This window comes from Mesorhizobium sp. AA23 (assembly GCF_001672435.1).
Lineage (GTDB): Bacteria > Pseudomonadota > Alphaproteobacteria > Rhizobiales > Rhizobiaceae > Mesorhizobium.
In genome coordinates, this window is the sequence record NZ_LYTP01000029.1 from 114111 (window position 1) to 225985 (window position 111875).

Sequence of the window (111875 nt, forward strand, 5' to 3'; positions counted from 1 at the left end):
GCATGGCTCACTCCGGCTGCAGGTGGCCTGAAATAACGCGGCGGATAGCCGGCCGCAATGCGCACGCGAGGCGGGGCTCTTGTGGCAGACACGGTTGCGAGTAAGGTGCGTCGGTAGGGCTCGGATGCAAGATGCTGATATCGATTTTGCCGTGGCTGATCGGTGGCCTGCTCGTTGCGGCCGCCGCGGTCGTGCTCGGCTTCATGCTCGCAACATGGTGGATTGCGACCAAGGCCGAGAGGCTGGTACCGGCGTGCGGCAGGTTCATCGAGATCGGCGGCAGCCGCATCCACTATGTCGAAGCAGGCGAGGGCAGGCCGATCGTGTTCCTGCACGGGCTCGGCGCGCAACTCCACCATTTCCGGCACACGCTGTTCGGCCGCTTCGGCGCCGGCTACCGGCTGATCGCTCTCGACCGGCCGGGCTCGGGATACTCGGTGCGGGCGGGCGGGGCGAGCGGCCGTCTGCCCGAACAGGCGGAAGTGGTGCGGCGCTTCATCGAGGAGCTTGGGCTCGAACGGCCTTTGATCGTCGGTCATTCGCTGGGCGGCGCCATCGCGCTTGCACTTGCGATCGAGCATCCGACGTCGATTTCCGGCATCGCGCTCATCGCGCCGCTGACGCATCTGGAGGCGAGGGTGCGCCAGAAATTCGACCTGCTCTATGTTCCCTCGCGCCTGAAGCGCTGGATCTTGGCCCATACTTTAGCGATACCGTACAGCCTGAAATATGCGGAGCCGACGATGAAGTTCATCTTTGCGCCGCAAGCCGTGCCGGGGGACTACATGATCGCCGGAGGTGGTTGGCTCGGGTTGCGGCCCGCCCATTTCCAGGCGACCTCCACCGATATCGTGGCGGTGGAAGAGGATCTCGGCCGCCTCGAACAGCGCTATGGCGAGATCCTGATGCCGGCCGGCATTCTGTTCGGCGCGGATGACCGGGTGATCGGCATCGCGGCTCATGGCGAACCGATGCCGGGCAGGATCAGGGAGCTCGATTTCGAACGCGTCCAAGGGCTCGGGCACATGCCGCAATTCGTGGAACCGGAATGCGTCGTAGCCTTCATCGAGCGCATCGCCGCGCGTGCATTCCCAGCGTGAGGATCCCGTTCGAGTCAAAGGCCGAGAGGGATCGCGTCCGTTCACGAACCGTCACACAAAAGTGTCGGACATTCCGCCTCACCTACACTTTCAACGGGAATTTCGGCTCCAACCCTCGGTTTTAATCCGTGTCGGCTGGCGGATTTCCGGCCAGCAAGAATGCGGCAAATCACCAGATGGAGACCAATCATGCTTACGAAGATTTTTGCAGCCTCGGCGCTTGTCCTGGCCATGGGCGCCTCGGCTATGGCACAATCGTCGGACGCTTGGTGGTGGTGGCATCGTGATCGCCCGGTCCATAGCAAGCAAGTGCCGGTTGATCGCGACGCCAGCGCGCTAAACAGCTTCGGCGACGGTGCTGTCGGCCCATGCGCCTCGGATACGGCCGGCCCCGACGCGAATGCCGGCCCGAACGTCAACGACCAGTATTGCGGCAAGTAGTCCGTTCGCCAGCGAGCGACCGACGTGAAGCTTTTACAGCGTCGGTCGCAGCAAGGTCGAGCGACGGAAATTAATCTGAGACTTCGGTCTGCGGCCGGTCGCGGCCATCGGCCAGTTCGTCATGCCAGACACCCTCGGAATCCTCATACTGGATGCCATCCGTGGTGCCGGCGACCTGCTGCTCGGCCGAAGCAATTTCAGCCGCGCGCAGCGCGTCCTGGCGGGTGGGAAATGTTTCTGAAAAAGTCGAGCCGACCATGTAGGCCCAGCCGCCGTCATGCTCGACGATCTTGTAGGTCAGTTTCGCCATGGAATCCTCCGGTCGAGAAGCCCTTTGCCTGCTCAATGCAGCTTTCCGTCGGACAGCCTTTCTTCGGGAACCAGCACTTCAGATTCCTCGGCTGCCTCGATCAGCGCGCGGCGCGCGTCCGCCGTCGAACGATACCCCTCCAGCGCTTTCAGGCAAGTATCGAGAGCATCACGATGCCGCTGGCCGCGATTGAGCGGCCATACGGTCATCAGGCACTCGGCCGCTTCGCGGGTGCTGCTTATTTGGCGATATTTGCCGACATGGCCGAGTTCGACCACCACCGGCTTCTCAAATGGCTTGCTGTCTGTCATGGCCGCCAACGTAAAACGGCCAATTTGGTTGCAATGGTGGCGGAAGGCTGCGCCCAAAGGTCTCAGCCAATCGTCACCTGTGCAAGCCGTTCAGCCCGCGGCCTTCATCCAGTGCTGCATCGTCGTGACCGAGCGTGCCAGCTGCGGCGCCGGACGGATTTCCTCGCCGAACGTCGCCGCCGCGCGCCAGCCCCAGCGCGGATCGGCAAGGAAGGCGCGCGCCAGAGCCACCATGTCGGCGCGGCCGTCGGCCACGATCGCCTCGGCCTGCTGCGGATCGTCGATCAGGCCGACGGCGCGCGTCGGAATGCCGGCGCCCTTGCGCACAGCCTCGGCCAGATGCACCTGGTAGCCGGGGCCGCTGGGCAGCTTCTGCAACGGCGAATTGCCGCCGCTGGAACAGCACAGATAGGCGACGCCTTCCGCCTTCAGCGCCTTGGCCACTTCGATCGCCTCCTCGATCTCGAAGCCGCCGTCGACCCATTCCTTCACCGAAAGGCGGGCCCCCAGCATCAGGCCCGGCGCTGCCTTCTTCACCGCTCTGGCGATCTCCACGGCGAAGCGCATGCGGTTTTCCAGCTGGCCACCCCAGCGGTCGGTGCGCTGGTTGGAAAGCGGCGACAGGAACTGGAAGATCAGATAGCCGTGAGCGGCGTGCAGCTCGATGAAGTCGAAGCCGGCGCGCTCGGCCCGCTTGGCCGCATCGGCGAAATGTTGGATGACTTGCCGGATCTCTTCCTCGCCCAATGCGTGCGGTATATTCCACCCTGTGTCATAGGCGATGGCCGAAGCCGAAACGGTCTGCCAGGGATCCTCGCCCGCTTGCAGGGGGCCGCCGCCTTCCCAAGGCCTTCTGTTGGATGCCTTGCGGCCGGCATGGGCGAGCTGGACGCCGAATTTGGTGCCGGGCGCAGCGACGCGCCTGGCCGCATCGAGCGTGCGCTTGGCCGCCGCCTCGTTGTCGTCGGAGTAGAGGCCAAGGCAGCCATGCGAGATGCGGCCGCGCCGCTCGACGTCGGTCATCTCGACGGTCACCATGCCGGCGCCGGACATGGCCAGGTTCATCCAGTGGTGCAGATGCCAGTCGCTGGCGGAACCGTCCTCGGCCGAATACTGGCACATCGGCGCTACCGCAATACGGTTTGGAAAGGTCAGGCCGCCGAGGGTGATCGGCTGGAAAAGCGATGGTGTCATGGAAACGGCTCCTGGGAGAGATATCGCTATCTAGGCAGCCGCGGCACTTCGCGCCAGTGAAAGTCTCGCTGGACCAGTCGGTTTCCAGGATTGCGCCCGCGCCTGTTCGCCGATAACGCTTGCCGACAGCACGGAGCCAATCATGGAAGATCGCGTCCGCATCCAGTCTGAAGAAGTCCTGTCCGACGATTGGGCGGTGCTCAAGAAGACGGTGCTCGACTATCGCCGCCGTGATGGGCGCTGGGAGACGCAGATCCGCCAAACCTACGATCGCGGCGACGGCGCGGTGATCCTGCCTTTCGATCCGCAGCGCTCGACGGTGCTGCTGGTGCGGCAGTTCCGCTATCCGGCCTATGTCACCGGTCATCGCGAGCCGCTGATCGAGGCCTGTGCCGGTCTGCTCGACGAAAACGATCCGGAAACCTGCATCCGCAAGGAAGCGGAAGAGGAGCTCGGCTATCATTTGAAGAACGTTGAGCGGCTGTTCGCGCCCTACATGAGCCCCGGCAGCGTGACCGAACGGCTCTGGTTCTTTACCGCGCGCTATTCGCCGGCCGACCGTATTTCCGACGGCGGCGGAGCTCCGGAAGAGGGCGAGGACATCGAGGTGCTGGAAATGCCGCTCGACGAGGCACTGGCCGGCATCGCCGACGGCCGTATCGTCGACGCCAAGACCATCATTCTGATCCAGCACCTGAAGCTCAATCCGATCAAGGTTTGAGTGGCCTGCCACCCGAAGCTCGAGGAGCGAAGGGTGGTGCGGACGACGGGAATCGAACCCGTACGATCAGAGATCGAGGGATTTTAAGTCCCTTGCGTCTACCAATTCCGCCACGTCCGCGCGCCGCGATTTCAAGCACTTGGGCCGACACGAGTCCAGCCTTGTGGGCGGGATGGCACCGTATTGCCACCGAATATTGCTCTTCCGCATCGGTTCTCATCGCAACTGGACCGGCTATGGCTCGCCTTCCGGGCCGCAGAAGACCAGCGCAGGGCGCGCTGTTAACCCTTCTCCACGACGGTGAGAGCGTCAGTCTCGCTGTTCCCGTTCCACGGGAACGTCTGCTGTTCGATGACGGTCAGCCCTGCACGCGCGCTGACATGCTCGACAAATCCCTTTGGCATGAAATTCCGCCAATCGGGATTTTCCTTGAAGGATGCGGTTGGATTATCCGAGTAGTTCGAATGATGAAGGAGAGCTCGTCCCCCCGGTTTCAAGACGGAGGCGACTTCCATGATGTAGGACGCCACGGTCAGCGGTTCGAAATGAACCATCGAGTCGTAGCTGAAAACGGAGGAAAAGCGCCCCTTTTCAAACGGTAGACTCTTGCCGTCCGGTGAAAGCGTCACGGTCACATGAGAAGCGCTTGAAAACCGTTTCCTAGCCAATGCAGTGGCATCGACCGAAGTATCGATCAACGTCAGTCGCCTGCAACGGCCGACGATCTGCGCCGAATGACGTCCGGCACCGCTGGCTATTTCGAGCACATCATCCAAGTTCAAATATCGCTCAAAAGCTTTGCGAAAGCGGCTCGCCGGTGCCCAAAACCAAGCCACCAACTCAGGGTTTTCGTATTTCTCAAAGTACTCATAATCAGAGGCGCCAAAACTACGCCACGTATCGACGATTGCTTCGTGCGCAGCGTCAGGCTCAGTCATAAGCCTTCCCCCCTCTTTCTTCTTGGCCGCACATTTTAGAGGGATTGGCCGTCAAAGGCAAAGGAGGCGCACGCAAGCTGGCTTGCCAAGGGGAGCAGCTATCCGCTTCATGGCTTCCGCAGTTCTCACCCCGGCACCGCCGCCGTACTCGGGAATGAAGTCGGCGCCGGCCGCTTCGAGAGCTGCTTATAGGGCGGACATCAAATAACCCGGTGGGTCGACTCTGTTTTGATCCCGCGGTCGCCGGCCACCTTCGTTCCGTGCTGCTCCGCAAATCAGAATTTGTAGCTGAAGCTTACGCCCAGGGTATGGAGCTTCAGGTCCTGATCACGATCGGAGAAGTCGTCCGGGACGTCGAAATGCTCCTTGCCGAAATCGTAGTAACGGTATTGGGCGCCGACGACGATGTTGCTGCTCAGCGCATAGTCGACCCCGGCGCCGATCGTCCAGCCGGTGCCGGTGCGTGTCTTGGCGAAGCCGCTGCCGCCGACGTCTTGCGAGGTCTCGATACCGGCGAAGGCGACGCCCCCGACGCCATAGATCAGCCAGCGATCGACCGCCAAGCCGGCTTCGGCATTGATCGATCCCAGCCATTTGACCTCGGTGCCGACGGCATTGCCAGGGTCGAGCAAGGCCGAAGCGTCGATCGAGGCATAGTTGAGCTCAGCGCGCGCGCCGATCACCGCCTGATTGAACTGCCAGAGGCCGGCGACATGGCCGCCGACGAAGCCGCCGTCGACATCGGGAGAAGCGGCGAACGGCTCGCCTTCCGTGCCGGAGATGTCAGATGAGCCCCAGCCATAGTCGGCCTGCAGGCCGGCATAATAGCCTGTCCAATCGAAGCCCGGCGCAGTCATGGGCAGGTCGGCGATCGCGTCCGCGGCCAAGGCCGGCCCGGACAGCAGGGCGAAAAAGCCGGCACTGGCAAGTGTCAGGCGACCCATCGAGCGCTCCGAAATGGCGGTTTCGAAAACTTCTCGGTGCAACCTAGCGTTATTCGCCCGAAAACGGAATTGTATTCCTGCAACAGTGGTTTACTTCGGCGGGTTGCGCACGCGATCCTCCAGGTCGCGCTGGTTCTCCTCGGGAGTGGCCAGCCGCGTGAAAGCATATTCGGCTAGTAACGAACCGGCGATGAAGATGGCGATCGGCGCGGCCCATGCCCAGAATGAATGCAAGGTGAAGAAGGCCAGACCGGCGCTACATGCCGACAGCATGAAAATTGCGAACCGGATCGTTTTTGCCATCTCTTCTGCAACCCAGATAGCCGGAGATCCAGTCTAGGCGAGATTTCGCCCTGCCGCAGGAGAGATCTGTCGGGAACCGGTCCTGCCTTAAAAACAAAGCAGTTTTGCCAACTGGTCAAAACCGCGCCAGCTTGGCACAGTCGGGCAAACAGGAGTTTCTTCATGGCGAGCCGCACCAATCCGACGAAACCCAAGCCCTGGACCGAAGTGGCGACGCAACTGGTCGACGTCGCGATGGGGCGCCGGGCTGCCGATCTCGTGATCCGCAACGGACGCTGGGTGAATGTCCATTCGGGCGAGATCATTCCGGGCACCGACATCGCCGTCGCGGCCGGACGTTTCGCCTATTGCGGGCCGAATGCCGGCCACACGATCGGGCAGGGGACCAAGGTGGTCGATGCGGGCGGCCGCTATCTGGTGCCCGGCCTCTGCGATGCGCACATGCACGTCGAAAGCGGCATGGTCACGGTGACGGAATTCTGCCGCGCGGTGATCCCGCACGGCACCACCTCGATGTTCATCGATCCGCACGAGATCGCCAACGTTCTGGGCCTGCCGGGCGTTCGGCTGATGCATGACGAGGCGGTCGCGATGCCGATCAACGTCCATGTGCAAATGCCGTCCTGCGTGCCTTCGGCGCCCGGCCTGGAGCATGCCGGCGCGGAGCTTACGGTCGCAGACGTCGCCGAGGCGATGACCTGGGAGAATATCATCGGCCTTGGCGAAGTGATGAATTTCCCGGGAGTCGCCGCCAACGATCCGGTGATGTCGGGCGAGATCGCCGAGACGGTGAAGGCCGGCAAAACCGTCGGTGGCCACTATGCCTCGCGCGATCTCGGGTTGCCGTTCCACGGCTATGTCGCCGGCGGCGCCGAAGATGACCACGAGGGCACGCGCGCCGAGGATGCGATCGCCCGCGTGCGCCAGGGCATGAAGGCGATGCTGAGGCTGGGGTCCGCCTGGTACGACGTCGCTGCGCAGATCAAGGCGGTCACCGAAGTCGGCATCGACCCGCGCAACTTCATCCTGTGCACCGACGACAGCCATTCCGGCACGCTGGTGCACGCAGGCCATATGGATCGTGTGGTGCGGCACGCCATCAGCCAGGGCCTGAAGCCGGTGACGGCGATCCAGATGGCGACGCTCAACACCGCCCAGCATTTCAGGCTGGAACGCGAGGTCGGTTCGATCGCGCCGGGGCGGCTGGCGGATCTTTTGATCGTCTCCGATCTTGCCCAGATGACGATAGACGAGGTCTATGGCCGCGGCGTCAGGCTGGCGAAAGCCGGCAAGCTCGAGATCGACATTCCGGCCTATGATTATCCCGGGACGGCGAAAAACACGGTCAAGCTCGGCAAAAGGCTCAAGGCGTCTGACTTTGACATCGCCGCGCCACAGGGTGCCAACGAGGTGCGGGCGCGGGTGATCGGCGTGATCGAGAACCAGGCGCCGACCAGAGCGCTCGAGGCCGACCTGCCCGTCGAGGACGGGCTGGTCGCCATGGATCGCCGCAACGACATTTGCCAGATCGCCCTGGTCGAACGCCACAGGGGCACGGGCGGCGTCACCAACGCCTTCGTGTCGGGCTTCGGCTATGTGGAAGACTGCGCGATGGCCTCGAGCGTGGCGCATGATGCGCACCACATCATCGCCGTCGGAACCAACAAGGAGGACATGGCTTTAGCCGTCAACCGGCTGAGCGAGGTCGGCGGCGGCGTCGTGCTTTACTCCAAGGGCAAGGAACTGGCGCTGGTGGAAATGCCGATCGCTGGGCTGATGTCGGACGAGCGCGCCGAGATCGTCGCGGCCAAAGCCGAGCAGTTGACGGAAGCGATGCGCAAGGTCGGCTGTTCGCTCAACAACGCCTACATGCAGCATTCGCTGCTGGCGCTGGTCGTTATCCCGGAGCTCAGGATTTCCGATGTCGGACTTGTCGATGTGACGTCGTTCCAGAAGGTCAATCTGTTCGTCTAGCATGTGCCGATGTTCGGGTGAGGTCAGCCTGACCGAACCTCGACCACGCCCTAACCGGTGCTCAGCCGCCGGTGGCGATCGTCAGCACCCTGAACGGCGTGGTGATGACCACCTCGGCGACCGAGCCGACCGCCTTGCCGAGACCCTGACCGATATTGTTGAGCTGCGTTGGATCCGGCTCGTCGGAGGCAAGACCGGCAGGCGTGTGCAGCCGATTGCCGAGCAACTGCACCAGGATCGGATTGTCGGCGAATTTGGCATGGTTCAACCGGTCTCCGCCCTTGGTTCGGGTCAGATCGACAACCGTCACGCCGTAGTTGGCGAGATCAGCCGCGTTGTCGTAATCGCCAACGCGCGGCTTTTCGCCGGAAATGAAGCTGGACAGCTTCAGCGCCCGGTCGTCGCCCGAGAGCAGGATGGCGAAAGGCTTGTCGGGCTTGCCGTAGCGGATCATCTGCTTCTTGAAGACATCGACGTCGATGTCAGGCGAGGCGAGGATGACGTAGCCGAGCTTGCCGTTGAGATCGCGGTCGCCGGTGATGGCGAGCTGGCGCAAAGCTTCCATCGTCAGCCAGGTCCCCATCGAATGGGCAATGATGTCAATGCTTTTGGCGCGTGACTTGGCAAGCATCCTCAGTGTCGCTTCCAGGTCGTCGCGCGCGGCGGTGGAGCTGTCCTTGTCATAAATGTAGCCGGTTGTCTTGCCGCTCGACGCCCACGAGAACAGCACCGGTGTGCCCGGATAATTCGTGTCGTGCGCGATCTGCGTCAGGCGGTAAACGCCATCGTCGAAGCCGTTGTTGAAGCCGTGCACGAAGACCAGGGCGCGGTCGCCGCGTATGGCAATATCGGTGCCGACCGCCTTGGCGAATTGCGAAGCGTTCCCATAGTGGACGACATCGGTTGCGGTGAACTGCCTGGCCGGAATGCTGTCGGCCGAACCCTTGGCGCGCTCGATCGCGCCAACCTGGTGGGTCTTTGGAACCGTGACATCGACGCGCGCGTAGCTGGTGGTCAGCGAACGGTCGCCGTCGAAAACCTGCCGCGGGTCCTTGGTCGCCTGCTGCCGGGTCGTGGCGACGAAGATCTCGTGCTTGGCCGCAATTTCGGATGCAGGCGCGGTAACGGCCTTCCGATTGAGCAGGTCATGCGCGTTCTGCCCGGCGCAGCCCGTCAGGGCGAGCGTGAAGGCAAGGCCAGGGACGATCTTCCAACGCACGATCACCCGGGATCCCCCAAGGGCGGCAAACCTCTCGGGCTCCTTCGATAAAGCCAGCGAGCGGTCTGGTCCAGTTCAAAGTCCGTGCAGGGCGGCAACCGCGTGAACACGGTTATTGAGTGGCGAGCTGGCTGATCCGGTCGGTGACGTCGCGGTCGCTGGCAAAGCCGTCGTCCTCGCGCAGCCGCTGGCCGATCATCTTCACCAGCATCGGGTTGTCGGCGAATTTGGTGTGGTTGAAGCTGTCGTTGCCCTTCACCTTGGAGAGGTCGACCACCGTGACGCCGTAGGAGGCGAGGTCGGCCGCGTCTCTGTAGTCGCCGACGCGCGGCCGTGCACCGGCAATCAGGCCGGAGAGCCGGAGAGCGCGGTCATCGTCCGACAGGAGCAGGATGAACGGCTTGTCGGGCTTGCCGTAGCGGCGCATCTGGCTCTTGAAGACATCGACGTCGATGTCGGGCGAGGCCAGGAGAACATCGCCGAGCTTGCCGCCGAGGTCGCGGTCACCGGTGATGGCGAGCTGTCGCAGTGTTTCCATCGTCACCCACGTCCCCATCGAATGGGCGACGATGTCGATGCGGCGCGCACCGGTCTGCGCCAGCATTCTCAGCGTCACTTCCAACTGGTCGCGGGCGGCGGCGGCACTTTCCTTGTCATAGACATAGTCGGTGGTCTTGGCGCCCGAAGCCCATGAAAAAAGCACCGGCGTGCCGGGATAGCCGGAATCATGGACGATCTGGGTCAGACGGTAGACGGCATCGTCGAAGCCGGTGTTGTAGCCGTGGACGAAGACCATGACGCGGCCGCCGCGGGCGTCGATGTCGGCATTGAGCGCGCTGGAGAATTTCGGCTGCGTGTCGTAGCCGACGACCTCGGAAGCCATGAAATATTTGGTCGGATCGTTCGACGTCCCGCGCGAGCGACGCTCGATCTGACCGGTCTCATGAGCCGGCGGGACGGTGACGTTGACGCGGGCGTAATTGAGCGTCGCCGAGCGCTCGCCGTCGAAAACCTTGTTCGGGTCGTCTGAGCGCTTGCGGGTGGTGGCGATGAAGATCGAATGGTTGCCGGCGATCTCGGTCGCCGTCGTCGGCACCACGACGCTGCCCAGGATTTCCTGTGACGGTCGTCCCGCGCAGCCTACAACCAGCAAGGCCAGGGCAATGATGCAAATCGTCTTCAAATGCACGTCGAAACTTCCATTCCGGCCGCAATTGGCCATCTGCCTCCGCGAAATCTCCCGGACAGGGGAAGTGCGGCGGAAGTAAGTCGTGTCCAGCGGAATTTGATCGGCGGGTGCCAACGGCCTTGGCACTGTTGCGCGAAAACCAAAGTGGCGGCAGCAGGCCGGCGAGCGGCTGCATCGGTGGCCGCGAAAACCAAACTATGCAATAGGCTTGGGCTGCGAACCACATGGTCTCGGAGCCGGTTGCCTCATGAACAGTTTTTCTTCCCGCGTCGCAGGCGCCGCGGAGGCGATCCGCGGGATCTTTCCGGAAACGCCGCTGCAGGAGAACGACTACCTGTCGAAAAAGACCGGCGCCCGCATCCTCCTGAAGCGCGAGGACCTGACGCCGGTCCGCTCCTACAAGATCAGGGGCGCCTTCAACTTCTTCCGCAAGGCGCTCGCCGCCGGCAACAATGCCGAGCTGTTCGTCTGCGCCTCGGCGGGCAACCACGCGCAGGGCTTTGCCTTCGTCTGCCGCCATTTCGGCAAAAAGGGCGTGGTGTTCATGCCCGTGACGACGCCGCAGCAGAAGATCGACAAGACGCGCCTTTTCGGCGGCGATTTCGTCGAGATCAGGCTGGTCGGCGACTTCTTCGACGATTGCTATCGCGCCGCCTTCGAGTTCACCGAAGCCGCCGGCGCGCATATGGTGCCGCCCTTCGACCACAAGGACATCATCGAGGGGCAGGCGACCGTTGCCTATGAGATCGCAGCCCAGATGCCGGGCGGACGCATGCCCGACATCGTCATGCTGCCTGTGGGCGGAGGCGGCCTGGCTGCAGGCGTCACCCACTATTTCGCCGACCAGCAGCGTGAATTGCGCTTCGTATTCTGCGAGCCGGCGGGCGCGCCTAGCCTTAGCGAGAGTCTCGCCGGCGGCAAGCGGATCAGGCTCGCCAAGGTCGACAACTTCGTCGATGGGGCGGCGGTGGCTGAAATCGGCCGCGAGCCGCTGCGCCATCTCAAGGAATTCACCGCCGACGCGGTGCGCCTTGTCCCGGAAAACCGGCTTTGCGCGACGATGATCGAGATGCTCAATGTCGAGGGCGTGGTGCTGGAGCCAGCCGGCGCATTGGCGATCGACGCGCTCAAGGATTTTTCCCGCAAGGAGATGAGGGGCAAGACCATCGTCGCGATCGTCTCGGGGGGCAATTTCGATTTCGAGCGCCTGCCGGACGTCAAGGAACGAGCGCTGCGTTTCGAAGGGCTAAAGAAGTACTTCATCATCCGCTTCCCGCAGCGGCCGGGCGCATTGCGCGATTTCCTCGAAATGCTCGGCCCGGACGACGACATCACGCGCTTCGAGTATCTCAAGAAGTCGGCGCGCAATTTCGGCTCGGTGCTGATCGGCATCGAGACCAAGGACCGGCGCAATTTCGATCTGCTGAAGGCCAATTTCGACGCCGAGGGCGTGCAGTATCAGGACATCACCGACAACGAGACGCTCGCGGGGTTCATCATATGAGCGGGCCAAAAACGGGCGACAAAGGAACGGTGTTCGTAGCCCTGTTTTCCGGCATCAATGTCGGTGGCAACCGCATCGTCAAGATGGCGGAGCTGAGGTCGTTCTTCGAAGACCTCGGCTTCACGGATGTATCGACCTACGTGCAAAGCGGCAACGTCGTGTTTCGTGCCAACAACAACGACGCTGCGGCGCTGACCAAAGCACTCGAAGCGGCCTTCGAGAAGAAATGGGAGTTCAATTCCCGCATCATGGTGCGCAATGCCGGCTGGTTCGAGCGCCTGGTGAAGGACAATCCCTATCCGGAGGTTGCCGGCGAGCCGACCAAGCTGCATGCCTATGCGCTGGAGCGAGAGCCGACCGCGGAAGAGGCGAAGCGGCTGGCGGAAAAGTGTGCCGGCCCAGAGCGCTTCGAGATCAAAGGCGACGTGCTTTACCTGCATGCGCCGGAAGGGCTTGGCAAATCGGTGTTTGCCAATCTTATTGGGCGAACGCTCAAGGTGCCGGGCACGGCGCGCAACTGGCGCAGCGTGCTTGCGCTGCTCGAAATGGCCAGCAAGGCCGCCGGCTGACGCTCAATTCTTTCAGGCAGCCTTCTGCCAGTCGAAGGTCAGCTCCTCGCGGAAGGCGAAGCGCTTGATGTGGTCGGCGACCACGGTTTCCAGCCGCTCGAGCGAGGCGGCGTCGTCAGCGGCGACCGCGATGTGGAGAGCCTTGTCGTCTGCATCCATCACGGTGCGGCCGAGCGAGAGCTGGATGGCGCCGTGATGCGGGTCGAATTCGACCGGGAACTTGTGCGCCCAGTGCTTGCAGAGCTGCTGCAGATAGCGGCTGGCGTTTTCAGTGGCGACGTCGGCGCGGCTGGTCGGCATGAAATTCTCCCGGCGGATCAAGAAAAGCGCCAGCCTGATCTGGCTGGCGCCACAAGCGCTTAGATAGGCGCGATCCGGCAAAACGCCATAGACCGGCCGGTCAAATCCCCGGGAGGGGCAGGCGCCTACCAGCTTCCCGTATTCGACATCGAGGCCCATGGCTCCGCCTTTGCCTTGGCCGGGCCTTTCTGCAGCAGCTCGATGGAGATGCCGTCCGGGGAGCGGATGAAGGCCATGTTGCCGTCGCGCGGCGGCCGGTTGATGGTCACGCCATTGTCCATCAGCTTCTGGCAGGTCGCGTAGATGTCGTCGACCTCATAGGCGAGGTGGCCGAAGTTGCGGCCGCCTTTGTACTCCTCCGGATCCCAATTGTAGGTCAGCTCGACCAGCGGCGCCTTCTCGGCAATGCCGCTTTGCTCGTCATCGGGCGCGGCGAGGAAGATCAGCGTGTAGCGTCCCTGCTCGTTCTCGTAGCGACGCACTTCCTTGAGGCCGAGCTTATTGCAGTAGAAATCGAGAGATTGATCGATGTCGGCGACGCGGACCATTGTGTGAAGATAGCGCATATCGGATTCCTCGCGGCGTTACGTTTGCGGCGCACCATAGGAGCCGCTCCGCCAAAGGGCAATCGTCCGACAAAACCGATGGAGTGATCGATTTCAGCCGCGCCTTTGCGCTTCAGGCCGCACCGGTAAACAACAATTGAGGCTTTCCGGTGCTCAACGGTGAAAAAAGGCACGTCAGGTCTTGCACACCCCGGAAGCCGCAGTGTTAATCTGATGGCAAGAATCACTAGCGGTTGCAGTTGGAAAAGGGGGCGTTCTTATGGGGGAAAAAGCCTCTTTTACGAGGCGGGACGGAAGCCTTGACGACGCCTTGACGCGAGACAGTGGCGGCGACTCCGCCGGGCTTGTCGAAATCGCCGGCGCTATCAAATGGTTCGACGTGGCCAAGGGCTACGGCTTCATTCTTCCGGACGACGGCGTCTCGGGTGATATTCTCCTCCATGTGACATGTCTTCGAAGAGACGGCTTTCAGACCGCGCTGGAGGGCGCGCGCGTCGTCTGTCTCGTCAAGCAGGGCGAGCGTGGCCTGCAGGCTTTCCGGGTTCTTTCCATGGACGCCTCGACAGCGGTGCATCCGGCCGAGCAGGAGCAACGCACGCATGTCACCGTGACTGCCGAGAGCGGGCTCGAGCGGGCGCTGGTGAAGTGGTTCAACCGCACCAAAGGCTTCGGCTTCCTGACTCGGGGCGAGGGCACCGAGGACATCTTCGTCCATATGGAGACGCTGCGCCGCTACGGCATCACCGAGCTGAGGCCCGGCCAGGTCGTACTGGTTCGCTTCGGACGCGGCGACAAAGGCCTTATGGCCGCCGAAATACACCCCGATATGGGCACCTTGCCGGTCTCGCATTAAAGCGCGGCCCGACGCGCCTTAATTTTTTGCTTGATGCATGTCCGCCAAAACCGCTTCGCAGTTTTGGGCGACGTGCATAGGGCTCTCAGAATACGATCAGGATGCCCTGCCAGGTGCAAGGCCGTTCCTGTCCAAAAAAACCGGTTCCACTCGCTCGGATCCTGGTCTAGGACAGGGCCTGGACGAGGTATCACATGGCTCATCGCAACTGGCTGACCGCAGGAGCGCTTTGCGCCGCCATCGCTCTGGCCGCCATTTTCAGCGCCTTGAAACCGAGTTCGGCGGACGGTCAGGCGATGATGCTGCCTGCCGATCCGACGCCGCTCGTCGCGATCACCGGCTCCGGCAAGCATTCCTTCTCCATCGAGATCGCCGACAGCTCGGAAGAACGCGAGGCCGGGCTGATGTTCCGCAAGGACATGGCCGACGATCACGGCATGCTGTTCGTGTTCGAGCGGCCCGCTGAGGTGAATTTCTGGATGAAGAATACGCCGATGCCGCTCGACCTGGTCTTTATCGGTCAGGACGGCAGGATCAAGGCCGTCAAGCGTGGCGAACCGGAATCGGAGGCGATCATCTCGCCCGGACAGCCGGTAAGCTTCGTGCTTGAGCTGAAGGCGGGAACGGCCGCCAAGGACGGTCTGAAGGACGGCGATCTCCTGCGTCACCCAGCGATCGATAAGGCCTCGGGCGCCGGCTCCAACTGACCGCGGCTGCGCCAGATGCAATATTTTTCCCATGACGGCTTCGAACTCGCTTACCTCGACCGCCGACCGGCGTCCGGTCAGGGCGATCCGGTGCTGATGATCCACGGCTTCGCCTCCAGCCACTACGTCAATTGGGTCTCGCCGGGCTGGTTCAAGACGCTGAACGACGCGGGGTACCGCGCCATCGCCGTCGACAATCGCGGCCACGGTGCGTCGACGAAGAGCTACCAGGAGGCGGACTACACGCCGGCCAAGATGGCCTCGGACGCGGCCGCGCTGCTCGATCACCTCGGCATCGAGCACGCCCATGTCATGGGCTATTCGATGGGCGCGCGGGTATCCGCCTTCATGGCGTTGTCCAATCCGGACAAGGTGGCGACGCTGGTGTTCGGCGGCCTCGGCATCGGTCTTGTCGACGGCGTCGGCGACTGGGATCCAATCGCCGATGCGCTTCTGGCCGAGGATCCTGGTACGATCAGCCATGCGCGCGGCGGCTCGTTTCGCGCCTTCGCCGACCAGACGCGCAGCGACCGCCGGGCGCTGGCCGTCTGCATAGTCGGCTCACGCGCGTCAATGAGCGAGGACGATGTCGCGCGGATCGCCCAGCCGACCCTGATTGCCGTCGGGACCAAGGACGACATCGCCGGCTCGCCCGACGAGCTTGCCGCGCTGATGCCCCACGCAGAGGCTTTTCGCATCGAGGCCCGCGACCACATGCTCGCCGTCGGCGACAAGAGCTTCAAGCAGCGCGTGCTGGAGTTCTACGCCGAAAATCCGCTCTGACCCATACCGCCCGCTGCGGGCGACGACGCGTCTAAAGCAGGTTGCGCGAAACGCGACCTGCTTTTGACCTTTGCGATGTCCTTTTCCCGAAACTGGAAGCACTTCGGGGAGAATGCTTTAGACTAGCCGCGCGTTCTCCTCTCGGCGATGGATTTCGCCATGACGCAAAGCAGCTCGAACATCATGGTCGCGCCGGCAAGCGCCGTCATGCCGCCAATATCAAAAGGAGGCGCGACCTCGACGACGTCGGCTCCGGCGAAATTCAATCCGTCGAGCAATCGAACCAGCTCCTGCACCTCGCGGGTGGTGAAGCCGCCGAGCTCCGGCGTGCCGGTGCCAGGGGCCATCGACGGATCGATGCAATCGATGTCGAAGGTCACGTAAGTGAGGCTGTCGCCGACAAGATCGCGTGCTTCCTGCATGACGGAAGCGGTGCCGCGTTTGACGAACTCTTCCATATATACGATGCGCACGCCCTGAGCGGTCGCCCAGTCGTGTTCGCCCGGCTCATAGATCGAGCCTCGAATTCCGATCTGAATAACCCGCTTCGGGTCGAGCAGCCCTTCCTCGATCGCGCGGCGAAAGGGCGTCCCGTGTGTATAGGGATTGTCGCCGAAGTAGCGGTCGTTCGTGTCGGAATGCGCGTCGAAGTGAATCATGCCGACGGGTTCCTTGCGGGCGATGGCGCGCAGCACCGGCAAGGTCGTCAGATGATCGCCGCCGGCGGCCAAAGGAAGAGCGCCGTCAGCAACGATGGCGGCAATGCCGTCCTCGATGCGCTTCAATCCGTCGAGCAAGTTGATCGGATTGACCGAGAGGTCTCCCACATCGGCGACATTGGCAATGCTGAACGGCTCGGTTCCCGACACGTGGTGGACGCGGCGCATCAGGCTCGACTGGTTCCTGATTTCGCGTGGACCGTGGCGGGCGCCGGCCCGATTGGTCGTGCCGCCATCCCAAGGAATCCCGACAAGGGCAATATCGAGCCCCTTCGCGTTCGGCACCGCCGGCAGCCGCATGAAGGTGGAAAGCCCGGCAAATCGCGGCACCTGGGCGGCGTCGACGGGTTGGAAGAAGTTGTTTTCCATGGTTTCGGTCATCCCAGAGGCGTTCACGTTCGGCGTGGCGATCAGGTCTGTTGAGACTGGTCTTGCAGGACCTGCAGCGATCGGACCAGATTTTCCCTGGCCCGAGCCTCGAACCGATCGCGAAACGATTGTGTGTTGAAAATATGCGGACGGGCCAGGAAGCTCGTCAGGACAGCCGTGCGGCCGGCGCGCCAGATCGGTTCCTCGACCCAGCCATATTCGCGCCGGACCGCCTTCTCGTAGGCGTCGAAGCGGTTCGGGTCGGCACCGAGGATCGCGAGGTCCATGTCGAGGAAAAGGGCGGCATCACTCGCGGCACCCTCATCTTCGAGCGGCGGCAACTGGTGCGTGGCGGTGGCGCTGATCATGGCCAGAATCCGGGCAAGCCGGGCCGGGTCGGTGCGGCCGGAGAGCTTCCTTTCTGCCAGCACCGCGCTCTTTGCCTCGTTGTCCTTGGCGCGGCTGTCATAGACCGCGTCATGGAACCAGATCGCCGCTTCGACTGCTTCTGGATCGTCAAGAAGGTGCCGGTGTTCGGCTGCCAACGCCAGCATCGCTTCGATGTGAGGCAAGCCGTGATAGTCGCGATCCGCGGTCTGATAGAGCGCGGCAAGCTCGCTTTTCAGCGCATCGTCGATCAAGGGTTCGTTTTCCATCGCCGCTTGAATCTCGGTGAACCAAGTTCATTTGACAAAGCACTAAGGAAAATTGAGTTCAACCGTGTTATGATCTGGCCTATATGTGCCGCCGGATGAATGAGCAGGCCGGAGACCGTCGATGAACAGCGTTACGATAGCCCGCCCCAGCATGGTGCAGCCAGTCGACCCGATCTGGCGCGCGATCAGGGATGAGGCGATGGAAGCGGTAAACCGCGATCCGTTGCTGGCTGCTTTCCTCTATTCCACCATCCTCAACCAGGAGAGCCTGGAAGAAGCGGTCATTCACCGCCTGGCCGAGCGCCTGGCGCATCAGGATATCGGCTCCGACCTCATCCGGCAGACCTTCAAGGCCATGCTTGCCGACGATCCGGAGTGGAGCACGACGGTCCGCGTCGACATCCAAGCCTATTACGATCGCGACCCTGCATGCGACCGCTTCATCATGCCGGTGCTTTATTTCAAGGGTTTTCATGCCATCCAGACGCACCGTTTGGCGCACTGGCTGTGGAACCAGGGCCGCAGAGACTTCGCGCTCTACCTGCAGAGCCGCTCGTCCTCGGTGTTCCAGACCGATATCAACCCGGCCGCCCGCATCGGCAAGGGCATTTTCCTCGATCACGCCACCGGCCTGGTGGTCGGCCAGACCGCCGTCATTGAGGACGACGTCTCGATCCTGCACGGCGTGACGCTGGGCGGCACCGGCAAGGCCAGCGGCGACCGCCATCCGAAGATCCGCCGCGGCGTGCTGATCGGCGCCGGCGCCAAGATCCTCGGCAACATAGAGATCGGCCATTGCTCGAAGATCGCGGCCGGTTCGGTGGTGCTTTCGCCCGTGCCGCATAACAAGACGGTTGCCGGCGTGCCGGCGCGTGTCGTCGGAGAGACCGGCTGCGACCAGCCCTCGCGACAGATGGACCAGCTCCTGCCCTCGCAGACGATGGACCACGTCGTCAGCTTCGACATCTGATTCTGCGGTCATCGCCAGTGGCCGGAGTCCGGTCGCCACTCAAGGCTCGGTTGTAATGCTGCCGGCTTGCCTTTACATCGCCATCGTCGGCGTGTCAGAAGCGCGTTCCAACGAACAGCCGCATTCGGAGAAGACTTTTGAAGCCAGACGAAATCAGAAAGCTGGACGCCTACTTCAAGCGCGTCTTCCAGAATCCCAAGCTGCAGGTGAAGGCGCGCCCGCGCAAGGAAGACTCTGCCGAGGTCTATGTCGGCGACGAATTCCTCGGCATCGTCTTCAAGGACGAGGACGACGGCGACTATAATTTCTCGATGGCGATCCTCGACGTCGACCTGGCCTAAGCCGGCTTTCCGGCCGGGCTCGCCATGCCGCCCCGGTCGGAAACACCCCTGCGTGATTTTCCGGCTAGTCCACGCAGTGCCGCGGGATATGCACCCGCCGCCAGTCGGTCGAGCCTTCCCGCACCACCACCCGCCGCGCAACCCTCCGGTATGAGGGCGCGATTTCGGTGATGCGCCGCTCTCCTGGCCGCACCAACACTTCGCGGGCGACGCCTTCGTATTCGGCCGGAAGGACGACGCGCCGGACGCGCTCCGGCTCGACGATGACCGTTTTGGCAACCCGCGCGTAGCGCGCCTTACGCCACACCTTGCACAGCACCTTGCGGCCGTGGATGACCCGCCATTCCCAGGCATAGCCGCCGTCATCCACCTTGACCGTGTGATAGACGGTGCGCGTCACGGCCGGCACGACTTCATAGCTGATGCGAGGCGTGGCGATCTGTTCGATGCTCTCGGTCGTGCCGTAGATCGGCGGGTCATAGTGGACGAGCTGGCCGCCGGGGCTCACCATCACGTCTTCATAGACCGTGTCGTAGATCGCCGGCCGATGCACCGGCTCGTAGCATTCGAACGTGCGGCCGCCGGCCGCGGCCTGCGACACGGCGGCAAGCATTGCGAGGCTGGTCGAGGCGAGCGATGCGGCACCCTTGCGAAGGGAGCTCTTGCAAAAGGAACTCGTGCAAAAGGAACTCTGGCTGAACATGACGTTCCCCCGTTGAAAAAAAAACGCCGGTTCAACGCGGGAGCGTATCGGAAGGTCCGCCATGGACGGGGATTTCACGGCTTGTCGTTAAGCAGCACGGTTAAGAAACTGCTACCGTGGCGGCCGGGTAGCGCCCTCGCATTTCGGGCAAAGGGCCATCTCCGGCGCAACCCGCAGCATTTCCTTGGGCCGAGCCGCTTGCTTCGACTTAACCAGATGGCTAGGAGGGGCGGCCTTGCGCTAGGGTGAGCCGGCATCCTATTTAGGATTCAACGATCCAGAACCGATTCCGCCCGATTGCTCAGGTCTACGGCGCCGGAATCCATCCAACAAGGGTAGTCCATGAAGAACCCCGTCGAAACCTACATGAACCTCGTTCCGATGGTGGTCGAGCAGACCAATCGCGGCGAGCGTGCCTACGACATCTTCTCCCGCCTGTTGAAGGAACGCATCATCTTCATCACCGGCCCGGTCGAGGACGGGATGGCGACGCTGGTTTGTGCACAGCTTTTGTTCCTCGAGGCGGAGAACCCCAAGAAGGAAATCAACCTGTACATCAACTCGCCGGGCGGTGTGGTGACATCGGGCATGGCGATCTATGACACCATGCAGTTCATCAAGCCGGCGGTATCGACGCTCTGCATCGGCCAGGCAGCCTCGATGGGCTCGTTGCTGCTTTGCGCCGGCCACAAGGATATGCGGTTTGCCACGCCGAACGCCCGTGTCATGGTCCATCAGCCGTCCGGTGGCTTCCAGGGCCAGGCGTCGGACATCGAACGTCATGCGCAGGACATCATCAAGCTGAAGCGCCGCTTGAACGAGGTCTATGTGAAGCACACCGGCAAGAGCTATGACGAGATCGAGCGGACGCTCGACCGCGACCATTTCATGACCGCCGACGAGGCCAAGGAGTTTGGTTTGATCGACAAGGTCATTACGACGCGCGAACTTGGCGAAACCCCCGCCGCATAGGCTCTGATTGGGGGCTGAATGGCGGGATAACGCGCTTTTGGCGCGGCTTGCGGCATTTCGGCCACAATTGCCTGTTCCCTCAAGGTTCGGGATTGCCTACGTTAAGGCTATGTTGATTTTCGACGGCTTAGCTTTGCATGGGGTTGCTGCGAATCATTGTCGCGTTTTCTGATTGTGTTTCGGACGGAATGCGCTGTGTGAGCCGGGACACTGGCGCCGGCGGATTCCTGCGATAGATTGATGAGACGCCAATGCGGCCAGACCATCGGCTGGCAGGCGGTGAAAGGACAGAAAAATGAGCAAAGTTAGCAACAACGGCGGCGATTCAAAGAACACGCTCTATTGCTCGTTTTGCGGCAAAAGCCAGCACGAAGTGCGCAAGCTGATCGCCGGTCCGACCGTCTTCATCTGCGACGAGTGCGTCGAACTCTGCATGGACATCATCCGCGAGGAGAACAAGACCTCGATGGTGAAGTCGCGCGAGGGCGTGCCGACCCCGCAAGAGATCCTCAAGGTTCTCGACGACTATGTCATCGGCCAGCCCTACGCCAAGCGGGTGCTGTCGGTGGCGGTCCACAACCACTACAAGCGCCTCGCGCATGCCGGCAAGAACAACGACGTCGAATTGGCAAAGTCGAACATCCTGCTGATCGGGCCGACCGGCTGCGGCAAGACGCTGCTCGCCCAGACGCTCGCCCGCATCATCGACGTGCCTTTCACCATGGCCGACGCCACGACGCTGACCGAAGCCGGTTACGTCGGCGAGGACGTCGAGAACATCATCCTGAAGCTCTTGCAGTCGGCCGACTACAATGTCGAACGTGCGCAGCGCGGCATCGTCTATATCGATGAGATCGACAAGATCTCGCGCAAGTCGGACAACCCGTCGATCACCCGCGACGTGTCGGGCGAGGGCGTGCAGCAGGCGCTGTTGAAGATCATGGAAGGCACGGTGGCCTCCGTGCCGCCGCAGGGCGGCCGCAAGCACCCGCAGCAGGAATTCCTGCAGGTCGACACCGCCAATATCCTGTTCATCTGCGGCGGCGCCTTTGCCGGACTGGACAAGATCATCTCGGATCGCGGCCGCAAGACCTCGATCGGCTTCGGCGCAACCGTGGCGTCGCCCGAGGATCGCCGCACGGGCGACCTGTTCCGCCAGGTCGAGCCGGAGGATCTTTTGAAATTCGGCCTGATCCCGGAATTCGTCGGCCGTCTGCCGGTTCTGGCGACGCTCGAGGACCTCGACGAGCCGGCGCTGATCCAGATCCTGACGGAGCCGAAAAACGCGCTGGTCAAGCAGTATCAGCGGCTGTTCGAGATGGAGAATGTGGATCTCACCTTCCACGAGAACGCGCTGTCGGCGATCGCCAAGCGCGCCATCGAGCGCAAGACCGGCGCGCGCGGCCTGCGTTCCATCATGGAAGCGATCCTGCTCGATACGATGTTCGAGCTCCCGGCGCTGGAAGGCGTGCGCGAGGTGGTGATCTCGGAAGAGGTGGTCTCGGGTAACGCCCGGCCGCTTTACATCTATTCCGAGCAGAAGGAAAAGAAGGGCAATGTCAGCGCCTGAAATGGCACTGATCCGGCAAATTTTCATGGAACGGCGCCCGTGTGGCGCCGTTTTGCTGTGAGGGGCTTACCTGTAGGTGATGGAGTGGCTGATCAAAGCATGCTAACCCTTGATCTTTGCACCGCCCGCATCCACCTAACAGCGGAAGGCCGAGGGCCCGAATTCTGCGCTGTAAAATTCCCGTCACAAACGGTGGTAGGCGGAACGACGCTCGGTCGTTAATATAAGATTCGCGGTTGGCTCAATTAGCGGCCGCGACATGAAAGGTTGGACAATGGCCAAAATATCCAGGGCTTCCGGCGACGGCGTGTTTGCAGTCCTCCCACTGCGCGACATCGTCGTGTTCCCGCACATGATCGTCCCGCTCTTTGTCGGGCGTGAGAAGTCGATCAAGGCGCTGGAAGAAGTGATGGGTCAGGAAAAGCAGATCCTGCTTGCCACCCAGATGAACGCAGCCGACGATGATCCTGAACCCGATGCGATTTTCGACATCGGCACGCTCGCCAATGTGCTGCAGCTCCTGAAGCTTCCCGATGGCACTGTGAAGGTGCTGGTCGAGGGCGCCTCGCGCGCCAAGATCGTCTCGTTCACCGAACGTGCCGACTTCCACGAGGCCCGCGCGACCGCGTTGGTCGAGCCGGAGGAGGAAGAGGTCGAAATCGAGGCGCTGGCCCGCTCGGTCGTCACCGACTTCGAAAACTACGTCAAGCTGAACAAGAAGATTTCGCCCGAAGTGGTAGGTGCCGCCAGTCAGATCGACGACTATTCCAAGCTCGCCGACACCGTTGCCTCGCACCTGGCCATCAAGATCCCCGAGAAGCAGGAGATGCTCGCCACGCTCTCCGTCAAGGAGCGTCTCGAGAAGGCGATGGGCTTCATGGAAGCCGAGATTTCCGTGCTGCAAGTGGAGAAGCGCATCCGCAGCAGAGTCAAGCGCCAGATGGAGAAGACGCAGCGCGAGTACTACCTCAACGAGCAGATGAAGGCGATCCAGAAGGAGCTCGGCGAGGGCGAGGACGGCCGCGACGAGGCTGCCGAGATCGAGGCGCGCATCAAGAAGACCAAGCTTTCCAAGGAAGCCCGCGAGAAGGCGGAAGCCGAGTTGAAGAAGCTGCGGTCGATGTCGCCGATGTCGGCTGAATCGACGGTCGTGCGCAACTATCTCGATTGGCTGCTGTCGATCCCGTGGGGCAAGAACTCCAAGGTCAAGCAGGATCTCGGCTACGCCCAGGACGTGCTCGACGCCGATCACTTCGGCCTCGACAAGGTCAAGGAGCGCATCGTCGAGTATCTCGCCGTGCAGAGCCGTCAGAAGAAGATCAAGGGTCCGATCCTGTGCCTCGTCGGCCCGCCCGGCGTCGGCAAAACCTCGCTCGGCAAGTCGATTGCCAAGGCCACGGGGCGTGAGTTCATCCGAATGGCGCTCGGCGGCGTGCGCGACGAGGCCGAGATCCGCGGTCACAGGCGGACCTATATCGGCTCGATGCCCGGCAAGGTCATCCAGTCGATGAAGAAGGCCAAGAAGTCCAACCCCCTCTTCCTGCTCGACGAAATCGACAAGATGGGCCAGGACTTCCGCGGCGATCCGTCGTCAGCCCTGCTCGAGGTGCTCGATCCGGAGCAGAACTCGACGTTCATGGACCATTACCTCGAAGTCGAATACGACCTGTCGAGCGTGATGTTCGTGACGACGGCGAACACGCTGAACATCCCTGCGCCCCTGATGGACCGCATGGAGATCATCCGCATCGCCGGCTACACCGAGGACGAGAAGATCGAGATCGCCAAGCGGCACCTGATGCCGAAGGTGATCCGCGATCACGCGCTGCAGCCGAACGAGTTCTCGGTCGGCGAGGACGCGATCCGCGGCATCATCCAGACCTACACCCGTGAAGCGGGCGTCAGAAGCCTCGAGCGCGAGCTGATGAAGCTCGGGCGCAAGGCGGTGACCGAGATCCTGAAGACGAAGAAGAAGACGGTGAAGATCACGGCCGATAACCTCGCCGATTATCTCGGCGTGCCGCGCTTCCGCTTCGGTCAGGTCGAGGCCGACGATCAGGTCGGCGTCGTCACGGGTCTTGCCTGGACGGAAGTCGGCGGCGAGCTGCTGACGGTCGAGGGCGTCATGATGCCCGGCAAGGGACGCATGACGGTGACCGGCAACCTGCGCGACGTGATGAAGGAATCGATCTCTGCAGCGGCCTCTTACGTCCGCTCGCGGGCCATCGATTTCGGCATCGAGCCGCCGCTGTTCGACAAGCGCGACATCCACGTCCACGTGCCGGAGGGCGCGACCCCCAAGGACGGCCCGTCGGCGGGTGTGGCGATGGTGACGGCGATCGTGTCCGTGCTCACGGGTATTCCGGTCCGCGCCGATGTGGCAATGACCGGCGAGGTGACGCTGCGGGGCAGGGTGCTGCCGATCGGCGGCCTGAAGGAGAAGCTGCTTGCCGCGCTGCGCGGCGGCATCAAGAAGGTGCTGATCCCGGAAGACAATGCCAAGGACCTGGCGGAGATCCCGGACAACGTGAAGAACAACATGGAGATCATTCCGGTGTCGCGGGTCGGCGAGGTGCTGAGGCACGCGCTGGTCAGGATGCCGGAGCCGATCGAATGGGTCGAGCCGGTCAATCCGCCGGCCGGCGCGGACGCCGGCGACGACGCCGGCAAGTCGCTTGCGCATTAGTTTCTTCTAAGGTTGCAATGCACAAAGAGAGAGCCGGGCTTTCAGCCCGGCTTTTTCATGTGAAAAATCTCCGAAAAAGTGGAAAAAAGCCCGGAATTCTGCGGTTTTCGGCTTGGGTTCCGGAACGCTTCTTTCTAAAGTCCGTTTCCTGCCGGATGAGTCGTAGTTCCGGTTTTCTCATGGAAGGGAATTTTTATGAACAAGAACGAACTGGTGTCCGCCGTCGCCGACTCCGCAAGCATTTCGAAGGCTGATGCGCAGTCCGCCGTCGATGCGGTGTTCTCTGTGATCACTGGCGAACTGAAGAAGGGCGGCGATGTCCGGCTTGTCGGCTTCGGAAATTTCACCGTGTCAAAACGTGCTGCTTCGACCGGCCGCAACCCGCAGACCGGCGCGGAAGTGAAGATTCCGGCGCGCACCGTGCCGAAGTTCTCGGCCGGCAAGGGCCTCAAGGACGCGGTCAACTAAGACCTTTTCTTTTTAAGATCAGATGAGCCGGGCTTGCCCGGCTCTTCCTTTTTGTGACCCGCGGCAGGGGCACATGTGTGGCATCAGCCGGTAGGCGCGTCGGCGCGCATCAGGCCTTCTTGCTTGAGATCCGCCCACAAGGCTGCCGGGATCTTGACGTCGAGCAGCGCACGGTTGCTTTCGACTTCGGCCGGCCGTTGGCCGCCGGGTATTACCGACATGACGGAAGGGTGCCGCAGCGGGAACTGCAACGCCGCCTCGATCAGACGCACGCCATGGCGCTTGCAGACCGCCTCGATGCGTGCCACGCGATCGAGCACGTCTTTTGGCGCCTCTGTGTAGTTGTAGAAGGCGCCGGGCTTCGGCCCTGTCGCCAGGATGCCGGAATTGTAGGGCCCGCCAAGAACGATGCCGATGCCGCGCTTCTCGCAGATCGGCAGGAAGCTCGCAAGCGCATCCTGCTCGAGCAGCGTGTAGCGGCCGGCGAGCAGAAAGAGGTCGAAATCGCCGCGCTCGGCGAGCGCCTGGCAAACCTGCCACTCGTTGATACCGCCTCCGAAGGCCTTGATCACGCCCTGGTCACGCAGCGCGAGCAGCGCGTAATAGCCCGAAGACATGAACTCCTCGATGCGCCGGTCGGAAGCCTCCTTGCTGCCATGGGTGAAGATGTCGACATCGTGCACATAAAGGATGTCGATGCGGTCGACGCCGAGACGCTCCAGCGAGGCCTCGAAGGAACGCATCACGCCGTCGTAACTGTAATCGTAAACTTCCCGGCGCGAGGGCGTCTCGAAGAACTTGCCGATGCCGGTTCGCTGGTCGGGCGCAGAGACGCGCATGAGGCGGCCGACCTTGCTCGACAGCACATAGTCGTCGCGTTTCTTGCCGCGCAGGAAGGGGTTGAGCCGGGTTTCGGAAAGGCCAAGGCCATAGAGCGGAGCGGTGTCGAAATAGCGGCAGCCGGTTTTCCATGCCGCCTCCAGCGTGGCATTGGCATCCTCGTCCGAGACGGCGCGGTAGAGATTGCCGAGCGGCGCGGTGCCGAAACCAAGCTCGGTGAAGGTGATGCCGCCATTGCCGATGCGGTCGAAATGCCGTGTCTTCATATCCGCACGATGTCCTGGATTGATTTGTCTGACATGACACTATCACGCCGGTGGCACAGCAAAAGCGCCGAGGCTCGTTGGACACGAATTTTCGCGGTGATAGCATGAACGAAAACAAGCGTTTCGCGCCGAACGCGACCGCAAAGCCGCATGCCTATCAAGACATCGGCAGACAGGATTAGGCAGCCATGACGCAAGCCGGATCGGAGTTGTTTGCGACAGCGCTGGGCGAGCTCGGCGCCGTGTTGGGGCGCATCGATGACGGTCGGGTTGACGCCGCCTGCGCAATGCTCGCCGGCGCTGGCAAGATCGTCGTCTATGGCTGCGGCCGCGAAGCGCTGCAGGTCAAGGGTTTCGCAATGCGGCTCTTCCATCTCGGCCTGCCGGTTTCGGTGGTCGGCGATATGACCACGCCGCCACTCGGCCAGGGCGATGTATTCCTGGCGAGTTCCGGACCGGGCGAGACCGCCACCGTTCTCACCTTGATGCGCGTGGCCAGGGCGGCCGGCACCAAGGTGGTGTTGCTCACGGCCGAACCGGCGGGCAGCGCGGCAAAGCTTTCGGACTTCACGCTGCTCGTTCCGGCCCAGACCATGGCGAGCGACCAAGGCGCCGCCAGAAGCTCGGTGCTGCCGATGGGCTCGCTGTTCGAGGCAGCGCTTTTCCTGTTGTTCGAGGTGATGGTGCTGAAACTCGAGGCGCTCACCGGCGCAACGCCGGAGACGATGCGCGCCCGGCACACCAACATGGAGTAGGGGCATGCGCTACGAACTGATGCTGCCGCACCAGATCCGCAAGGCGATCGAGGAGAACTGGCCGGTCGCGCTGCCGCTCGGCGTGCTCGAATACCATGGCGAGCACATGGCGGTCGGCATGGACACGCTGGCCGTCATCAAGACGCTCGAGCTTATCGAGAAGGAGCGGGACATCGTCATCCTGCCGCCCTTCTATTATGGCGCGGCGAGTTATGCCGTGGCGCCGCCGGAAGGCAGCGGCTCGGTGCAGGTCGGCGGTCCGGTGCTGGCGCCCTTTGCGGAGGAATTGTTCTACGGCCTGCTGCGCATCGGCTTCCGCAACATCCACGCCATCATCCATCACCAGACCGAGAATTTCGTTGCCGGCATGCCGACCGATCTCGCCTTCAAGACCGCCGGCCGGCAGGCGATTTTCCGCTTCCTGGAGAAGGAACGCGGCGAGGGCTGGTGGGGCTCGGACACGATGGTCGATTACTATGCCGGCCATGCCCAGGGCGAGAACGTCTTCAACTGGGTGCAGGTGCACCCGCTGATGCCGGCCACAATGACCGGCAAATATCCGTTCGACCATGCCGGCATCGGCGAGACATCGCTGATGCAGGCGCTATGTCCCGAAGCGGTGGATGCCGGTCATTTCGCGGATAATACCGGCTGGTACACAAAAGGCGCATCGGATGCGTCGGCCGAGCTGGGCCGGAAGGGTGTGGCGATGATCCTCGAGCATTTGCGGGCGATATTGCGGGTCTAGCTCAACTTCTCCCCACAAGAAGGGGGAAGGGCACGGCGCCTACTTCACCGAACCGGCCGTCATGCCCATGATCAGATAGCGTTCGAGCGCGATGCCGATGATCGCCAGCGGCGTGATGGCTGCCGTCGCCAGGGCTGCCATCGACCACCAGTTGATACCTTGCGAGCCGGTCTGGCTCGCCACCATCACGGGGATGGTCTTGGCATCCGTCGACGTCAGAAGGGCGGCGAAGAAATATTCGTTCCAGCAGAGCACCATCGCCAGGATGAAGGCGGCGACCATGCCGGGGAGCGCGATCGGCATGACAATGCGGAAGAAGGCGCCCCAGATCGACAGGCCGTCGACGAGTGCCGCCTCCTCGAGCTCGACGGGAATGGAGTTGAACTGGTCGCGCATGATCCAGATGACGATCGGCAGCACCATCAGCGTGTAGAGGAGCACAAGGCCGATGCGGGTGTCGAGCAGGGCCACTTCGCGGTAAAGCACCAGGAAGGGCAGCGCCAGCACCACGGGCGGCAGGATCAGCTGCGAGAGGAAGAAGAAGGAGATATCCTCGTTCTTGAACCAGGCGAACTTGTAGCGGTAACGCGTCAGGCCATAGGCGGCCAGGCTGCCGATAATGATGGCGAGGCTCGACGCGCCGACAGAGGTAATGACCGAGTTCATGAAGCGTTTCAGGAACTCGTCGCGCACCGTCGAGGTCTGGACGATCGAATCCGGCGACAGGCCGAGTGAGCGCCAGCCCTTCCAGTCTGGCTGGAAGTCGACGAAGGGGATGAGGTGCCCCTGCGTGACATCGACCGCCGACTTGAACGAAGTGGTGATCGTCCAATAGATCGGGAACAGGCAGACGAAGGACCAGAACACCAGGGCGCCATAGATGAAGACGCGGCTGGCGAGGAAGGCCGCCGGGGAGCGGATTTCGGAAACGGTATATTCGGTGGTCTGGACGCTCATATGGACGCTCAGTTGACGTTGCGCACGAAGCGACTGGCGAGCTTCAGCAGCCAGGTGACAAACACGACGATGATGATCAGATAGACCATGGCGAGCATGGTGCCGTAGCCGACATTCGAACGGTCGCGATATTCGCGGTAGATGAAGCTCGAAACGGAATCGGTCGCGCCGCCGGGCCCGCCGGACGTCACCGTAATGATGATGTCGGCGAGCTTCAGCTTGAAGATGATGCGCAGGATCACCGCCGTCACGGACACGGGCAGCATCAGCGGGAAGGTAACCTGCCAGAAGGTCTGCCATGTCGTCGCGCCGTCGACGCGCGCCGCCTCGATCACCTCACGCGACATGGCCTGCAGGCCGGCGAGCAGCATGATCATCATGAACGGAATGAAGGTCCAGGCGTCGAGCACCATGATCGAGATGCGCGCGATGATCGGGTCGGAGAAGAAGGCGGGATTGTCCCAGCCGAGATGGCGCGCCAGCGTCGATGCCGGTCCGAACCGGTATTCCATCAGCGACTTGCCAACCATCCAGGAGACCGCCACCGGCGACAGCATGAGCGGCAGCAGGAAGACCACACGGAAGAATTTTCTGGCGCGGATCTGCGCGTTGAGCAGCAGCGCCAGTCCGAAGGCGATGACATATTCGACCAGCACCGCCAGCACATAGAGGACCATGTTGAAGAGCGCGTTGCGGTAGTAGGGGTCGGCCAGCATCTGCCAGAAATTGTCGAGACCGTTGAACCTGCGGCCAGCGAAGGAGCTGAGGTTCCAGTCGGTCAGCGCGATATAGAAGCCGAACAGCGTCGGGAAGATCACCATGGCGACGGTGAAGAGCAGCGCCGGCAGCAGGAACAGCGCGCGCTGGCCGTCCTCGCCGCGCGTCAGCACTTGCCAGGCGCCGAGCGCCACGCCCCACAGCACATAGGCGTAGACCACCGGACGCCAGGTATAGAAGCCGATCGTGTCGACCTCAGTCTTGTAAAGGATCTGCATGACGATCGTCGCCAGCAGCACGAGCGTCGCGGCGATCATCAGGGCCCAGCCGAGGCGCTTGCGGCCGGGAGGGATCAGATCGGCCGCTGCGGAGTTAGCCGGCCATGCATTGGCGGTTGAAGTCTGCTCAGCCACGCCTCTCGCCTCTACCTTGCTTTGATGCAATTCCGGAGGAAAACCGCTTCACGCTTTTCCTGGAATTGCTGGAAGTCCAAATGACCGGCCATTGCCGGTCAACATGCGGCCCGGCGACGAGGTCGCCGGGCCGCGACTTCTCACGGGACAGCCTACATGCCGAGCGAGGCTTTGTAGAGCTTGATTTGGTTCTCGCGGCCGATCTGGTCGGTCAGCTTCTCCCAGGCGGCGGCGATGGCATCCGCACCTTCCTGCGCCTTCATCTTGCCGGCGAAGGTGTTGGCCAGGATGTCCTCGGCGGCGCTGTAGTACTGGAAGATGCCGGGGATGCGCGGCTCGATCGCGGCGTTCGGATGGTTGTAGGAGTCGCCCTCCGACTTCAGATAGGAGGTGATGAAGGCCTCGTCATAGCCGGCCGCCACCCATTCCGGAATGTTGAAATGGGAGTTGCGGTAGGGCTGGAAGCCGGAAGGATAGGCCGCGCACCACAGCGACAGATCCTTGCCGCCGAGATGGGCCGCCGCCGACCACGCCGCCTTCTTCTTCTTCTCGTCGCTGTCGACGCGGGCCATGACATAGACGCCCCAGCCGAGATAGGCGCAGTTCGGCGCATAGTTCGGGCCGCTGGCCAGCTTGTCCCACTTGCCGGTCTTCGAATTGTAGACGTCGTCCGAGCCCGGCAGGATCGAGAAGCCGGTGACGTCGCCGATGACCGAGGAGTCGTTGGTCTTGACGTTGGAGCCGATATCGCCCCACCACGGGATCATCGAGCCAGTGCCGGCCAGGAACTGCTGGAAGCCGGTGGTGTTCGGATCGGCGTTGATCTGATCCGGCGGCTCCGAGGGCAGGGCGTCGATGACGTCCTGGATGGCCCGCACCCAAGCCGGGTTGTTGATGCGCGGCTTCATCGTATCCGGATCGAACAGCCAGGCCTTGTCGTCGGGGTGCTTGGCATAGGCAGAGGCGCGGCTGCCGAGGAAGTAGAAACCGAAGCCGCCCCAGGGCTTGGGCGCGTCGAGATAGCCATAGACGTCCTGGCCCTTGAACTGCTTGCCCTTGAGGAACTTGGTGACGGCCTGCACTTCCTGCCAAGTCTTGGGCACGCCCCATTCGGTCGTCGCGCCGCTCTCCTTCCAGGCCTTGGCGAGGTCGGGATCGGAGAATACGTCGGTGCGGTAGTTGAAGTTGTGCGTATCGCCGTCGATGGTCACGCGATACTGCTTGCCGTCCCAGGTGCCGACCGGCGGCTTGAGGTAGTTGACGAGATCGTCCATGTCGATCTGCTTCTTGACCCAGTCGGGCATCTCCGAGGTGAGGCCCTTGCCGCAGACGTCGCCCTCGAAGGGCGCACCCATCTCGATGATGTCGAAGTCGACGGTTTTGGTCGCGATCGACTGTTGCAGACGGGCGTTGTAGTCGGCCTGGGCGAGGTCGATCCAGCTGATCTTGGCGCCGGTATAGGCCTCCCAAGGCTTCAGGAAGCCGCGGAACAGCACGTTGTGCAGGTTCTGGTTGTTGAGGCCCATGAAGGTGAGCTCGACACCGGCGAACTCGCCTTGCTTGACGTTGGCCTTGGTCGCTTCCAGGCAGAGCTCACCGACTTTCTGGAAGTCGGCGTCCGTCGGCTGGCCTTTGCCGACGCCGGGTATCTGCAGGATTTTCGCGCGCAGGTCGTCGGCGGCAGCCGCCGGCCTGGTCAGCGCGCCAAGCCCCGTGCCGGACGCCGCTGCGAGCGCCGCCATGCTGGCCGCGCCCTTCAGCAAATCGCGGCGGGTCGCCCCGGCACGCACCAGTTTTTCGTAAAGATCGACTCTCATCTCAAGGTTCCTCCCAGAACTTCAGTCGTGAATTGATTCTGCCAATCTCTCGACGTCGAAACGTCTGCGGTTCTCCTATATCATAGGGCAGCGTGGGACCCCACCCTGCGTCGCCTGGAGATCCGATTTTCGGGACAAGGACCGGCATTCGGATTGGCACTCGTCACTATTCGCGTAATCGATTACCTTGTCAACAAGATTGACTTTTTATCTATAAGATACCGACTTGCCCTTGCCGTTGGCAATGGCTAGCTTCACCGAAAAAGATAGGGGAGACAATGGCTCAAGTCGCGATCGCCAATGTGGCCAAGGCTTTCGGAACCGTCAAGGTTCTACATGAGGTCAGCGTCGATATCGCCGACGGTCAATTCGTCGTCCTGGTCGGCCCTTCGGGCTGCGGCAAGTCCACGCTGCTGCGGATGGTGGCGGGGCTGGAAACGGTTTCCGGCGGAACGATTTCGATCGGCGACCGCATCGTCAACAACCTGCCGCCGGCCAAGCGCGACATCGCCATGGTGTTCCAGAACTACGCGCTCTATCCGCACAAGACGGTGGAGCAGAACATGGCTTTCGCGCTGAAGCTGCGCGGCACCGATCCGGCCATCGTCGCCGAGCGGGTGAAGCGTGCGGCCGACATCCTCGACCTCAATCCCTATCTCAAGCGCTATCCGCGCCAGCTTTCCGGCGGCCAGCGCCAGCGCGTCGCCATGGGCCGCGCGATCGTGCGCAACCCGCAGGTGTTTCTGTTCGACGAGCCGCTCTCAAACCTCGATGCCAAGCTGCGCGTGCAGATGCGCACCGAGATCAAGGAACTGCATCAGCGGCTGAAGACCACCACCATCTACGTCACACACGACCAGATCGAGGCCATGACCATGGCCGACAAGATCGTGGTGATGCGCGACGGCCGCATCGAGCAGATCGGCGCGCCGCTGCAACTGTTCGACCGGCCGGCCAACCTGTTCGTCGCGGGCTTCATCGGCTCGCCGGCGATGAACCTGCTCAAGGGCACGGTGAAGAAGGGTGAAAGGTCCGAGGTCGACATAGCAGGCTCGGCCTTTCCGATGCCTGCCAGCATCGCCGCGGCGGACGGCCAGGCCGTCGTCTATGGCGTCCGTCCCGAGCATCTGGAGATCCATCCCGACGGTGTGGCGTCCACGATTTCGGTGGTCGAGCCGACCGGCTCGGAAACGCTGGTGTTCGTGCGCTTCGGCGAGGGCGAGATGGTGGCGCTGTTCCGCGAGCGTCACGACTTCAAGCCTGGCGATACGCTGAAGCTCAGGCCGCGGCTCGACCATGTCCATCTCTTCGACGCAGGGACCGGCAAGCGTCTCTGACCGCAAACACACATCGAGGAAAACATGCTCAAAGGGATCAATCCGCTGCTCAACGCCGACGTGCTCCAGGCACTGCGGGCGATGGGGCACGGCGACGACCTGATCATCGCCGACACCAATTTCCCATCCGACTCCGTCGCCAAGCAGACGGTGCTCGGCAAGCTGCTGCGCATCGATGCGCCGGCGGCCGAAGTGGTGAAGGCGGTGCTGTCGCTCTATCCGCTGGACAGCTTCGTCAACGACGCGGCCGCGCGCATGGAGATCGTCGGCAAGCCGAACGAGATCCCGCCGGTGCAGAAGGAGGTGCAGCAGGAAATCGACGCGGCCGAGGGCAAACCCTGGCCGATGATCTCGATCGAGCGCTACGCCTTCTACGAGCGGGCGAAGAAGGCGTATTGCGTCATCCAGACCGGTGAGCGCCGCTTCTATGGCTGCTTTGCCTTCCGCAAGGGCGTCATTCCGCCGGATGCGGAGTAAGGAGATGTCCGCCAGCAAGCCAGTCGTCATCCTGGGTGTCTTCGTCGCCGACACCGCCTATCGCGCCGACCGCCAGCCGCGCATGGGCGAGACGATCCTCGGCAATTCGTTCAAGCTCGGACCCGGCGGCAAGGGCTCGAACCAGGCGGTCGCAGCAGGCAAACTCGGCGCCGACATCACCTTCCTGACCCGGCTCGGCATCGATGCCTTCGCCGACATGGCCAAGCAGACGTGGAAGGATGCGGGGGTCAAGAGCGCGGTCATCGACACGCCGGACAGCTACACCGGGGCGGCTTATATCTTTGTCGAGGAGGGCAGCGGCAACAACGCCATCATCGTCAGCCCGGGTGCTGCGATGCTGATCTCGTCCGCTGACATCGAGGCGCATGCTGACCTGATCCGCTCGGCGGGCGTCTTTGTCACCCAGCTCGAGCAGCCGATTGACGCGGCGCTGAAAGCTTTGCAAATCGCGCGCGGGGCAGGGGTGACTACCATTCTTAACCCGGCGCCGGCCGCCACCCTGCCGGACAGCATCTACGCGCTTTGCGACTACGTCACACCCAACGAGTCCGAGGCCGAGGGGCTGACCGGCATCGCCGTCTCTTCGGTCGACGATGCCCGCCGCGCCGCCGACAGCCTGCTGGCAAAGGGCGTCGGCGCCGTTATCGTGACGCTTGGCGAGAAGGGCGCGCTGCTGCACACCAGGGAGCGATCCGATCACGTCGGCGCCGTCACTGCCGGCCCTGTAATCGAAACCACGGGGGCGGGCGACGCCTTCAATGGCGGACTGGCGGCAGCGCTTGCCAAGGGCGTCGAGCCGCTGGAGGCGGTGCGCTTCGCCTGTGCCGTCGCAGGCATTTCGGTGACCCGGCCGGGTACCGCGCCTTCGATGCCGACGCTCCAGGAAGTCGAGGCGCTGCTGGCGCGCGGTTGAAGCCGCCAAATCTCGCGTGGCGTTTCAGCGGCGCTAGCCGGCCATCGGCTTGACCACAACTCACAGAAGTTGGTCTCTCACGGCCCCCAGGGTTGCATATTAGCCACGGTTAATATTAATCGGCGCCAACGCCTTGCATCAACGGCATAGGTGTCCCGTAATGGGCCACCGTGTCTGGCATCGCAATTGCACTGTCAGCAATGCCGGGGTGGACCGTGCCTCGGTAGCCGGGCGGCTATTTTGGGGGGCCCGCCGCTCCGCGATGGAGCGGCGGCGCTTTAAGGGTCGAGGGTACTGGCGATGTATTTTCCGCAATTTCTGGTGGGCATGTTCGCGACGTCGTTCACCGTCGCAATCTGGGTCGGGTTGCAAACCGGCTCCGCCTGGAAAGCGCTCGGCTGCGCTATGCTTGCAATGATCATTCTCCAGATTGGATATGCCGGACTGGTCATGCGGCTCATCTACAAGCGGGGATCGCAAGGCACTGGAGCTGACTTTATATCGGCAAATGCGGCGCCACCGGTGCAGCGAGCGCGTCCACACTAGAGGGCTCACCCTCCCGAGCGAGTGCAGACCGTAAACCCTTGGCGACGACCAAACCGTCCCGCCCTTCTCCTGGAACTGCGGGACCGGGCAGCAGTTCGAGCCGACAAGGCTTTCAAGACCTGGGTTTTCGGAACGCAAAGCCGTTGCGATTACGTGCCATGGCTTGATGACCGGGGCCGGCCAAGGCTGGCTCAACCCGCCAAACGCGCCTGCGGAACGCAAGCAGTGCCAGCGCGTTCACCGTCTTGATCAGCACAGGCAGCCTGGTTTCCCGGAACGGTGAGATGAAAAAGCCCTATAAAAAGCCCACGCTTGTAAAGCGCGAGAAGCTCACCGCCCGAACCGCGCAGATTGTCGCCTCCGGTGTGATATTGGGCGAGTGAATAGGGGCGCCCACGCGCAGCTGAAGAATTTTGCTGCTCAGAGCAGGCTGGCCGGTCGGTGACTTGCTCTAGAGGGCCGGGCCCGGCCGAATGGCGCTTCCGTCAGAAAAGCGCGACAGGCGAAAGCGGGTGAGATCGTGCCCGATCTGGTTTCCCTGGATCATGTCGGCGACGACGCGGCCGATTCCGGGTCCGATACCGAAGCCGTGGCCGCTCATGCCCGTCGCGACAACGAGGCCAACGAGCGCCTGCACTTTGTCCACAATGGGAACGACATCCGGCATCGCGTCGATCATGCCAGCCCAGCTTGCCTTTAGGCGCACCGCGTCGAGCTGTGGGAACAGGTGCCTGAAATTGCGCTCGATGGAACGCAGACCAGAGCGTTCGGGAGCCGGATTTAGCACCCGCATTCTTTCGAAAGGACTTTGCGAATCCGGCGCCCAGTGCCGCGGCGTCGACCAGCCATCCGGGTAGCCCGCCGGCGCAGCCGGCGAATAGCGAGAGCCGAAAGGATTGGCCATAAGCGCGGGAAGGTATTTCATCGCATGCCGGAATGCGTCCGGGCCAATGTCGAGCAAATGACTGCCTCCGGCAGCGAGCGTGTATCCGCCATCCTGTCGGCGTCTGAAAGCGATATGCTCTCCTGCCGCGGCTCCTGCATAGACTTCAGGCATCGGCTCGGTTGCCGCGACGGTCGACCTTACACTGAGCTGGGGAATGGAAACGCCATGTCTTCTCAGGAACAGGGAAGACCACGCACCGCCGGCGAGCAGAACGCTCGACGTCTCGATGTGACCCGCCTCTGTCCACACACCGCTGATCCTCCCGGCCGAGATTTCCAGGGCTCGCGCCGCGCAATTCTCCACAATCTTGACGCCCTTGCGGGCGGCAAGCCTGGCGAGTGCGGGCACGGCCAGCCAAGGCTCCGCCCGCATGTCGGAAGGCGTTGTCATCGCGCCCTTGAAACTGCGCGACATGCCTTTGATGAGACCGGCGGTTTCCCGTGCGTTCAGCAGGCGCGTGTCGATCTCATGGGCGGCAGCGATCTTCATGAATTTTTCGAAGCGGGCCATTTCGCGGTCGGAGCCTGCCAGGTAAGTCACGCCTGTCTGCTTCAAGCCGATGTCTTCGCCGCATTCCTCAGCCAGTTGCCGCCAATGACGCGACGCCTCGATCACGATCGGCAGTTCGTCCGCATCGCGTCCCTGTTTGCGGATCCATCCCCAATTGCGCGAGGACTGTTCGGCAGCGATGCGTCCCTTTTCCAACAGCGTCACCGAGATGTTGCGCCGCGCAAGAAAAAGCGCTGTCGCAACGCCGATAACGCCGCCACCGATAATGACCACGTCAGCGCTATTTGGTGGAGGGCCGGGAAATTGAACCGGATCTGCTTCGGAGAACGGGAAAGTAGGCAAGGGGAGAATCCTGAAAAGGCTGCGTCAGCTATGGCCCACCGGCAGCCAACCTTTCTTGAGGCAGTTCTGGGGAAGGTGGAGCACAGGCGCCTGACGAGCGGCTCCCGTAGTCGCCCATTCAGACGCGGTGGATCGCGAATGTTGGCCGTAGCGAATACAAAAAGTTGAAACTCTCCGGAAAATGAAAGTTCAAGCTTTTGAGCAGGGCTTAAACCCTTGAAAAGTCTGGCGCGAGTGACGGGGCTCGAACCCGCGACCTCCGGCGTGACAGGCCGGCACTCTAACCGACTGAGCTACACCCGCGCACTGACGAGCACGTGTCAGGCGTGTTCGTCGTTGGGGCGCTGGATAAGGGGTTCGTTTGCGGGTGTCAAGCGCGGCATGTGAGCATAACAGCAATCAGCAGAAGGTTTTTTGACAAGTGCGCTGGCATTGGCGAAATCCATCCGATAGTGAGTGCGCCGGCTGTTCATTGGGCCTTGCGAATAGAGCTCTAACTGCTTAAAGGTCCGGCCCGGAGCGGGCGATTAGCTCAGTTGGTAGAGCGCTTCGTTTACACCGAAGATGTCGGCGGTTCGAGCCCGTCATCGCCCACCACTTTCCCGGCACAATCAAGAACTCACGGCGGCGTCAGGCGGAAATCCTGGCCTTCGGGCAGGAGCTGGCCGCCATCGACGACGATCGTCGTGCCGGTGATGTAGCTGGCGTCGTCGGAGGCCAGGAACAGGAAGGCGTTGGCGACGTCGCGCGGCGTGCCGAGACGTCCGAGCGGCACGGCGTCCTCCATGCTCTTGATGAAGGCGGCATCGCGGTGAAGCTTCATGCCTTCGGTCAGGATGTTGCCAGGCTCGACGCCGTTAACGGTGATGCCATAGCCGGAAAACTCCAGCGCCGCCGAGCGGATGAAGCCGTTGATCCCGGCCTTGCTTGCCGAATAATGGCCGTGGCCGGGGCTGCTCACCTGCGGGCCGGTAATGGAAGAGGTGAAGAGCATGCGACCGCTGCCCTGAGCCTTCATCGGTGGAAGCGCTGCCCGGGCGGCGTTGAAGCTGCCGCGCAGATTGACCGCCATGACCCGGTCCCAATCTTCCGGGCTGGTGTTCTCGATCAGTTGCCAGGGATAGATGCCGGCGTTCTGGACGATGATGTCGAGGCGGCCGTGACGCTGCAGCGCCAATGCCACCACCGCTTCGGCGTCGGCCATCTTGGAAATATCGGTGCGGATGAAGGCGGCACCAAGTTCGTCGGCGCTCGCTCTGCCGGCTTCGGCTTCACTGTCGGCCAGCACAAGGCTGGCGCCTTCCTCGGTGAAGCGCTGGGCTATGCCCCTGCCGATGCCACGCGCGGCCCCGACGATCACCGCCACCTTGCCTTCGATGCTTCCGGTCATGCCAGCCGTCCTGTCATGCGAGTCTTTGGCGAATGGTTTGCTTGAAAGCGTCGAGAAGCACGGCCGCCAGCACCAGCAAGCCGTGGATGACCTGGGTGAAGTTGGCCGGCAGGGCCATGAGGTTGATGGCGGTGTTGATGGCCGACAGAAGCAGCACGCCGGCATAGACGCCGGGCAGGGTGCCGACGCCGCCTTTCAGGCTGACGCCGCCAATGACGACGGCGGCGAAGGCGTTGAAGAGCAGGCCGACGCCGAGATTGGCGGTGGCGCCGGAGGTGCGGATGGCGAGCAGCCAGCCGGCGAGGCCGGCGATGGCGCCGGCAAGGACGAAGGCGATGATCAGGTTGCGATTGACGCGGATGCCGGCACGGAAGGTCGCGGTCTCGTTGCCACCGATCATCACCAGATGCCGGCCGAACGGCGTCTTGGCGAGAATCAGCGAGAAGACGACGAAGCAGCCGACAGCGATCCAGGCGGTGAGCGGCAGGCCGGCGAGCCGCTGGATACCGAACCAGCGGATGGCCGGCGCCAAATCCTGCGCCGAGCGTCCGCCGGAAACGACAAGCACGAGGCCGCGCACCCAGATATAGGAGGCAAGCGTGATGATGAAGGCGCTCATCTGCAGCCTGACGATGAGGAAACCGTTGATGACGCCGATAATGGCTCCCACCGCCAGGGCTGCGGCGAGCGAGACCGGCACCATCAGCCAGTCCGGATGCAACTGGAGGCCGAGGCCTATGCCTGACGAGCAGAACATGATGCCCACTGCCATGGCGCTGAGCGCCGCGACCGATTCAACCGACAGGTCCATGTGACCGGCAATGATGACCAGCGCCAGGCCGATCGACATCACGCCCAGCACGCTCGATGCCTCGACGATGTTGGCGAAGATGCCGAGCTGGAAGAAGTTCGGAATGAGGGTCGAGAACACGGCCAGCACGAAGACCAGCATGAACCAGACGAGATTGTCGAGCACAAGCTCGAGACTGTGGCGGGTGCGTGGGCTCATCGGCCGATCCGGTTAGCGTCGGATTTGAATGTGCGGCTGCCGCGGGGCGGGCCCGCGAGGCTCCGGGCCGGGAGGCCCGGAGCTCGATGGAAAAGGCCTACTCGACGGGCTTAACGGTGTCCGTCGGCGGCTTCAGGTTGCCCCAGAAAGCGGGGTTGTCGACATTCTCCTTGGTGATCGCCGCGCCTGGGATCTTGATGTTCGGGCCCCAGGCTTCTTTGGTCACCACCGACTTCAGGCCGAGCACGTCGTACTCGCCGGGGTTGATCTCCTGCTTGTTGACGACCTTGTCCATGAACATGGCGACGGCCGCGGCCTGGGCGTAGAGCGGCTGTTCGACTTCGACGTTGAGCCAACCCTTGCGGATCAGGTCGAGGCCGACCGGCGCGCCGTTCGAGCTCATCATCATCACATCGCCCGGCTTCTTACCGGCGGCCTCCAGCGAGGCAACGCCCGCGACCGAAAGATGCGCAGCGTGGCTGAAGATCAGGTCGATGTCGGGATTGGCCAAGATCTGGTCGGCGACGATGGTGCCGGCGTTGCTCGCCTCCCACTGCATGGCGGGCAGCGAGATGATCTTGACGTCCGGAAACGCCTTCATCTTCTCCTCGAAACCCTTCTGGATGTCGAGCGTGTAGGGATCGCCGGGATCGCCGAGCACCTGCAGGATCTTGCCCTTGACCGAGCCATGCTTGGCCTTCAGCAGCGCTTCGGCCTGCTCCGCCGCAATGTGGCCGATCTCGACCGTGCCGGCGACCGATGTGAAGTCGGACGGCGTGGCGGTGATTTGGCGGTCGAACTCGACCACAGGGATGCCGGCCGCGCGGGCGGCTTCAACGGATGGCTTCAACGCATTGAAATCGACCGCGGCGAGGATGATCGCCTTCGGCTTAAGCGCAATCACGTCGTTCATCTGCGATTGCTGAGCGTCGGTCTTGTTGTCGGCGTTCAGCGTCTTCATCTCGTAGCCGACCTGTTTCAGAAACAGTTCCAGCGCGCTCACCGAGCCGGTCTGGAATTCGTCGAGCAAGGTCGGCACCAGGTAGTAGACGGTACCCTTGGACTGGGCGAATGCCGGCGTGAGCGTGGCAATGGCCAGGGCCAGGATACCGAAGACAGAAAGTAGCATTCGCTTCATGTCGTTCGCTCCTCTTTTCGCCGGACCCCTCATTTGTCCCTCAGCCCGCCGGTCCGGCACCGGCGAGCGTTTCCCCGGTGATCATGTTGATCACCGCATCGGGACTTGTCTTGTTGCGGGCAACGTCGCCCGCCACGACGCCCTGGCGGATCACCACGATCCGGTCGGCGACCTGGAAGGCCTGCTGCATGATGTGGGTGATGATGACGACGCCGATGCCTTGGCTCGCCACCTTGCGGATCATGTCGAGGCCGCGGCGCGTCTGCTCGACGCCGAGCGCGGCGAAGGGCTCGTCGAGCAGCACCAGCTTGCCGCCCCAATGAACGAAACGGTTGAGCTCGATCGCCTGCCGCTGGCCGCCCGAGAGATGCTCGACCTTGGTGCGCAGCGAGGGAATGCGAGTGCCGGCATTGGCCAGCGCCTTCGCCACTACTGACTCCATCGCGCGCTCGTCGAGCACCGGAACGCCCAGCACCCTGCGGGTGATCTCGCGGCCCATGAAGAAGTTGGCCACCACGTCGACATTGGTGCAGAGCGAGAGGTCCTGGTAGACGGTCTCGATGCCGGCGGCCTTGGCCTCGGCGGGGGTTTTGGCGAGGAACTCCTTGCCTTCGAACAGCATGCGACCCGAGGTCGGCTCGAGTCCGCCGGCGATGATCTTGACCAGCGTCGACTTGCCGGCGCCGTTGTCGCCGAGCAGCGCCACCACCTCGCCGCGCGCGATCGAGAAGCTGATGCCCCTCAGCGCCCGGATGGCGCCGTAATTCTTGGTGACGTTGTCGAGGACCAGCAGGGGTTCGCTCATGCCGCGATGTCTCCGCCGTTCAGAAGGTCGCCTTCGCGCTGCCGCTTGGCGGTGAAGATCTGGCCGAAGCGTGGCGAAAGCACGCCGGAAACGGCAAGTGCCGCGGCGCCGCGCAACACGGCATGCTGCCCGCCCTGCGCCACGAGGATGCGCGGCGCGGCGCGATCCTTGCGAGCCGAAACCGAATTGTGCAGCGGCTCCGCCAATGCAGCCAGGCGTTCGAGCAACTGAGGCGAGGCGAGGCCCCCAAGCACGATCGTCTCGGGATCGAAAAGATTTTCAATCACGGCGATGGCATTGCGGAAGATCGGAGCGACTTCAGCCACCCATCCGGCGTCGTTGCCGTTCCAGCGGCCGCGCGCCTCGAGCGACAGATAGCGTTCGAGGCAGCCCCGGTTGCCGCAGGGGCAAAACTCGCCTTCCGGAACGACGGGGATGTGTCCGATCTCGCCGGCATTGCCCCAGGCCCCGCGCAGCACGCCGCCGTCATGCACCATGGCGCCGCCAAGCCCGACGCTGAAGTAGAGATAGTAGTAGTCGGAACGCTGGAGGCCGAGGCCGTAGAGGCGTTCCCCCATGGCCGCCGCCGCCATATCGGTCTCGAAGAAGGCGGGCAGGCCCGTCGCGGCGGCAAGGCGCTCGCGCAACGGCACGCCTTTCCAGCCGGCCATTGTGGTCGGTCCGACGAAGCTCATGGACTCGACGCCGAACGGGCCGGGAAGCGCCATGCCGACGCCGATGACCCGTCCTCCGGCGCGGCGCCCGGTCAGATCGGCAACCATGGCGCCGATCGCCTCGAAGGCGAGATCGGGTGTCGGGCTCGGCGCTTCGCGATGGACGCTCTCGATCACGTCGCCGCTCAGGTTGATGAGTGCGGCGTCTATCCCCAGCGGGGTGAGGTGGATGCCGACGGCATAGCCGCCTTCCGGGTTGATGCGCAGCGTGGCCGGCGGCTGGCCGCGGCCCTTCGGTTCCTCGCGGACCGACAGTATGTAAGCCTGTTCCTCCAACTCGCGCACGATGGTCGAGACCGTCTGAACGGTGAGCCCGACGTGCTGCGCGATGTCGCCGCGGGCGATCGGACCGAAGCGGCGGATGGATTCGAGCACGATGCGCCGGTTGTATGGCCGCCCGAACTCCTGATTGGTTCCCCGCAACGCCATGGCTTGCGCTCCTGACGGACACAAGGTTCGCAGAGAAGATTTATTCAGTCAAATGGAATTCAAAAATAATTTGCCCGGCTCCCGAGGAGAGCAACTTTCCCTGCGGCCCCCGCGCTTGCCACCCGGACAATGTGCGGAAAGCTAGTATCTGATGACGCGACGCTCGATCAGCACGACGATGCAGAAAAGCGCGATCGACAGCGACGACGACAGCACGATCGCGGCGTAGAGCCGGTCGGATTGATAGTTGAACGTCGCCTGGATGATCAGCGCGCCGAGGCCTTTGTCCGAGCCGATCCATTCGCCGACGATGGCGCCGATCACCGCAGTGGCCGAGGCGATGCGCAGCGAGGAGAACAGCATCGGCAGGGCGCGGGGCAGGCGCAGAGCCCAGAAGATCTCCGAGCGTGTCGCCGACAGCACGCGGAACAGCTCGTGCTCGTTGTCGCTAGCCGAATCCAGGCCCCGGATCATGTTCACCAGGGTCGGGAAGAAGCAGATCACCGCGGCGATGACGATCTTTGGCGTCATGCCGAGGCCGAAGATCAGGATGATGATCGGCGACAGCGCCAGGATCGGAATGGTGTTGAAGAACAGGACGATCGGGAAATAGGCGGCCTGCAGGATGCGGCTGTGCACGAAGACCACGGCAAGCAGCACGGCGGCGAGATTGCCGATGACGAAGCCCGCCAGCGCCTCGATCAGCGTCGGTCTGAGATTGTCGATGAGCAGGGCGAAATTCTTCTGGAAGACGCCGAAGATCGCCGTCGGCGTCGGCACGATATAGGCCGGCACGCCGAGCAGCGGCAGGAGATACTGCCAGGCAATCAGGATCGACGCCGCGCCCAGAACCGGAAGTGCAATCGCCATTTGCGGGGCAAGCGGCGCCGGTCTCACGATGCGCGCTCCAGCGCTGCACGCAACTCGGCCATGGCGCCGACGATCGCCGCATCCTCGCGCTTGCAGCGGTTGCCTTCCTGCTTGAAGGACCGCAGGTCGAGGTCCTTCACCACCCGTCCCGGATTGGCAGCCAGCACAATGACGCGCTCGCCGAGATAGGCGGCTTCGGCGATCGAATGGGTGACGAAAAGGATCGTTGTGCCGGTGCGCCGCCAGAGCGTCAGCAATTCGTCGTTGAGGCGATCGCGCGTGATCTCGTCCAGCGCGCCGAACGGCTCGTCCATCAGAAGCAGCCTGGGCTCGCCAAGCAGGGCGCGCGCGATGGCGACGCGCTGGCGCTGGCCCCCCGAAAGCTGATGCGGCAGGCGTTCACCGAGTCCGCCAAGCCCCATCAGCTCCAGCAGTTCGCTGCTGCGGTCATCGATCTTGCGTGTGAGGCTGCGCTGGCCGACGCCGAGCGGCAGGCGCACATTGTCGCGCACCGTGCGCCAGGGCAGCAGGGTGGAATCCTGGAAGACGAAGCCGACGTCGCGGCGCGAGCGCACCGCGTGCGGTGTGGCCCCAAGCACGCTGATCGTGCCGTCCAGCGGGTCGAGCAGGTCCGCCACCACGCGAAGTAAGGTCGACTTGCCGCAGCCCGACGGGCCGAGGATCGACAGGAAGGAGCCGGCCGCGACCGTGAGGTCGAGGCCGGACAGCACCTTGACGACCTTCTGCCGGCCGCCATAGCCGACATCGAGCTTCTGCGCTTCGATGGCGTTCGGCATCAGGCCGCGGGCGCGTCGAGCTTGGGCCGGTCCGCGGCCGAAAGCTCCAGGATCTTCGTGGTGTAGACATCTTTGGCGGCCGGGCGTCCGTTCGGGTACTGGCCGACCTTGTCGAGCAGCGTCAATTGCTCCTCGATGGAGGCAGGGTCGAACGTGCCCCAGCCATCTTTGGCGGTCGCGCCGTCGAAGGAGAGTTTCAGCACCAGGTTGACGGTCTTCTCTTCCCAGCCGAGATCCATCTCCGGATACGCGGCGACCATCTTCTTCACCGCTTCCTGGGGGTTGGCGTGAACCCAGCCCCAGCCCTTGCCGACCGCGCCGACGAACTTCGCCAGTGTGTCGGGGTCCTTCTCGATCGCCGCGTCGGTCGCGAAATAGACGTCGGCGTAGGAAGCGAGGCCGAGGTCGCGCACCAGGAGATCGATGCGGTCCTCGCCGACCGCGCTCAGCGCCTGGGTGTTGGTGATCCAGCCGCCGATGGCGTCGACGTCGCCGCGCACCAGAGGCGCCTTGTCGAAGCCGACATTGACGATGGTGACTTCCGAGGGGTCGATACCGTTCTTGGCCAGGATCTCATCGATGACGAAGCGCGCGGTCGGCTGGATGCCGATCTTCTTGCCCTTGAGGTCGGCAACATTGCGGATTGGCTTTCCCGGTTTCGAGGTCAGCGCATAGGGGCCGGTGCGGAAGCCGCAGGCGATGATTCTGATCGGCACGCCGCTGGCGCGCGCCGCATAAAGCTGCGGCGTTTCCGAGAACTGGCCGAGCTGCGCGGCGCCGGAGATCACCGGCGGCACGGTCGAGGCATTGGGGCCGCCAGGGCTGAACTCCACCTCGAGCCCGGCATCCTTGAAATAGCCGTTGGCGACGGCCGCGATGTCACCGATCTGGCCATTGGACATCAGCCAGTCATACTGGATGACGACCTTGCCGGCGGCCCTGGCGCCCGGCGTCAACACCAATTGCATACCGGCTGACGCGGCTGCGACCGCTGCGAGGCCGCCCTTCACGAAAGCGCGGCGGTTCAATTCGTAGTCTTGGTTCCCACTCATTTTTCGCTCCTGTTGCAGACTTCTTGTCTCTTCTTTCCAAGCGCCGCTCCCTCGGCGCGGCGTCGCTACGGCTGTTGGTCGTGGTAGTCGCCAGGGCCGCCGTCGAGCCAGGCGTAAAGCTCCCAAAGCGTGTCGTCCGGATCGGTGAAATAGGCGCAGCGCGCATTCCAGACGTAGTTTTCGGGCGGTCCATAGAAGGGCACGCCCTTGGCGCTCAATTCGCCGTGCAGCCGGTCGATCTCGGCCGGCGATCCGAGCTGGACGGCGACGCAAACCTTGTGCGCTTGGCGCGGCGATCTCTGGTTCGAGACGCCGGTGTGTCGGTTGATGTGGTCGAGCTCCCAGGCGGCGAGCGTCACGCCCTCGCCATGGAAATCGGCAAACCCTTCGGCACGCCGACGCAGCCGGAAGCCGAGTTTCCCGACATAGAAGTCGACCGTACGCTCGATATTTTCCACCAGCAGGCAGACGTCGGAGATGCGGGTGAGGTTGGCCGGCATGATTATTTCGTCCCGCCGGTCTTGGAGAGTGGCAGCTTCACGCCGACGCGGTTCGCAGCGCCGATGATGTGCGTACGCATTGCTGCTTCTGCCGCCGCCGGATCGCCCGCCACTAGCGCCTCATAGATGCGCACATGTTCGCCGACATTGATCTCGACGAGATCGTGCAGCGGGTTGGTTAAGCGGGCATAGTGGATCGACTGGCGGATCTGCTCGCAGACAAAAGAGATGAAGGTGTGGATGTAGCTGTTGCCGGTCGCCCGCGCGATCTCGCGGTGGAATAGCAGGTCGGCGTCGATGCTGCCTTCTTCCCAGCGCTCCTCGCCGCCCATGCGGTCGAGCGCCGCCTTGATCGAATCGAGATGCTCCTGCCCGCGCCGCGCCGCGGCGAGCGCCGCCGACTCGGCCTCGAGGATGCAACGCAGCTCGAACAGCCGCTCCATATTGTGGGTGTCCTTGAGCGCCTCGCGGTCGATGCGGATCGCCGCCCTTTGCTGGGGCGCCAGCACGAAGGCGCCGATGCCTTGCCGCGCCTCGATCATGCCGTCCGCCCTCAACTGGGCAATCGCCTCGCGCACCACATTGCGGCTGACGCCGAACTTCTCGGAAAGCTCCTGCTCGGTCGGCAGCCGCGCGCCGGGATTCAACTCGCCGGATTCGATCTCGCGGCTGAGGAAGGCCGCGACCCGGTGCGGCAGGGTCTCGACGGTGCCGATGGCGGCCAGTCTCTGCTTCATAAAAAACGCTCCGTCGAGGGCAGCAGGCAGCCGGGGTTCATCACCCCTTTAGGGTCGAGCGCAGTCTTCAGCGCGGCAGCCATGCGGCGATGCGCCGGCGAAAGCCCGGCCCAGAATTCTCGGGCACGGCTGCGGCCGATGCCGTGCTCGGCGCTGATCGAGCCGCCGAGCCTGACGGCGATGTCGTAGAGTCCCGCCGTGATTTCCTCGCCGCGCGCCCGGGCTTCGCCATCAGCGAGATCGAGCGGCGGCAGCACATTGAAATGGATGTTGCCGTCGCCGGCATGGCCATAGGCCAGTGCAATCCAGCCCGGATGTTCGGTGGCGACGAAGCGGCGGGCGCGCTCGACAAGGGCAGGGATATCGGAAATGCGCACCGAGAGATCGGTGCGCACGTGGTAGCCGCGCTTCGCCTGGCCCTCGACCAGTCCCTCGCGGATCGCCCAGAAGGCCTTAGCCTGCGCGTTGCTGGTCGCGAGGACTGCGTCGGCTACCAGGCCGCCTTCGAGTGCATCGGTTAGAAAACTGGCGAGCACGCCGTTGAGGTCGATGGTCGGTCCGGAGGACAATTCGATCAGCGCATGGACGGGTGCTGCGACAGGCGCCGTCATTCCAGGATCGACCAGCCGGGCCAAATCGATGCATTCCGAGCCGATGATCTCGAAGGCGGAAATCAGATCGGAGCAGGCGCGTCGCGCTCGGTTGAAGAGGCCGATGGCCGCTTCGAACGAGATGAGGCCGAGATAGGCGGTCTCGACACGGGCAGGCTTCGGGAACAGCTTGACCTCCACACCGGTAATGATGCCGAGCGTGCCCTCGGAGCCGATGAACAGCTGCTTCAGGTCATAACCGCTGTTGTTCTTGCGCAGCCCGGAAAAGCCGTTCCACAGCTCGCCATCGGCCAGAACAACCTCCAGCCCCAGGATCAGGTCGCGCGCCATGCCGTAGCGCAGCACGTTGACGCCGCCGGCATTGGTCGCGGCATTGCCGCCGATCTGGCAACTGCCTTGTGCGCCGAGCGCCAGTGGGAACAGGCAATCTTCGGCCTCGCTTGCCTCTTTGATCGTCTGCAGCACGCAGCCTGCGTCCGCCTGAAGTGTGAAGTTCGCGCGATCGATCCGGCGGATGGCGTTCAGCCGCTCCAGGCTGACGACTACACCGCCGGTGGTGGTGCCATCGATGGCGCCCGAAACCAAGCCGGTGTTGCCGCCCTGTGGAATGACGCCGAGTCCCAACTCGCTGCACAGACGCATCAGCACCTGCACCTCCGCAACCGACGCGGGGCGCAGTACGGCCAGCGCGCTGCCTCGATAGTCGCCGGCCCAATCGCCGAGATACTTCGCCATTCCAGCAGTGTCGGCAGTGAGACCGCTCGGCCCCACTGCGTCTTCGAGGACGCTGAGGATATCCGGTGAGAGGCTGCGAACGGTCATCAGCGGCGCAATCGGTGAGGCGATAGGGTGATGTATATCATCCTACAACTTGGATTGAGTCAATCCGAAGCGAGGCGCTGCCCAGGCAAAACGGTGGATAAATCTGGAGGGACCTCGGGTCGGCCGCGAGGCGTGCGCTAAATGTACTGCGCGACCTTCTTGCCGACGGCGAGGAAGCGCAGCGGGTCGACCGCCTCGCCGTTGTGGCGCACCTCGTAGTGGAGATGCGGACCGGTCGAGCGGCCGCTGCTGCCGGTCTTGCCGATCACGTCGCCGGCGGCGAGCTTCTGGCCGACAGTCACGTCGATCTCGCTGAGGTGGCCATAGCGCGTCGCAAAGCCGTTGCCGTGGTCGACCTCGACCATGCGGCCGTAGCCGCCGTTCCAGCCGGCCTTGGTGACGACGCCGGCAGCGGTGACCTTCGCCGGCATGCCGATCGGCGCCCTGAAATCCATTCCCGTATGCAGGGCGGCCGTGCCGAGGATCGGGTCGGTGCGCACTCCGAACGGGCTGGTCACAGTATGACCCGGCGCGGGATTGCTGAGCGGCAGCTTGCGCGCCTCTTTCTTGACTTGATCCAGCGCATCAAGCGCTTCATCCAGCTCTTTGACTTTGCTGTCGAAGATCATTGAGGAATCGAGCGGCACCAGCGGCCCGCCGACATCGTTCTTGTCGAGCTCCGTGTCGACCGGCAGCCCGGCGGCTTGCAGTGCCTGCGAGATCGCGTCCGCGTTGCGATAAGCGTTGTCCGCAAGCGTGGTGATGCGGGTGAGCTGCTGGTTCTCGATGGCCTTGAGCGAAGCGTTGATCGACACGAAGAGCTTGTCGGCGCGATCCGCTGACGTTTCGTTGTCGAGCGGGTCCGAGCGTGTCGACCACAGGGAGAATGGCCTCGTGTCGCCGGCGCCCAACGACGCGACGGAGTAGGTCGGGACCTGCGAAAGGCCGCCGGTGATCTCGGCGTGCTCGTCGGGTTTCGTCGCTGCGGCATTGGCTGCGGCGGGCACATCGCCGACCTCGCTCTCGGCGCGTTCGAGGATCGGCCCGAGCCGGCCGTGGCGCTGGCTGAGCTGGGTCTGCCTGGCCAGCAACTCGCCGACCTTGGTCTCCATGAGCTGCTGGTCGAGAAGCTGGCGGCTGGTGATGCGATCGACCTGGGCGCGAAGCGCGGAGATGCGATCCTCATAGGCCTGCTGCATGCGCGCCTGCCTGGCCGTGGTGGCGCCGATCAGGTCATCGCGCAGCACCAGGTAGGAGGTGGCGAGCAGATAGCCGATGGCGATCGCCGCAAGCGCCGACCCGATGAAGGCGGCGAGCCACGGGCGGATGGTGAAATGCCGGATCTCGTTGCCCCGGGCGATAATGACCGTATGGGGCTCCTTGCGCCTGCCGAAGACCGCTGACTGACCGTTTGAATTCACGGGACCAAGCTTTCGTTACGACTCCAACGACAGCTCGATTACACATTATTAGGGTTAACAAAGCTTTGCTGGCCCCGATGTCGGCATAACCAAATCCCGCAACGCGGGTGGCAGGTTGCAGGGAAGGAGGCCAGCAAAATCGCGGAAGCTTTTGGTCTGCCCCGCTTCAGAGCGCGCGCACCGCCTCCAGCACCTCTTCGGCATGGCCCTTGACGCGCACCTTGCGCCAGATGCGGGCGATGCGTCCGTCCTGGCCGATCAGGAAGGTGGCGCGCTCGACACCCATGTACTTGCGGCCGTACATCGTCTTCTCGACCCACAGATGATAGGCCTCGATCGCCTTGCGCTGCTCGTCGGCGACGAGATCGAGGGTGAGATCGTATTTCGCCTTGAATTTGTCGTGTTTCTTGACGCTATCGGGGGACAGCCCGATGACCACGGCGCCGGCCTTCTCGAATTCCGGCTTCAGCTGCGAGAAGCCGATCGCCTCGTTGGTGCAGCTTGTGGTGTCGTCCTGCGGATAAAAGTAGAGTACGACAGGTTTTCCCCGGATCGCGGCGAGGCTGAGGGAGCCGCCGCCGTCGCGCGGAAGATCGAATTGCGGCGCAACGTCGCCCACGTCGAGTTCAGCCATGTCGATGCCCTTGTTTGCGGTTACGCGCGGATCGAGCATCGATATAACGTGAGGCGGGGATTCGTCCACGACGAGTACGTTTACAACGGAATATTGCTTGGATCAGGAGCAACCGCAGCACGAGAAGATCAGGTTCAGGCGTGACGAGATCACCGACCTGGCGGCCTTTCCGTCCGCGTGCAGCGTGCCGCCGCTCGGCCGTGCTTCGGTGCGCCGGCGCTTCCGCATCCTCGGTCGGGTGTTCGCCGGGCTCTGCGCGCTGGTGCTTCTGGCGGCAATTGGCGTCTATGTGCTTGGCACGTCAGGCATCGGCACCGAGCGACTTCGCGCCGAAGCCGAGACGGCCATCGAGAAGCTCGCTGGCGTCGATCTCAACGTCACCGTTGGGCCGGCGCGGTTGACGCTCGATGGGTCGAGCTTCGTCGCTCTGCAGGTCAGCGACGTCAGCTTGAAGACGGCCGACGGCAAGCCGATGGCCGATGTCGGGCGCGTCCGCTTCGGCATGCGCCTGCTGCCGCTGCTATCCGGCGAGGTCAAGCTCACCAGCGCCCGGTTCTCCGATGCTCGCATCATGGTCGCCGCCATGCCGTCCGGGAGCGGTGATTGGACTGCGGCTTTGCGCAACGAGGATGGCCTGGTCGATCCGGAGAAAGTATCGGCGGCGGTGTTTGGCGGCGTCAACGCGGCGCTGGATACGGTGCGCGCGGAATCGATGCGCCAGATCGACCTCCGCAACGTCGAGTTCGAATTGCCGCCGGGCGGATCGGTCAGGCGTGTGACCGTCGCCGAGGCCACTGTTGGGCAGACGGGCACAGGCAGCATGGAACTGTCTTCAAATGCCGATGTCGACGGCCGGCATGTCAGCCTGAGCGCCTCCGCGGCGCGCGATCCGAGCGCCAGGCGGATAGCATCGCTGGACGCCGCCGTCGCGATAGCCGACGTCGGCGTAGCGCCCGCTCAGGGAAGCTCCAGCGGCGGGAACTTCGCCGCCCAGGGCGGCAAGCTTGGTTCTGTTGCGCTGAAGCTTTCGGGCGCCGAGGCGTCCGGCGACACGCCGTCGCGGCTGACGGCGTCGCTGTCGCTCGGCGGCTCGGTGCTCGATCTCGGCTCGCGCGGGCTGCTGCCGGCCGACGTCGATGCCAGGGCCACATTGGTCGCGGGATCAAACAAGGTCTCGGTCGACAAATTGCTGATCAGGACCGGCCGCTCGACATTCGATTTCTCAGGCTCGATCGGGCCGAAACCGGCAGCCGCGGGCGAGGAGCCGTCCTACCGCTATGACCTTGTCAGCGACGGCTCGACGCTCGCGCCTTCGGAATCGCCGGAGCCGGCGCTTCAGTTTCTTGCCCGGGTCGCCGGCGTCTACCAGACCAAGAGCCGCAAGCTCGTCGCCGAGCAGATCGGCGTCCGCTCCGGGGGTTCGAGCGACGTGCTGGGCACGGCGTCGCTCGCCTTCATCGACAATGGCCCGCCGGGTGTGTCGCTGTCGCTCAATGTACACGACATGCCGGTTTCGCATGTGAAGCAGTTGTGGCCCTGGTTCTCTGCCCGCAACGCGCGGCTTTGGGTGCTGGACAACCTGTTCGGCGGCCGTGTGGTCGACGCCAACCTGCAGTTCCAGGTCGTTCCTGGGCGGCTCGGCAACGGCGTTCCGCTTTCCGGCGACGAGGTGTTCGGCCGCTTCCAAGTCGAGGGCTCGCGCTTCGATACTGCGGGGCGCATTCCGCCGATCCGCGATGCGGTCGGTGTCGTTGCCTTCCACGGCAACGATGTCGATATCACGCTGTCCTCGGGCAGCGTTTTTATGCCGAGCGGCCGCACCGTGGCGGCAAGCGGGGGCACACTGACGATCAAGCAGGCGAATGTTTCGCCCGTGATCGGCTCTCTCGACATCGATGTCGCCGGCGAAGCCCCGGCGATCGCCGAACTCGCCTCCTTTGAGCCGATCAACGCCATGCGCCATGTCGGGCTTGCGCCTGAGGATTTGAGCGGCACCGTCACCGGGCATGTGCGGGCCGACATTCCGCTGACTTCCGGCGTCGATACCTCGAGGCTCGACTGGCTGGTGGCGCTGGACTACCAGGATCTTTCCTTAGCCAAGCCGTTCGAGGACCAGATGGTGACCGAGGCCGACGGGTCGATCACCGTGAGCCCCGACCGTGCGGTGATATCGGCCAAGGCGAAGCTGAACGGCATTCCGGCCGAGCTCGACCTGGTCGAGCCGCTCGAGGACAGTGGCCCGCCGCGCAGCCGTAAGGTCGCGCTGGTGATCGACGACAAGACGCGCGCTGCAGCAATGCCCGGCCTGTCGCCGCTGCTTTCCGGAACCATCAAGGTGGCGATCGACAAGAGCGGCGAGGGTGTCCAGAACGTGTCGGCCGACCTGACCAACGCAAGGCTCGACATCCCCTGGGCAGGATGGAGCAAGGGTGCCGGCATTCCGGCCAAGGTCACCTTCACGATGGCAAAGTCCGGCAGCACGACCACGCTGTCCGACTTCGATCTCGATGGGAAGAGCTTTTCGATCGACGGCGACGTGATACTGGTCAACGGGGCGCTGTCCTCGGCCCGCTTCAGCAAGGTCGCGCTCAACAGGGGAGACGACGTCGCGGTCTCGGTCAAACGGTCGGGCAAAAGCTATGCGGTCAATGTCAGCGGCGACTCTCTCGACGCCCGCTCGCTGATCAAACAGTTCACCTCAGACGTTGATACAGCCACAAAAGGCGCCGGCGCCGACGCGATCTCGGTCAGCGCCGACGTGAAGTCGCTGACCGGCTTTCACGACGAGGTGCTGTCGAACCTCAAGCTGAATTACAGCGCTGCCGGCTCCCGGGTGAATGGTCTCGATGTCAGTGCGACGGCGAGTTCGGGTGCCGCCATTGCCGTCCGAAACACCACCGGCGACGGCGGCCGGTCCCTCAGGATGAAATCGGCCGATGCCGGCGCTATCCTGCGCTTCCTCAACATTTACGAGCATATGGAGGGCGGAGCCATCACGCTGTCGCTGGCGGGCGACGCCGACGGGCCAATGAAGGGCCAGGTCGACGCCAGCAATTTCTATGTCGTCAACGAGCCGAAGCTTGCGTCGATCGTGTCGACCAGGCCGGCCGGCGATACGCGCAGCCTCAACCAGGCGGTCAAGGCCAACATCGACACCTCAAGGGTGCAGTTCGAGCGCGGCTATGCCGAGATCGACAAAGGCTCCGGCTATCTCAGACTGGCAAACGGTCTGTTGCGCGGTCCGCGCATCGGCACCACCTTCCAGGGCACGCTCTACGACCAGGACAACAATATGGACATGACCGGCACCTTCATGCCGGTCTATGGGCTGAATCGCATCTTCGGCGAACTGCCGCTGTTCGGCCCGCTGCTCGGCAACGGCCGCGACCGCGGCCTGATCGGCGTCACCTACCGGCTGCGCGGCAACGCCAACAAGCCGACGCTCAACATCAATCCGCTGTCGGTGGTGGCGCCGGGAATTTTTCGCTCAATCTTCGAATATCGGTGATCAGCCCGACTAAATCGGCCGCACCAGAACGTGCTTCTTCCTGCCGAACGAGAGCTTCACCACACCTTCCGCGCCCAGGTCCTCAAGCGTCACCACGCGCCGGTCGTCGGTCACCACCTGGTCGTTGAGGCGCACGGCACCGCCCTGGACATGCCGGCGCGCTTCGCCATTGGAGCCGGCGAGCCCGGCGGTGACGAACAGCGACAGGATGCCGATGCCGGCCTCGAGATCAGCCTTGGCGACGTCGATGCTGGGCAGCGTGTCGGCGAGCGCGCCTTCCTCGAAAGTCTTGCGCGCGGTCTCTGCAGCCGTTTCGGCCGCCTCGCGGCCATGCAGCATGGCGGTGATCTCGGTGGCGAGAATCTTCTTCGCCTCGTTGATCTCCGAGCCGCCGAGCTTTTCGAGCCGCGCGACCTCGGCGAGCGGCAGTGTCGTGTAGAGCTTCAGGAAGCGCCCGACATCGGCATCCTCGGTGTTGCGCCAGTACTGCCAGAACTCGTAAGGCGACAGCATATCGCCGTCGAGCCAGACAGCGCCGGAGGCCGACTTGCCCATCTTGGCGCCCGACGAGGTGGTGAGCAGCGGCGTCGTCATCGCAAACAGCTGCACGCCTTCCATGCGATGACCGAGATCGATGCCGTTGACGATGTTGCCCCACTGGTCGGAGCCGCCCATCTGCAGCCGGCAGCCGACGCGCTTGTAGAGCTCGACGAAGTCGTAAGCCTGCAGGATCATGTAGTTGAACTCGAGGAACGACAGCGACTGCTCGCGGTCGAGCCTGAGCTTCACGGAATCGAAGGCCAGCATGCGGTTTACGGAGAAATGCCGGCCGACATCGCGCAGGAAACTGACGTAGTTGATCTCCATCAGCCAATCGGCATTGTTAACCATCACCGCGTCGCCCGCGCCGCTGCCGAATTTGAGATAAGGCGCGAAATTGCGGCGGATGCCGACGAGATTGCTCTCAATGTCCCCAGGCGTCAGCAGCTTGCGCGCCTCGTCCTTGAAAGAAGGATCGCCGATCATCGAGGTGCCGCCGCCCATCAGCGCGATCGGCCGGTGGCCGGCCTGCTGCAGCCAGTGAAGCATCATGATCTGGATCAGCGATCCGGCATGCAGGCTCTTCGCCGTCGCATCGAAGCCGATATAAGCGCTCACCGTTTCCTTGGCGAAAAGCTGGTCGAGGCCGGTTTCATCCGAAATCTGGTGGATGAAGCCGCGCTCGCTCATGATGCGCAGGAAATCGGACTTGAAGGCGGACATCTTTTCTTCCCGGAGATCGCACGGCATTTGGCCGAGCTTGACGTGAAGGGGCGCGTTTAGCATCCAAGCGCGATCAGCAAAAGTGGTTTCCGGTTTTGCGTAGGATCGCGCTTCAAGAGGCAAACAGGTGATCAGCAAAAGTGGTTTCCGGTTTGCGTGGGATCGCGCTTCAACGGGCAAATGGGCGATCAGCGAAAGTGGCTTGGGGCTTTGCCTGCTATCGCCGCATCCTTGCTTCGCCTCTTTTGCTGGCGTAATGAGGCGCCCGCGCAAGGGCAGCACGCCCCGACACGCCGCGACGGGGCTATCCCGCAGATCAGATCGGACAAGCTCCCGCGATGAACAGGAACTATCTCCTCCTCTTTCTGTTCAGCATCCTGATGACCGTCAGCGGGCTGGCAAGCCTGCCGCCGATCGACCGCGACGAATCCCGCTTCGTCCAGTCGACCAAGCAGATGGTCGAGACCGGCGACTACATCGACATCCGCCTGCAGGATGTGACGCGCTACAAGAAACCGATCGGCATCTATTGGCTGCAATCGGCGGCTGTCGCATTGAGCGGTGAGGGGGCCGAAGCGCCGATCTGGGTTTATCGACTGGTTTCGATGCTCGGCATCGCGCTCGCCGTCGTGGGCATCGGCTGGACCGGTACAAAACTCTTCGGCGCCAATGCCGGCCTTGCCGCCGGCCTGATGATGGCCGCCATCTTCGCCACCGCCTTCGAAGGCCGCGACGCCAAGACCGACGCCATGTTGCTCGCCTGCTGCGTGGCCGCGCAAGGCGCGCTGGCGCAGGTCTATCTGGCCGCGCGCCGCAAGGAGCCGGTTGCCGGCCACCTGCCATGGATCTTCTGGATCGCGCAGGGTCTGGGTATTCTGATCAAGGGTCCGGTCGCTCCGCTGTTGTCGCTGCTGACGGCCGGCGCGCTGTTCGCCTTCGAACGCGACTGGCGCTGGCTTTTGAAGCTGAAGCTGGTGCGCGGCGTCGCAATCGTGCTCGTCATCGTGCTGCCCTGGATCATCCTCATCAGCTGGAAGAGCGGCGGCGCCTTCTTCCAGGAGGCGGTCGGCAAGGACATGCTGAACAAGGTGGCGCAAGGCGAGGAATCGCATGGCCTGCCGCCGGGCTTCTATATGCTCACCTATTCGCTGTTCATGTGGCCTTTCGGCCTGATCGCGGTCGGTGCCGGGCTGCAGGCCATCAACCGCTTCTGGGACGACCCGCGCCTGCGCTTCTGTCTCGCCTGGTATATCCCCTTCTGGCTGGTGTTCGAGGCGATCCCGACCAAGCTGCCGCATTATGTGCTGCCGGCCTATCCCGGCATGGCGCTGCTGATCGGCTGGCTGCTCACCTTGCCGGAGGACAAGGCCAATGCGCCGCTCAAGCGCTGGCAGAACTGGCTGTGGTGGTCGACCGCCTTCGGCGTCGTCGTCGTGTCGATCGGGCTAGCCGCAGTATGCATAGGCGCGCCGCTCTATCTCGCAAAAGCCTTTTCCTGGTGGAGCATTCCGGCGGCGATCGCCGCGCTCGTGACCGGCTATCTGGCTTTCCCGCGCCAATTGCAGGTGCCGCTCGAACGCATCGCGGCGATCGCGATCGGCGCGGGCGTAACGTTCAGCCTGCTGTTCGGCGTGATTGCGCCGTCGCTGAGGCCGATCTGGCTGAGCCCGGCCATCAGGGCAGCCGTCGATGCCAACCGTCCTTGCGACACCACGGTGCTCGCCTCGTCCCCCTATCACGAGCCGAGCCTGGTGTTCCTGGTCGGGACCAAGACCGTGCTGACCGACGTCGATGGCGTGGCAAGGCACCTGCTGGCCGATCCGACCTGTGCGCTGGGACTGGCGCCGGTCAAGGAGGAGCAAAAGCTCAACGAGCTGCTTGCCGGGCAGGGCAAGTCGGCGAAGCGACTGACCGAGATCGACGGGCTCAACTATTCGTCAGGAGACAAGCTGGCGCTCGGCCTTTATCGAGTGGCCCAGTGAGGAATAATGTCGGAGCTCGAAGACCCCTATAGAGCCATGTCCGCCGTTTCTCTTTACCGCCGTTCGCTCGGCAACTTCCTCGACACGACGCGCATCGTGCAGCGGCGTTTTGCAGTGCGTCCCGCGCGCTATCCCGAGATTCCCTGGCTCGTCTGGGTCTCTGCATGGCTTCTGCTGGCCATAGCCATTGGCCTCACCCTGGACAGCGCCGCCGGCAGGATGCGCGGCGGGTGGACGCCAGGCTTCGTCCGTTTCACCGACTTCTTAACGGATTTCGGCCTGGGCGGCTGGTATCTCATCCCCGCGGTTCTCTGCCTCGTCGCCGCCAACCTGACGGACTGGCGACGGCTTTCCAGGTCGTCGCGTCTGCTCGTCTACAATTGGACCTGCTTCGCTTTCCTGGTGCTTTGCGCGGTTGGTCTTTCCGGGCTGGCCGTCAACTTACTGAAATACGGCATCGGCCGGGCCCGGCCGCTCTATTTCAACGATTACGGGGTGCTGTCGCTGCATCCCTTCGCCATGGATGCGCGCTTCGCCGGCTTTCCGTCCGGCCATGCCACGACGATGGGGGCGGTGTTCGGCGTCCTCTTGCTGCTGTTTCCAAGGCGCTGGCACATCGCGCTTGCGGCCACGGCCTTGATCGCTTCGACGCGCGTCTTCGTCGGCGCGCATTATCCGAGCGACACAGTGGCCGGCTTTGGGCTCGGCCTTGCCTTTGCGATCGCCGCAGGGCTGGTCTTCGCGCGGCTCGGTTTCATCTTCCGACGGCCGTCGTCGACCAGACCCGTGCCCAAGCGCACGTTCCGGCTGCTGTCTTCCAGCGGATCCAAGGACAAAACATCGCTGGCGAGGCGGAGCCGCGAGCAATTGTCGGCTGACCGCCCGTAGAGCTATTTGGTCTAAGGATCGCCCGAAATCTACCTCAGCCGCTTCGGCCGTGGATCGGCGAGCTCGCCGGCCAGCCGCCGGTCGAGGTAGTCGGCGCATTCGTCGATCAGCAGTTCGGCGTGGTTGGCGAAGAAATGGTTGGCGCCGGAGATAGTCTTCTGCGTGATGGTTATGCCCTTTTGCGTGTGCAGCTTGTCGACCAGCGTCTGGACGTCCTTGGGCGGCGCCACCTTATCGGCATCGCCATGGATGATGAGGCCGGACGACGGGCAGGGTGCCAGGAACGAAAAATCGTAGGTGTTGGGCTGCGGGGCGACCGAGATGAAGCCCTCGATCTCGGGCCGGCGCATGAGCAGCTGCATGCCGATCCATGAGCCGAAGGAATAGCCCGCGACCCAGCAGCTCTTGGAATCCGGATGCAGCGACTGCACCCAGTCGAGCGCAGCGGCCGCGTCCGACAATTCGCCGGTACCGTGGTCGAACTCGCCCTGGCTGCGGCCGATGCCGCGGAAATTGAAGCGAAGCGTGGTGAAATCGCGCTTCTGGAACATGTAGAAGAGGTCGTAGACGATCTTGTTGTTCATCGTGCCGCCGAATTGCGGGTGCGGATGCAGCACAATGGCGATCGGCGCGCTCTTTTCCTTGGAAGGCTGGTAACGGCCCTCCAGGCGACCAGCCGGACCGGCGAAAATGACCTCAGGCATAAAATACTCCACGTGGCATACGAAGGCGCGAGCCCGGACTCTTCCTTTGGCCCATTCTGTGGCCTTGACGCCGGGCAAGCGTCTTCCTAGAAGCTAGTTTAGAATTGTTCAAAACTGGGTGCCGAGAACGCATTTTCTCGGCCGCCCGCGCCGCAAGCCGGGTAAATAGGACGGCTCGCCTTGCAATTTCAAGGAAATAACGCGCTGTCCTCGCGGAATGGCTGCTGACAGGATCGACTGAAGGAAAATGGCCGCAACTCGCGCCTATCTCGACTACAACGCCAGCGCACCTCTCATGGCAGAGGCGCGGTCGGCGGCGGTCGCGGCGCTCGATGCCGCCAATCCGTCGTCGGTTCACAGCGAGGGCCGCGCGGCGCGGCGGCTGATCGAGGATGCCAGGCGTGACGTGGCAGGGCTGGTCAATGCCAGGCCCGAGCACGTCGTGTTCACCTCCGGCGCGACGGAGGCCGCATCGACGCTGCTTGCTCCCGACTGGCAGATGGGGCGCGGCTCTGTCCGCATCAGCCACCTCTATGTCTCGGCCGCCGATCATCCCTGCATTCTGAATGGCGGGCGGTTCTCGGCGCCGCAGGTGACGAGGATCGGCGTCGATCGAGACGGCATTGCCGATCTCGAGGCGCTGACTACGGCGCTCTCCGCGCATGACAAGGCTGCCGGCCTGCCGCTGGTGGCGATCCATGCCGCCAACAACGAGACGGGGGTGATCCAGCCGATCGGACGCATCGCCGAGATCGTCAAGGAAGCGGGCGGCGTGCTGGTCGTCGATGCCGTGCAGGCGGCAGGACGGATTCCGATCGACATGTCAGCCGGTTATGCCGATCATCTGATCCTTTCCTCGCACAAGATCGGCGGCCCGAAGGGCGTCGGCGCCATCGTCGCCCGGGCCGATCTGATGATGCCGAAGCCGCTGATCAAAGGCGGCGGCCAGGAAAAGGGCCATCGCGCCGGCACGGAGAATCTTCCCGGCATTGCCGGTTTTGGTGCCGCGGCGCGGGCAGCACTCGCCGGCCTGGAAGACATGGAAGCGGTCGCGCGCCGTCGCGACAAGGTCGAAGCCATCGTCCGGGAGCTCGTCCCTGATACGGAAATCTTTGGAGCGGCAGCGCCAAGGCTTGCCAATACGACATTCTTCGCTATTCCCGGCGTCAAGGCCGAGACGGCGCAGATCGCCTTCGATCTCGCCGGTGTTGCGCTGTCGGCCGGTTCCGCCTGCTCGTCGGGGAAAGTCGGGCCAAGCCATGTGCTGAAGGCGATGGGCCACGGCGAGAGCCTTGGCGCCTTGCGCGTCTCGATTGGCCGCGCCACCGGCGCCGAGGAGATCGAGGCGTTCCGGGCGGCTCTGGCGGGCATAGCCGCGCGTCGGGCTGGAAAAGAAAAGGCTGCCTGACGGCGGCAGGGCATCGGACAAGAGATCCCGGGCGGCTCTTGAAATCCGGTGTTCGAAAGACGAATTCAGGCCATCCGGCCTGGTAAAGCCGTGCGTTTCGTTTGGACGGGTGAATTTCCGGCCGGAACGCACTATATGGAGCTTACTCCGCAGCCGAGTCCTTCCCGGGGCGCGTTTCTGCGGTGCCATAGTTTGAAAACTGCCGGGCCTTGACCCCGGCGTGGATGGAGAACGCTTATGCCTGCTGTGCAGGAGACGATCGATCGAGTCCGAAAGATCGACGTCGACCAGTATAAATATGGATTCCAGACAGAGATCGAGATGGACAAGGCCCCCAAGGGCCTGAGCGAAGACATCATTCGCTTGATCTCTGAGAAGAAGGGCGAGCCGGACTGGATGCTGGAATGGCGTCTGGGCGCCTATAGGCGCTGGCTGACGCTGGAAGAGCCGACCTGGGCGCGCGTCCACTATCCGAAGATCGACTTCCAGGACATCCACTATTACGCGGCGCCGAAGAGCACGCCGGGACCGAAGTCGCTGGACGAGGTCGATCCCGAATTGCTCAAGGTCTACGAGAAGCTTGGCATTCCTTTGAAGGAGCAGGAGATCCTCGCCGGCGTGCAGAAGACCGACGCTTCGGAGCTGGAGGAGGCCAACGACAACGTCTACAAGTCCGGCCGCGTCGCGGTCGACGCCGTGTTCGATTCCGTCTCGGTCGTCACCACCTTCAAGAAGGAGCTGGCTCAGGCCGGCGTCATCTTCTGCTCGATTTCGGAAGCGATCCGCGAGCACCCTGAACTGGTGCAGAAATATCTGGGCTCGGTCGTGCCCACTTCCGACAATTTCTACGCCACGCTGAACTCGGCCGTGTTCACCGACGGCTCCTTCGTCTTCGTGCCGAAGGGCGTGCGCTGCCCGATGGAGCTGTCGACCTATTTCCGCATCAACGAGAAGAATACCGGCCAGTTCGAGCGCACGCTGATCATCGCCGAGGAGGGGGCCTATGTGTCCTATCTCGAAGGCTGCACGGCGCCGCAGCGCGACGAGAACCAGCTGCATGCCGCGGTGGTCGAGCTGATTGCGCTCGACGATGCCGAGATCAAATATTCGACGGTGCAGAACTGGTATCCGGGCGACGCCGAGGGCAAGGGCGGCATCTATAATTTCGTCACCAAGCGCGGCGACTGCCGCGGCCACCGTTCGAAGATCTCGTGGACGCAGGTCGAGACCGGCTCGGCGATCACCTGGAAATATCCGAGCTGCATCCTTCGCGGCGACGATTCCAGCGGCGAGTTCTATTCGATCGCGGTTTCGAACGGCTATCAGCAGGTCGACAGCGGCACCAAGATGATCCATCTCGGCAAGAACACGTCGAGCCGCATCATCTCCAAGGGTATTGCCGCCGGCTTCTCGCAGAACACCTATCGCGGCCAAGTCTCGGCGCACCGCAAGGCGACCAACGCCCGCAACTTCACCAACTGCGATTCGCTGCTGATCGGCGACCAGTGCGGCGCGCACACCGTGCCCTACATGGAAGCCAAGAACGCGACGGCGAAGTTCGAGCACGAGGCGACGACGTCGAAGATATCCGAGGACCAGAAGTTCTACGTGATGCAGCGCGGCATCCCCGAGGAAGAGGCGATCGCGCTGATCGTCAACGGCTTTGTCAAGGACGTCATCCAACAGCTGCCGATGGAGTTCGCCGTAGAGGCGCAGAAGCTGATCGGCATCAGCCTCGAGGGTTCGGTCGGCTGACCGCAGAAGATATTCAGGAAAAAAATATGCTTGAGATCAAGAATTTGCATGCCCGCATCGTCGAGGACGGCACGGAGATCATCCGTGGCCTGAACCTGACGGTCAAAGCCGGCGAGGTCGCCGCCATCATGGGCCCGAACGGTTCGGGCAAGTCGACGCTGTCCTACATCCTCGCCGGCCGCGAGGACTACGAGGTCACCGAAGGCGACATCCTCTATAACGGCCAGTCGATCCTCGAAATGGATCCGGCCGAACGTGCTACCGCCGGCATCTTCCTTGCCTTCCAGTATCCGATGGAGATACCGGGCGTCGCGACCATGGAATTCCTGAAAGTGGCCATGAACGAGCAGCGCAAGGCGCGCGGCGAGGAGCCCCTGAAGGTTCCGGAATTCCTGAAGCGCGTGAAGGACGCCGCCGCTTCGCTCAACATGGACATGAACATGCTGAAGCGGCCGCTCAATGTCGGCTTCTCCGGCGGCGAAAAGAAGCGCGCCGAGATCCTGCAGATGAAGCTGCTCGAGCCGAAGCTCTGCGTGCTCGACGAGACCGATTCAGGCCTCGACATCGACGCCCTCAAGATCGTCGCCGATGGCGTCAACGCGCTGCGCTCGCCCGAACGCGCGATCGTCGTCATCACCCACTACCAGCGCCTGCTCGAGCACATCGTGCCGGACAGCGTGCACGTGCTCTACAAGGGCCAGGTCATCAAGTCTGGCGACAAGTCGCTTGCGCTCGATCTTGAAACCAACGGCTATGCCGGCGTGATCGGGCAAGCCGCGTGAGATGGGGCCAAGTGAGGCAAGAGCAATGAACATGCACGCACAGCCCCAGCGGACATTGGCCGAAACGGCGCTGATCGACGCCTTCGGCGAGCGGCTATCGCTGCTGCCCGGCGACGGCGCAGTGATGGTCAAGCGCGACGACGCGATCGAGGCGATCAAGCACGGCCTGCCGACGCGCCGCGTCGAATCCTGGCACTATACGGACCTGCGCCGGCTGCTGACCTCGGTGCCGGTCTTCGAGGCCGGGGACATCGCAAAGGCGCTCGATCCGGTCCTCGACGGTTCGGCCGTTCTGCCGGTGCTGAACGGTGTTTCGAGCGCCAAGGCGCCTGCGATCGAAGGCGTCACGGTGCAGCGCCTGTCGGAGAAGCTCACCGACGGCAGTGTCGCGCCGGGGCTCGATCGCTATGGCGCCGATGACGCAATCGGCGCGCTGAACACGGCCTTCGTCGCCGACGGCTATTTCGTCGATATCGCCGACGGCACCGAGCTGGAAAAGCCGATCGAGCTGCAGAACCTGCAGGGCGGCGGCCAGACGCATGTGCGGCTCCTGGCACGTGTCGGTGCCGGCGCCAAGGCAATCATCGTCGAGCGCCAGACGGGCGAGGGCGGCGAAGCCGCGCTCGTCAGTTCGGTCAGCCAGCTCGTGGTCGGCGACGGTGCCGAGGTGACCTGGCTGATCGTGCAGGAGCAGCCGGACACGGCGACGCACCTTGCTCAGTTCAAGGCGCATATCGGGAAGGACGCGAAGCTGACGCTGTTCGTGATGAACGCCGGCGGCAAGCTGGTGCGCCAGGAAGTCGTGGTCAGGACGACTGGTGAGGGCGCCGATTTCAAGCTGCGCGGCATCAACCTTCTGGCCGGCGACACGCATACCGACACCACCATGGTGCTCGACCATGCCGTGCCGCACACCGCTTCAACCGAAGTGATCCGCAACGTTGTGACCGGCAAGGCGCGGGGTGTCTTCCAGGGTCGCATCAACGTCCACCAATACGCGCAGAAGACCAACGCTAAGATGGCGTGCAACACGCTGCTCCTGTCGGACGAGGGTGAGTTCTCGACCAAGCCGGAACTGGAAATCTTCGCCGACGACGTCGTCTGCGGTCACGGCGCGACGGTCACCGAGATCGACCACAACCATCTGTTCTATCTGATGGCGCGCGGCATTGACGAGAAAGCGGCTCGCGGCCTTCTGGTGAAGGCTTTCGTCGCCGAAGTGATCGAGGAACTGGACGACGAGGCGCTAGTCGATGCGCTCGAAGCGCGGCTCGACGCCTGGTTTTCGACGCACGGATAGCGCTTTCCCCTTCTCCTACTTGGGAGAAGGTGAATTGGCGCGGAGCGCCAAGACGGATGAGGGGTGCTGGACGGAGTGAGGCGAAGCCTCGAAAGACCTTGTGATGGACCAGAAGATCGAAACCGCTCCCTACGACGTCGAGGCGATCCGCCGCGACTTCCCGATCCTGTCGCGGCAGGTCTATGGCAAGCCGCTGGTCTATCTCGACAACGGCGCCTCGGCGCAGAAGCCGCAGGTGGTGCTCGACACGATCCAGCACGCCTATTCCCAGGACTACGCCAATGTCCATCGCGGCCTGCATTTCCTGTCGAACGCCGCGACCGATGCTTATGAGAAAGCACGCGAGACGGTACGCCGCTTCCTCAATGCGCCGAGCACCGACAACATCGTCTTCACCTCCAACACCACCTCGGCGATCAACACGGTCGCCTATGGCTACGGCATGCCGAGGATCGGCGAGGGCGACGAGATCGTGCTCTCGATCATGGAGCACCACTCCAACATCGTGCCCTGGCATTTCATCCGCGAGCGGCAGGGCGCGAAGCTTGTCTGGGTGCCCGTCGACGATCTCGGCGCCTTCCATATCGAGGAATTCGAGAAGCGGCTGACGAACCGCACAAAACTCGTCGCCATCACCCACATGTCGAACGCGCTGGGCACGGTGACGCCGATCAAGGAGATCGTGCGCATCGCGCATCCGCGTGGAATTCCCGTGCTCGTCGACGGCAGCCAGAGCGCTGTGCATATGCCGATCGACGTGCAGGACCTCGATTGCGACTTCTTCGTCTTCACCGGCCACAAGGTTTACGGTCCGTCCGGCATCGGCGTGCTCTACGGCAAGAAGCACATGCTGGAAGCGATGCGGCCCTTCATGGGTGGCGGCGAGATGATCGAGGAGGTGACGGAAGACATCGTCACCTACAACGAGCCGCCGCACCGTTTCGAGGCCGGCACGCCGCCGATCGTGCAGGCGATCGGGCTGGGCGCCGCGCTCGAATATATGGAAAAGGTCGGCCGCGAGCGCATCGCGGCGCATGAGGCGGACCTCAAGAATTACGCGCACGAGCGGCTGCGCGCCATCAATTCGCTGCGCATCTTCGGCGACGCGCCCGGCAAGGGCGCCATCATCTCGTTCGAATTGCAGGGCATCCACGCCCATGACGTGTCGATGCTTATAGACAGGCAAGGCGTCGCGGTCCGCGCCGGCACGCATTGCGCCCAGCCGCTGTTGAAACGCTTCGGCGTAACCTCCACATGCAGGGCATCGTTCGGCATGTATAACACCAGGGCCGAAGTCGACGCTTTGGCCGATGCGCTGGAAAAGGCGCGAAAGTTCTTCGGGTGACGACCATGGAAGATGCGAGCACCACCGCAGAGACCGCGCCGGAAACGGCCGGTAACGGCCTCGTCTCGGCCTCGGCGATCCCCGCCGATGAGCTGGCGAGGCTGACCGACGATATCGTCTCGGCGCTGAAGACGGTCTACGATCCGGAAATCCCGGCCGACATCTACGAGCTCGGCCTCGTCTACAGGATCGACATCGAGGACGACCGGACGGTCAAGATCGACATGACGCTGACCGCGCCGGGCTGCCCGGTGGCCGGCGAAATGCCGGGCTGGGTCGAGAACGCCGTCGGCGCCGTGGAGGGGGTTTCGGGCGTCGAGGTCAACATGGTGTTCGACCCGCCTTGGACACCCGACCGGATGTCGGAAGAGGCGCAGGTCGCGGTTGGATGGTACTAGCCAGCGACCCCACTAAGGTTGGCTGGCTTGCAGCAAAGGTGAAACTTCACCATCTTAAAGGCAGACTCATTCCGCGGGCCTTGAACCCGCGCGAACGTGGAGAATGACATGGGACGCTTCGCCGTCATCACGATGACCAACAAGGCCGCGGACCGCGTGCGTGAGATCGTCGCTACGCGCGACAACGCGCATGGGATCCGCCTTGGCATCAAGAAGGGCGGCTGCGCCGGGATGGAATACACGGTCGATCTGGTCACCGAGCCGAACCCCAAGGACGATCATATCGAGCGCGACGGCGCGCACGTCTATGTCGCGCCGGAAGCGGCGCTTTTCCTGCTCGGAACCGAGATGGATTTCGAGCAGACGACGCTGCGAACCGGCTTCACCTTCAGGAACCCGAACCAGAGCTCGGCCTGCGGCTGCGGCGAATCCGTCGAGCTGAAGCCGGCCGATCTCAAGGCGCTGGCGGAGGCGCGCGCTTCAAGCGCTGCTTAGGTGAGCGCCGAGGCATATCGCTGGCGATGTGCCTGCTGTGACCAGGAGTTCACCGGACTTCCCACCGATATAGCCTTTGGCGCACCGGTGAATCCAGACGCGCTTGACGAGGTAGCTCGGTCGACTTTCCGCAGGAACGACGATTTTTGCGTGGTGAGCTACGCCACGGGGCAAACAGACCGCTTCATTCGTTGCCTGCTGCCCTTGCCGGTACCTCAGTTGTCCGAAGAGTTCTGTTTCGGTGTTTGGATGTCGGTCTCGGAAAGAAGCTGGAATGTCTATCGAGCCGGGTATGATAGCGGCCAATATGAGGACGAGCTCTGCTTCGGGTATTTGATGCACGACATTCCTGAGTATCCGAGCTCGATGCACCTGCATGCCAATGTTGTGTTTCAGCCCGGCAATCTGCGTCCCAGGGTTTTTCTGCATGATGCAGACCACCCCTTGGTCGCCGCGCAGCGCGAAGGGGTAGATGTGAGGCAGATCGAGCGCTGGGTTGCGCTAACCCATCGCTCTTAGATTCAGGCTTAGTCCATCCACAAGCCGGTGCGCTTGTGCCAGTCGGCGATCGATTCTTCGGGATAGAGCTCGAACACCTTGTCGTTCTTGCCGATCGCCGGTTCGACCCAGCTCGCCTTGTATTTCAGCATCAGATGCACCTTTTCCGGCGGCTTCGGCAGGTCGCTGTCGATCGCCGAGGCGAAGGGGTGGACGAGGTCCGGCCAAGTCGGGTCGTAGAGCCAGAGCGCGGCGCCGCATGTCTTGCAGAAATTGCGCTCGCCGGTCGAGACCTCGCAGTGCGGATGCTCGTCGTCCTCGATCTCAGCGCGGTAGACGCCGAGATTGGGCTTGCCGGTGACCTTGAGCGTTTCGTTGTCGGCGCCGAGATTGATGGCAAAACCGCCGCCGCCCTGCTGCTTGCGGCAGATCGAGCAGTAGCAGAGCATGAACGGCACGGGCGTGTGACTTTCCACCTCGAAGCGGACGGCGCCGCAGCGGCAGGAGCCTTTGAGCAGGACAGGCATGGCGCGAAACTCCATTTCATGTCTCAACCTGTCAGCATGCTGTTGGTTGCTGCGATGACAAGGCCCATGCCGGATGAGATGATTGCGGCATGGACAATGACCGCCTCGAAGAATTGTTCGAGAGCCTGGGGCCGATCAGCATCCGAAAACTGTTCGGCGGCAAGGGCATCTATTGCGACGGCGTCATCGTCGCGGTGGTCGTGCGCGGCGAACTGATGCTGAAGGCCGACGAGGAGACGATCCCCGAATTCGAAGCCGCCGGCTGTAGCCAATGGACCTATACCGGCTCGCGGCACGGCAAGGAGGTGGCGATGCCCTATTGGAGCGTTCCCGACAGCGCCTTCGACGATCCCGACGAAATGGCGGTCTGGGCGCGGCGCGCTTATGAAGCGGGGCGGCGCGCGGGCAGATAAGGCTTACAGCGCCTTCGCGATCTCCGCCGCCAGCCGCGCATTGTTTTCGACCAGCGCGATATTGGTCTTGAGGCTGCGGCCGCCGGTGAGCTCCAAAATCCACGACAGGAGGAACGGCGTTACCGCCTTGCCGGTGATGTTCTGCGCTTCGGCCGCCTTCTGCGCGGCCTGGATGTAGCCGTCCATCTCGGCTGCCGGGATCTCATCGTTCTGCGGCACCGGATTGGCGACCAGGATGCCGCCGCCGAGGCCGAGCGCCTGCCGGATATGATAGAAATGCGCGATATCTTCAGGCGCATGCAACGTCAGCGGCGCGCGGAAGGGCGATTGCCTGGACCAGAAGGCCGGCATGGTCTCGCAGCCATGGCCGATGACTGGCACGCCGCGCGTCTCCAGCACTTCCAGCGTCTTTTCGATGTCGAGGATCGCCTTGGCGCCGGCCGAGACGACGACGACCGGCGTGCGCGCCAGCTCGTCGAGGTCGGCCGAGATGTCAAAACTCTTTTCGGCGCCCTTGTGCACCCCGCCGATGCCGCCGGTGGCGAAGACCTTTATGCCAGCCATGTGCGCGGCGATCATGGTGGCGGCCACGGTGGTGCCGCCGGTGCGCTTTTGGGCGACGGCAAAGCCGATATCGGCACGCGACAGCTTCATGGCGTCGCCGGTCATGGCAAGCGATTCGCGCTCGCCATCGGAAAGGCCAATCTTGATGCGGCCATCGACCACGGCGATCGTCGCCGGCACGGCGCCGCCATCGGCGATGATCTGCTCGACCTTGGCGGCCATCGCGCCATTGTCGGGGTATGGCATGCCGTGCGTGATGATGGTGCTTTCCAGCGCCACCACAGGCCGCCCGGCGGCAAGCGCCTCCGCCACTGGCGGATGAATGTCGATGAAGGGGCGGGCGGTTTCGGGCGTCATGTCCGTTCTCCACTCCGGAGAAAACACTCCGGCAAGATAGTTTGTGGCCCTATGCCACCACCCGTGCCTCGGGCACAAGGGCAAGCGCCTGGCCAAAACTGCCGGCGGTGAAAGACGGTACCGCCTCAGCGCTCTCGATGGCGAGCATCGCCGCGGCAACACCTTCGCGCAGTGCCCTCCGCAAAGGCAGCCCGCGCAGCAGCGCGGCAACCGTTGCTCCGGTCAGGGCGTCGCCGGCGCCGGTTACGTCGGCAACTCGTCGCGGGGAGGGCGGGTCGATGGCGAAGACGCCCGATTGGTCGAAGCCGAGCACCGGAGCACTGCCGGCCGTGATCACGCCTGCCGTCAAGCTCAGCCGCCTGAGTTCCCCGACAAGATCGCGGCCGGAAATATCCGCACCAGCCAGCGCCGCCGCCTCTCGGCGGTTCATGAACAGCAGCGAAAGATTGCCGAGCAGCGGCGCCAGCCGCACCACCTTGGCCGGCGAGATGGCGATGGCGAAAATCGGCCTGTCGCCGGCTTGCGCAACCAGACGCTCGAGGGCCGCCGTCGGCAGGTTCGCGTCGCAGAGGATCGCGTCTGCCTCGGCGATCGCCTCGCGCACCTTGGCGCGGCGGATCTGCTTGGGGAAGGCGAGGTCGTAAAGGCCCATATCGGCAAAGCCGACGATCAGCTCCCCCTCGCTGTCGATCAGCGCAGTGTAGCTCGGCGTCGTGCGGTCGAGGAACACCGCCGAAAGGTCGGCAATGCCGGCCTCGTCGATCGCCGATGCGACGGTCTCACCCGCCGCATCGCCGCCGCGCACCGAAAGCAGCGAGGCCGAGACGCCGCGCTTCACAATGCTGCGCAGCGCGTTGAAGACGCCGCCGCCGACATCCTCGCGCATGATGCCGGGATTGGATGCGGCGGGCACGTAAGGGCCCGAGACCTGGCCGCGCCGGTCGATATGGGCGCCGCCCAGCGCCAGGATGTTTGGGGATGTCGGCATGCCGCGGAGGTGACCTCGTTGATTGTTTGCGTGCGCACACTAGGTTTCCGCGCATCGCCCCGCAATCGGGTCGCGATTCGGGCCGCCCGGATAACGAGATCTCGCTTGGATCAGCAGCACTGGTTCACGCCATCTCTAATGAGACAAAAATAGAACAAATCCAGATATTGTTTGTTTTCCAGTCATTTGCTGCCTCTTGCCAGATGAGAACAAAAAAGGTACAAACTGGCAGGGATCACGGATTGTCCGGCCTTCATTGACGACCAAGGGGTGATGTATCATGGCTCAGAATAGTTTGCGGCTTGTAGAGGATAAGGCAGTGGACAAATCAAAGGCTCTGGATGCGGCGCTGTCGCAAATCGAGCGCGCTTTCGGCAAGGGCTCGATCATGCGGCTCGGCGCCAATGAGCAGGTGGTCGAGATCGAAACCGTGCCGACGGGATCGCTCGGGCTGGACATCGCGCTCGGCGTCGGCGGGCTGCCGCGCGGCCGCATCATCGAAATCTACGGGCCGGAAAGCTCGGGCAAGACGACGCTGGCGCTGCACACGGTTGCGGAAGCCCAGAAGAAGGGCGGTATCTGCGCCTTCGTCGATGCCGAGCACGCGCTCGATCCGGTCTATGCCCGCAAGCTCGGCGTAGACCTCGAAAACCTCCTGATCTCGCAGCCCGACACGGGTGAGCAGGCGCTGGAGATCTGCGACACGCTGGTGCGCTCCGGCGCAATCGACGTTCTGGTGGTCGATTCGGTGGCGGCGCTGACGCCGCGCGCCGAAATCGAGGGCGAGATGGGCGACGCGCTGCCCGGCCTGCAGGCCCGTCTGATGAGCCAGGCGCTGCGCAAGCTGACCGCATCGATCTCGCGCTCCAACACCATGGTCATCTTCATCAACCAGATCCGTATGAAGATCGGCGTCATGTTCGGCTCGCCGGAAACCACGACCGGCGGCAATGCGCTGAAATTCTACGCCTCGGTGCGCCTCGACATCCGCCGCATCGGCTCGGTCAAGGATCGCGACGAAGTGGTCGGCAACCAGACCCGCGTCAAGGTGGTGAAGAACAAGCTGGCTCCGCCCTTCAAGGTGGTCGAGTTCGACATCATGTATGGCGAGGGCGTGTCGAAGACCGGCGAGCTCGTCGATCTCGGGGTCAAGGCCGGCGTGGTCGAGAAGTCGGGCGCCTGGTTCTCCTACAATTCGCAGCGTCTCGGTCAGGGCCGTGAGAACGCCAAGCTTTTCCTGCGCGACAATCCGGACACGGCGCGCGAGATCGAGCTGGCGCTGAGGCAGAATGCCGGGCTGATCGCCGAAAAATTCCTCGAGAACGGCGGCTCCGAAGGCGGTGGTGACGACAGCTTCGAGGACGAGGCTGGCGCGATGTAGGCACTGCCGGAGTTCGGCCATAATCCGGATCCATTATCTAAAGCTGATGTAATCGAGTTCCCTAGTACTGCGTTCGAACCGCCGGCCTTCGTGCCGGCGGTTTGCGTTTGGGGGCGAGGGCACAGGCCGCCCAGCCTGAGGATTGGCCTTGGTTCCGTGTTTCTGGACAGGGTCAAGAGCTACGGCTAAAAGGCCAATCTATCTTCTGACACACGAAAGCCCATTTGCCGCCGGCCTGGCCGGCGGTTTTCGCGAAAAGGCAGTATCCATGAGTGGCGTGAACGAGATCCGGTCGACATTCCTCGACTACTTCCGCAAGGAGGGCCATGAGATCGTCGCCTCCAGCCCGCTGGTGCCGCGCAACGATCCGACGCTGATGTTCACCAACGCCGGCATGGTGCAATTCAAGAACGTGTTCACCGGCCTGGAGAAGCTGTCCTATTCGCGCGCCGCGACCGCGCAGAAGAGCGTGCGCGCCGGCGGCAAGCACAACGATCTCGACAATGTCGGCTACACCGCGCGCCATCTCACCTTCTTCGAGATGCTCGGCAATTTCTCGTTCGGCGATTATTTCAAGGAGCACGCGATCGAGCTTGCCTGGAACCTGATCACCAAGGAATTCGGCCTGCCGAAGGACAAGCTTCTGGTCACCGTCTATCACACCGACGACGAGGCGGCCGGCTACTGGAAGAAGATCGCCGGCTTCTCAGACGATCACATCATCCGCATTCCGACCTCTGACAATTTCTGGGCGATGGGCGACACCGGTCCCTGCGGTCCGTGCTCGGAGATATTCATCGATCGCGGCGAGCATATCTGGGGCGGTCCGCCCGGCAGCCCGGAGGAGGACGGCGACCGGTTCCTCGAATTCTGGAACCTGGTGTTCATGCAATATGAGCAGGTGACGAAAGACGAGCGCATCGACCTGCCGCGCCCGTCGATCGACACCGGCATGGGCCTGGAGCGCATGGCTTCGATCCTTCAGGGAGTGGAGAGCGTCTTTGAGACCGACCTGTTCCGGCATTTGATCGATGCGGCATGCTCGGCGCTAGGGCACGGTCACAACCAGGAGAACGCAGCATCCTTCCGCGTGATCGCGGATCATTTGCGCTCGTCATCCTTCCTGGTGGCCGACGGCGTGCTGCCCTCCAATGAAGGCCGCGGCTATGTGCTGCGTCGCATCATGCGTCGCGCCATGCGCCACGCGCAGCTGCTCGGCGCCAAGGAGCCGCTGATGTGGAAGCTGGTGCCCGCGCTGGTGCGCGAGATGGGCCAGGCCTATCCGGAACTGGTGCGTGGCGAAGCGCTGATCACAGAGACGCTGAAGCTCGAGGAGACGCGCTTCCGCAAGACGCTGGTCCGCGGTCTCGGCCTGCTTTCGGAGGCGACGGAACAGCTGCACGCCGGCGACATGCTGGATGGCGAGACGGCCTTCAAACTCTACGACACCTATGGCTTCCCGCTCGACCTGACGCAGGATGCGCTGCGCCAACGCGACATCTCGGTCGATCTTGCCGGCTTCACCGCTGCGATGGAGCGGCAGAAGGCGGAAGCGCGCGCGCACTGGGCGGGGTCGGGCGAAGCGGCGACCGAGACGGTCTGGTTCCCGGTGCGCGAGCAGACCGGCGCCACCGATTTCCTCGGTTACGAGACGGAAGAGGCGGAAGGCCTGATCCAGGCCTTGGTCAAGGATGGCAAGATCGTCGACAGCGCCGGGCAGGGCGACGCGGTTGCCGTCGTCGTCAACCAGACGCCGTTCTATGGCGAATCCGGTGGCCAGATGGGCGATACCGGCATGATGTCCGGCGACGGCTTCTCGATCGAGGTCACCGACACGCAAAAGAAGGCCGACGGGCTCTTCGTGCATTTGGGCAAGGTGACGGGCGGTACGATCAAGACCGGCGCTGCCGTGGAGCTAAAGGTCGATCACGCGCGCCGTTCGAAGCTGCGCGCCAATCACTCCGCGACGCATCTCATCCACGAGGCGCTGCGTGAGGTGCTGGGCACCCATGTCGCGCAGAAGGGTTCGCTGGTCGCGCCTGATCGCCTCCGCTTCGACATCTCGCACAACAAGCCGATCTCGGCCGAGGAGATCGAGGATGTCGAGCGCATGGCCAACGAGATCGTTGTGCAGAACAGTCCGGTGACGACGCGGCTGATGTCGGTGGACGATGCTATTGCCGAGGGCGCGATGGCGCTGTTCGGCGAGAAATACGGCGACGAGGTGCGCGTCGTTTCGATGGGCACCGGCCTGCACGGCGCCAAGGCCAACCGTCCCTATTCGGTCGAGCTCTGCGGCGGCACGCATGTCAGGTCGACCGGCGATATCGGCCTTGTGCGCATCCTGTCGGACAGCGCGGTCGCCGCCGGCGTGCGCCGCATCGAGGCGCTGACCGGCGAGGCGGCGCGCAAGCATCTCGACGAGCAGGACAAGCGCCTGAAGGCAGCCGCGGCGACCTTGAGGATCTCGCCGGCCGACGTTCCGGCGCGTGTCGAGACTTTGCTCGAGGAGCGCAAGAAACTCGAGAAAGAGCTCACCGAGGCGCGCAAGAAACTGGCCCTTGGCGGCGGCGCGGCCGTTGCCGATGCTCCGGCCACCAACGAGACGGTTGCGGGTGTCGGCTTCCTCGGCAAAGCGGTCAGCGGTGTCGCGCCGAAGGACCTGAAGCCGCTTGCGGATGCCGGCAAGAAGACGCTGGGCTCCGGCGTGGTCGTCTTTATCGGCGCCGGCGAGGACAACAAGGCGAGCGTGGTGGTCGGCGTCACCGACGACTTGACCGGCCGCTTCAGCGCTGTCGATCTCGTCCGTGTTGCGTCCGCCGCGCTTGGCGGGCAGGGCGGCGGCGGGCGTCCCGATATGGCGCAAGCCGGCGGCCCCGACGCCTCCAAGGCGGACGACGCCATCGCGGCGGTAAAGGCGGCGCTCGAAGCCGCTTAGTGTTCCTGTGTCAGGAAGGCTTTGCCGCTTTCAGGGCGCGCGCCATTCTGACAGAGTCGCCCCAGGTGGACAGCCAGATGAGGCAATCCGTGGCGACGGCGATCGCCCCGCGCAGGAGGAGAAGCAGCGGGCCTGGTGCCAGCAGATGCTCCTCGGCGTGACGCAGATGGGCCAGCTCTTCCTCGCGGATCGACAGGATGATGGCGTGCAGTCCGGGATCGCGCCCGGCTAGATAGTAGAGCTGGTCGTCAAGATGGCGGTGCACGGTCGCTTCGACAGCGGCGGTTCATGCCCAGATGCCTTGTGGGCCGAGCAGGGCGGTGAGAAAGCCCAACAGCCAGCCGCCCCAGCTCCAGAACTGCATGACGCGACATGGACGCGAGTTTCGCATTGGCATGGCGGCACGGAAGAAGGCGCAATGCTGGCGCTCGTGTCCAAGCATCTCCGACAAAGACGGCACGCAATCGCGCCAAAAGTGCCGGGCGACAAAGATTTGCGCTGAATAGATCCTGATCGCTCCAAACTCGCCTGCGTGGTTGACCCGGACTATCCTGGCTGTGGTCAGCGCTTCGCGACCGGAAAGCTCATGCATTGGAGAAGCTTGCCCGCCTGACGATGCGATCCCACCGGTCCTGCAAGTCTGGAAAGCGGGCAAGCAGCTTTCGCCCTTCGGCGACCTTGAGGAAATAGCCGATAATTGACGCCCTTTCGGCCGTGAAGATGTCGAGAGGGACGAGCTCGTAGTCGACGCCCTTTTGATTGAGCGCCATTCGCGCGATGCGGACATAGACGCTGTAGTGGGCGCCGTAGAGAAGAGGCTTTGCCACTTCATTCCTCTTTGGCTTGGCTGTCCCGTATCCAGACGCGCAGCGTGCCGGTGGTCTGAAAGCCGCAGTCCAGTGCGTCATCCAGCCCGCCGCCGCGTTCATACCCGACCAGCGCGCGACTTTCAGCAAACGTATTGGCTGCGGCTTGCACAGCATCTCGATAGGTCGAATTGCCATCCGTGGCAAAGACATTTGACAACCCGATCACGAGCTCGGATCTATTGGCTATGCAGCCGGCGGTGAAGCCGTCGGCCGTCCGTCGGCCAAGGATGGCGATGGCAGGGTCGGCCAGAACTGCGGTCGGAAAGACACGGCCGCTGGAGGAACCTGCGCCATCCGTCCAGGCAAGTTCCCACATCTCCAAGCTGGCTGCGTCCCCAACACGTTCCCAACCGGAGGGGGTCGTCGTTGGACGCCTTAGGTCCATCCAGATCCAGCTTGCTTCGAAGAGTTGGCTGAACCCGAGCGGTCGGAGATCCAGACGGCAGAAGCAATCCTTGACCGAAAAGCTGGTGGCAAGAACAGATGTCAGTCTGGCTATTTCTGCAAGTTGGATCGGTATGGCATCGGCATCCAAAGTGGCGGCATTGGGGTAGTAAGGAGGTGCTTGCTCATCGCTGGACCAGACGGAGCGGCTCCTCCGGCCGCTTAGCCCGTGCACCTTGAAAATAGCCTGGCAGAGGTCGGCATTGTTGCCAGCGCAAAGGCGGACCCTTTCGCTGGCAACAAGGCTCGGCACTTCTTACCCCATCGCCTTCTGCAGGTTCTCGTCGATCTTGTCGAGAAAGCCGGTGGTCGACAGCCAGGGCTGGTCGGGGCCGATCAGCAGCGACAGGTCCTTGGTCATGAAGCCGCCCTCGACGGTCTGGATGCAGACCTTTTCCAGCGTCTCGGCAAAGCGCTTGAGCTCGGCATTGCCGTCGAGCTTGGCGCGGTGGGCCAAGCCACGCGTCCAGGCGAAGATCGAGGCGATCGAGTTGGTCGAGGTTTCCTCGCCCTTCTGATGCTGGCGGTAGTGGCGGGTGACGGTGCCGTGGGCGGCTTCCGCTTCCACGGTCTTGCCGTCCGGCGTCATCAGCACCGAGGTCATCAGGCCGAGCGAGCCGAAGCCCTGCGCCACGGTGTCGGATTGCACGTCGCCGTCATAATTCTTGCAGGCCCAGACATAGCCGCCCGACCATTTCAGGCTGGAGGCGACCATGTCGTCGATCAGGCGGTGCTCGTACCAGAGTTTTCTCGCCTTGAACTCGGCCTCGAATTCCTTCTCGTAGACCTCCTGGAAGATGTCCTTGAAGCGCCCGTCATAGGCTTTGAGAATGGTATTCTTGGTCGAGAGATAGACCGGGAAGTTGCGCAGCAGGCCATAGTTCAGCGAGGCGCGAGCGAATTCGCGGATCGACTCGTCGAGATTGTACATGGCCATGGCGACGCCGGCGCCCGGCGCATCGAAGACGTCATGCTCGATCATCTGGCCGTCCTCGCCGACGAATTTGATTGTCAGCTTCCCCTTGCCCGGGAAGCGGAAGTCGGTGGCGCGGTATTGGTCGCCGAAGGCGTGACGGCCGACGACGATCGGCTTGGTCCAGCCGGGCACCAGGCGCGGCACGTTCTTCATGATGATCGGCTCGCGAAAGATGGTGCCGCCGAGGATGTTGCGGATGGTGCCGTTGGGCGACTTCCACATTTTCTTCAGCTTGAATTCCTCGACGCGCTGCTCGTCGGGCGTGATCGTCGCGCATTTCACGCCGACGCCGTATTTCTTGATGGCGTTGGCCGAGTCGACGGTCACCTGGTCATTGGTGGCGTCCCGGTTCTCGATCCCTAGATCGAAATAGTCCAGCTTGATGTCGAGATAGGGGTGGATCAGCTTGTCCTTGATGAACTGCCAGATGATGCGGGTCATCTCGTCGCCGTCGAGCTCGACGACCGGGTTCGCCACCTTGATCTTCGCCATGGAAAAATGCCTCGTTGCTGGGGATCTGAACGGCCTTGCCCGTGGCTTCGGCCGAGGTTGGGCAGCGTATATCAAAGCCTTTTTGAGCGCGCAAACCGCGATCAGCCGATCGCAGACCGGTGTCGCGCTTGTGAATGCTTCATTTTCAGGCCCGGATGTGGCAGGGGACGCCGAAACGCCGCAAACCTCATGTACGGAGAGCCATGCCAGCCGCAAACGACACCGCCAAGACCGCCGGACCGGCGATCATCCTTGTCGAGCCGCAACTCGGCGAGAATATCGGCATGGTCGCGCGCGCCATGGCGAATTTCGGCCTTTCTGAGCTGCGCCTGGTCAATCCGCGCGACGGCTGGCCGAGCGAGAAGGCGCGCGCCGCCGCCAGCCGCGCCGACCACGTCATCGATGCGACAACGGTGTTCGACGACCTTGCCTCGGCAGTGGCCGACCTCAACTTCGTCTTCGCCACCACCGCCCGCGAGCGTGACGGCTTCAAGCCGGTGCGCGGTCCGGTGGATGCGGGCAGGGCGCTCCGGGCCCGCGAGCAGGCGGGGCTGCGCACCGGAATTCTGTTCGGCCGTGAACGTTTTGGCCTCTACAATGAAGAGGTTGGTCTGGCTGACGAGATCGTCACCTTTCCCGTCGATCCCGGCTTCTCCTCGCTCAACATCGCACAGGCCGTGCTTTTGATGTCCTATGAATGGATGAAATCCGGCCTTGCCGAAGAGACCGCGACCAACTTCGCCGGACCGGAGCTCGTTCCGGCGACCAAGGAACAGCTGCACAGCCTGTTCACCTATCTCGAAGGCGCTCTCGAGGCGCGCGGCTATTTCCGCCCGGAAGAGAAGAGGCCTAAGATGGTCGACAATCTGCGCGCCGTGCTGACGCGGGCGGGATTCGCTGAGCCCGAGTTGAAGGTGCTGCGCGGCATCATCTCGTCGCTCGACAGGTTCTCGCCGGCAATGCCGCGCGGCGACGGCTCACCGGGGGATGATCCGAGGCGGGCGCCGGCTACGCGCAAACGAACAACGGACAAAGAAAGTTAAAATCCGTAAGCTCCGAACCTTCAAGGTAACCGAATATTATGCGGTTTGGTTCATCGTTCTCGAAACGATGGGGCAGCAGATGTTTACGTCCAATATTGGCCGTCTGCATTTCTTCTTCTATTCGCTAGGTTTGTTCATAGCGGAAGCGGTAGCGATCGTGCTCTGCATTGCCGCAACGACCGGCTTCGCGGGATTGATCAATTCGATGCCGGGTCCGTCGCGGCAAAGCCTGGCCGGCGCCGCGCGTGTTGTGTCGCTCGTCTTCGTCGCGCTGCGCGGCAACATCGCATGGCGCCGCAGCCGCGATGCCGATGGTTCAGGCTGGATCCTCTGGTCCTATATCGTCTTTTCCGGCATCTATGGCTTGCTGCAGGCGGGCACGCTTCTGGTTATCGATTTTGGCAATCCTGAGAGCGCGCCCGGTGGCCTGAACCTGCTCGGCCTTGCCATATTCGGCCTCTGGTGCACGATCCTGTGGGCAAAGCCTGTGGCCGGCAGCAACATCGATGAGCTGACCGAGGCTTTCGACTTTGAAGGCTCGTTGCCGGCGGAGGCGCGCCCCGCGAGGGCGACAGCGAGCGTCGCTCCAGCTGCGCCACGGACTGCTGCGCAACCCGCGCGTCCGGCGCCGGCGCCGGCGCCGCAGCCGTTTGGCCGGGCGCGACCCGCCGGCTTCGGCAAGCGGGGGCTCTGAGTTGCGCAAAAGCTGCTGGCATCTGCCACTTCAAGACCATGATCGTTCAGGATAGAAGCGCGGTTGGCCAAATCTCGGGTCAGCTTCTTCCTGTAGTCGGATGACAATGAACGATCGATCAAACCAGCGTCCGATCCTGATGTTCGATTCCGGTGTCGGCGGACTGACGGTGCTGCGCGAGGCGCGCGTCCTGATGCCGGATCGGCGCTTCGTCTATGTCGCCGACGACGCGGCTTTTCCTTACGGCGCATGGGAAGAGCCGGCGCTCAAGGAGCACATACTCGCCCTGTTCGGCAAATTGCTCGACCGTCTGCAGCCGGCGATCTCAGTGATCGCCTGCAACACCGCCTCGACCCTGGTGATCGATGCGCTGCGGGAAAAATTTCCCGGTCATCTGTTTGTCGGAACGGTGCCCGCGATCAAGCCGGCGGCCGAGCGCACGCGGTCCGGCCTGGTTTCGGTGCTGGCGACCCCGGGCACGGTTAAGCGTCAGTACACGCGTGACCTGATCAGCAAATGGGCGCAGAAATGCCATGTCCGGCTCGTCGGCAGCGACAGGCTTGCCGCATTGGCCGAGATCTATATGCGCGAAGGTTTTGTCGACGAGGAAGCCGTGCGCGCCGAGATCGCGCCCTGCTTCATCGAGCACGACGGGCAGCGCACCGACATCGTCGTGCTCGCCTGCACGCATTATCCGTTCCTGGCCAACCGCATGCGCAAGACCGCTCCGTGGCCGGTCGACTGGATCGATCCGGCGGAAGCCATTGCCCGGCGCGCCATGTCGCTGCTGCAGCCTATCGGCGAACCGTCGGGCGAGACCGAGCCCGATATCGCCCTCTTCACCTCTGGTAAGGTGGATTTCGCCACGCGCAGGCTCATCCAGGGCTTTGGGCTGACCTCGCGCTAGCTGGAACTGCGATAGCGCCGCAGCGTTTCTCTTCCCACTACCGCACAGGGGAGAAATCGCATGCCAGCCAAATCGCAAGCCCAACAGAAGGCAGCCGGCGCAGCCCTTTCGGCCAAGCGCGGCGAGACCAAGAAAACCGAGCTTAAGGGTGCTTCGCGCGAGATGTACGAGTCCATGAGCGAGAAGCAACTCGAGGAGTTCGCCGAGACCAAACGCAAGGGACTGCCTAGCAAGAAGTCATGAACTCCTGCCTGGCTCTCAAGTTGGTGCCTGGATAGGAAACCGCGGCATGCCATGACGTGGCGGATCTGCTTTCGGCCATGCCAGTGCCTTCGCCGGGCTGCGGCTTTCTGACGGCAGAATAGTGGAGCCGGTGCGTCGCCGATCACGAGCTTGACACCGGTTAAATCTCTGTTTAACAGGGCCACCAACACCGGGCGGCGACGTCCGGTGGTTTCTTTTGCATGGGCAAGACCTCACCGGAAGCCAGTCTGTCGGCGGTCTTGTTCGAACTGACGTGTCCCGTGGGTTTTCCGTCGCGTTGCGTGGGAAAACCCTGTCAGGCCTCGAAAACGGAGGCCAGAGGAGGGCGCGTTTCCTTCACCCGGAGCCATGGGGCCCCGGGTCATATCGTTTTGAAAGGGAATGCGATGAGCAAGCGCGAATCCGCGAAATACAAGATCGACCGCCGTCTCGGCGAAAATATCTGGGGCCGTCCGAAGTCCCCGGTCAACAAGCGCGAATACGGCCCCGGACAGCATGGCCAGCGCCGCAAGGGCAAGCTTTCCGACTTCGGCCTGCAGCTGCGCGCCAAGCAGAAGCTCAAGGGCCACTATGGCGACGTTTCGGAAAAGCAGTTCCGCAAGGTCTATGAGGAAGCCAACCGCCGCAAGGGCGACACCTCCGAGAACCTGATCGGCCTGCTCGAGTCGCGTCTCGACGCGATCGTCTATCGCGCCAAGTTCGTGCCGACCATCTTCGCGGCCCGCCAGTTCGTCAACCACGGCCACGTCAACGTCAACGGCAAGCGCACCAATATCGGTTCGTACCGCTGCAAGCCGGGCGACGTCATCGAGGTGCGCGAGAAGTCGAAGCAGCTCGTCATCGTGCTGGAATCGGTAGGCTTGGCCGAGCGTGACGTGCCGGACTATATCGAGGCCGACCACAACAAGATGACCGCGACCTACAACCGCGTTCCCGGCCTGGCGGATGTTCCGTTCGCCGTCCAGATGGAACCGAACCTGGTCGTCGAATTCTATTCGCGCTGATCCGACCAATCGGCGACACCCATCCAAGGCCGCCCTCGAGGCGGCCTTTTCTTTGTTTGTCGCGTCGGCCACGGCGGCAATTCCACCCTGGTCATTTTTTTAGCCGCAATTCCGCGACGGCTAGTGATTCCACTTGGCTGCAAAATGCTCTAAGCGAAGCGGCAACAGAACCGTGGGCACCTGCGCCATGAATATGCTGCCAAACGTCAAATCGCTTGAGCCGATCGCCGACGAGCCGGAAGGCGGATTCCATCCGCTGTTCCGCGACGTGCCATCCTCGGTCGAGTTCAACAAACTGCGCAAGCGGCTGCTGCGGCTCACGCGCCAGGCGATCGAAGACTTCGCCATGGTCAAGCCCGGCGAGCGCTGGCTGGTGGCGCTCTCCGGCGGCAAGGATTCTTATGGCCTGCTTGCCTTGCTGCTCGATCTCAAATGGCGCGGGCTGCTGCCGGTCGAGCTGCTTGCCTGCAATCTCGACCAAGGTCAGCCGAATTTCCCGAAGCACATCCTGCCGGACTACCTCGGCGCCAACGGCATTGCGCATCGCATCGAGTACCAGGACACCTATTCGGTGGTCACCGACAAGCTGCCCGAGGGCAGCACCTATTGCTCGCTCTGCTCGCGGCTGAGACGCGGCCACCTCTACCGCATCGCGCGCGAGGAGGGTTGCACCGCGCTTGTGCTCGGCCACCACCGGGAGGACATCCTCGAAACCTTTTTCATGAACCTCTTCCATGGCGGGCGTCTCGCCGCCATGCCGCCGAAGCTTCTCAATGACGAGGGCGACGTCATGGTTCTGCGCCCGCTCGCCTATTGCGCCGAGGCGGATCTCGAGAAATTCGCCAATGCACTGAAGTTCCCAATCATCCCGTGCGATCTCTGCGGCAGCCAGGAAGGGCTGCAGCGCAACGCCATGAAGGCGATGCTCGACGATATCGAGAAGCGTATGCCTGGCCGCAAGGACACGATGATCCGCGCGATGACCAATGTGCGACCCTCGCATCTGCTCGACCGAAAACTGTTCGACTTCGCCGCGCTCGATGTGCGCCTTACCATGGGAAAAGACATTTCCGATGACGTTTGACATGCAAGCGATCGACTGGCTGGCCGAGCTTCTAGCCGACGCAGCCAAGGCCGAAATCATGCCGCGCTTCCGCCGATTGGGCGAGGGCGACGTTCGCCAGAAGACTTCGGCCGCCGATCTGGTGACGGAGGCGGACGTCAACGCCGAAAGGCTGATCACTGCCAGGCTGCGCGAGCGTTACCCTTCAGCGATGATCCTCGGCGAGGAGGCCTGTTCCGACAATCCGGCCTTGCTCAAAGGGCTCGGCGATGCCGAACTCGCCTTCGTCATCGATCCGGTCGACGGCACCTTCAACTTCGCCTCCGGCGTGCCGCTGTTCGGCGTCATGCTGGGCGTCGTGGTCAACGGCGAGACGGTTGCCGGCATCATCCACGATCCGGTCGGCAACGACTGGCTGATCGGCGCCAAGGGGGCGGGCAGCCATATCCGCCACGCACATGGCGCGCTGGAGAGGGTGCGGGTCGCCGAGCCGGTGCCGATCGCCGAGATGACCGGCGCGATCTCGTGGCAGTATCTGAAGGAACCGGAGCGCTCGCGGCTCGCCCGCAACCACACAAAGGCGCTGTCGCAGTTCGGCTATCGTTGCGCCGCGCACGAATACCGGCTGCTGGCGAGCGGCCATGCGCATTTCGTCGTCTACAACAAGCTGATGCCGTGGGACCATCTGGCCGGCGTGCTGATCCATCAGGAGGCCGGTGGTTATGCGGCGCGGATCGACGGCGATGCCTATCTGCCGTCGCATGTCGACGGCGGGTTGTTGGTTGCGCCAGACAAGGATAGCTGGAACGAACTGCGGCGCGAGCTCTGGGCGGAATAGGATCGATTGCGCCAGCGAGGGCCAGCCGGTCGCCTGGAAGATGTCGACCTACGACCTCACGCAAATCCGGAGATGTGAATGGGCACCCGGTCCGCGATGGTCGCTCTGGCTCTCGCCATCGCCGTGACGATCACGGGTGCTGACGAAGCAGCGGCACGGGAGCGCGCCTGCGGCAGTCGCGATCCCGTAAACTCCATGGCGGAAATGTCGGCTGCCATTTACGCCTGCTGGCGGCCGCCCCGCGGAACTGCCGGCCTGTCCTTGACCCTGCGGTTCTCGCTCCGCCGAGACGGAACGCTCATTGGCAAGCCGCGCGCGACCTTCTCCGTACTCGGATCGAACGATGCATTGAACAGAGCCTTCGTTGCCTCAGTCCTCGAGGCTCTCGATAAAGCCCTGCCGTTACCCTTTACCGAGAGCATGGGCGAGGCGATCGCAGGGCGCATACTTTCGCCCCGCTTCACGGTTGCGCTTGAACGAAAATCCTGAGCGGGTGGCCGTAGGCGAGGGTTTCACACCGGCGGATTGTGGGGCTGGAACAGCCTTCCGCGCTCGGCGATCAGGATCATCAGCAGGGCGGCGAGGGAAACGCTGCAGAAGCCGGCGGCCAATGGCGTGACCGTGCCGTTATAGGCCTGGCCTATCAGCGTTCCGAGCAGGCCGCCGAGAAAGGTCTGCATGAAGCCGAGGATGGAGGACGCCGTGCCGGCAAGCTCGCCGAGCGGCTCCATCGCAAGCGCGTTGAAATTCGCGCCGAGACAGCCAAATGGAACCATCGCGCCGGCAAAGAAGGCGATGAACAGCCAGAGCGGCATCTCGATCTCGAGCGAGACGACGAGCCAGACCAGGCTGATGGCGAGGAAGAGCAGCAGCGCGCTCTGCGACAGGCGCCGCATGCCGACCTTGCCGACGAGCCGCGCGTTGAGGAAGTTCGAGAAGGCGAGCACGCCCGCGACGCCGGCGAAGATCAGCGGAAACAGCTCGCCGACATGGAAGACTTCGAGATAGATCTGCTGCGCGGAATTGATGAAGCCGAACATGGCGCCGAAGATGAAGGTGCTGGCAAAGGCATAGCAAAGCGCGATGCGGTTGGTGAGCACGATGCGGAAGCCGCCGACGACGGCGTTGACGGTTAAGGGCCGCCGGTATTCCGGATGCAGCGTCTCCGGCAAGCGCAACAGCGACCATGCCGACACGATGAGCGCGCCGACGGCCATGGTGACGAAGATCCAGTGCCAGGTGGCGAAAAGCATGATGAACTGGCCGATGCCGGGCGCGACGACCGGTATCGCCATGAACACCATGAAGATCAGAGACATGACCTCGGCCATGCGGCGGCCCTCGAAGGTGTCGCGCACGATGGAGACAGCGATGACGCGGGTGGCCGCCGCGCCGATGCCTTGCACGACACGGCAGGCGAGCAGGGTGGCAAAGGTCGGAGCAACAGCAGCGGCCGCTACCGCCGCCACATAGATGATCAGGCCGGCGACCAGCGGCGCACGGCGGCCGAAACGATCGGAAACCGGACCGAAGAAGAGCTGACCGGTGCCGAAGCCAAGGATGTAGGCTGTGATCACATACTGGCGGTGGTTTTCATTCTCGACGCCGAGCGAGGCGCCGATCTGCTGCAGTGCCGGCAGCATGATGTCGATGGCGAGCGAATTGAGCGCCATCAGCGCCGCGCAGAGCGCAATGAATTCCCAGCGCGGAATGGGCAAGCTTTTTGCCGACTGCTGCGCTAGTGCCTGATTGTCCACGGCAAAATCCGATCAATCAAACGAACACGCGCCGGTCGACCGGCGCATCAATTCGTCTCGTTCTCGAGTTCGAAAGCCAAAGTGCCGAGGTGGGGCGGCCCCGGATGTCATCGCGCAGCCGGCTGGGCCGGCCAGCGCGAGCTCAAATCAGGCGGCGCCTTTGACGCTGACGCCTTTTTCGACCAGGAAATCCTGCAGCTCGCCGGCCTGGAACATCTCGCGCACGATGTCGCAACCGCCGACGAACTCGCCCTTGACGTAGAGCTGCGGAATGGTCGGCCAGTTGGAATAGTCCTTGATGCCCTGGCGCAGCTCGGCCGAGGTCAGCACGTTCACGCCTTTGTAGTCGACCCCGACATAGTCGAGGATCTGCACCACCTGGCCGGAGAACCCGCACTGCGGGAAGCCGGGGGTGCCCTTCATGAAGAGCACGACGTCGTTGCTCTTCACTTCGCTGTCGATGTAGTCGTTGATGCCGCTCATGGGGGAATCCTTTCACGCCTGTGGGAGTCAGGCTCGAAGCATGTCCATCAAATAAACCCATAGGTTGGCTGAAACAAGACGTTAGCCGCGACGCACCCGAAATGGCGCAAAGCTTTGGTCCGCCATTGGGCCAAATCCGCCAGCCGGAACTCTTCCCACAAGCGGGCCGGCAGGCCGGTTCTCTTGTCCCGGTGCCGCTGACGGTTTCCCAGGTGCGCACGCGCCAGAATTATAGCTATAGCTAAATCTTGAAGCATGCGCTATCCTTGCCAGTGCCTTGGAGGAACGCGGATATGCGCGAAACGAAATCGCTGCTGGAACAAAAGCTCGATCGAAGGCTGCTTCTGGCCGGTGGCCTGGCGGCCGGCGGTACGGCGGTGATGGCGACCGCGGCGCGCGGGCAGACCGACCACGCCGGTCACGGAACGCCAGGGGCGGCCGAACCGCAGCCGGCGCACCTGTCCGCGCATGGGGCGATGATCACCGTCGGCGAGGTCGAGGATAGCCGCAACGGATTCGATCCGGTGAAGCTGCTGAGCCACTGGGAGACCGGGACGGTGTCGACGCTGCCGGACGGGCGGACACTGCGCAGCTTCGAGGTCACGGCCGAGGACAAGGAGATCGAGATCGCGCCCGGCATCCTGTTCCCCGCCTGGACCTACAATGGCCGCGTGCCGGGGCCGACGCTGCGGGCCACCGAAGGCGATCGCTTGAAGATCGTCTTCCGCAACAACGGCTCGCATCCGCATTCCATGCATTTCCACGGCATTCACGCAGCACGGATGGACGGCGTTCCCGGCGCCGGTTTGATCGGGCCGGGCGAGGAGTTCGTGTACGAGTTCGACGCCAGGCCGTTCGGCTGCCACCTCTATCATTGCCATGCGCTGCCGCTGAAGCGGCACATCCAGAAAGGTATGTACGGCGCCTTCATCATCGATCCCGATCCCGCCAGGCATCCGGAGCACGAGGCGGTCGCCCGCTCGCGCCTGCTCGGCACGCCGGAGAATGCCGGCTGGCAGGAATTCGTAATGGCGATGAACGCCTTCGACACCAATTTCGACAACGAGAACGAGGTCTATGCCGTCAACACCGTCGCCCATGCCTACGCGAAGAAGCCGATACGGGTGCTGAAGGACAAGCCTGTCCGGATCTATCTCGTGAACGTGGTCGAGTTCGACCCGATCAACTCCTTCCATCTGCATGCCAATTTCTTCGACTACTACAATCAGGGCACGACGCTGACGCCGACACTCAGGACCGTCGATCTGATCACCCAGTGCCAGGCCGAGCGCGGTATCCTCGAGTTCCATTTCAGGGAGCACGAGCCAGGCCTCTACATGTTCCATCCCCACCAGTCGGAGTTTACCGAACTCGGCTGGTCGGGCATGTTCGACGTCGTGGAGGCCTTGTCGTGACCGATGTCAGTAGCACCTCCCGGGATACACAGGCCGGTCGGCCGCGCTGGCTCTCTCTGCTCTGGATAGTACTGCCGCTCGCCGTACTCGGGCTCGCGGTTGCGTGGATGGTCTCTTCCGACCCGTTGGCCAGCTTTCGCAACGGCGCGCCGCCGGTCGAGAACCTGACCTTCGAGCGGACAATTATCGGAAACGACGGCATTCGAATCCTCGTGCGGGCCGGTGGGTCGGAACCGATGACGATCGCACAGGTCCAGGTCGACGACGCTTACTGGCAGTTCACGCAGGATCCGCCGGGGCCGATCCCGCGCGGCGCAACGGCATGGATCAGCCTGCCATACCCCTGGGTGCTGGGGGAGGCGCATGCGATCAATGTCGTAACCAGTACCGGGACAACATTCGGGCACGATATCGCCGTCGCCGTACCCACACCGACGCGCAGTTCTCCTAGCTTTGCCGCGCAAGCGGTGCTGGGCGGCTTTGTCGGCATCCTGCCCGTGGCGATCGGCCTGATGTTCTATCCGGCACTACGCGGGGTCGGGCGGAACGGCATGGACTTTCTCCTGTCGATGACCGTCGGTCTGCTCGCCTTCCTTTTCGTCGACACGCTCGAGGACGCGTTCGAACTGGCCGGCGAAGCAGCCGCCCTGTTCCAGGGGTCGACCATGATCGTACTCGCAGCCACCGCCAGTTTCCTTCTGCTCATGGCGGCAGGCCGGCGCAGCGGGACACCGACCGGGCTGGCGCTTGCCACCTTCATCGCACTCGGCATCGGCCTGCACAATCTCGGCGAAGGGCTGGCGATCGGCGCCGCCTTCGTCTCGGGCGCAGCCGGGCTCGGCACGTTCCTGGTGCTTGGCTTCACCTTGCACAACATCACCGAAGGCATCGCCATCGCCGCCCCGATCCTGAAGCAGCGACCGCCGCTCAGGACCTTCGCCATGTTGACGCTGCTCGCGGGAGGTCCCGCCGTCGTCGGCCTATGGATCGGCAGCCTCGCCTATGCGCCGCAATGGTCGGCGCTGGCGCTGGCGATCGGCGCCGGAGCGATCCTGCAAGTGATCGTCGAGATGGTTTCGCTGCAGCTTCGCCAGCGCCCCGATGGCTCGCGCGCCTTGCTCGCACCGGCTGCGATGGCCGGGCTGACAGCCGGGGTCGGCTTCATGTACCTCACGGCGATGCTGGTAAAGATCTGAACAACCGCGGCGTCAACACTCAGTCCGGAACGCTGGTCTGCAGGGCGAGCGCATGCAGCACGCCGCCCATATTGCCTTTCAGCGCGTCATAGACCATCTGGTGCTGCTGGACGCGGCTTTTGCCGCGGAAGCTCTCGGCCACCACTTCGGCAGCGTAGTGGTCGCCGTCACCAGCCAGATCGCGAATTGTCACCTTGGCGTCCGGAATGCCTTCCTTGATCAGTCGTTCGATGTCGTGCGCATCCATTGCCATGGCAGAAATCCTGTTTTCGAGCGGGCGCAGCCCGTGCGATGAGAGTCGGGGATAAGCGTAGAGCCTTTCCGGTCCGGATTGAAGCGGTTCCATCCGTGACCGAGGCTTCACGGGACATTCCGATCCGGCTGAGCCGCGTCGCCGGCGGACACATCCTCGCGCGTCGAGTAGGCGCGACCGAGGCTGAAGGTCAGCACGTAGAGCGGCACGTTTATCGCGATGCCGACCATCGGCAAGTAGCTCGTCCACTGCCAGACCGGGGAGAAAAACGGCCGGCCGTAGCCATCGCACATAAGCGAAGAACCATACGCCCAAAGCGCTCCGATGGCGGTTGCAATGGCGAAGAGCTTGACGCAAGTGACGATATGCCTTGCCCGAGCCGGCTCCGGCAAAAGGCGCTGCCACAGCACCAGGCACAAAACAGGAATGGCGTAGACGAGGTCCTGAGCGGCCAGCAACGGGATTGCGCCGTTCGCCGCAGCAAGGAACTCGGCTCGCGTTTCGAGCCTTGGACAGACCTCGCTCGAGGTCGTCGACAGCAGCAGAAAGACGAACGGGCCGAGGAACCAGAAAAAGAACAGCGACGGCCAGAAAACAGCTGCAAGCAGCGCCCGGACCGCCAGCCTGGTCAAATGGCCTGATCCATGAAGCGCGGGAACCAGCCCTCATGGGCGGCGGTCAATTCGCTGACCGGAACGGCACGCGCCTCGCCGAGCTTCAGCATGTCGCCACCGGTCGTGCCGATCCACGGCGCGAAGATGCCGAGCATGCCCTGCTCCGCGCGGATCCTGTCCCATTCGCCGCTTTGCGGGTCGATCGACAAGGTCAGGAGATAACGTCCTTGGTCCTCGCCGAACCAGACCGGGATCGGATCGGTGCCGGTGAGACCGGGAATGGTGGCGCCGATGCCGGATGCCATCGCCATTTCGGCCAGCGCCACGGCAAGGCCGCCGTCGGAGACGTCGTGCGCGGCAGTCACGATGCCGGAAGCGATCAGCGCGCGCACATGGTCGCCGACGCGCTTTTCATGTTCGAGGTCGACGGGCGGCGGCGAACCGTCGGCGCGGCCGTGGATGTCGCGCATATAGGCGGACTGGCCGAGATGGCTGCCCCATGTCGGCGGCGAGCCGACCAGCACGATCATCTGGCCCTCGGCGGCAAAGCCGACGCGGGCCATCTTCGACCAATCGGCGATCAGCCCGACGCCGCCGATGGTCGGCGTCGGCAGGATGCCGCGGCCATTGGTTTCGTTGTAGAGCGAGACATTGCCGGAGACGATCGGGAAGCCGAGCGCGCGACAGGCGTCGCCGATACCCTTAACCGCTCCGACAAACTGGCCCATGATCTCCGGCCGCTCCGGATTGCCGAAATTAAGATTGTCGGTGGCGGCAAGCGGCAGGGCGCCCGTTGCCGTCAGGTTGCGCCAGCATTCGGCGACGGCCTGCTTGCCGCCCTCATACGGGTCGGCCTCGCAATAGCGCGGCGTGACGTCGGAAGAGAAGGCGAGCGCCTTGGTTGGATGGCCTTCGACGCGCACCACGCCGGCATCGCCGCCTGGGAGCTGCAGCGAATTGCCCTGAATCAGCGTGTCATACTGCTCCCACACCCAGCGGCGCGAAGAGAGGTCCGGTCCGCCCAGCATCTTGAGCAACGCGTCAGCGACGTCGGCCTTGGGCGCGTCATTCGCTGCAAGCGGCGCCGGCTTCTTCGTTTCGACCCAGGGGCGGTCATATTCCGGCGCCTGGTCGCCCAGTTCCTTGATCGGCAGGTTGGCGACCTCGTCGCCGTGGTGCAGCACGCGGAAGCGCAGGTCGTTGGTGGTCGTCCCGACGATGGCGAAGTCGAGGCCCCATTTGCGGAAGATCGCCTCGGCTTCCTCCTCTTTCTCGGGGCGCAGCACCATCAACATGCGCTCCTGGCTTTCCGACAGCATCATCTCGTAGGCGCTCATGCGCTCCTCGCGCACCGGCACCTTGTCGAGATCGAGCTCGATGCCGAGATCGCCCTTGGCGCCCATCTCGACCGCCGAGCAGGTGAGCCCGGCCGCACCCATGTCCTGGATGGCGATGACCGCGCCCGACGCCATCAGCTCGAGGCAGGCCTCCAGCAGGCACTTTTCGGTGAAAGGGTCGCCAACCTGTACGGTCGGCCGCTTCTCCTCGATCTTGTCGTCGAACTCGGCCGAGGCCATGGTGGCGCCGCCGACGCCGTCGCGCCCGGTCTTGGCGCCGAGATAGACGACCGGCAGGCCGACGCCCTTGGCCTGCGACAGGAAGATGGCGTTGGTTTTGGCGAGGCCGGCCGCGAAGGCGTTGACCAAGATGTTGCCGTTGTAGCGGGCGTCGAAATTGACCTCGCCGCCGACGGTCGGCACGCCGAAGGAATTGCCATAGCCGCCGACGCCGGAAACGACTCCAGCAACCAGGTGCCGGGTCTTGGGATGGTCAGGCGCGCCGAATCGCAACGCGTTCATCGCCGCAACCGGTCGCGCGCCCATGGTGAAGACATCGCGCAGGATGCCGCCGACGCCGGTCGCGGCTCCCTGATAGGGCTCGATATAGGAGGGGTGGTTGTGGCTCTCCATCTTGAAGACGACGCAGTCGCCGTCGCCGATGTCGACCACGCCGGCATTCTCGCCGGGCCCCTGGATAACCTGCGGGCCGCTGGTGGGCAGCGTGCGCAGCCATTTCTTGGAAGACTTGTAGGAGCAGTGCTCGTTCCACATCGCCGAGAAGATGCCGAGCTCGGTGAAGCTCGGCTCGCGGCCAACCAGATCGAGGATGCGCTGGTATTCGTCGGGCTTCAGCCCATGCGCGGCGACGAGCTCGGGGGTGATCGGCACGGAATTGGATATGGTCATGAGCGGCGATTGGTATCCGTGGGAGAGGGGGCTTTTCTGAGTCTCCTCTTATCGCAAGCTTTCGAGCGATACACCCCCAAAGCACGACGAAAACGCCGGAAAACCGCTGCGCCGGCACCGGCCGGTAGCGCGAGGCGCTTAGGAAAGGGCAGGTCAGGAAAAACTGTCGTAGCCGGCGCGGCCCTCGTCGAGCAGGCGGCGGATGACCGCGACGCCACCGGCGACATCCTTGCTTTGCCCGGGTTGCGAAACACCGAAGCGGACGCCGTGGAAGACTTGCTCGGAACGACCGGCCTTGAACTCGTCCTCGTCGTCGATGAGCAAGCCCTGCGCCAGGCAGGCATTCTTGAAGGTACCCGAGAGCCAAGGATCCGGCAAGGTGAGCCAGACGAAGGGCACATTGTCCCGCGCCTTGAAATCAAAGCCAACCAGCGTCTCGCGCACGACATGGAGACGAGCTTGGATCTCGGCAATGCAGCGTCTGCGGATATCGCTGGCCTGGCCGGACATCACCAGCCTTGTTCCGACCTCCGCCAGCAGAAAGGGCAGCCCGCCGGTCATCATCTTGTGCGCCACGCGGATGCGGTGGCGGTAGGCGGGCGGGCAGGACAGCCAGCCGCCGCGCACGCCGGCCGCGACCGACTTCGACAGGCCGCCGGCGACGATCGTGCGCTCAGGGGCGTATTCGGCGAGCAGTGGCGTCGGATCGTCGGTCAATTCGCCATAGAGATCATCCTCGATCAGGACGACATTGTACTCGCGCGCTATGCGCGCGATCGCCTGGCGCCGCTCCGCCGACAGCGTCACCAGCGTCGGGTTCTTCGCCGTCGGCATCACGAACATCATCTTCGGGTGTTTTTGCGCGCAGACGCGTTCGAAATCGTCGGGATCGAGACCTTCATCGTCCGCCGAGACCAGCGCGGTACGGCGCCCGATCAGACCGGCGCTGCGCGAGATCTGCGAATAGGTGAGATGCTCGAAGACGATCGTGTCGCCAGGCGTGGTGAGCGCCGCGACCGCCGCCATCACCGCCGCATGGGTGCCAAGCGTCGGCACGATCGAATCGGGCGAGGGGTGAAAGGAATTGCGCTTGAGCCAAAGGCCGCCGGCCTCAAACCAGCGCTCCGGGAAATCCCTGGTATAGCTTGAGATGTCGTGGGGGTGCTCCTCCGCCGTCCGCGCCAGCAGTTCGGCAATCAATGCGCCTTGTCCGACATCGGGGGCGGCGGTGCTGTCGAAGCGCAGCTTGCCGCTCGGCGCATCGATGAGCCGCGTTCCGAGCGCGGCGGGCTGCAGCTCGGGCTTGGGGCTCTCCGCGCGTTGTGCGAGCACATAGGTGCCGCGCCCGACCTCCCCACTCACCAGCCCGCGCTCGCGCAGCAACTGATAGGCCCGGCCGACCGTGCCGACCGTAGTGCCAATGTCGTAGGCGAGGTCGCGCTGCGGCGGCAGTTTTGCACCCGCATCGATGACGCCCTTGTCGATATCTGACTCAATGCTGTCAGCAAGGCGCTGATAGAGAGGGCCGGAACCGGAAGCGAGGTCTGGGAGCCAATTTGTCATGGTGACAATTTTTTATATTGCATCGCGAGACGAGTCAATCGATATGAGAACGCGGGTGGCTAGAGTACAATTGATAGAATTGGTTGATCGCAAGATGAATACAATTGATACATTCCGTTATGACAGCGCCGAGTTGCACGGCCGCCCGTCGGGGCGCCGCAGGTTCGTTGACCGGGTCGTATTCGTGCTTCGTGCCATCGCCAGGCAAATCGACCGAATGCTGGAACGCCGTCGCGGACGCCTTGCGCTCTTGGAGATGACCGACGAGCAGCTCAAAGACATCGGCATTTCGCGCTGCGACGCCCATCGCGAAGGTATCAGGCCGTTCTGGGACTAAGCGCGTCGCGACGCCCTTGATTGTTGCGATGCATGTCAAATCGCTGCGCGGTTTGGGCATACATCGACCGCGAACAGAGCTTCGATGGTATGTTGATTGACGAGCGCGAAAAGCCGACCGTCAATCCTGCATTTGCAGGAAGTGGGCTACGGCCGAGTCACGCGGCAGCGGCGCAGGATGAATTGCCGGCCTGCCAGCGCGCGATGTCGGAGCCTATGCGCGCGCCCAGCGGTTCGGCCATCAACGGCCCGAACACGTCCACTTTGCGGGAATTGCCTTGTGCTTGCACGACCAGCAGCGGCTTGCCGCCATAGTGCTTGGCGGGCACCAGCAGGAAGCGCGGCGTGCCGCTGTAGGAGTTGAGCTCGTTGGCCATCTGATAGGGCTTGAAGGCCGGGTCCTTGCTGGCGATCCAGCACTTGTGAGCGGCGATGGCGACCTGCTCCATGGCAAGCAGGGAAGCGCTCTTGCCAGAGGGGGGCGGCGTGGTCTTCGAACCGGACTGGCAAGAGGCAAGCGCAAATCCGGCGGCGGCCAGGAGAGCAAGGCGAGCAATCGTCAGTCTCATGGTCAGGCCGCCCCGTTGGTCTGAAAGAATGGTCTGAAGGAATCGTCTGAAAGGATCAAGCGGCGATGCCAAGCGCGCCTTCGAACAGCGCCCGGCCGTCGCTGCCGCCGTGTGCCGCCTCGATCAGGTTCTCCGGGTGCGGCATCAGACCGAGCACATTGCCCTTCTCGCTGACGATGCCGGCGATGTCGTTGATCGAGCCGTTGGGATTGGTGCCTTCGGCATAGCGGAACACCACCTGGCCTTCGCCTTCGAGGCGGGCCAGCGTTTCGGCGTCGGCGAAATAGTTGCCGTCGTGATGCGCGACCGGTGAGCGAATGATCTGGCCGGGCTGATAGCCGCGGGTAAACATCGTGTTGGCGTTGGCGATCTCGAGCTTCACGTGCCGGCAGACGAATTTCAGCGAGGCGTTGCGCATCAGGGCGCCGGGCAGCAGCCCCGCTTCGACCAGGATCTGGAAGCCGTTGCAGACGCCGATGACCATGACCCCCTTGGCCGCCTTTTCGGCCACTGCCCGCATCACCGGCATGCGCGCGGCGATCGCCCCGCAGCGCAGATAGTCGCCGAAGGAGAAGCCGCCGGGAATGGCGATCAGGTCGACGTCCGGGATTTCGGTATCGGTCTGCCAGACGGTCGCCGGCGCCTGACCGGAAATCTTGGTCAGAGCCGCGATCATGTCGCGGTCACGGTTGAGCCCAGGCAGGAGGACGACGGCTGATTTCATTTCGGTCGTAGGGCCTCTGGTTTTCGGCGAGTTCGCTGGTGATGCACGCGCTTCAGGAGCCTGTACATCAAATCGCTGGTGGCTTCAGGCATAACCTCTGCGCTGCAACTCAGGTAATAGCCACACTGTAATTCTCAATCACCGTGTTCGCCAGAAGCTTGTCGCACATGGCCTTGAGGTCGGCTTCGGCCTTGGCTTTGTCGGTTCCGGTGAGCTCGATGTCGAAGACCTTGCCCTGCCGCACCTGGCCGACGCCGTCGAAGCCCAGTCCTGAGAGGGCGTGCTCGATCGCCTTGCCCTGCGGGTCGAGAACTCCGTTCTTGAGGGTGACGGTGACGCGGGCTTTCATCGATACTCCTGAGTGATCGGTAGTGCGGAGGGCGGGCACGCCGTTTCCGGCAGGCCCGCGCTGGCAGTCAGTGCTTCGTGCTCTTCGAGGGCTCGGAAGAGGCAACGAGCACCGGGCCTGTCGGGCGCGGCGGCTCGTTCTCGTTCATGATGCCGAGGCGGCGGGCAACTTCCTGGTAGGCCTCGACCAGGCCGCCCATGTCGCGGCGAAAGCGGTCCTTATCGAGCTTGTCCTGGGTGGCGACGTCCCACAGCCGGCAGGAATCCGGCGAGATCTCGTCGGCGACGACGATGCGCATCATGTCGCCCTCGAACAGGCGCCCGCATTCGATCTTGAAGTCGACAAGCTGGATGCCGACGCCCAGGAACAGGCCGGAGAGGAAGTCATTGACGCGGATAGCCAGCGCCATGATGTCGTCGATCTCCTGCGGGCTCGCCCAGCCGAAGGCGGTGATGTGCTCTTCCGACACCATCGGGTCGTCCAGCGCATCTGCCTTGTAGTAGAATTCGATGATCGAGCGCGGCAGAACCGTGCCTTCCTCGATGCCCAGGCGCTTTGCGAGCGAGCCGGCGGCGACGTTGCGCACCACCACCTCGAGCGGGATGATCTCGACTTCCTTGATCAGCTGCTCGCGCATGTTCAGCCGGCGGATGAAATGGGTCGGGATGCCCATACGATTGAGGTGATTGAAAATGTGCTCGGAGATGCGGTTGTTGAGCACGCCCTTGCCGTCGACCACCTCATGTTTCTTCTTGTTGAAGGCGGTGGCGTCATCCTTGAAGAACTGGATCAGCGTCCCGGGCTCAGGTCCTTCATAGAGGATCTTGGCCTTGCCTTCGTAAATGCGGCGGCGATTTTTCATCTGATTTTTTCTCTGGATTGGCGGGCAGGCGGCAAGCGACCAGTTCCTGTCCGTCTGCCTAAATTAGTTGTGGCGACGGGTGCGTTCAATGCCGGTGTCTATAGCAATCGTAATGTTTGCTCAATCGGCAAATCCAGCCGATCAACCGCTTTCGGAACCGAAATGCCGCAGCGCAGCATGGGACGTTGCATATTGACCGGCCCGCGACCTTTTGGTTTGTGCTGGGTAAGCACACAATATTCATAGCCAAGCGAATCGATTTGATCGGAGGGACGCATGAGCAGCATGAAAGACCGCGAAGAGGGCTTCGAGCGCAAATTCGTCTTCGACGAGGAGCTCCGCTTCAAGGCCTCGGCGCGCCGCAACAGAGCGCTCGGCCTGTGGGCCGCCGAAAAGCTGGGCAAGAGCGGAGCCGATGCCGAGGCCTATGCCAAAGCGGTAGTCGTCTCCGACATCGAGGAGGCCGGCGACCATGACGTCTTCCGCAAGATCCGCGAGGACTTCGACGCCGCGGGCGTCAACCAGTCGGACCATCAGATCCGCCGCACCATGGACGAGCTGATGGCGCAGGCGATCGAGCAGGTCAAGAACACGTAAAAATCGTTGGACCAATCGACCGCCCGGCTCAGCCGGGCGGTTTTCTTTGCCTTGCCGCCGTTTCCGGCTGAGACTGCGGATCGTTACCAAGGAAGTTCCGATGTCGCTCAAGTCCCGCCTGGCCGCCGACGAAACGCTGTTCACCGCCTGGTCCGGCGTGCCGGACGCGCTGACGGTAGAGATCATCGCCAAGCAGGGCTTTGATGCCGTTACCCTCGACATGCAGCATGGCGGCCACCACGAGGACAGCGTTCTGCGCGGCCTGGTGCCGGTGCTTGCCGCCAACAAGCCGGCGCTGGTGCGCATCCCGGTCGGGCGCTTCGACATGGCGAGCCGGGCGCTCGATTTCGGCGCAGAGGCGGTGATCGCGCCGATGGTCAATTCCGTTGACGACGCCAGGCAGTTCGCCGCAGCGATGAAGTACCCGCCGATGGGCGAGCGTTCTTGGGGCCCGACCTATGCCTTCCCGCGCCATGGGAAGGGCGACCATGCCGAGTGGCTGCGCGACTCGAACCAGCGCACCATGGCCTTTGCCATGGTCGAGACGCGTGCGGCGTTCGAGGCGCTGGACGGCATCCTCGAGACGCCCGGCATCGATGGCATCTTCGTCGGGCCGTCGGATCTCTCGATCGCCTGGTCGAATGGCACCACCGTCAATTCGACGCTGGAAAGCATGATGGAGACGGTCGCCTCGATCGCCGAGCGGACGCGCAAGGCAGGGAAGCACGCCGCGATCTATGTCATCGAACCGGCCGTTGCCGGCCGCGTCGTGTCGATGGGCTATCGGCTGCTCGCCATGGGTTCTGACCACACGCTGATCTCGCTCGGAGCCAGGACGCTGCTGAAGAGCATGCGCGATTCGATCGGCGCCTGAGGCGCCGGCGCTTCAAGGCTCCTTCAGTTCCGTCAGGAACTTGGCGAAAGTCATCGATCCCTCCGGCCAGGGGCCGAAGCCCGCGTCCTGGTTGAGATGGCCGGCGTCGCCGGCGTCGATGAACAGCGAACCCCAGGCGGCGGCGATGTCCTCGGCAACCTCAAAGGCGCAGAACGGGTCGTTGCGGCTGGCGATCACGATCGACGGAAAGGGCAGGGGATCGCGCGAATAGGGCCCGAAGGTCATCAGGTGCCTCGGCCTGATCTCCGGATTGGCGACATCAGGGGGCGCCACGAAGAAGGCGCCCGCGACCGGCTTCTGGAATTGCGGGATCGCCTGCACCGCCGCCGCCACACCCAGCGAATGCGCGACGATGACCACCGGCCGCTCGGCCTCGTTGACAGCTTTCGCTACACTTGCCGTCCAGTCCTCGCGCACGGGTTTCGTCCACTCGGCCTGTTCGACCCTGCGTGCCGTCGACAATTTCGACTGCCAGCGGGTCTGCCAATGCTCGGGACCGGAGTTGGTGTAGCCGGGTATGATGAGGATATCGGCGTCCTTGACTTTCATGGCGCCGATGTAGCGAGCGCCCCTGTCTGATGCAACCGGCCGGTGGAATGCAGTGGCATCACAAAGGTGAACAACGTGTTCGATTCTTTCAACCTTGTGTGAACGATGGTGATGAACGATCTGGAGAGGGAACAGGAATGACTAATAAACGTCGGAGCGACTGCCCATCGTGAGATCGGCGCCCGAACGGAGAGTGTGATGAGCGAACTGCCTTTTGCCGCGACCACCCCGGTCAGCGTCGCGCGTGTCGGGTTGAAGGCGCGCGATGCCGAAAACCTTGCCGCCTATTATCGTGCCGTCGTCGGCCTGCAGGAGTTGAGCCGCGCCGATGGCGCGATCACCCTCGGCGCCGCGGGCCGCCCGCTGCTGGTGCTGGAGCAGGATGCCTCGGCCAAGCCTGACGACCCGCGCAGCGCCGGCCTGTTCCATACTGCGTTCCTGCTGCCATCGCGCGCCGATCTCGGCCGGTGGATCAGCCATGCCGCCGCCAACCGGATCGGCATCGAAGGCGCCTCGGACCATCTGGTCAGCGAGGCGCTCTACCTCACCGACCCTGAAGGCAACGGCATCGAGATCTACGCCGATCGCCGTCCGCAGGATTGGAAATGGAACGGCGACAAGATCGCAATGTCGACCGAGCGGCTGAATCTCCCCGCGGTCGTCGCCAGCGTGCCCGTCGGTGACGCCGGCTGGCAGGGAGCGCCGGAAAACACCATTGTCGGCCATGTCCACCTGCGCGTCGGGCGTCCGGAAGACGCCGAAGCGTGGTGGCATGACGAATTCGGCTTCGACACGGTCGCCAAATATGGCGGTCAGGCGGTGTTCCTGTCCTCCGGCCACTACCACCACCATATCGGTGCCAATTCCTGGCGCAGCGCCGGCGCCGGCCGCCGCGATCCCTCCCGCTCGGGCCTCGCCTGGGTCGAAATGCGCTCGGATGACGTGAAGGCCGAGACGACGCGTGAAGATCCCTGGGGCACGGTGATCAGGACGGTGCCTGGCAAGGCCTGATTAGGCTGCGCCACGCTAGCGGGCCTTCCCCCGGACTCAGGCCTGTCCAAACACCCGCTTGAAGATCGTGTCGACATGCTTGGTGTGATAGCCGAGGTCGAACTTCTCGCGGATCTCGGCCTCGGGCAGTGCCGCTGTCACGTCCTTGTCGGCAAGCAGTTCCTCAAGGAAATCAGCACCTTGCTCCCATACCTTCATGGCATCGCGCTGCACCAGGCGATAGGCATCCTCGCGTGACACGCCAGCCTGGGTCAACGCCAGCAGCACGCGCTGCGAATGCACCAGGCCGCGGAACTTGTTGAGGTTCTTCTCCATGTTCTCGGGGTAAACGAGCAGCTTATCGACGACACCGGTCAGGCGTGCCAAGGCGAAGTCGAGCGTCACCGTCGCGTCCGGTCCGATCATGCGCTCCACCGAGGAGTGCGAGATATCGCGCTCGTGCCACAGCGCCACATCCTCCATGGCCGGCATGGCGTAGGAGCGGACCATGCGGGCAAGGCCGGTGAGATTCTCGGTCAACACCGGGTTGCGCTTGTGCGGCATCGCCGACGAGCCCTTTTGTCCCGGCGAGAAATATTCTTCCGCTTCCAGCACCTCGGTGCGCTGCAGATGCCGGATCTCGACGGCCAGGCGCTCGACCGACGAGGCGATCACGCCGAGCGTAGCGAAGAACATCGCATGGCGGTCTCGCGGGATGACCTGAGTCGAGACCGGTTCCGGCTTCAGGCCGAGTTTCTTCGCCACATGCTCTTCGACATAGGGATCGATGTTGGCGAAGGTGCCGACCGCGCCCGAGATGGCGCAGGTGGCGATGTCTTCGCGCGCGTGCAGCAACCGCTCGCGGCAACGCGAAAATTCGGCATAGGCCAGCGCCAGCTTGACGCCGAAGGTGGTCGGCTCGGCGTGGATACCGTGGCTGCGGCCGATGGTGATGGTATCCTTGTGCTCGAAGGCGCGGCGCTTCAGGGCCACAAGCAGCGCGTCAATGTCGGCAAGCAGGATGTCGCTGGCGCGTGTCAATTGCACCGCAAGACACGTGTCGAGAACGTCCGACGAGGTCATGCCCTGGTGAATGAAGCGGGCGTCCGGTCCGACGAATTCGGCGAGATGGGTCAGGAATGCAATCACGTCATGCTTGGTGACGCGCTCGATCTCGTCAATTTTGCCAACGTCGAATTTGGCCGCGCCGCCCTTCTCCCAAATCGTCTTCGCGGCTTCCTTCGGGATGACGCCGAGCTCGGCCAGCGCATCGCAGGCATAAGCCTCGATTTCGAACCAGATGCGGAACCGGGTTTCGGGCGACCAGATGGCGACCATTTCCGGCCGGGAATAGCGAGGGATCATGGTTTCTGAGTCCTGCTGGGAGAAGCTTTGGCCGCGTCCTAACAGAGGCCGGCTCAATGCTCAACGCCGCCGGCGTGCAAACCAGATGCTGGCGGCGGCAAGTACGGCAAAGCCGAACGGAAAATAGAGCCGGATGCCCAGGACGACGAACTGGTAGAGCGCAGCGAGGATCGTGAACACGAACTCAGACGCCCAGGTCCGCGTGAAGGCCGGCGCGTGCCACTCGGCGTAGTAAGAACGGTATTGCTGGGCAAACAGCCCGCCGGTGAAAGCGAGCGTCGCGCCGAGCAGGCATACGAAAGCTGCGGCGAGCGCGGTTTCCCAGTGGTGGCCGCGCGATACCAGCGCGGCGAACGTCAGCCCGACCGGAAAAGCAAGCGCGCCGCCGAGCGCATAAAGCAGCACGACGAAGCGGGCGCTGTCCGACGTCTCCCAATAATACAGATTGAGGAAAGCGCTCGCCGCCATCGCAAGCCCCCACAGCAAGGCGCCGACAATTGCCGTGCCGGTCGAAGGCAGAGCGTCGCGCAGGCGGTTTGCCAGGCGCAGACGCAAGGAGGCCGGCTGCAGCGACGTTACGGGCACTGGGCCACGTTCCGCGGCGAAAAGCGGTTCGGCTTGCGTGGTGTTGGCAATGCTCCCTGTCTCATTGTCGTCATGGCTATCACGCCATGGTGAACAAGACGTGCCGCTCGATGCATCCAATCCGGCGGCCGTTTGTTATTGTGGGCGGCCGACAGGGACGCGCGGCCACCCACCGGAGGGACCAGCATGACCGTCGATCTCAGTAAGATACGCGAGCATATGGAAGTAGTCGGCGCCGATGGCGTCCATGTCGGTACCGTCGACAAGGTCGAGGGGCAGCGCATCAAGCTGACCAAGGCCGACAGCGGCATGGGCTCGCAAAGGCCACCACCATTATGTTCCGCTGGCTCTGGTCGCGGAGATCGAAGGAAAGAAGGTCTGGCTCTCGGCGAATTCGGAAGTCGCGGTGACGTTCGAGGAAGAGAAGTCCGACCCGACCTGACCGGCGTCCAGAACTCTAGCGGGACGACCAGACCGGAAAGAGATCGCCGTCGGCCGGCGTCGCCGCGTGGACGCCGCGGCTGATGGCGCGGCCCATCGTAGAGCCCGCTGCGGCATAGAGATCGATCGCTGCATCGGCGCTGAGTTCGATGCCGCTCCTGCCGGTCGCGAGCGCAAAGACGAGATCGCCGTCGGCCGGTGTGTGCGTCGGCCAGATGGCGCGGGCAAATCCGTCATGCGCCGAAATCGCCAGCCGTTTGGCGGCCGACTTGGAAAGCACGGCATCGGTGGCAATGACGGCAATCGTCGTGCTGGCGCCCTCTGGCGGTTCCCCTGCGCGCCTGTCGCGGTACTTCAAGAGTATCTTCCTGGCGTCTTCCGGTATCGGGTCGGGATAACCCAAGCCGCCGAATTCATCGCCGATCTCGAAGGGAGCGGCCCAGAAATGGCGGCTGCGTCCGACCGTCACCGAACCGGTCGGGTTGACGGCGGCGAGCGCGCCGATGGTGACGCCGCTGTCGAGCATCGTCGAGGCCGAACCCAGCCCGCCCTTCAGACCGGAAGTCAGAGCGCCGGTACCGGCGCCGACCGTACCGAGCGGGAAATCGGTCGTTGTCGCCTGAGCCGCCTCGTAGCCAAGCTCGCGATAGGGCGGATAGCGGCCCCAATCCTTGTCGCCGCCATTGCGCAGGTCGAAGAGGATCGCGGCCGGCACGATCGGTACGCGAAAACCACCCACCTCGACGCCGATGTTTTTCTCCCGCAGCGCCGCCTGGACGCCGGAAGCGGCATCGAGGCCGAAGGCCGAGCCGCCGGACAGCACGACTGCGTGAATGGTCGCGATCGAGTTTTGCGGCTCGAGCAGGTCGGTCTCCCGTGTGCCTGGTGCGCCACCCAGCACCTGGACTCCGGCCACCGCCGGCTCCTCGCAAAGCACTACCGTGACGCCGGACTTCAGCCTGGCGTCAGCAGCATTGCCGACGGTGAGTCCGGCGACGTCGGTGATCAGGTTGCGTGGACCGGTGCGGAACATCAGTTTTCCTCCAGCGGCACGAAATGGGAGCCGTCGAAACGGAAGGCGCGGAATGGGTTTTGGCTGAGATCACCCTTTTCGTCGAAGCGGACGGTACCGATAGCGGTCGCGAAATCATGGTCGGTCAGCGTCTTGGCGAGCGGCTTGCCGGAGCTTTCTGCGTCGACCGCTGCCGCCTTGGCGATCTCCACCGCGGCATAAGCCGGCAGCGTGTAGCCGTCGGTCACGATCTTCCTTTCGCCAAAGGCCTGCACGACCTTGGGGTCCGCGACTTCTGACCACTCCGGCAACGCGATCATCAGTGTGCCGGCCGCATAGGGCACATCGCCGGGTGGCGTGCGCAGCGTCTCGCCGCCGGCGAAGGTGATGCCAGCATTGAGCGAGGCAGCGTCGCGCCCCATGATGGCGATGTCGTCGCCGTCGCCGCCGGCAAACACTTTCGTAGCCCCCGCTTTCTTCAGGCGGCCGATCAGCCCAATCTGGTTGTCGAGCTGCGGCCGGAACGTGTCGACGAAGACCGGTTTCAGCGCCGCCTGCTCGGCGGCCGCGCGGAAAGTCTCCGCGATCTCTCGGCCATAGATGGTGCCGTCATCGATAACGGCGAACAATTCGTTCTGCCAGAGCCGAGTGAGGATCGTGGCCACCGCATTGCGTTCGTCGTCGCCGCGCGGGCCAAGCCGGTAGACCGGCCAGCCGGTCTTGGCGCGGCGGTCGGTCAGGCTCTCGGTGCGCACGCCGATCGCGATGACCGGAATGTTGGCATCCTTCAGGATCGGCAGCGCCGCCTCGATCGCTTCGGTGCACAGAAAACCGACAACGATGTTGACCTTGGCATCCACGAACTGCCTGGCAGCCGCTGCACCGCCGTCGGCCGTGCAGGCGTCGTCAACGGTTCGGACCGCCACGCCTTCGGCGTCCGCCGCCAGCGCGGTCCCCGCCTCGATCTGCTTGCCGAGGATCGCCGACGGCCCCGACAGCGGTGCGGCGACGCCAACCAGCGTCTCGGCATGGACGCTCGCGGCCAGCCAAAGCAGCGCGGCTAAAGTCGTCGTGAGAAGGCGCATTCGGGCGAAGAGGTCCTCCGTGCCGGGAGTATTGTTCCGGCACTATTCCAGCAAAGACCTAAAGGCTGCCTAATCCCGGTGCAACACGCGAATTCAGGATTGCGCTCAAGCACTTCGCTTGTGTCATACAATATGCAGCCATATATAACGAGCTTCCGTTTTGGCAGGTGGATCATCGGGTGCTGAAGATTAATGACATCGGGCCGCAAGCCTATCGCGATGCGATGGCGCATTTTGCCGGCCATGTGCATGTGGTGACCACGGACGGCCCGGCCGGGAGACGAGGCGCAACGGTGATTGCCGCCTGCTCGGTCTCGGATACGCCGCCCGCCGTGCTTGTCTGCCTCAACCGCGAAAATCCCAAGAACGAGGCCTTCATCCGGAACGGCAATTTCGCGCTGAACACGCTCGCCTCGGACCAGGAGGCGCTGTCGGTCGGCTTTTCCGGCATCACCGGCCTGCCGTCCGAGGAGCGCTTCGCGCTCGGCGAATGGGACGTGATCTCGACCGGCGCGCCGACGCTGAAAGGCGCGCTCGCCGTCTTCGATTGTCAGATCATCGATACCAAGGATTTGGCCACCCACCGTGTGCTTTTTGGCAAGGTGACAGGCCTGCGCATCGGCGATAACTTGCGGCCGCTGATCTATCACAACCGCGACTACCACGTTCTGTGAAAACCGCTCTTGCGCTTTGATGATTCGAGGCGCGCCCCCGTGGCGTGAAGGCGATGCTGCCGCGTGGCGACGAGTTCCGCGCCGTGCACAATCTCGGACGCGCTGGCCGATCCTTGCGCCCCGCTCGCCCAGCGGCCGGCCGCAGCTGTGGACCTGCGGCGCTGGCTGGGAACTGGCGACAGGCGGGCCGCGTAGCCATATGTTTCGCAGCGATATATTCCTCTGGGACGTTCCCCGAGAAAACAGACTTTGTGAGAAGCGACGATGGACGAGAGCATTTATCTCGATGAGCTCCGCGATCCCCTGATCATCGCGGAAGGCTGGATGAAGAACGGTAAGAATGTCGCCATCGCGACCGTGGTCGAAACCTGGGGTTCGGCCCCCCGCCCGATCGGCAGCCATCTGGTCATCGACGCCGAAGGCAATTTCCACGGCTCGGTGTCGGGCGGCTGTGTCGAGGGCGCGGTGGTGGCCGAAGCGATCGACGTCATCGGCTCGGGCAAGCCGAGGATGCTGGAGTTCGGCGTTGCCGACGAAACCGCCTGGCAGGTGGGGCTGTCCTGCGGCGGCCGCATCAAGGTCTATGTCGAGCGGCTGGGTTGACTGCGGATGGATCCGTATGTTCTGAAAACATTGAACGAAGAGCGCCGCGCCAGGCGCGCCGCGGTGCTGGTCACCCACCTCGGTGACGGCCGCGACCGCATCGTGCGTGAAGGCGACCGCGTCGCGGGCGAGCTCGGCGCGGCGATCGCCAGTGCGTTCCGCACCGGCATCTCTCGATCGGTGGAAGCGGAAGGGCGGACTTTCTTTCTCAATGCGCATCTGCCGCGCCCGCGCCTGGTGGTGGTCGGAGCGGTGCATATCAGCCAGGCGCTGGCGCCGATGGCCAGAATCGCCGGCTATCCGGTCGAGATCATCGATCCGCGCACCGCCTTCGCCACGCCGGAGCGCTTCCACGATGTGGCGCTGCATGCCGAATGGCCGGAAGATGTGCTGAAGCGCCAGCCGCTCGACAGCTACACCGCGCTTGCCGCCGTCACTCACGATCCCAAGATCGACGATTTCGCGCTGAAGGCGGCGCTCGACGCCAGGTGCTTCTATGTCGGGGCGCTTGGCAGCAGGAAGACTCACGCCAAGCGGGTCGAGCGTCTGCTGGCGCTCGGCGCCAGCGCCGACCAGATCGCCCGCATCCATGCGCCGATCGGGCTGGACATCGGCGCCGCGAGCCCGGCCGAGATCGCCGTCGCGGTGCTGGCACAAACCATCCACGCCTTCCGCTCGCGCGGCCTGGAAAGCAAAGGCGCGGTGGCGTGAAGTTCGGCCCGATCGCGATCGATGAGGCCGAAGGCGCGGTGCTGGCGCATGCGACCACTGCCGGCGAGCGGCGATTCCGCAAGGCGCATCGGCTGAACGGCGAGGACGTTGCTGCGCTGAAGGCGGCCGGCATCAGCGAAGTCGTCGTGGCCGTTCTGGCTCCCGATGACCTCGGCGAGGATGCCGCAGCCGAAAAGATCGCGTTGAGCATGTCCCATCGCAACGTGGAGACGAAGCCCGCTGCAACGGGACGCGTGAACCTGCATGCCGAAGCCGCAGGCGTCTTCACCGTCGACGCCAAGATGATCGACGCCATCAATGCCATCGACCCGGCGATCACCATCGCTACCCTGGCGCAGCACGCGCCTGTCGAGGCGGGCCAGATGGTGGCGACGGTGAAGATCATTCCGTTTGCCGTCGCTGCGAGCCTAGTCGATGCGGTGGCCAGGATTTGCGCCGGCGGCGAAATCTTCGCCGTCAACGCCTATCGCCCGGTCAATGTCGGCGTCATCCAGACGACGCTGCCCGGCTTGAAGCGGAGCGTGCTCGACAAGACGCTGCGGGTCACCGAGGCGCGGCTGGCGCGCTCCGGCGGCCGGCTGAAGGCGGAGCGGCGCACGCCGCATGACGTGACGCTTGTTGCGGAAGCAGCAAGCGCGCTGGCGCGCGACAACGACATGGTGGTGATCTTCGGCGCCTCGGCGCTGGCCGATTTCGCCGATGTCATCCCTGCCGCAATCGAGAAGGCGGGCGGCAAAGTCATTCGAGCCGGCATGCCGGTCGATCCCGGCAATCTGCTGGTGCTCGGAACGCTCGACGGCAAGCGCGTCATCGGCGCGCCCGGCTGTGCCCGCAGCCCGAAGGAAAACGGTTTCGACTGGGTGCTGGACCGGCTGGTCGCCGGGCTTGACGTGACGGCGAGCGACATTGCCGGCATGGGCGTCGGAGGCCTGTTGATGGAAATCCCGTCCAGGCCGCAGCCGCGCGAGCCGCTGCCGTCGCGGTCGGCAAAAGCGGAGCCGAGGGTCGACATCGTGCTTCTCGCCGCCGGGCGCTCCAGCCGCATGGGCGGGCCGAACAAACTGCTGGCGCTGTTCGACGGCAAGCCGCTGGTGCGGCGCACCGCCGAGCGGGCGCTGGGATCGAAGGCGGCCAACGCCATCGTCGTCACCGGCCATCAGCGCGAGCGGGTGCGCTCGGCGCTCTCAGGTCTCGATATCACGCTTGCCCACAATCCGGACTTCGCCGACGGGTTGGCCTCGTCGCTTAAGGCGGGCATCGCGCGGGTCGCGCTCGACGCGGCCGGCGCCATCATCGTGCTCGGCGACATGCCTGGTATCTCGTCTAAGGATCTCGATAGCCTGATCGATGCGTTCCGCCGATCCGGGGGCCGCGCGGTGGTGCGCGCGGCGCATCACGGCAAACGCGGCAACCCGGTGCTGCTGCCGCGGTCGCTGTTTGCCGCCGTCGCGCAGCTCGAAGGCGATACTGGCGCGCGCCATCTGGTCGAGGCCGAAGGGCTCGACGTCATCGATGTCGAAATCGGGCAGGGCGCTTCGATCGACGTCGATACGCGCGAGGCGCTGGAAGGCGCGGGCGGCGTGCTGCAGGATTGACAAACCGAAGTCGAATTTCGCATGGCTTCGGAATGTCTTTGCGCTGCCGAACTCTGCTCACTTTGCTCGCCGCAACAGCTTTCTCGCTCTCTGCCGCCGAGGGCCAGACGTTGTCGCTGAAACCCTTCAAGGACGAGCTTTTCGCTTACCCGGCGACGCTGTTGAGCGGCGACAACGGTGCCTATACGGTGATCGACTATCGCGAGATGCGCGACATCAACCAGCGCGACGAGGTGCCGGAAAGGCGTGTGCATGCCCAATATACCGACCCCGGCGTGCGCAAGATGCAGCAGGACTTGATGCTGAAGACCGATGTCGGCGATGTCCGGCATGTCGCAGTCGGCAAGACGCAAGGTGCCGCCATCATCGTGCTTTACCTGCACGGGCAGGGCGGCAGCCGCAAGCAGGGCGTCGACGACTTCACCTTCGGCGGTAATTTCAACCGCCTCAAGAATTTGATGGCCGAAAATGGCGGTCTTTATCTTTCGCCGGACTTTCCCGATTTCGGCGACAAGGGCGCCGCCCAAGTCGCGGCTTTGATCGACCACTATGCAGAGACATCGCCCGGCGCGAAAATCTTCGTCGCCTGCGGCTCGATGGGCGGTATTCTCTGCTGGAAGCTGGCCGACCGCAAGGATATTGGCGCCCGCGTCAGTGGGCTCCTGCTGCTCGGTTCGCTCTGGGACGAAAGCTTCTTGACCAGCCCGGCGTTCAAGCGCCGCGTGCCGGTGTTCTTCGGCCAGGGCAGCCGTGACGTGGTTTTCCAGGTTGAGAAGCAGGAAGCGTTCTTCCGCTCGATCCTCGCCAAATCGAAGACCTATCCGACCCGCTTCGTGCGGTTCGAGACCGGCACGCATGGCACGCCGATCCGCATGGTCGATTGGCGCGGCACACTGAACTGGATGCTGACGAAAGCGCCCTAATCAAGGCGGCGTGTTGTAGTCCAGGACGGTCTCGGGATTGATCTCGCCGTCGTAAGATGCATCGACATCATACTGCACCAACGAGAAATTGCCGTGGCGGAACAGATAGGTGCCGGTCGATGAAGCGTCGCCGACGCCGCGCCATTTGTTCATCGAGGTGATCGTCTGGGTCTTGTCGTCATATTCGGAATTGACCAGCTGGTCGTCGGTCAGGAAGCCGATGATGTGGATGCCCTCGACCTTGCCTTCGCTGTTGTTGTTCTCGTAACGGATGTCGAGTTCCGGCGCGGCGAACTGCAACTGCCGGACGCCGGACACGTCGTCATAGATGTAATAGACCGCGCTTTCATTGTAGGCGGCCATCGAGCAGAAGAAGCGGAAGAGCCGCGTCTCGCGCTCCGGCTCGTCGGCTCCGGCGTCCTTGTCCTTGTAATGGATCGAGTAGGCGTCCGGCTCGCCGGCCGGCTTGCCTTCCGGGTTCTCCTTGTCGCACTGCTCGCCATAGGCGGCGAGGAACGCCTTCCTGGCCTGTTCCAGCGCCTCGTCCTTCTTGGGCGGCGGCGGGCCGTCGCCGCAGCTTGTCGGCACGGCATCCTGGAAATCCGAAGTCGACGGTTTCAGGGCGCCCTTGTCGATAAAGATCGGCTGGAACGGCGGTTCCTGGATCTGCGCGTTGACCTGGCGAAGCGTGTAGCAGCCGGCAAAGATCTTGGCTTCGCCCTTCTTGTCGGTGGCCTGGATGGCGACAGGGACGCTGTAGTAGATGCTGCCGGCAGCACCTTCGTCCGATACCGCGCCGGTCTTGACCTCGACCGTGTCGGTGCTGTCGTAGCCTTTAACGAAGGCGTCGAAATCTTTTGCCGGCTTGGTGTCGCCGAAATAACCCCAGGCGCGGGCGAATTCATGCCGGTTGATCGCGCTGTAGAGCGAGCGGACAACGGCCTCGGCACTGGACCGGTCGTCGATATAAGGAGCTTCGGCTGCAAGCGCCGACCGGCCGATGGCCGCAAGGGAGAACAAGGCAGTCGCTGCGATAAGGGCAGGTCTCATCGGGAATCTCCGCTCGATAACGAAAATACTACCACCGCGATTGCGGCGAGGCGGTGACGGGGGCGCACGGGCTGCTTGAAGAATCGAGCCGGGAAGCGCTAGCTCACGGCCCGCGGCGCTGACGCCGCCTGGGGAGATAACTCACGTGACCATATCCATGTACGATATTTCCGTGGCCGTCTTTTCGGCCCGGCTGAAGGCGCTGGCCAGCGTGCTGTCGCTGGCCGAACAGAACGCCGCCGATCGCAAGATTGACCCGCAGGTGTTTCTGAGCGCGAGGCTGGCGCCCGACATGTTCGCGCTGACCCGGCAGGTGCAGATCGCCACCGATCATGCCAAGGGCGCGCCGTCGCGGCTCGCCGGCCGCGAAGTGCCGAAATACGAGGACAACGAGTCCAGTTTCGCAGAGCTGCACGCCCGAATCGCCAAGACGCTCGATCATCTGGCGACATTCTCGGCCGCCGATCTGGACGGGTCGGAGGAGCGGACGATCGAATTGAGGCTTGCCGGACGCGAGGTCTCGATGGCCGGACTGCAATATCTGCTCGACGCAGCCATGCCGAACTTCTACTTCCACATCACCACGGCATACGACATCCTGCGGCACAATGGCGTGCCGCTGGGCAAGTCGATTTTCCTGGGACGCTGAACACGGAGAGGTTTCCCGGCGCGGCCGAGAACCCTCTTTTTCATCGTTGAATCAGCGTATCGACATCTCGCGGGCGATACGCGGAAAGTCGGCCGGCTTGATGCCGATATCGGCGCGGTCGGCGTTGCTCATCGCGTTCAGCAGCGCGAGCGCCGATCGGTAACGCTGTTGTTCCTGCGGCCGCGGCCGCGCGAACATTTCGGTGAAGAACCCCATATTCCAGCCCCTTGTTTGTCCTCCACACGCCGAGAATATAGGTGATTTGTTACAATTGTGCAGTGCAGCAAGCGCATGGCAGCCATGCCTGGTGAATTTTTTCCGCCAAAATCGCTTCTCTTCTGAAACTTTTGCGGAAACTCGACCGTACGGCACGGTCCTGGCGGGTGGGCTTTTTCCTCGCCACTCTGGCGACCTGCCGGTCGGTATCAAATGCAGCGCGGCTTTGATCTTTCCGGCCGGCGTCTGCGGCTGCAACAAAATCGTTAATGTCGTCGGCATTCATTTTTAACGACAGCGATCTATGGTCGACGGCAACAATGAACGCCGTTGCGACAGGAGGAGGCTGAGATCGGGACCGGGAACAAGCTGGATTTCGCTTCGTTGCTCGACGACCTCATCATCGCTTCCGAGAAGGGCGAAGACGGGGGCGCCCGGCCCTCGATTCCATTCGACTATCTGTCGGTGGCGGACGAGCTTCACTCCGGCCGCATCAAGGTCGCCGGCGAAAGCGTCGCCGCCGAGTACCGCGAAGCGGGCGCCGACCTTGCCGCCGAGTTCGCCGCGCTTCTCGACCAGGCCAAGCTGGCTCTCGCTGAGGAAGAGCATCGCCCTGAGGAACAGCTGGCGCCGATCGACCCTGAATCGATTGCCGGCGAGCTCGGCCTCGATCGCCCTGCGAAGGATACCGATTTCGGGCGCATTCGACGCAACTTCGCCTTCGCCAACCATCCGGACCGTGTCGCCCCGCATCTGCGTCAGCGCGCCATGATCCGCATGCAAGTGGCCAACATGCTGATCGACGAGGCCAAGCGGCGCGCGCTGGCCGCGGCACGACGCTAACCGGTTTCCGAATTCACGCAAAAGTCGCCAGGACCGGCTTGGAGAAAATCCGGCCTATGCCTTATGCTTGAATTCCTCCCCGCGCAGCCGCGCGCCACCTCCCGCCGGAGACATTTCATGCAAAAACGCCGCCTCGGTCGGACAGACCTCCTTGTTTCGCAAATCTGCCTCGGTTCGATGACCTGGGGCCAGCAGAACACAGAGGCCGAAGGCCATGCCCAGATGGATCTGGCCTTCTCGCGCGGCGTGAATTTCATCGACACCGCCGAGCTTTACCCGATCCCGCCCAAAGCCGAGACGCAAGGGTGGACCGAGAGGATCATCGGCAGTTGGATGAAGACCAGGGGCAACCGCGACAAGGTCATCATCGCCTCGAAAGTGGTCGGCCGCACGGCCAACGCCTGGTTTCGCGGCGGCCGGCCATCGAAGCTTGTGCGCGCCGACATTTTCGATGCGGTCGAGAAGTCGCTCGCCAAGCTCCGCACCGATTACATCGATCTCTACCAGATTCATTGGCCGGACCGGGACATTCCCTGGGGTTCGAACCCGACGCGGGTCGGGGCGGTAGCGCGGCGGGCCGATGCTGTCGGAGCGCCGGCGGACGAGACGCCGATCGCCGAGACGCTAGCTGTCTTCGAGGAACTGGTGAAGGCGGGAAAAATCCGCCATTTAGGCCTGTCGAACGAAAGCTCGTGGGGCGTCATGCGTTTCCTGGCCGAGTCCGACAAGGGCGTCGGCCCGCGCGTCGCCTCGCTGCAGAACGCCTACAATCTCGTCAACCGCACCTTCGAGGTGAACCTGGCCGAAGTCTGCCAACGCGAAGAGATCGCGTTTCTACCTTATTCTCCGCTGGCGCAGGGCTACCTCACCGGCAAATATGATCACGGCGCGCGGCCGCAAGGCTCTCGCACGCAGCTCTTCAATCGCGGCCAGCGCTACGAGACGCCGAATGCGGCGGAAGTGCTGCTCCAATACAGCGAGCTGGCGCGCTCTTTCGGCATGGAGCCGGCGCTCTTCGCCAACGCCTATGTGACGAGCCGGCCTTTTGTGACGGCGAATATCGTCGGCGCCACCAGCGTCGCGCAGCTCGACATGGCGCTGTCTTCGGTCGAGGTCCGCTGGACGGAGGAGATGCAGAAGGCGGTCGATGCCATCCACCAGCGCGTCGGCAACCCTTGCCCGTGACTGGAAATCATTGAGAAGGACGGAGCGATGGAGGCGATGGCAGATTTTCCGATCGAGCTCGTGCGCGGACGGTTTCCAGCACTTTCGCTGACCGACAAGGGCCGCCGTCGCATCTATCTCGACAATCCCGCCGGAACCCAGGTGCCGCAGGCGGTGGCGGATGCGGTCTCGCGCTGCCTGCTAACGACAAACGCCAACCTCGGCGGCTTCTTCGAAACGACGCTCGCGGCGCAGCAGGTGGTCGATGATGCGCATGCGGCGATGGCCGATTTTCTCGGTGCGGCGAGCGTCGAGGAAATCATCATCGGCGCCAATATGACGACGCTGACCTACCACATGTCGCGCACACTCGGCCGGACGATGAAGCCGGGCGACGAGATCATCCTCACCCGCATGGACCACGAGGGCAATGTCTCGCCCTGGCTGCAGCTTGCAGAGGATCTCGGCCTTGTCGTGCGTTTCCTGCCCTTCGACGACAAGAGCTGGCAGGTCGAGGAAGCGCGGCTGAAGGCGCTGCTTTCGGAAAGGACGCGGCTTGTGGCGCTGAACTATGCCTCGAACCTCACCGGCTCGATCAACCGCGTGAGCGAGCTGACGGCACTCGCCAAGCAGGCCGGGGCGCTGGTCTATGTCGACGCGGTGCAATTCGCGCCGCACGGGCTGATCGACGTTCAGGCGCTGGGCTGCGATTTCCTGGTCTGCTCGGCCTATAAATTCTTCGGGCCGCATATGGGTATATTGTGGGGCCGCCGCGACGTCATCGATGCGCTGAAACCCTACAAATGCCGCTGCTCGTCCAACCACCTGCCGGAAAGATTCGAGCTCGGCACGCCGCAGATCGAGCTGATGGCTGGGTTGACCGCAGCGGTCGACTACTTCGCCGATCTCGGCGCCGCAGCCGGCGAGGGCGGTTCGCGGCGGCAGCGGATAGCGAGAGCCTTCGAAGTGTCGATCGCTTACGAGAACGCGCTCGCCCGGCAGTTGATCGAGGGCTTGTCGGACATCGAGGGGCTGACTATCCGCGGCATTACCGACCCGGAACGCTTCGGCGATCGCGTGCCGACAATTTCCTTCACGGTAGAGGGCATCGCGCCGGAAACGATCGTGCGACAGATGAATGCCGAGAACATCTTCCTGTGGTCCGGCCACAACTATGCATGGGAGATCGTCCACCAACTCGGCATTCCGCCGGAGCAGGGCGTCGTGCGCATCGGCATCGCGCATTACAACACAGCCGCAGAGATCGACGAGACGCTGGAAAGCGTACATCGCGTCATTGCAATGCTGAGGCAGCAGCGCGCCTGAACTATCCTTTCTTCCCGCCAAAGCCGGTCAGGAAAGCGGTGAGGTTGTCGCCGAGCGCATCGCAGAGGTAGCCGCCCTCCTGGATGATGACCGTCGGCAGGCCAAGGCCGGCGATCGCCTCGCCGATGCGCGCGAAGCCGGGCGTCGTCACCGAAAGGCCTCCGAACGGATCGCCTTCGAATGCGTCGAGGC

The 111875-nt window shown here is 63.4% G+C and carries 115 protein-coding genes, 3 tRNA genes and 4 pseudogenes (2 of these 122 cut by a window edge); 61 read left to right on the forward strand and 61 right to left on the reverse strand.

Going from position 1 to position 111875, the window contains the following annotated elements:
• On the reverse strand, nt 1-4 hold the 5' portion of the coding sequence (locus tag A9K66_RS23105; protein ID WP_067328187.1) for a competence/damage-inducible protein A. The gene continues 737 nt to the left of window position 1, outside the view; 4 of the gene's 741 nt are visible here — the first part of the coding sequence; it begins with the start codon at nt 2-4; its stop codon lies beyond the left edge, outside the window.
• A gap of 127 nt (nt 5-131) precedes the next feature.
• Between A9K66_RS23105 and A9K66_RS23110 the strand changes: the two genes are divergently transcribed.
• Nucleotides 132-1100, forward strand: coding sequence for an alpha/beta fold hydrolase (locus A9K66_RS23110; RefSeq protein WP_067328190.1), 969 nt, complete (start codon nt 132-134; stop codon nt 1098-1100).
• 189 nt (nt 1101-1289) lie between these two features.
• Nucleotides 1290-1541: a hypothetical protein gene (locus tag A9K66_RS23115; RefSeq protein WP_067328193.1), complete on the forward strand. Its 252-nt coding sequence runs from the start codon at nt 1290-1292 to the stop codon at nt 1539-1541.
• A gap of 70 nt (nt 1542-1611) precedes the next feature.
• On the opposite strand, the gene A9K66_RS23120 is transcribed toward A9K66_RS23115, so the two are convergent.
• The 3 genes from A9K66_RS23120 to A9K66_RS23130 form a co-directional block, all read right to left on the reverse strand.
• Nucleotides 1612-1851 (reverse strand): DUF2188 domain-containing protein, encoded by a 240-nt coding sequence (locus A9K66_RS23120; protein ID WP_067328195.1) that lies wholly within the window; start codon nt 1849-1851, stop codon nt 1612-1614.
• A 32-nt stretch (nt 1852-1883) separates the two neighbouring features.
• Complete coding sequence (locus tag A9K66_RS23125; protein ID WP_066998903.1) at nt 1884-2162, reverse strand: DUF982 domain-containing protein; 279 nt, start codon at nt 2160-2162, stop codon at nt 1884-1886.
• 90 nt (nt 2163-2252) lie between these two features.
• Nucleotides 2253-3356 (reverse strand): NADH:flavin oxidoreductase/NADH oxidase, encoded by a 1104-nt coding sequence (locus A9K66_RS23130; RefSeq protein ID WP_067328197.1) that lies wholly within the window; start codon nt 3354-3356, stop codon nt 2253-2255.
• Nucleotides 3357-3498: 142 nt separating this feature from the next.
• On the opposite strand from A9K66_RS23130, the gene A9K66_RS23135 reads away from it, so the two are divergent.
• Complete coding sequence (locus A9K66_RS23135) at nt 3499-4077, forward strand: NUDIX domain-containing protein (protein ID WP_067328199.1); 579 nt, start codon at nt 3499-3501, stop codon at nt 4075-4077.
• Between the two features lie 34 nt (nt 4078-4111).
• Here A9K66_RS23135 and A9K66_RS23140 read toward each other — a convergent pair.
• The 4 genes from A9K66_RS23140 to A9K66_RS23155 all read right to left on the reverse strand — a co-directional run bounded on the left by A9K66_RS23140 (nt 4112) and on the right by A9K66_RS23155 (nt 6262).
• Nucleotides 4112-4197: transfer RNA gene (locus A9K66_RS23140), tRNA-Leu, on the reverse strand.
• Nucleotides 4198-4358: 161 nt separating this feature from the next.
• Entirely contained in the window at nt 4359-5015 is a 657-nt protein-coding gene (locus tag A9K66_RS23145; RefSeq protein WP_067328201.1) for a class I SAM-dependent methyltransferase, read from the reverse strand.
• 275 nt (nt 5016-5290) lie between these two features.
• A complete protein-coding gene (locus A9K66_RS23150; protein WP_067328439.1) occupies nt 5291-5959 on the reverse strand; it encodes an outer membrane protein in 669 nt (222 codons plus the stop codon).
• 90 nt (nt 5960-6049) lie between these two features.
• On the reverse strand, nt 6050-6262 hold the full coding sequence (locus A9K66_RS23155; protein WP_067328203.1) for a hypothetical protein: 213 nt from the start codon (nt 6260-6262) through the stop codon (nt 6050-6052).
• 162 nt (nt 6263-6424) lie between these two features.
• Between A9K66_RS23155 and ade the strand changes: the two genes are divergently transcribed.
• A complete protein-coding gene (gene ade / locus A9K66_RS23160) occupies nt 6425-8236 on the forward strand; it encodes an adenine deaminase (RefSeq protein WP_067328205.1) in 1812 nt (603 codons plus the stop codon).
• Between the two features lie 61 nt (nt 8237-8297).
• On the opposite strand, the gene A9K66_RS23165 is transcribed toward ade, so the two are convergent.
• Both A9K66_RS23165 and A9K66_RS23170 read right to left on the reverse strand, forming a co-directional pair.
• Entirely contained in the window at nt 8298-9461 is a 1164-nt protein-coding gene (locus tag A9K66_RS23165) for an alpha/beta hydrolase (protein WP_067328208.1), read from the reverse strand.
• A 106-nt stretch (nt 9462-9567) separates the two neighbouring features.
• Complete coding sequence (locus A9K66_RS23170) at nt 9568-10677, reverse strand: alpha/beta hydrolase (RefSeq protein ID WP_067328210.1); 1110 nt, start codon at nt 10675-10677, stop codon at nt 9568-9570.
• 214 nt (nt 10678-10891) lie between these two features.
• On the opposite strand from A9K66_RS23170, the gene ilvA reads away from it, so the two are divergent.
• Complete coding sequence (gene ilvA, locus A9K66_RS23175; RefSeq protein WP_067328212.1) at nt 10892-12148, forward strand: threonine ammonia-lyase IlvA; 1257 nt, start codon at nt 10892-10894, stop codon at nt 12146-12148.
• Nucleotides 12145-12717, forward strand: a complete 573-nt coding sequence (locus A9K66_RS23180; RefSeq protein ID WP_067328214.1) for a DUF1697 domain-containing protein — start codon at nt 12145-12147, stop codon at nt 12715-12717. The genes ilvA and A9K66_RS23180 overlap by 4 nt, the downstream gene beginning before the upstream one ends.
• Nucleotides 12718-12729: 12 nt before the next feature.
• On the opposite strand, the gene A9K66_RS23185 is transcribed toward A9K66_RS23180, so the two are convergent.
• A complete protein-coding gene (locus tag A9K66_RS23185; RefSeq protein ID WP_067328442.1) occupies nt 12730-13017 on the reverse strand; it encodes a DUF2218 domain-containing protein in 288 nt (95 codons plus the stop codon).
• 125 nt (nt 13018-13142) lie between these two features.
• Nucleotides 13143-13583, reverse strand: coding sequence for a lactoylglutathione lyase (gene gloA / locus A9K66_RS23190; protein ID WP_066998873.1), 441 nt, complete (start codon nt 13581-13583; stop codon nt 13143-13145).
• A gap of 259 nt (nt 13584-13842) precedes the next feature.
• Between gloA and A9K66_RS23195 the strand changes: the two genes are divergently transcribed.
• From A9K66_RS23195 to A9K66_RS23205, 3 genes are all read left to right on the forward strand, one after another.
• Complete coding sequence (locus tag A9K66_RS23195) at nt 13843-14436, forward strand: cold-shock protein (protein WP_066998870.1); 594 nt, start codon at nt 13843-13845, stop codon at nt 14434-14436.
• 194 nt (nt 14437-14630) lie between these two features.
• Entirely contained in the window at nt 14631-15143 is a 513-nt protein-coding gene (locus A9K66_RS23200) for a DUF192 domain-containing protein (RefSeq protein WP_067328216.1), read from the forward strand.
• A 15-nt stretch (nt 15144-15158) separates the two neighbouring features.
• Nucleotides 15159-15926, forward strand: a complete 768-nt coding sequence (locus A9K66_RS23205) for an alpha/beta hydrolase (protein WP_067328218.1) — start codon at nt 15159-15161, stop codon at nt 15924-15926.
• A 122-nt stretch (nt 15927-16048) separates the two neighbouring features.
• Here A9K66_RS23205 and speB read toward each other — a convergent pair whose 3' ends face one another.
• Both speB and A9K66_RS23215 read right to left on the reverse strand, forming a co-directional pair.
• On the reverse strand, nt 16049-17014 hold the full coding sequence (speB, locus tag A9K66_RS23210; RefSeq protein WP_067328444.1) for an agmatinase: 966 nt from the start codon (nt 17012-17014) through the stop codon (nt 16049-16051).
• Between the two features lie 41 nt (nt 17015-17055).
• The gene (locus A9K66_RS23215) at nt 17056-17670 is read right to left on the reverse strand and encodes a hypothetical protein (protein ID WP_067328221.1); all 615 of its coding nucleotides are present in this window, start codon (nt 17668-17670) and stop codon (nt 17056-17058) included.
• Between the two features lie 121 nt (nt 17671-17791).
• Here A9K66_RS23215 and cysE point away from each other — a divergent pair, with 121 nt between their 5' ends.
• Nucleotides 17792-18640: a serine O-acetyltransferase gene (gene cysE / locus A9K66_RS23220; RefSeq protein WP_067328223.1), complete on the forward strand. Its 849-nt coding sequence runs from the start codon at nt 17792-17794 to the stop codon at nt 18638-18640.
• Between the two features lie 137 nt (nt 18641-18777).
• A complete protein-coding gene (locus A9K66_RS23225) occupies nt 18778-18981 on the forward strand; it encodes a DUF3126 family protein (RefSeq protein WP_040969488.1) in 204 nt (67 codons plus the stop codon).
• A 64-nt stretch (nt 18982-19045) separates the two neighbouring features.
• Here A9K66_RS23225 and A9K66_RS23230 read toward each other — a convergent pair whose 3' ends face one another.
• Nucleotides 19046-19594: a hypothetical protein gene (locus A9K66_RS23230; protein WP_067328446.1), complete on the reverse strand. Its 549-nt coding sequence runs from the start codon at nt 19592-19594 to the stop codon at nt 19046-19048.
• A gap of 432 nt (nt 19595-20026) precedes the next feature.
• On the opposite strand from A9K66_RS23230, the gene clpP reads away from it, so the two are divergent.
• The 4 genes from clpP to hupB all read left to right on the forward strand — a co-directional run bounded on the left by clpP (nt 20027) and on the right by hupB (nt 25380).
• Entirely contained in the window at nt 20027-20656 is a 630-nt protein-coding gene (gene clpP, locus A9K66_RS23235) for an ATP-dependent Clp endopeptidase proteolytic subunit ClpP (protein WP_066998854.1), read from the forward strand.
• Between the two features lie 295 nt (nt 20657-20951).
• Nucleotides 20952-22226: an ATP-dependent Clp protease ATP-binding subunit ClpX gene (gene clpX, locus A9K66_RS23240; protein ID WP_059185169.1), complete on the forward strand. Its 1275-nt coding sequence runs from the start codon at nt 20952-20954 to the stop codon at nt 22224-22226.
• 274 nt (nt 22227-22500) lie between these two features.
• Nucleotides 22501-24912 (forward strand): endopeptidase La, encoded by a 2412-nt coding sequence (gene lon / locus A9K66_RS23245; protein WP_067328448.1) that lies wholly within the window; start codon nt 22501-22503, stop codon nt 24910-24912.
• Between the two features lie 195 nt (nt 24913-25107).
• Nucleotides 25108-25380 carry a DNA-binding protein HupB gene (gene hupB / locus A9K66_RS23250; RefSeq protein ID WP_027166452.1) on the forward strand — a complete coding sequence of 91 codons (273 nt, stop codon included), beginning with the start codon at nt 25108-25110 and terminating at the stop codon, nt 25378-25380.
• Between the two features lie 83 nt (nt 25381-25463).
• Here the strand turns inward: hupB and A9K66_RS23255 are convergent, their stop codons facing one another.
• Nucleotides 25464-26486 (reverse strand): aldo/keto reductase, encoded by a 1023-nt coding sequence (locus tag A9K66_RS23255; RefSeq protein WP_067328225.1) that lies wholly within the window; start codon nt 26484-26486, stop codon nt 25464-25466.
• A gap of 188 nt (nt 26487-26674) precedes the next feature.
• Between A9K66_RS23255 and A9K66_RS23260 the strand changes: the two genes are divergently transcribed.
• Together A9K66_RS23260 and A9K66_RS23265 are read left to right on the forward strand one after the other, a co-directional pair.
• The gene (locus A9K66_RS23260; RefSeq protein WP_067328228.1) at nt 26675-27241 is read left to right on the forward strand and encodes an SIS domain-containing protein; all 567 of its coding nucleotides are present in this window, start codon (nt 26675-26677) and stop codon (nt 27239-27241) included.
• 4 nt (nt 27242-27245) lie between these two features.
• Nucleotides 27246-27989 carry a creatininase family protein gene (locus A9K66_RS23265; protein WP_067328230.1) on the forward strand — a complete coding sequence of 248 codons (744 nt, stop codon included), beginning with the start codon at nt 27246-27248 and terminating at the stop codon, nt 27987-27989.
• A 39-nt stretch (nt 27990-28028) separates the two neighbouring features.
• Here A9K66_RS23265 and A9K66_RS23270 read toward each other — a convergent pair whose 3' ends face one another.
• From A9K66_RS23270 to A9K66_RS23280, 3 genes are all read right to left on the reverse strand, one after another.
• Complete coding sequence (locus tag A9K66_RS23270; protein ID WP_067328232.1) at nt 28029-28946, reverse strand: carbohydrate ABC transporter permease; 918 nt, start codon at nt 28944-28946, stop codon at nt 28029-28031.
• 8 nt (nt 28947-28954) lie between these two features.
• On the reverse strand, nt 28955-30076 hold the full coding sequence (locus tag A9K66_RS23275) for a sugar ABC transporter permease (RefSeq protein ID WP_095802242.1): 1122 nt from the start codon (nt 30074-30076) through the stop codon (nt 28955-28957).
• A gap of 152 nt (nt 30077-30228) precedes the next feature.
• The gene (locus A9K66_RS23280; protein WP_067328234.1) at nt 30229-31893 is read right to left on the reverse strand and encodes a sugar ABC transporter substrate-binding protein; all 1665 of its coding nucleotides are present in this window, start codon (nt 31891-31893) and stop codon (nt 30229-30231) included.
• Between the two features lie 278 nt (nt 31894-32171).
• Here A9K66_RS23280 and ugpC point away from each other — a divergent pair, with 278 nt between their 5' ends.
• The 4 genes from ugpC to A9K66_RS23300 all read left to right on the forward strand — a co-directional run bounded on the left by ugpC (nt 32172) and on the right by A9K66_RS23300 (nt 35187).
• On the forward strand, nt 32172-33230 hold the full coding sequence (ugpC, locus tag A9K66_RS23285) for a sn-glycerol-3-phosphate ABC transporter ATP-binding protein UgpC (protein ID WP_067328236.1): 1059 nt from the start codon (nt 32172-32174) through the stop codon (nt 33228-33230).
• Nucleotides 33231-33254: 24 nt separating this feature from the next.
• On the forward strand, nt 33255-33707 hold the full coding sequence (locus A9K66_RS23290) for an RbsD/FucU family protein (RefSeq protein ID WP_066998829.1): 453 nt from the start codon (nt 33255-33257) through the stop codon (nt 33705-33707).
• A gap of 4 nt (nt 33708-33711) precedes the next feature.
• The gene (rbsK, locus tag A9K66_RS23295) at nt 33712-34641 is read left to right on the forward strand and encodes a ribokinase (protein WP_067328238.1); all 930 of its coding nucleotides are present in this window, start codon (nt 33712-33714) and stop codon (nt 34639-34641) included.
• A gap of 300 nt (nt 34642-34941) precedes the next feature.
• The gene (locus tag A9K66_RS23300) at nt 34942-35187 is read left to right on the forward strand and encodes a hypothetical protein (RefSeq protein ID WP_067328240.1); all 246 of its coding nucleotides are present in this window, start codon (nt 34942-34944) and stop codon (nt 35185-35187) included.
• 451 nt (nt 35188-35638) lie between these two features.
• On the opposite strand, the gene A9K66_RS23305 is transcribed toward A9K66_RS23300, so the two are convergent.
• Nucleotides 35639-36985, reverse strand: coding sequence for an FAD-binding oxidoreductase (locus tag A9K66_RS23305; protein ID WP_067328243.1), 1347 nt, complete (start codon nt 36983-36985; stop codon nt 35639-35641).
• A 226-nt stretch (nt 36986-37211) separates the two neighbouring features.
• A tRNA-Asp gene (locus A9K66_RS23310) sits at nt 37212-37288 on the reverse strand.
• Nucleotides 37289-37506: 218 nt separating this feature from the next.
• Between A9K66_RS23310 and A9K66_RS23315 the strand changes: the two genes are divergently transcribed.
• Nucleotides 37507-37582 (forward strand) — tRNA-Val (locus A9K66_RS23315).
• 22 nt (nt 37583-37604) lie between these two features.
• Here the strand turns inward: A9K66_RS23315 and A9K66_RS23320 are convergent.
• From A9K66_RS23320 to A9K66_RS23380, 13 genes are all read right to left on the reverse strand, one after another.
• Nucleotides 37605-38375, reverse strand: a complete 771-nt coding sequence (locus tag A9K66_RS23320; protein ID WP_067328246.1) for an SDR family oxidoreductase — start codon at nt 38373-38375, stop codon at nt 37605-37607.
• 13 nt (nt 38376-38388) lie between these two features.
• A complete protein-coding gene (locus A9K66_RS23325) occupies nt 38389-39384 on the reverse strand; it encodes an ABC transporter permease (RefSeq protein ID WP_067328248.1) in 996 nt (331 codons plus the stop codon).
• 97 nt (nt 39385-39481) lie between these two features.
• Nucleotides 39482-40522 (reverse strand): sugar ABC transporter substrate-binding protein, encoded by a 1041-nt coding sequence (locus tag A9K66_RS23330; protein WP_067328250.1) that lies wholly within the window; start codon nt 40520-40522, stop codon nt 39482-39484.
• A gap of 40 nt (nt 40523-40562) precedes the next feature.
• A complete protein-coding gene (locus A9K66_RS23335; protein WP_067328253.1) occupies nt 40563-41327 on the reverse strand; it encodes an ATP-binding cassette domain-containing protein in 765 nt (254 codons plus the stop codon).
• Entirely contained in the window at nt 41324-42490 is a 1167-nt protein-coding gene (locus A9K66_RS23340) for an ROK family transcriptional regulator (RefSeq protein WP_067328255.1), read from the reverse strand. The genes A9K66_RS23335 and A9K66_RS23340 overlap by 4 nt, the downstream gene beginning before the upstream one ends.
• A gap of 141 nt (nt 42491-42631) precedes the next feature.
• Entirely contained in the window at nt 42632-43387 is a 756-nt protein-coding gene (locus A9K66_RS23345; RefSeq protein WP_067328257.1) for an ABC transporter permease, read from the reverse strand.
• Nucleotides 43384-44157 carry an ATP-binding cassette domain-containing protein gene (locus A9K66_RS23350; protein WP_067328259.1) on the reverse strand — a complete coding sequence of 258 codons (774 nt, stop codon included), beginning with the start codon at nt 44155-44157 and terminating at the stop codon, nt 43384-43386. Before A9K66_RS23350 ends, A9K66_RS23345 begins: the two co-directional genes overlap by 4 nt.
• Complete coding sequence (locus A9K66_RS23355) at nt 44157-45209, reverse strand: ABC transporter substrate-binding protein (protein ID WP_176477644.1); 1053 nt, start codon at nt 45207-45209, stop codon at nt 44157-44159. The genes A9K66_RS23350 and A9K66_RS23355 overlap by 1 nt, the downstream gene beginning before the upstream one ends.
• 65 nt (nt 45210-45274) lie before the next feature.
• Entirely contained in the window at nt 45275-45709 is a 435-nt protein-coding gene (locus A9K66_RS23360; protein WP_067328264.1) for a VOC family protein, read from the reverse strand.
• 2 nt (nt 45710-45711) lie between these two features.
• Entirely contained in the window at nt 45712-46446 is a 735-nt protein-coding gene (locus A9K66_RS23365; RefSeq protein WP_067328267.1) for a FadR/GntR family transcriptional regulator, read from the reverse strand.
• Nucleotides 46443-47879: an FAD-binding oxidoreductase gene (locus A9K66_RS23370; protein WP_067328269.1), complete on the reverse strand. Its 1437-nt coding sequence runs from the start codon at nt 47877-47879 to the stop codon at nt 46443-46445. The genes A9K66_RS23365 and A9K66_RS23370 overlap by 4 nt, the downstream gene beginning before the upstream one ends.
• 137 nt (nt 47880-48016) lie before the next feature.
• On the reverse strand, nt 48017-49300 hold the full coding sequence (locus A9K66_RS23375; protein WP_067328271.1) for a M23 family metallopeptidase: 1284 nt from the start codon (nt 49298-49300) through the stop codon (nt 48017-48019).
• A 166-nt stretch (nt 49301-49466) separates the two neighbouring features.
• A complete protein-coding gene (locus A9K66_RS23380; protein ID WP_067328452.1) occupies nt 49467-49934 on the reverse strand; it encodes a peroxiredoxin in 468 nt (155 codons plus the stop codon).
• A gap of 97 nt (nt 49935-50031) precedes the next feature.
• Between A9K66_RS23380 and A9K66_RS23385 the strand changes: the two genes are divergently transcribed.
• A complete protein-coding gene (locus A9K66_RS23385) occupies nt 50032-53442 on the forward strand; it encodes a DUF3971 domain-containing protein (RefSeq protein ID WP_067328272.1) in 3411 nt (1136 codons plus the stop codon).
• Nucleotides 53443-53451: 9 nt separating this feature from the next.
• Here A9K66_RS23385 and tyrS read toward each other — a convergent pair whose 3' ends face one another.
• Nucleotides 53452-54705 carry a tyrosine--tRNA ligase gene (gene tyrS / locus A9K66_RS23390; protein WP_067328454.1) on the reverse strand — a complete coding sequence of 418 codons (1254 nt, stop codon included), beginning with the start codon at nt 54703-54705 and terminating at the stop codon, nt 53452-53454.
• Nucleotides 54706-55043: 338 nt separating this feature from the next.
• Here tyrS and A9K66_RS23395 point away from each other — a divergent pair, with 338 nt between their 5' ends.
• Together A9K66_RS23395 and A9K66_RS23400 are read left to right on the forward strand one after the other, a co-directional pair.
• A complete protein-coding gene (locus tag A9K66_RS23395) occupies nt 55044-56687 on the forward strand; it encodes a glycosyltransferase family 39 protein (RefSeq protein WP_067328273.1) in 1644 nt (547 codons plus the stop codon).
• A gap of 6 nt (nt 56688-56693) precedes the next feature.
• On the forward strand, nt 56694-57575 hold the full coding sequence (locus A9K66_RS23400; protein ID WP_197507510.1) for a phosphatase PAP2 family protein: 882 nt from the start codon (nt 56694-56696) through the stop codon (nt 57573-57575).
• A 29-nt stretch (nt 57576-57604) separates the two neighbouring features.
• Here the strand turns inward: A9K66_RS23400 and A9K66_RS23405 are convergent, their stop codons facing one another.
• On the reverse strand, nt 57605-58279 hold the full coding sequence (locus A9K66_RS23405; protein ID WP_066995082.1) for an alpha/beta hydrolase: 675 nt from the start codon (nt 58277-58279) through the stop codon (nt 57605-57607).
• A gap of 247 nt (nt 58280-58526) precedes the next feature.
• Here A9K66_RS23405 and A9K66_RS23410 point away from each other — a divergent pair, with 247 nt between their 5' ends.
• The 8 genes from A9K66_RS23410 to A9K66_RS23445 all read left to right on the forward strand — a co-directional run bounded on the left by A9K66_RS23410 (nt 58527) and on the right by A9K66_RS23445 (nt 66281).
• Nucleotides 58527-59687 carry a cysteine desulfurase family protein gene (locus A9K66_RS23410; RefSeq protein ID WP_067328278.1) on the forward strand — a complete coding sequence of 387 codons (1161 nt, stop codon included), beginning with the start codon at nt 58527-58529 and terminating at the stop codon, nt 59685-59687.
• Between the two features lie 237 nt (nt 59688-59924).
• Nucleotides 59925-61442, forward strand: coding sequence for a Fe-S cluster assembly protein SufB (sufB, locus tag A9K66_RS23415; protein WP_067328280.1), 1518 nt, complete (start codon nt 59925-59927; stop codon nt 61440-61442).
• Nucleotides 61443-61468: 26 nt separating this feature from the next.
• Nucleotides 61469-62224 (forward strand): Fe-S cluster assembly ATPase SufC, encoded by a 756-nt coding sequence (sufC, locus tag A9K66_RS23420; RefSeq protein ID WP_066995090.1) that lies wholly within the window; start codon nt 61469-61471, stop codon nt 62222-62224.
• Nucleotides 62225-62249: 25 nt separating this feature from the next.
• Nucleotides 62250-63524: a Fe-S cluster assembly protein SufD gene (sufD, locus tag A9K66_RS23425; RefSeq protein ID WP_067328283.1), complete on the forward strand. Its 1275-nt coding sequence runs from the start codon at nt 62250-62252 to the stop codon at nt 63522-63524.
• Nucleotides 63525-63627: 103 nt separating this feature from the next.
• Nucleotides 63628-64869 carry a cysteine desulfurase gene (locus tag A9K66_RS23430; RefSeq protein WP_067328285.1) on the forward strand — a complete coding sequence of 414 codons (1242 nt, stop codon included), beginning with the start codon at nt 63628-63630 and terminating at the stop codon, nt 64867-64869.
• A gap of 5 nt (nt 64870-64874) precedes the next feature.
• On the forward strand, nt 64875-65267 hold the full coding sequence (locus A9K66_RS23435) for an SUF system Fe-S cluster assembly protein (RefSeq protein WP_066995299.1): 393 nt from the start codon (nt 64875-64877) through the stop codon (nt 65265-65267).
• A 108-nt stretch (nt 65268-65375) separates the two neighbouring features.
• The gene (gene sufA / locus A9K66_RS23440; protein WP_067328457.1) at nt 65376-65762 is read left to right on the forward strand and encodes a Fe-S cluster assembly scaffold SufA; all 387 of its coding nucleotides are present in this window, start codon (nt 65376-65378) and stop codon (nt 65760-65762) included.
• Nucleotides 65763-66281, forward strand: a complete 519-nt coding sequence (locus tag A9K66_RS23445; RefSeq protein WP_082954037.1) for a DUF2199 domain-containing protein — start codon at nt 65763-65765, stop codon at nt 66279-66281. It begins immediately after the preceding gene.
• An 8-nt stretch (nt 66282-66289) separates the two neighbouring features.
• On the opposite strand, the gene A9K66_RS23450 is transcribed toward A9K66_RS23445, so the two are convergent.
• The gene (locus tag A9K66_RS23450) at nt 66290-66787 is read right to left on the reverse strand and encodes a GFA family protein (protein WP_067328459.1); all 498 of its coding nucleotides are present in this window, start codon (nt 66785-66787) and stop codon (nt 66290-66292) included.
• Nucleotides 66788-66876: 89 nt separating this feature from the next.
• Here A9K66_RS23450 and A9K66_RS23455 point away from each other — a divergent pair, with 89 nt between their 5' ends.
• The gene (locus tag A9K66_RS23455) at nt 66877-67200 is read left to right on the forward strand and encodes a TfoX/Sxy family protein (RefSeq protein ID WP_066995104.1); all 324 of its coding nucleotides are present in this window, start codon (nt 66877-66879) and stop codon (nt 67198-67200) included.
• A gap of 3 nt (nt 67201-67203) precedes the next feature.
• Here A9K66_RS23455 and A9K66_RS23460 read toward each other — a convergent pair whose 3' ends face one another.
• Together A9K66_RS23460 and A9K66_RS23465 are read right to left on the reverse strand one after the other, a co-directional pair.
• Nucleotides 67204-68121 carry a pseudouridine-5'-phosphate glycosidase gene (locus A9K66_RS23460; RefSeq protein WP_067328289.1) on the reverse strand — a complete coding sequence of 306 codons (918 nt, stop codon included), beginning with the start codon at nt 68119-68121 and terminating at the stop codon, nt 67204-67206.
• A gap of 49 nt (nt 68122-68170) precedes the next feature.
• Entirely contained in the window at nt 68171-69109 is a 939-nt protein-coding gene (locus A9K66_RS23465) for a carbohydrate kinase family protein (RefSeq protein ID WP_067328291.1), read from the reverse strand.
• 280 nt (nt 69110-69389) lie between these two features.
• Here A9K66_RS23465 and recA point away from each other — a divergent pair, with 280 nt between their 5' ends.
• Nucleotides 69390-70490 carry a recombinase RecA gene (recA, locus tag A9K66_RS23470; protein WP_067328293.1) on the forward strand — a complete coding sequence of 367 codons (1101 nt, stop codon included), beginning with the start codon at nt 69390-69392 and terminating at the stop codon, nt 70488-70490.
• Nucleotides 70491-70758: 268 nt separating this feature from the next.
• Nucleotides 70759-73428, forward strand: a complete 2670-nt coding sequence (gene alaS / locus A9K66_RS23475) for an alanine--tRNA ligase (RefSeq protein ID WP_067328295.1) — start codon at nt 70759-70761, stop codon at nt 73426-73428.
• A 10-nt stretch (nt 73429-73438) separates the two neighbouring features.
• Here the strand turns inward: alaS and A9K66_RS23480 are convergent.
• From A9K66_RS23480 to A9K66_RS23495, 4 genes and pseudogenes are all read right to left on the reverse strand, one after another.
• A pseudogene (locus A9K66_RS23480) lies at nt 73439-74020 on the reverse strand (demethoxyubiquinone hydroxylase family protein).
• A gap of 118 nt (nt 74021-74138) precedes the next feature.
• Nucleotides 74139-74255, reverse strand: a pseudogene (locus A9K66_RS31650) (glutathione S-transferase N-terminal domain-containing protein); the annotation flags it as partial.
• Nucleotide 74256: 1 nt separating this feature from the next.
• Entirely contained in the window at nt 74257-74994 is a 738-nt protein-coding gene (locus A9K66_RS30495; protein ID WP_067328299.1) for a hypothetical protein, read from the reverse strand.
• 3 nt (nt 74995-74997) lie between these two features.
• On the reverse strand, nt 74998-76209 hold the full coding sequence (locus A9K66_RS23495; RefSeq protein WP_067328302.1) for an NADP-dependent isocitrate dehydrogenase: 1212 nt from the start codon (nt 76207-76209) through the stop codon (nt 74998-75000).
• A gap of 203 nt (nt 76210-76412) precedes the next feature.
• On the opposite strand from A9K66_RS23495, the gene A9K66_RS23500 reads away from it, so the two are divergent.
• From A9K66_RS23500 to A9K66_RS23535, 8 genes are all read left to right on the forward strand, one after another.
• Entirely contained in the window at nt 76413-77252 is an 840-nt protein-coding gene (locus A9K66_RS23500) for an RNA methyltransferase (protein WP_067328305.1), read from the forward strand.
• 79 nt (nt 77253-77331) lie between these two features.
• Nucleotides 77332-77946 carry a hypothetical protein gene (locus A9K66_RS30840; RefSeq protein ID WP_197507511.1) on the forward strand — a complete coding sequence of 205 codons (615 nt, stop codon included), beginning with the start codon at nt 77332-77334 and terminating at the stop codon, nt 77944-77946.
• Nucleotides 77947-78052: 106 nt separating this feature from the next.
• The gene (gene murI / locus A9K66_RS23510) at nt 78053-78853 is read left to right on the forward strand and encodes a glutamate racemase (RefSeq protein WP_067328310.1); all 801 of its coding nucleotides are present in this window, start codon (nt 78053-78055) and stop codon (nt 78851-78853) included.
• 60 nt (nt 78854-78913) lie between these two features.
• Complete coding sequence (locus A9K66_RS23515; protein WP_066995133.1) at nt 78914-79096, forward strand: DUF3008 family protein; 183 nt, start codon at nt 78914-78916, stop codon at nt 79094-79096.
• Nucleotides 79097-79503: 407 nt separating this feature from the next.
• Entirely contained in the window at nt 79504-80121 is a 618-nt protein-coding gene (rpsD, locus tag A9K66_RS23520; RefSeq protein ID WP_066995136.1) for a 30S ribosomal protein S4, read from the forward strand.
• 187 nt (nt 80122-80308) lie between these two features.
• The gene (gene ttcA, locus A9K66_RS23525; RefSeq protein ID WP_067328461.1) at nt 80309-81205 is read left to right on the forward strand and encodes a tRNA 2-thiocytidine(32) synthetase TtcA; all 897 of its coding nucleotides are present in this window, start codon (nt 80309-80311) and stop codon (nt 81203-81205) included.
• Nucleotides 81195-82022, forward strand: coding sequence for an inositol monophosphatase family protein (locus A9K66_RS23530; protein ID WP_067328312.1), 828 nt, complete (start codon nt 81195-81197; stop codon nt 82020-82022). The genes ttcA and A9K66_RS23530 overlap by 11 nt, the downstream gene beginning before the upstream one ends.
• A 78-nt stretch (nt 82023-82100) precedes the next feature.
• On the forward strand, nt 82101-82511 hold the full coding sequence (locus tag A9K66_RS23535) for a hypothetical protein (RefSeq protein ID WP_067328314.1): 411 nt from the start codon (nt 82101-82103) through the stop codon (nt 82509-82511).
• Nucleotides 82512-82534: 23 nt separating this feature from the next.
• Here the strand turns inward: A9K66_RS23535 and A9K66_RS23540 are convergent, their stop codons facing one another.
• Both A9K66_RS23540 and grxD read right to left on the reverse strand, forming a co-directional pair.
• A complete protein-coding gene (locus tag A9K66_RS23540) occupies nt 82535-83734 on the reverse strand; it encodes a multidrug effflux MFS transporter (RefSeq protein WP_066995308.1) in 1200 nt (399 codons plus the stop codon).
• Between the two features lie 192 nt (nt 83735-83926).
• The gene (gene grxD / locus A9K66_RS23545; RefSeq protein ID WP_066995148.1) at nt 83927-84262 is read right to left on the reverse strand and encodes a Grx4 family monothiol glutaredoxin; all 336 of its coding nucleotides are present in this window, start codon (nt 84260-84262) and stop codon (nt 83927-83929) included.
• A gap of 293 nt (nt 84263-84555) precedes the next feature.
• Between grxD and A9K66_RS23550 the strand changes: the two genes are divergently transcribed.
• Together A9K66_RS23550 and A9K66_RS23555 are read left to right on the forward strand one after the other, a co-directional pair.
• Nucleotides 84556-85677, forward strand: coding sequence for a multicopper oxidase domain-containing protein (locus tag A9K66_RS23550; RefSeq protein WP_067328316.1), 1122 nt, complete (start codon nt 84556-84558; stop codon nt 85675-85677).
• Nucleotides 85674-86873, forward strand: a complete 1200-nt coding sequence (locus A9K66_RS23555) for a ZIP family metal transporter (RefSeq protein WP_066995154.1) — start codon at nt 85674-85676, stop codon at nt 86871-86873. Before A9K66_RS23550 ends, A9K66_RS23555 begins: the two co-directional genes overlap by 4 nt.
• Nucleotides 86874-86892: 19 nt before the next feature.
• Here A9K66_RS23555 and A9K66_RS23560 read toward each other — a convergent pair whose 3' ends face one another.
• The 4 genes from A9K66_RS23560 to A9K66_RS23575 all read right to left on the reverse strand — a co-directional run bounded on the left by A9K66_RS23560 (nt 86893) and on the right by A9K66_RS23575 (nt 91549).
• Complete coding sequence (locus tag A9K66_RS23560; RefSeq protein ID WP_023674714.1) at nt 86893-87126, reverse strand: BolA family transcriptional regulator; 234 nt, start codon at nt 87124-87126, stop codon at nt 86893-86895.
• Between the two features lie 107 nt (nt 87127-87233).
• Complete coding sequence (locus A9K66_RS23565) at nt 87234-87758, reverse strand: hypothetical protein (protein ID WP_067328318.1); 525 nt, start codon at nt 87756-87758, stop codon at nt 87234-87236.
• A complete protein-coding gene (gene purL, locus A9K66_RS23570) occupies nt 87755-89986 on the reverse strand; it encodes a phosphoribosylformylglycinamidine synthase subunit PurL (RefSeq protein WP_067328320.1) in 2232 nt (743 codons plus the stop codon). The genes A9K66_RS23565 and purL overlap by 4 nt, the downstream gene beginning before the upstream one ends.
• A gap of 153 nt (nt 89987-90139) precedes the next feature.
• Nucleotides 90140-91549, reverse strand: coding sequence for a PLP-dependent aminotransferase family protein (locus A9K66_RS23575; RefSeq protein WP_067328323.1), 1410 nt, complete (start codon nt 91547-91549; stop codon nt 90140-90142).
• Between the two features lie 94 nt (nt 91550-91643).
• On the opposite strand from A9K66_RS23575, the gene A9K66_RS23580 reads away from it, so the two are divergent.
• Nucleotides 91644-91886, forward strand: a complete 243-nt coding sequence (locus tag A9K66_RS23580) for a DUF1127 domain-containing protein (protein WP_067328464.1) — start codon at nt 91644-91646, stop codon at nt 91884-91886.
• A gap of 157 nt (nt 91887-92043) precedes the next feature.
• Here the strand turns inward: A9K66_RS23580 and A9K66_RS23585 are convergent, their stop codons facing one another.
• The 4 genes from A9K66_RS23585 to purC form a co-directional block, all read right to left on the reverse strand.
• Nucleotides 92044-92454 carry a hypothetical protein gene (locus A9K66_RS23585; protein WP_067328325.1) on the reverse strand — a complete coding sequence of 137 codons (411 nt, stop codon included), beginning with the start codon at nt 92452-92454 and terminating at the stop codon, nt 92044-92046.
• Nucleotides 92455-92509: 55 nt separating this feature from the next.
• Nucleotides 92510-93178, reverse strand: a complete 669-nt coding sequence (purQ, locus tag A9K66_RS23590) for a phosphoribosylformylglycinamidine synthase subunit PurQ (RefSeq protein ID WP_067328327.1) — start codon at nt 93176-93178, stop codon at nt 92510-92512.
• A 109-nt stretch (nt 93179-93287) separates the two neighbouring features.
• Nucleotides 93288-93527 (reverse strand): phosphoribosylformylglycinamidine synthase subunit PurS, encoded by a 240-nt coding sequence (gene purS, locus A9K66_RS23595; protein ID WP_066995172.1) that lies wholly within the window; start codon nt 93525-93527, stop codon nt 93288-93290.
• A 67-nt stretch (nt 93528-93594) separates the two neighbouring features.
• Nucleotides 93595-94389, reverse strand: coding sequence for a phosphoribosylaminoimidazolesuccinocarboxamide synthase (gene purC / locus A9K66_RS23600; RefSeq protein ID WP_040969563.1), 795 nt, complete (start codon nt 94387-94389; stop codon nt 93595-93597).
• A gap of 276 nt (nt 94390-94665) precedes the next feature.
• Here purC and A9K66_RS23605 point away from each other — a divergent pair, with 276 nt between their 5' ends.
• Complete coding sequence (locus A9K66_RS23605) at nt 94666-94986, forward strand: DUF1476 domain-containing protein (protein ID WP_066995175.1); 321 nt, start codon at nt 94666-94668, stop codon at nt 94984-94986.
• Between the two features lie 100 nt (nt 94987-95086).
• On the forward strand, nt 95087-95860 hold the full coding sequence (locus A9K66_RS23610) for an HpcH/HpaI aldolase/citrate lyase family protein (RefSeq protein ID WP_067328329.1): 774 nt from the start codon (nt 95087-95089) through the stop codon (nt 95858-95860).
• A 12-nt stretch (nt 95861-95872) separates the two neighbouring features.
• Here A9K66_RS23610 and A9K66_RS23615 read toward each other — a convergent pair whose 3' ends face one another.
• Nucleotides 95873-96430 carry an alpha/beta hydrolase gene (locus A9K66_RS23615; RefSeq protein WP_067328331.1) on the reverse strand — a complete coding sequence of 186 codons (558 nt, stop codon included), beginning with the start codon at nt 96428-96430 and terminating at the stop codon, nt 95873-95875.
• A gap of 198 nt (nt 96431-96628) precedes the next feature.
• On the opposite strand from A9K66_RS23615, the gene A9K66_RS23620 reads away from it, so the two are divergent.
• The gene (locus tag A9K66_RS23620) at nt 96629-97441 is read left to right on the forward strand and encodes a VOC family protein (RefSeq protein ID WP_067328333.1); all 813 of its coding nucleotides are present in this window, start codon (nt 96629-96631) and stop codon (nt 97439-97441) included.
• A gap of 36 nt (nt 97442-97477) precedes the next feature.
• Here A9K66_RS23620 and purB read toward each other — a convergent pair whose 3' ends face one another.
• Nucleotides 97478-98785: an adenylosuccinate lyase gene (purB, locus tag A9K66_RS23625; RefSeq protein WP_082954040.1), complete on the reverse strand. Its 1308-nt coding sequence runs from the start codon at nt 98783-98785 to the stop codon at nt 97478-97480.
• Nucleotides 98786-98845: 60 nt separating this feature from the next.
• On the reverse strand, nt 98846-99490 hold the full coding sequence (locus tag A9K66_RS23630) for a hypothetical protein (RefSeq protein WP_348626463.1): 645 nt from the start codon (nt 99488-99490) through the stop codon (nt 98846-98848).
• Between the two features lie 66 nt (nt 99491-99556).
• Here A9K66_RS23630 and A9K66_RS29800 point away from each other — a divergent pair.
• A pseudogene (locus tag A9K66_RS29800) lies at nt 99557-99812 on the forward strand (DUF2171 domain-containing protein).
• Nucleotides 99813-99827: 15 nt separating this feature from the next.
• Here the strand turns inward: A9K66_RS29800 and A9K66_RS23635 are convergent.
• Both A9K66_RS23635 and A9K66_RS23640 read right to left on the reverse strand, forming a co-directional pair.
• Nucleotides 99828-100844 carry a P1 family peptidase gene (locus A9K66_RS23635; protein WP_067328336.1) on the reverse strand — a complete coding sequence of 339 codons (1017 nt, stop codon included), beginning with the start codon at nt 100842-100844 and terminating at the stop codon, nt 99828-99830.
• Complete coding sequence (locus tag A9K66_RS23640) at nt 100844-101908, reverse strand: branched-chain amino acid ABC transporter substrate-binding protein (protein WP_067328338.1); 1065 nt, start codon at nt 101906-101908, stop codon at nt 100844-100846. Before A9K66_RS23640 ends, A9K66_RS23635 begins: the two co-directional genes overlap by 1 nt.
• A gap of 179 nt (nt 101909-102087) precedes the next feature.
• Here A9K66_RS23640 and A9K66_RS23645 point away from each other — a divergent pair, with 179 nt between their 5' ends.
• From A9K66_RS23645 to A9K66_RS23665, 6 genes and pseudogenes are all read left to right on the forward strand, one after another.
• On the forward strand, nt 102088-102582 hold the full coding sequence (locus A9K66_RS23645; RefSeq protein WP_067328468.1) for a flavin reductase: 495 nt from the start codon (nt 102088-102090) through the stop codon (nt 102580-102582).
• A 3-nt stretch (nt 102583-102585) separates the two neighbouring features.
• Nucleotides 102586-102777: pseudogene (locus A9K66_RS31305) on the forward strand (VWA domain-containing protein); the annotation flags it as partial.
• A 69-nt stretch (nt 102778-102846) separates the two neighbouring features.
• Nucleotides 102847-103185: an XdhC family protein gene (locus A9K66_RS23650; RefSeq protein ID WP_067328341.1), complete on the forward strand. Its 339-nt coding sequence runs from the start codon at nt 102847-102849 to the stop codon at nt 103183-103185.
• Between the two features lie 6 nt (nt 103186-103191).
• Nucleotides 103192-103896, forward strand: a complete 705-nt coding sequence (locus A9K66_RS23655; RefSeq protein WP_067328343.1) for an XdhC family protein — start codon at nt 103192-103194, stop codon at nt 103894-103896.
• Nucleotides 103893-105512 (forward strand): molybdopterin-binding/glycosyltransferase family 2 protein, encoded by a 1620-nt coding sequence (locus A9K66_RS23660; RefSeq protein ID WP_067328346.1) that lies wholly within the window; start codon nt 103893-103895, stop codon nt 105510-105512. The genes A9K66_RS23655 and A9K66_RS23660 overlap by 4 nt, the downstream gene beginning before the upstream one ends.
• Nucleotides 105513-105544: 32 nt before the next feature.
• Nucleotides 105545-106435, forward strand: coding sequence for an alpha/beta fold hydrolase (locus A9K66_RS23665; protein WP_067328348.1), 891 nt, complete (start codon nt 105545-105547; stop codon nt 106433-106435).
• Here A9K66_RS23665 and A9K66_RS23670 read toward each other — a convergent pair whose 3' ends face one another.
• On the reverse strand, nt 106436-107485 hold the full coding sequence (locus A9K66_RS23670) for a DUF1176 domain-containing protein (RefSeq protein WP_067328350.1): 1050 nt from the start codon (nt 107483-107485) through the stop codon (nt 106436-106438). It lies immediately after the preceding gene.
• A 145-nt stretch (nt 107486-107630) separates the two neighbouring features.
• Between A9K66_RS23670 and A9K66_RS23675 the strand changes: the two genes are divergently transcribed.
• Complete coding sequence (locus A9K66_RS23675) at nt 107631-108134, forward strand: DUF1993 family protein (RefSeq protein ID WP_067328353.1); 504 nt, start codon at nt 107631-107633, stop codon at nt 108132-108134.
• A gap of 51 nt (nt 108135-108185) precedes the next feature.
• On the opposite strand, the gene A9K66_RS31655 is transcribed toward A9K66_RS23675, so the two are convergent.
• A complete protein-coding gene (locus A9K66_RS31655) occupies nt 108186-108350 on the reverse strand; it encodes a DUF1127 domain-containing protein (protein WP_082954041.1) in 165 nt (54 codons plus the stop codon).
• A gap of 384 nt (nt 108351-108734) precedes the next feature.
• On the opposite strand from A9K66_RS31655, the gene A9K66_RS23680 reads away from it, so the two are divergent.
• From A9K66_RS23680 to A9K66_RS23690, 3 genes are all read left to right on the forward strand, one after another.
• Nucleotides 108735-109193 carry a hypothetical protein gene (locus A9K66_RS23680; RefSeq protein ID WP_082954045.1) on the forward strand — a complete coding sequence of 153 codons (459 nt, stop codon included), beginning with the start codon at nt 108735-108737 and terminating at the stop codon, nt 109191-109193.
• Nucleotides 109194-109310: 117 nt separating this feature from the next.
• Nucleotides 109311-110378, forward strand: a complete 1068-nt coding sequence (locus A9K66_RS23685; RefSeq protein WP_067328473.1) for an aldo/keto reductase — start codon at nt 109311-109313, stop codon at nt 110376-110378.
• A 36-nt stretch (nt 110379-110414) separates the two neighbouring features.
• Nucleotides 110415-111683 (forward strand): cysteine desulfurase-like protein, encoded by a 1269-nt coding sequence (locus tag A9K66_RS23690; RefSeq protein WP_067328476.1) that lies wholly within the window; start codon nt 110415-110417, stop codon nt 111681-111683.
• Between the two features lies 1 nt (nt 111684).
• Here the strand turns inward: A9K66_RS23690 and A9K66_RS23695 are convergent, their stop codons facing one another.
• Nucleotides 111685-111875: the end of a histone deacetylase family protein gene (locus A9K66_RS23695; protein ID WP_067328355.1), read on the reverse strand. It continues 838 nt past the right edge of the window; 191 of the gene's 1029 nt are visible here — the last part of the coding sequence; its start codon lies beyond the right edge, outside the window — the gene reads right to left on this strand; its stop codon occupies nt 111685-111687.

Coding starts and splice junctions, on each gene's coding strand:
- A9K66_RS23110 (WP_067328190.1), top strand. CDS start 132: ATGCTGATATCGATTTTGCCGTGGCTGATCGGTGGCCTGCTCGTTGCG.
- A9K66_RS23115 (WP_067328193.1), top strand. CDS start 1,290: ATGCTTACGAAGATTTTTGCAGCCTCGGCGCTTGTCCTGGCCATGGGC.
- A9K66_RS23120 (WP_067328195.1), bottom strand. CDS start 1,851: ATGGCGAAACTGACCTACAAGATCGTCGAGCATGACGGCGGCTGGGCC.
- A9K66_RS23125 (WP_066998903.1), bottom strand. CDS start 2,162: ATGACAGACAGCAAGCCATTTGAGAAGCCGGTGGTGGTCGAACTCGGC.
- A9K66_RS23130 (WP_067328197.1), bottom strand. CDS start 3,356: ATGACACCATCGCTTTTCCAGCCGATCACCCTCGGCGGCCTGACCTTT.
- A9K66_RS23135 (WP_067328199.1), top strand. CDS start 3,499: ATGGAAGATCGCGTCCGCATCCAGTCTGAAGAAGTCCTGTCCGACGAT.
- A9K66_RS23145 (WP_067328201.1), bottom strand. CDS start 5,015: ATGACTGAGCCTGACGCTGCGCACGAAGCAATCGTCGATACGTGGCGT.
- A9K66_RS23150 (WP_067328439.1), bottom strand. CDS start 5,959: ATGGGTCGCCTGACACTTGCCAGTGCCGGCTTTTTCGCCCTGCTGTCC.
- A9K66_RS23155 (WP_067328203.1), bottom strand. CDS start 6,262: ATGGCAAAAACGATCCGGTTCGCAATTTTCATGCTGTCGGCATGTAGC.
- ade (WP_067328205.1), top strand. CDS start 6,425: ATGGCGAGCCGCACCAATCCGACGAAACCCAAGCCCTGGACCGAAGTG.
- A9K66_RS23170 (WP_067328210.1), bottom strand. CDS start 10,677: ATGGCCAATTGCGGCCGGAATGGAAGTTTCGACGTGCATTTGAAGACG.
- ilvA (WP_067328212.1), top strand. CDS start 10,892: ATGAACAGTTTTTCTTCCCGCGTCGCAGGCGCCGCGGAGGCGATCCGC.
- A9K66_RS23180 (WP_067328214.1), top strand. CDS start 12,145: ATGAGCGGGCCAAAAACGGGCGACAAAGGAACGGTGTTCGTAGCCCTG.
- A9K66_RS23185 (WP_067328442.1), bottom strand. CDS start 13,017: ATGCCGACCAGCCGCGCCGACGTCGCCACTGAAAACGCCAGCCGCTAT.
- gloA (WP_066998873.1), bottom strand. CDS start 13,583: ATGCGCTATCTTCACACAATGGTCCGCGTCGCCGACATCGATCAATCT.
- A9K66_RS23195 (WP_066998870.1), top strand. CDS start 13,843: ATGGGGGAAAAAGCCTCTTTTACGAGGCGGGACGGAAGCCTTGACGAC.
- A9K66_RS23200 (WP_067328216.1), top strand. CDS start 14,631: ATGGCTCATCGCAACTGGCTGACCGCAGGAGCGCTTTGCGCCGCCATC.
- A9K66_RS23205 (WP_067328218.1), top strand. CDS start 15,159: ATGCAATATTTTTCCCATGACGGCTTCGAACTCGCTTACCTCGACCGC.
- speB (WP_067328444.1), bottom strand. CDS start 17,014: ATGGAAAACAACTTCTTCCAACCCGTCGACGCCGCCCAGGTGCCGCGA.
- A9K66_RS23215 (WP_067328221.1), bottom strand. CDS start 17,670: ATGGAAAACGAACCCTTGATCGACGATGCGCTGAAAAGCGAGCTTGCC.
- cysE (WP_067328223.1), top strand. CDS start 17,792: ATGAACAGCGTTACGATAGCCCGCCCCAGCATGGTGCAGCCAGTCGAC.
- A9K66_RS23230 (WP_067328446.1), bottom strand. CDS start 19,594: ATGCTTGCCGCCGTGTCGCAGGCCGCGGCCGGCGGCCGCACGTTCGAA.
- clpP (WP_066998854.1), top strand. CDS start 20,027: ATGAAGAACCCCGTCGAAACCTACATGAACCTCGTTCCGATGGTGGTC.
- clpX (WP_059185169.1), top strand. CDS start 20,952: ATGAGCAAAGTTAGCAACAACGGCGGCGATTCAAAGAACACGCTCTAT.
- lon (WP_067328448.1), top strand. CDS start 22,501: ATGGCCAAAATATCCAGGGCTTCCGGCGACGGCGTGTTTGCAGTCCTC.
- hupB (WP_027166452.1), top strand. CDS start 25,108: ATGAACAAGAACGAACTGGTGTCCGCCGTCGCCGACTCCGCAAGCATT.
- A9K66_RS23255 (WP_067328225.1), bottom strand. CDS start 26,486: ATGAAGACACGGCATTTCGACCGCATCGGCAATGGCGGCATCACCTTC.
- A9K66_RS23260 (WP_067328228.1), top strand. CDS start 26,675: ATGACGCAAGCCGGATCGGAGTTGTTTGCGACAGCGCTGGGCGAGCTC.
- A9K66_RS23265 (WP_067328230.1), top strand. CDS start 27,246: ATGCGCTACGAACTGATGCTGCCGCACCAGATCCGCAAGGCGATCGAG.
- A9K66_RS23270 (WP_067328232.1), bottom strand. CDS start 28,946: ATGAGCGTCCAGACCACCGAATATACCGTTTCCGAAATCCGCTCCCCG.
- A9K66_RS23280 (WP_067328234.1), bottom strand. CDS start 31,893: ATGAGAGTCGATCTTTACGAAAAACTGGTGCGTGCCGGGGCGACCCGC.
- ugpC (WP_067328236.1), top strand. CDS start 32,172: ATGGCTCAAGTCGCGATCGCCAATGTGGCCAAGGCTTTCGGAACCGTC.
- A9K66_RS23290 (WP_066998829.1), top strand. CDS start 33,255: ATGCTCAAAGGGATCAATCCGCTGCTCAACGCCGACGTGCTCCAGGCA.
- rbsK (WP_067328238.1), top strand. CDS start 33,712: ATGTCCGCCAGCAAGCCAGTCGTCATCCTGGGTGTCTTCGTCGCCGAC.
- A9K66_RS23300 (WP_067328240.1), top strand. CDS start 34,942: ATGTATTTTCCGCAATTTCTGGTGGGCATGTTCGCGACGTCGTTCACC.
- A9K66_RS23320 (WP_067328246.1), bottom strand. CDS start 38,375: ATGACCGGAAGCATCGAAGGCAAGGTGGCGGTGATCGTCGGGGCCGCG.
- A9K66_RS23325 (WP_067328248.1), bottom strand. CDS start 39,384: ATGAGCCCACGCACCCGCCACAGTCTCGAGCTTGTGCTCGACAATCTC.
- A9K66_RS23330 (WP_067328250.1), bottom strand. CDS start 40,522: ATGAAGCGAATGCTACTTTCTGTCTTCGGTATCCTGGCCCTGGCCATT.
- A9K66_RS23335 (WP_067328253.1), bottom strand. CDS start 41,327: ATGAGCGAACCCCTGCTGGTCCTCGACAACGTCACCAAGAATTACGGC.
- A9K66_RS23340 (WP_067328255.1), bottom strand. CDS start 42,490: ATGGCGTTGCGGGGAACCAATCAGGAGTTCGGGCGGCCATACAACCGG.
- A9K66_RS23350 (WP_067328259.1), bottom strand. CDS start 44,157: ATGCCGAACGCCATCGAAGCGCAGAAGCTCGATGTCGGCTATGGCGGC.
- A9K66_RS23355 (WP_176477644.1), bottom strand. CDS start 45,209: ATGAGTGGGAACCAAGACTACGAATTGAACCGCCGCGCTTTCGTGAAG.
- A9K66_RS23360 (WP_067328264.1), bottom strand. CDS start 45,709: ATGCCGGCCAACCTCACCCGCATCTCCGACGTCTGCCTGCTGGTGGAA.
- A9K66_RS23365 (WP_067328267.1), bottom strand. CDS start 46,446: ATGAAGCAGAGACTGGCCGCCATCGGCACCGTCGAGACCCTGCCGCAC.
- A9K66_RS23370 (WP_067328269.1), bottom strand. CDS start 47,879: ATGACCGTTCGCAGCCTCTCACCGGATATCCTCAGCGTCCTCGAAGAC.
- A9K66_RS23380 (WP_067328452.1), bottom strand. CDS start 49,934: ATGGCTGAACTCGACGTGGGCGACGTTGCGCCGCAATTCGATCTTCCG.
- tyrS (WP_067328454.1), bottom strand. CDS start 54,705: ATGTCCGCCTTCAAGTCCGATTTCCTGCGCATCATGAGCGAGCGCGGC.
- A9K66_RS23395 (WP_067328273.1), top strand. CDS start 55,044: ATGAACAGGAACTATCTCCTCCTCTTTCTGTTCAGCATCCTGATGACC.
- A9K66_RS23400 (WP_197507510.1), top strand. CDS start 56,694: ATGTCGGAGCTCGAAGACCCCTATAGAGCCATGTCCGCCGTTTCTCTT.
- A9K66_RS23405 (WP_066995082.1), bottom strand. CDS start 58,279: ATGCCTGAGGTCATTTTCGCCGGTCCGGCTGGTCGCCTGGAGGGCCGT.
- A9K66_RS23410 (WP_067328278.1), top strand. CDS start 58,527: ATGGCCGCAACTCGCGCCTATCTCGACTACAACGCCAGCGCACCTCTC.
- sufB (WP_067328280.1), top strand. CDS start 59,925: ATGCCTGCTGTGCAGGAGACGATCGATCGAGTCCGAAAGATCGACGTC.
- sufC (WP_066995090.1), top strand. CDS start 61,469: ATGCTTGAGATCAAGAATTTGCATGCCCGCATCGTCGAGGACGGCACG.
- sufD (WP_067328283.1), top strand. CDS start 62,250: ATGAACATGCACGCACAGCCCCAGCGGACATTGGCCGAAACGGCGCTG.
- A9K66_RS23430 (WP_067328285.1), top strand. CDS start 63,628: ATGGACCAGAAGATCGAAACCGCTCCCTACGACGTCGAGGCGATCCGC.
- A9K66_RS23435 (WP_066995299.1), top strand. CDS start 64,875: ATGGAAGATGCGAGCACCACCGCAGAGACCGCGCCGGAAACGGCCGGT.
- sufA (WP_067328457.1), top strand. CDS start 65,376: ATGGGACGCTTCGCCGTCATCACGATGACCAACAAGGCCGCGGACCGC.
- A9K66_RS23450 (WP_067328459.1), bottom strand. CDS start 66,787: ATGCCTGTCCTGCTCAAAGGCTCCTGCCGCTGCGGCGCCGTCCGCTTC.
- A9K66_RS23455 (WP_066995104.1), top strand. CDS start 66,877: ATGGACAATGACCGCCTCGAAGAATTGTTCGAGAGCCTGGGGCCGATC.
- A9K66_RS23460 (WP_067328289.1), bottom strand. CDS start 68,121: ATGACGCCCGAAACCGCCCGCCCCTTCATCGACATTCATCCGCCAGTG.
- A9K66_RS23465 (WP_067328291.1), bottom strand. CDS start 69,109: ATGCCGACATCCCCAAACATCCTGGCGCTGGGCGGCGCCCATATCGAC.
- recA (WP_067328293.1), top strand. CDS start 69,390: ATGGCTCAGAATAGTTTGCGGCTTGTAGAGGATAAGGCAGTGGACAAA.
- alaS (WP_067328295.1), top strand. CDS start 70,759: ATGAGTGGCGTGAACGAGATCCGGTCGACATTCCTCGACTACTTCCGC.
- A9K66_RS23495 (WP_067328302.1), bottom strand. CDS start 76,209: ATGGCGAAGATCAAGGTGGCGAACCCGGTCGTCGAGCTCGACGGCGAC.
- A9K66_RS23500 (WP_067328305.1), top strand. CDS start 76,413: ATGCCAGCCGCAAACGACACCGCCAAGACCGCCGGACCGGCGATCATC.
- A9K66_RS30840 (WP_197507511.1), top strand. CDS start 77,332: ATGTTTACGTCCAATATTGGCCGTCTGCATTTCTTCTTCTATTCGCTA.
- murI (WP_067328310.1), top strand. CDS start 78,053: ATGAACGATCGATCAAACCAGCGTCCGATCCTGATGTTCGATTCCGGT.
- A9K66_RS23515 (WP_066995133.1), top strand. CDS start 78,914: ATGCCAGCCAAATCGCAAGCCCAACAGAAGGCAGCCGGCGCAGCCCTT.
- rpsD (WP_066995136.1), top strand. CDS start 79,504: ATGAGCAAGCGCGAATCCGCGAAATACAAGATCGACCGCCGTCTCGGC.
- ttcA (WP_067328461.1), top strand. CDS start 80,309: ATGAATATGCTGCCAAACGTCAAATCGCTTGAGCCGATCGCCGACGAG.
- A9K66_RS23530 (WP_067328312.1), top strand. CDS start 81,195: ATGACGTTTGACATGCAAGCGATCGACTGGCTGGCCGAGCTTCTAGCC.
- A9K66_RS23535 (WP_067328314.1), top strand. CDS start 82,101: ATGGGCACCCGGTCCGCGATGGTCGCTCTGGCTCTCGCCATCGCCGTG.
- grxD (WP_066995148.1), bottom strand. CDS start 84,262: ATGAGCGGCATCAACGACTACATCGACAGCGAAGTGAAGAGCAACGAC.
- A9K66_RS23550 (WP_067328316.1), top strand. CDS start 84,556: ATGCGCGAAACGAAATCGCTGCTGGAACAAAAGCTCGATCGAAGGCTG.
- A9K66_RS23560 (WP_023674714.1), bottom strand. CDS start 87,126: ATGGCAATGGATGCGCACGACATCGAACGACTGATCAAGGAAGGCATT.
- purL (WP_067328320.1), bottom strand. CDS start 89,986: ATGACCATATCCAATTCCGTGCCGATCACCCCCGAGCTCGTCGCCGCG.
- A9K66_RS23575 (WP_067328323.1), bottom strand. CDS start 91,549: ATGACAAATTGGCTCCCAGACCTCGCTTCCGGTTCCGGCCCTCTCTAT.
- A9K66_RS23580 (WP_067328464.1), top strand. CDS start 91,644: ATGAATACAATTGATACATTCCGTTATGACAGCGCCGAGTTGCACGGC.
- A9K66_RS23585 (WP_067328325.1), bottom strand. CDS start 92,454: ATGAGACTGACGATTGCTCGCCTTGCTCTCCTGGCCGCCGCCGGATTT.
- purQ (WP_067328327.1), bottom strand. CDS start 93,178: ATGAAATCAGCCGTCGTCCTCCTGCCTGGGCTCAACCGTGACCGCGAC.
- purS (WP_066995172.1), bottom strand. CDS start 93,527: ATGAAAGCCCGCGTCACCGTCACCCTCAAGAACGGAGTTCTCGACCCG.
- purC (WP_040969563.1), bottom strand. CDS start 94,389: ATGAAAAATCGCCGCCGCATTTACGAAGGCAAGGCCAAGATCCTCTAT.
- A9K66_RS23605 (WP_066995175.1), top strand. CDS start 94,666: ATGAGCAGCATGAAAGACCGCGAAGAGGGCTTCGAGCGCAAATTCGTC.
- A9K66_RS23610 (WP_067328329.1), top strand. CDS start 95,087: ATGTCGCTCAAGTCCCGCCTGGCCGCCGACGAAACGCTGTTCACCGCC.
- A9K66_RS23615 (WP_067328331.1), bottom strand. CDS start 96,430: ATGAAAGTCAAGGACGCCGATATCCTCATCATACCCGGCTACACCAAC.
- A9K66_RS23620 (WP_067328333.1), top strand. CDS start 96,629: ATGAGCGAACTGCCTTTTGCCGCGACCACCCCGGTCAGCGTCGCGCGT.
- purB (WP_082954040.1), bottom strand. CDS start 98,785: ATGATCCCTCGCTATTCCCGGCCGGAAATGGTCGCCATCTGGTCGCCC.
- A9K66_RS23635 (WP_067328336.1), bottom strand. CDS start 100,844: ATGTTCCGCACCGGTCCACGCAACCTGATCACCGACGTCGCCGGACTC.
- A9K66_RS23640 (WP_067328338.1), bottom strand. CDS start 101,908: ATGCGCCTTCTCACGACGACTTTAGCCGCGCTGCTTTGGCTGGCCGCG.
- A9K66_RS23650 (WP_067328341.1), top strand. CDS start 102,847: ATGGACGAGAGCATTTATCTCGATGAGCTCCGCGATCCCCTGATCATC.
- A9K66_RS23655 (WP_067328343.1), top strand. CDS start 103,192: ATGGATCCGTATGTTCTGAAAACATTGAACGAAGAGCGCCGCGCCAGG.
- A9K66_RS23665 (WP_067328348.1), top strand. CDS start 105,545: ATGTCTTTGCGCTGCCGAACTCTGCTCACTTTGCTCGCCGCAACAGCT.
- A9K66_RS23670 (WP_067328350.1), bottom strand. CDS start 107,485: ATGAGACCTGCCCTTATCGCAGCGACTGCCTTGTTCTCCCTTGCGGCC.
- A9K66_RS31655 (WP_082954041.1), bottom strand. CDS start 108,350: ATGGGGTTCTTCACCGAAATGTTCGCGCGGCCGCGGCCGCAGGAACAA.
- A9K66_RS23685 (WP_067328473.1), top strand. CDS start 109,311: ATGCAAAAACGCCGCCTCGGTCGGACAGACCTCCTTGTTTCGCAAATC.
- A9K66_RS23690 (WP_067328476.1), top strand. CDS start 110,415: ATGGCAGATTTTCCGATCGAGCTCGTGCGCGGACGGTTTCCAGCACTT.